We start from the raw sequence: 115,343 nt of genomic DNA, 5'->3' as shown, positions 1-115,343 counted from the left end.
GCCGTAGACTTCCAGGTCATCCTCCTGCACCTGGTTGGTCGGCCAGAAACCGAACACGGCGCGGGCGCTGATGAGTTTTTCGTCGATCAGCTTGTTGAGCATTTCCTGGGCGTCGGCGTACAGCGCGGTGGCCGCTTCACCCACCACCTCATCGGTGAGGATGCGCGGAAACTTGCCGGCCAGGTCCCAGGAGATAAAGAACGGCGTCCAGTCGATGTACTCGGCCAGCACCTTGAGGTCGATATTGTCCAGCACCTTGGCCCCGGTAAACGTCGGTTTGACCGGGGTGTAGGTGCTCCAGTCGAACTGCGGCTTCTTGGCGATGGCCGCCGCGTAGCTCAGGCGCTCGGTGCGGGCGCTGCGGTTAGAGGTGCGCTCACGCACGTCGATGTATTCCAGGCGGGTCTTCTCGACAAACCCGGCCTTCAGCTCCTTGGACAGCAACTGGGTGGCCACGCCCACCGCGCGTGAGGCGTCGGTCACGTAGATCACCGCATCGTTGCTGTACTTGGGCTCGATCTTCACCGCCGTGTGCGCCTTGGAGGTGGTGGCGCCACCGATCATCAGCGGCAGGTGGAAGTCCTGGCGCTGCATCTCGCGGGCCACGTGCACCATTTCATCCAGGGACGGTGTGATCAGCCCGGACAGGCCGATGATGTCGCACTTCTGCTCCTTGGCCACCTGCAGGATTTTCTCGGCCGGGACCATCACGCCCAGGTCGACAATGTCGTAGCCGTTGCAACCGAGCACCACGCCGACAATGTTCTTGCCGATGTCGTGTACGTCACCCTTGACCGTAGCCATGAGGATCTTGCCCTTGGCTTCCGGCTTGTCGCCTTTTTCCAGCTCGATGAAGGGGATCAAGTGGGCCACGGCTTGCTTCATTACCCGTGCCGATTTCACCACCTGGGGCAGGAACATTTTACCGGCGCCAAACAGGTCGCCGACGATGTTCATGCCGGACATCAACGGGCCTTCGATCACCTCGATCGGGCGCGCGAACGACTGCCGGGATTCCTCGGTGTCTTCAACGATATGGGTGGTGATGCCCTTGACCAGCGCATGCTCCAGGCGCTTGTTGACTTCCCAGCCACGCCATTCCTCGGTCTCGGCTTCCTTGACGCTGCCGTCGCCCTTGTACTTGTCGGCGATGGCGAGGAGGGCGTCGGTGCCTTCCGGGGTGCGGTTGAGGACCACGTCTTCCACGGCGTCGCGCAGCTCGGCCGGGATCTGGTCGTAGATCTCCAGTTGGCCGGCGTTGACGATACCCATGGTCAGGCCGTTGCGGATCGCATACAGCAAGAACACTGAGTGGATCGCCTCACGCACCGGGTTGTTGCCGCGGAACGAGAACGACACGTTGGACACGCCACCGGAGGTCAGCGCATACGGCAGTTCATCGCGGATATAGGCACAGGCGTTGATAAAGTCGACGGCATAGTTGTTGTGCTCTTCGATACCGGTGGCCACGGCGAAGATGTTCGGGTCGAAGATGATGTCTTGCGGCGGGAAGCCCACTTCATTGACCAGAATGTCGTAGGAGCGCTTGCAGATCTCTTTCTTGCGCGCCTCGGTGTCGGCCTGGCCGGCTTCATCGAACGCCATCACCACCACCGCCGCGCCGTAGCGCTTGCACAGTTTGGCGTGATGAATGAACTGCTCGACACCTTCCTTCATGCTGATGGAGTTGACGATGCCCTTGCCCTGGATGCATTTGAGGCCGGCTTCGATCACTTCCCACTTGGAGGAGTCGATCATGATCGGTACACGGGAGATGTCCGGCTCGCCGGCAATCAGATTGAGGAAGGTCACCATGGCCTTCTTCGAATCGAGCATGCCCTCGTCCATGTTGATGTCGATCACCTGGGCGCCGGCTTCCACCTGCTGCAGGGCGACTTCCAGGGCTTCGGTGTAGTTGTCCTCGCGGATCAGCCGGGCGAATTTGGCGGAACCGGTGATGTTCGTACGTTCGCCGACGTTGACGAACAACGACTGGCGATCAATGGTGAAAGGCTCCAGGCCCGACAGGCGGCAGGCCTTGGGAATGTCCGGGATCTGGCGCGGCGCGTAGCCGGCCACGGCCTTGGCGATGGCCTCGATATGGCCCGGCGTGGTGCCGCAGCAACCGCCGACGATATTGAGGAAGCCGCTCTGGGCGAATTCTTCGATGACCTTGGCGGTTTGCGCTGGTAGCTCGTCGTACTCGCCGAACTCGTTGGGCAGGCCGGCGTTGGGGTGGGCGGACACGTAGGTGTCGGCCTTGTTCGACAGTTCTTCCAGGTACGGCCGCAACTCGCTGGCGCCCAGGGCGCAGTTCAAGCCCACGGAAATCGGCTTGGCGTGGCTGATGGAGTTCCAGAACGCCTCGGTGGTCTGGCCCGACAGCGTGCGGCCGGAGGCGTCGGTGATGGTCCCGGAAATCATGATCGGCAGTTCCACACCCAGTTCTTCGTACACGCCTTGCACGGCAAAGATCGCAGCCTTGGCGTTGAGGGTGTCGAAGATGGTTTCGATGAGGATCATGTCCGCGCCGCCTTCGATCAGGCCTTTGGTGGCCTCGGTGTAGTTCTCCACCAGTTCATCGAAGGTGACGTTGCGGTAGCCGGGGTTGTTCACGTCGGGCGACAGCGAGCAGGTGCGGCTGGTCGGGCCCAGCACGCCCGCGACAAAGCGCGGTTTGTCCGGGGTTTCCAGGGTCTTGGCGTCGGCGACCCGGCGGGCCAGGCGTGCGCCTTCCAGGTTCAGCTCGTAGGCCAGCGCCTCCATGCCGTAGTCGGCCTGGGACACTTGGGTGGCGTTGAAGGTGTTGGTCTCGAGGATGTCGGCACCGGCATCCAGGTACGCTTTCTCGATCCCGCCGATCACGTCCGGGCGGCTCAGGATCAACAGGTCGTTGTTACCCTTGACGTCGCTGGGCCAGTCGGCGAAGCGTTTGCCACGGTAGTCCTCTTCCTCCAGCTTGTAGCTCTGGATCATCGTGCCCATGCCGCCATCGAGGATCAGGATGCGTTCCTTGAGGGCTTGGTGGAGGGCTTGCAGGCGAGTGCTACGATCGGACATGGGACTACTCTAATCAGGCATTACGGAGGGCGTGGATCATAGCAAACCTGTGCGCTTTTAGAGCATGCCTGGGTTTTGCATGAATATCGCTCATGTTGAGGGCGCCTCGACATCGGTAGAATCGCGGCAATTTTTCAGCGCTCGCATCGACTCGGGACCGGATACATGTCACTTCGCCTCATCACCGGCGCCGCCTTGGCGCTGGTCGCCTGCCTCGCGCAGGCCAACGGACCCGCCCCGGCGCTTTCCTATACCCGCGATATTCAACCGATCTTCACCGAGAAATGCGTGGCCTGCCATGCCTGCTACGACTCCGCCTGCCAGCTCAACCTGGGCAGTGGCGAAGGTGCGGCACGCGGCGCGAGCAAGCTGCCGGTGTATGACGGCGAGCGCAGCCAGGCGTCGCAGCCGACCCGGCTGTTTTATGACGCCTTTGGCAAGGCCGCCTGGCAGCGCCACGGTTTTGCCTCGGTGCTAGATGCCCAGGGCACCCAGGCGGCGCTGATGGCGCGCATGCTGGAACTGGGTCATAAAACCCCATTGGCGCCCAATGCCAAGCTGCCCGAAGAGATTGTGCTGGGCCTGAACCGCGAGAATATGTGCCCATTGCCGGGGGAGTTCGACGCCTACGCCGGCGCGCACCCCAAGGAAGGCATGCCGTTGGCCGTCACCGGCCTGACCGATCAGCAATACCAGACCCTGCAGCGTTGGCTGGCGTCCGGTGCGCCTATTGATGAGCAGGGCCTGGCGCCGAGTGCCCAGGAAGCCTTGCAGGTACAGCAATGGGAAAACCTGCTGAACCAGCCCGGCGCCCGGGAAAGCCTGGTGGCGCGCTGGTTGTTCGAGCATCTGTTCCTCGCTCATATCTATTTCGAGGGCGGTGAGCCGGGGCATTTTTTCCAGTGGGTCCGCTCGCGTACGCCCAGCGGCCAGCCCATCGACCTGATCAACACCCGTCGTCCGAATGACGACCCTGGCACCCGCGTGTACTACCGCCTGTGGCCGGTGCAAGGGGTGATCGTGCACAAGACCCACATTACCTACCCCTTCAGCGCGGCGAAGATGGAGCGGGTCAAGTCGCTGTTCTACAGTGGCGACTGGCAAGCCACGGCGCTGCCGGGCTACGGCCCTGGCCGTCGGGCCAACCCGTTTGAAACGTTCGAGGCGATCCCGGTCAAGGCGCGCTACCAGTTCATGCTGGATAACGCCGAATACTTCGTGCGCACGTTTATTCGTGGGCCGGTGTGCCGTGGGCAGATTGCCACGGACGTAATCCGCGACAACTTCTGGACCCTGTTCCAGGACCCGGACCATGACCTGTACATCACCGATGCCCGCTATCGCGGCCAGGCCACGCCGCTGCTGGCGATGCCGGGGCAGAACGATGACGTGGGCAGTGTGTTGAGCCTGTGGCTGGCCTACCGTGACAAACGCAATGAATACGAGGTACTGCGCCGCGACAACTACGCTGATTTGCCGGCGCCGGGCTGGTCGAGCCTGTGGCAGGGCAATGACAACGCGTTGCTGAGCATCTTCCGCCACTTCGACAGCGCTTCGGTGAACAAGGGCCTGATTGGCGAAGTCCCACAGACGATGTGGCTGTTCGACTACCCGCTGCTGGAGCGCACCTATTATCAGTTGGCGGTGAATTTCGACGTGTTCGGCAATGTCTCGCACCAGGCCCAGACCCGTTTGTATTTCGACCTGATCCGCAATGGCGCCGAGCAGAACTTCCTGCGCCTGATGCCGGCGGATTCGCGCGATGGCTTGCTCGACGACTGGTACCAGAACAGCGGCAAGGTCAAGCTGTGGCTGGACTATGAAGCCATCGACAATGACAAGCCCAGCGGCCTGAAGCTGGACCTGCAGGACCCGAAACGCGACTTTGCCAACCAGTTGCTGGCCCGGTATGCCGACTTGAACGCCAGCCCGGACCCGATCAACCGTTGCATCAGTGCCTACTGCTCACGTCTGGGTATCGACCCGCAACTGCGCGACGTCGAACAAACCCTCAGCCGCCTGACCTCAAGGCCGGCGGCCGGGCTCAAGGTGATCGAGCAGTTGCCGGAAGCCACCTTGCTGCGCATCCAGACTCCGAGCGGCAAACGCGAGGTCTACAGCCTGCTGCGCAACCGCGCCCACAGCAACGTGGCCTTTATGCTCGGCGAGGCTTATCGCTATCAACCGGGCCTGGATACCCTGACGATCTATCCGGGCGTGCTCAGCAGCTACCCCAACTTCATCTTCAATGTGCCGGCCGAGGATGTGCCCGAGTTTGTCGAGGACATGGAGCTGGCCAGGGACGCCAAGCGCTTTGAACGGATTGTCGAACGCTGGGGCATTCGCCGCAGCCACCCGCAGTTCTGGGAGTACTTCCACGATTTATCGCAATACATCCGCGAAACCACTCCGGTGGAAGAGGGTGTGCTGGATATGAATCGCTACGAGAACCTGTAGGTGTGGATTTGCCTGACAAAAATACTAGGACTTTGTACCGTCGCGGCGATTGGCGTAAACTGCCGGCAAGCCTGTGAGGAGTTCCCATGACTGCCATAACCATTACCGACGCCGCCCACGATTACCTGGCTGATCTGCTGTCCAAGCAGAACACCCCGGGTATCGGCATCCGCGTCTTTATCACCCAGCCTGGCACCCAGTACGCCGAGACGTGCATTGCCTACTGCAAGCCGGGCGAAGAAAAGCCTGAAGACACCGCCCTGGGGCTCAAGAGCTTCACCGCGTATATCGACGCCTTCAGCGAAGCCTTCCTTGACGATGCCGTGGTCGACTACGCCACTGACCGCATGGGTGGCCAACTGACCATCAAGGCGCCCAACGCCAAGGTGCCGAACGTCAATGCCGATAGCCCGATCAACGAGCGTATCAACTACTACCTGCAGACCGAGATCAATCCGGGCCTGGCCAGCCATGGCGGCCAGGTCAGCCTGATCGACGTGGTGGATGACGGTATCGCCGTGCTCAAGTTCGGTGGCGGCTGCCAGGGCTGTGGGCAGGCTGACGTGACCTTGCGTGAAGGTATTGAGCGTACGTTGCTGGAGCGGATTCCCGAGCTCAAGGGCGTCCGTGACGTGACTGACCATACGCAGAAAGAAAACGCCTACTATTAAGGTGTTCGCTGCAAACAAAAAAACGGCGTCCGTGAGCGCCGTTTTTTTATGCTTTAAAGTTAGCAAGTTACACGATTTGTCTAACAAATAAGATGAGCTTTTTGAGCTGGCTTGCATGCGATAGCCGTAGGTATCTATACATCTCTTTTATCCAGTGCTTGTTGGGTTTGTGAACATATCCGTTGCTGCGGTCATGGCGGCTATTGGTTCCGCTCTTACAGCGGGTCACTTTTGGAAAAGAGCCCCAAAAGTAACCAAAAGGGCTCTTGCCCCACCACTCGGCACCTCGCCTAGGCTCGGTGTGCCCGTCATCCGACATTGATTTGGGGGGCCGCCGCGATGGGCCATCCATGGCCCAGCGCGGCTAAACCGGCGTCCTGCCGGTTTACCCCCCCAAATCAATATCGGATGACGGCCAGCGTGGTTTAACGGGGCGCCTCAGATCAAAAGCAAAGCGAGGCGGCCTGACAGCCGACCTGATCGTCGAGGCGTGCGCGTACCTCTGTGGGAGCTGGCTTGCCTGCGATGGCGGTGTCTCAGCCAATACATTTATCGACTGATACACCGCCATCGCAGGCAAGCCAGCTCCCACAGGGGAATGCAGCTTCGCGCCCCGGCTTTGGCATTGCTGTCGATGTTGCTCTGCTTTTGATCTGGTTTTTGATCTTAGGCGCCCCGTTAAACCACGCTGGCCGCAGGCAGGTATTGCGCAGTGGGCACCCCGGCATGGATGCCGGGTTAGCCGCGACACGGCCATGGATGGCCGATCGCGGCGGGCCCACGGAGCAATGCCTGACTGCGGGCATGCCGAGCCTAGGCGAGGCACCGAGTGGTGGGGCAAGAGCCCTTTTGGTTACTTTTGGCTGGGCCGGCACTCCGGGCTCTTTTCCAAAAGTGACCCGCTGTAAGAGCGGAACCAATAGCCGCCGTAACCGCAGCAACGGATATGTACACACCCCCCAGAAGAGAACTATGTAGAGACTCATGCCGCGATAGCGGAGGGTCAGGCGACTTCTCTACAGCCGGTTAAACCGCAATCGCAGGCAAGCCAGCCCCCACAGTGTCAGGGTCGGTAGAGGTGGGCGTGCCCTGCGCGATACAGCGAGGATTCGCTGAAGCTGTCACTGGCCAGCACTCGACCCACCACAATCAGCGCGGTGCGCCTGAACCCCTTGACTGCCACCTTACCGACAATATCCGCCAAGGTGCCAATCGCCCAATCCTGATCCGGCCAGGTCGCCCGGTGTACCACGGCAATCGGGCAATCTGCACCGTAATGCGGCAGCAGCTCGGCGACGATTTTCTCCAGGTGATTGACCCCCAGATGCACGGCCATGGTAGTGCCGTGGCTGGCCAGGCTGTCGAAGGACTCCCCCGCAGGCATCGTGGTTTTATCGGCATAGCGGGTCAGGATCACGCTTTGGGCGATATCCGGTAAGGTCAGCTCCGCCTCCAGCAACGCGGCACAGGCGGCCACGGCGGTGACGCCGGGAATGATCTGGAAGGGAATTCCCAGTGCGCGCAAATGGCGGATTTGCTCGCCAATCGCGCCATACAGGCTCGGATCGCCAGAATGCACCCGCGCCACGTCCTGGCCCTGTTCATGGGCATGCTTGATCAACTCAATGATCTGCTCCAGGTGCAGTTCGGCGCTGTTGACCAGGGTTTCGGCCTGATGGCCTTCAAGCACGGCGGCCGGCACCAGAGAGCCGGCGTAGATAATTACCGGGCAACTGCGGATCAGCCGCTGGCCTTTGACGGTGATCAGTTCCGGGTCGCCGGGGCCTGCGCCGATGAAGTAGACGGTCATGGAGGATTCCTGTGAAAAAGCCGGCGAGGCGGGCTGCAGATGAAGACCGCTCATGATCAAGGAGGCGGATTATCGGGAATTCAGCCCGCGCACGCCAATGCAAAGGTGGCTTGCGGGCTTTTCTGGCGGTTGATCAACAGGCGGGCAGGGCGCTGGGCCAAGTGCTCGGCCAGGGCCAGGGCGGCGCTTTCGGCGATGCCGTGGCAGCCGGTATGGGCAAACGCGACAGCAGAGCGGTGGCTCAATTGCGCTTCGTGGATCGCCAGCTGTTCGGCACTGAAAAACTGCAGTGGCAACCTCAAGTGTTCGGCCAGGGCCAGTAACCCTGGCTCATCCTGTTTACGGTCGATACTCGCCAGTGCGCTGATGTGCCGAGGGTCGATTCCCGCGCCAGCCAAGGCTTCATTGAACAGCGCCAATAGCGCCGCGACGCTGCAGCCACGCTGACAACCCAGGCCGACCACCAGGGTCGGCGCGGTGGTGGCTGCTGTCATGCCGAGTGCTGGTCGTCGCGATTGCGTCGGAACAACCAGGCGCTGATCAGGCCCAGGGCCAGCCAGAACGCAACATTGGTCAGCTGCGACGCGATCTTGAACTGCGCTTCCAGGGCCTGCGGGGCGAGCATCGAGTGCACTTCGGGCTGTGGCGCGCCAATCACATGGGGCACCGCCAGGATCGCCACGCCGAGGATCTTCAGCAGCCAGTTGCGACCAAACACAATCAGCGCGATACCGGCGGCGGTGGAGGCTGCCGCGCCGATCCACCAGATCTGCCGTTGCGCCAGGTCCGCCGCAGCGGTGCCGGGCAGTTCCGGTGGCAGGCCGAGGGTCGGTGCCAGCACAAAGGTGGCGTAACCGGCCAGGCCCCAGAGCAGGCCCTGGGCGGTGCGGGTCGGGGCGCGCAGGGTGTACAGGCCGGCGAGCATCAGCGCAAAACCTACGGCGACCACCAGGTTACCGCCAGTGGTGGACAGCACGCGCTGCCAGCCGTCTTCCGGTTCCCAGGCCTCGGCGTCGTGGCTGTGGGCCGCAGCACCAGGCGCATGCTCATGCACTTCGGTCGTGGCCGGGGCGTTTTCGTAGGTTTCCGCCTGCTGAATCAGCGGAGCCACCCAGAAACTTTGCAGCAGGGTCAGCAGCAGGGCGGCCAACAGGCCGGTGAAACCTGCGGTTTGCGCAATTCGCTTGATCATGGTTGCAGGTCTCAATGGCACGGGAAGGCGGCGCTGTGGCGCGTATCGTGGGCGGCGTTGTGCACGGCCTCGATATGGGAGAACCCGGCGAAATACACCAGGCACGCACCGAGGATCGACGCGCCGATAGCGGCGGTCAGGCGTTGGCTCAAGGTGGCGGAGCGGCTGGCGGTGTGTGAGGTGCTGCTGATGATCGACATGGCACGTCCCTTTCGAGTGGCAGGGTGACACGAGCGCATGAAAACCCCGCGAGCCGGGCACGCAGGGTTCTGAACAGCGCCCGCCCACCGCGGGTTTGTTATTTGATTTTTCGGGCCGGTCTCCGGGCTTGCGAGGGGGCTCTCCTGAGTCCTGAAAGCATCGCCTTCCCATGCCAGAAGCACAGTGGCTGTGACGCTTCGCTCGCTTACCGTTGCGGGGGCAGCACCGGATTGGTCATGCATGCATGATTGACCGGTTTCCCGTTTCACCCTGTAAAGGGCACCCGAAACAAGATGTGTAGGAGAGCATGGGCGCGGGATGGCCGTCAATCTGTAGCTGGGCACCGCGGCTCTTCGCATGGTTTTGAATTGACCGTCCCTCAAGCACTGCGTAGCCTTGCACCTTCGAGGTTCTTCGGCTGCGGTCGAAGCTAAGAAGGGAACGCGGTCCAAGCCGCGGCTGCCCCCGCAACTGTAAAGGGTTTATCTGACTGCCACGCCACTGCCAATACGGCGGGAAGGCGCAGCCAGCGCCAGCCGCAAGGCCGGCAAGCCCCAAGCCAGGAGACCTGCCTCGCAACCGATTTTCCATTTCAACCGGGCGGGGTGATCCGGTGACGAATCCAGCACCTGCACGCCGCTGCAGGGCCAGTCGTCCCGTATGCCCGCCCCAAAGGGCATCCGATGAAAACACTGGCCAAACTCCCCGTCACTATCGTCACCGGCTTTCTCGGCTCGGGCAAAACCACCTTGCTGCGGCACATGCTGGACAACGCCCAGGGTCGGCGCATTGCTGTGATCGTCAACGAATTCGGCGAACTGGGTATCGACGGCGAGATCCTCAAGCAGTGCTCCATCGGTTGCACCGAAGAAGAAGCCAGCGGTCGTGTGTATGAACTGGCCAACGGCTGCCTGTGCTGCACCGTGCAGGAAGAGTTCTTCCCGGTGATGCGCGAGCTGGTGGCCCGTCGTGGCGACCTCGACCATATCCTCATCGAAACCTCTGGCCTGGCGCTGCCCAAGCCCCTGGTCCAGGCCTTCCAGTGGCCGGAAATCCGCAGCGCCTGCACGGTTGACGCGGTGATCACCGTGGTCGACAGCCCGGCCGTGGCCGCTGGCACCTTCGCCGCGTTCCCGGACCAGGTCGACGCCCAGCGCAAACTGGACCCGAACCTGGACCACGAATCGCCACTGCACGAGTTGTTCGCCGACCAACTGGCCAGCGCCGACCTGGTGATCCTCAACAAAACCGACCTGATCAGCCCTGAAGACCTGGCCCGTGTACGCCTGGAAGTCGCCGAAGAACTGCCGCCAGCAGTGAAAATCGTCGAAGCCAGCAGCGGCCGCCTGCCTCTGGATGTGCTGATTGGCCTGGGTGCCGGCTCCGAGGAGCATATCGACGGGCGCCATAGCCATCACGATCATCACCACGAAGGTGAAGATGACCACGATCACGATGCGTTTGACTCCATCTCCATCGACCTGCCACAGGCTGATGAAGCGCTGCTGCTGGACGCCCTGACGCAATTGGTGGTGCAGCACGGCATCCTGCGGGTCAAAGGCTTCGCCGCGATCCCCAACAAGCCGATGCGCCTGTTGATCCAAGGCGTGGGCACGCGCTTCGACAAGCACTTCGACCGGGCCTGGGGCGCTGACGAAGCGCGCATCACACGGTTGGTGCTGATCGGTCAGGACCTGGATGCGGCGGGCCTTGAAGCGCAATTGCGCGCCGCGCTCAGCGTTTAACCATGCACCTGCTCAGGACCCAGCCCGGTGGCTTCGTCTCCGATGACAACATCGCCGACCTGGGACAAACCCCCGCCGAGCTGGTGATCCTGTGCAGCGGCGATTCCAGCCTGGCGTTGCTGGCCGAAGCCGCCCAGCAACTGCCCGACGACTACCCGAGCCTGCGCCTGGCCAACCCGATGCAGGTGCAGAACCACGCCTCGGTGGACCTGTATGTGGATGAGGTGCTGCGCCACGCCAAGGTCATCCTGATATCCCTGCACGGCGGCATCGGCTATTGGCGCTACGGCATCCAACGCCTGGTGGAGCTGGCCGAGCAGGGCGTGCAGTTGATCCTGGTGCCGGGGGATGATCGCCCCGATCCCGAACTCAGCGGCCTGAGCACCGTGGGTGTGGTGGAGCGTGACCGCCTGTGGCACTTTCTGCGCCAGGGCGGGCTGGGGAATGCGCTGGATTTCTATCGTTGCCTGGCCAGTAGCTTCCTGGGCCGCGATTACCCGTGGGCCGAGCCGCAAACTCTGCCGCGCACCGCGATCTATCACCCGCGCGCCGCCAATGCCCGCCTCAATGACTGGCAGGCGGACTGGAACACCGATTGGCCGGTGGCAGCGGTGCTGTTCTACCGCTCGCACTTGCAGGCGGCCAATACCGGTTTTATTGATGTGTTCTGCCAACGCTTGCAGGCAGCGGGCCTTAACCCGCTGCCGATGGCGGTGGCCAGCCTGAAAGAGCCCGGCTGCCTGACAGTGGTCGAGGATTTGCTGGATGAGGTCGGGGCGGCGGTGATTCTGAACACCACCGGCTTTGCCCAATCCAGCCCCGAAGCGCCCCATCTGCGGCCGTTTCGCCGCGATATCCCGGTGATCCAGGCGATCTGCGCCCAGGACAACCAGCCCGGCTGGGAAGCCAGCGAGCAGGGCCTCGGCCCGCGTGATCTGGCGATGCACATTGCTTTGCCGGAGCTGGACGGGCGCATCATCAGCCGCCCGATCAGCTTCAAGGACCTGGCCTGGCGCAGCGAGCGCAGCCAATCGGACGTGGTGTGCTACCGCGCGGCCCCCGAGCGCATGGACTTTGTCGCCGAACTGGCGCGGCGCTGGGTCGAGCTGGCACGGGTGCCGCATGCCGACAAGCGCATTGCGCTGATCCTCGCCAACTACCCGACCCGTGATGGGCGCATCGGTAATGGCGTGGGCCTGGACACCCCGGCCGCGGCCTTGAATATCCTGCGGGCCCTGCAGGCCGAGGGTTATCCGCTGCCGGATGCATTGCCGGCCAGCGGCACTGCGCTGATCCATGACCTGCTCGGCGGTGTCACCAACGACCTGGACAGCCTCGACCTGCGCCCCTGCCATCAAAGCCTGGGCCTGGACGAATACCAGGCGATGTTCAATCGCTTGCCCGAGGCCAACCGCCAGGCCGTGCTGGAACGCTGGGGCACGCCTCATAACGATCCGATGTGCCGCGACGGGCGCATGATGATCGCCGGCCTGCGCCTGGGCCTGACCTTTGTCGGCATCCAGCCGGCGCGGGGCTACCAGGTGGATGCCAGCGCGGTGTACCACGACCCGGACCTGGTGCCGCCCCACGCTTACCTGGCGTTCTATTTCTGGCTGCGCCACACCTACGGCGCCCATGGCGTGATCCACGTCGGCAAGCACGGCAACCTGGAATGGCTGCCGGGTAAAGGCGTCGGGCTGTCCGAGAACTGCTGGCCAGATGCATTGCTGGGACCGCTGCCGAACATCTATCCGTTTATCGTCAATGATCCGGGCGAGGGTGCCCAGGCCAAGCGCCGGACCCAGGCGGTGATCATCGACCATTTGATGCCGCCGCTGACCCGCGCCGAAACCTATGGCCCATTGCGCAGTCTGGAATTGTTGGCGGATGAGTATTACGAGGCGCAGTTGCTCGATCCGCGACGCGCTCTGGAGCTGCAAAAGGACATCCTCAAGCTGGTGCGCGAAACCCGCATCGATCAAGAGCTGGAACTGGATAACGAGGCTGACGCTGCCGTCTGGCTGCCGCGCCTGGACACCTACCTGTGCGATCTGAAGGAGTCGCAGATCCGCGACGGCCTGCATATCTTTGGCGAGTCGCCCGAAGGTCGCCTGCGTATCGACACCTTGCTGGCCCTGCTGCGCATTCCGCGTGGCGATGGGCGGGGTCCGCAATCAAGCCTGCTGCGGGTATTGGCCAAGGCCTTTGAGCTGGGCTTTGACCCGCTGGACTGCGCGCTGGCCGAACCCTGGACCGGGCGCCGCCCCGAGGTGCTGCAGAAGATCGACGGGCAGTTGTGGCGTACCGCTGGCGATACTCGCGAGCGCCTGGAGTTGTATGCGGCGCGGTTGATCGAACAGGCGCTGGAAGGCCCGCTCGAACAGCTTGAGGAGCCGGGCTGGGAGGAGGTGAAATCGGTGATCGAAAGCCTGCGCATCGTCGTCGCACCGCGCCTGGATGCCTGTGGCCCGGCCGAAATGCATGGCTTGCTGGAGGCGTTGAGCGGTCGTTTCGTGCCGGCGGGCCCCAGTGGTGCGCCGAGTCGTGGGCGCCTGGATGTGCTGCCGACCGGGCGCAATTTCTTCACCGTCGACGTGCGTAACCTGCCTACCACGACTGCCTGGCGTATCGGTTTCCAATCCGCAAACCTGATGCTTGAGCGGCACCTGCAGGACCATGGTGACCATCTGCGTCAGTTGGGGCTTTCCGTGTGGGGCACCGCGACCATGCGCACCGGCGGTGACGATATCGCCCAGGCCATGGCACTGATGGGCGTGCGACCGGTGTGGGCCACGGGCAGCCAGCGTGTCGATGATTTTGAGATATTGCCCATCAGCTTGCTCGACCGCCCGCGAGTTGACGTCACGCTGCGGGTGTCGGGGTTCTTCCGCGATGCGTTCGCCAACCTGATCCGCCTGTTCGATGCTGCGGTGCAGGCGGTCGCGGCGCTGGATGAGCCGGACGACCTGAACCCCCTGGCGGCCAAGGTGCGCAGCGAGCGCGAGGCGCTGCGCAAGTCGGGCCTGGATGAAGAGGCTGCGGCCAAGCAGGCCGGCTGGCGCATTTTCGGCGCCAAGCCTGGGGCCTATGGCGCGGGTGTGCAGGGCGCGATTGACGGTCGCCTGTGGCAAAGCCGCGAAGACCTGGCCGAGGTCTACCTGAATTGGGGGGGCTACGCCTATGGCGGTGCGGATGAAGGCACCGCCGCCCGTGAACAGTTCGCCCAGCGCCTGAGCCAGGTGCAGGCCGTGCTGCAGAACCAGGATAACCACGAGCACGACTTGCTCGACTCCAATGACTATTACCAATTCCAGGGCGGTATGCTCGCCGCCGTGGAAACCCTCAGTGGCGCCAAGGCCGCCAGCTACCATGGCGATCATAGCCAGCCGGACTTGCCGAAAATCCGCACGCTGAAGGAAGAGCTGAACCGGGTGATCCGTTCCCGCGCCGCCAACCCCAAGTGGATCGAAGGGGTCAAGCGCCACGGCTATAAAGGCGCGTTCGAGATGGCGGCGACGGTGGACAATCTGTTCGCCTTCGACGCGACCACGGCGCTGATCGATGACCACCAATATGCATTGCTGGCCGATGCTTACCTGCTCGACCCCGACACCCGGGCGTTTGTGCAACAGCACAACCCCGCGGCCTTGCGCGACATGACCGAGCGCATGCTGGAAGCCCAGCAGCGCGGTATGTGGCAGGCACCGGGGGCGTACCGCGAGGCATTGGAAAACCTGTTGCTGGACATAGAAGAAGACAGTTGATGACTGACATCCCCCATTTCCCACTGTCGGCAGTGGTCGGTGCCGACGACCTGAAGCTTGCCCTGTGCCTGACCGCCATCGACCCGAAGATCGGTGGCGTGCTGATCGAAGGCCCGCGCGGCATGGCCAAGTCCACCCTGGCTCGCGGCCTGGCGGACCTGTTGGCCAGCGGGCAATTCGTCACCTTGCCGTTGGGCGCCACCGAAGAGCGTTTGGTCGGCACTCTGGACCTGGATGCGGCGCTGAGCGAAGGCCGTGCGCAGTTTTCCCCTGGGGTGCTGGCCAAGGCCGATGGCGGGGTACTGTATGTGGATGAGGTCAATCTACTGCCTGATCATCTGGTGGACCTGCTATTGGATGTAGCCGCCAGTGGCACCAACCTGATCGAACGCGACGGTATATCCCACCGGCACTCGGCGCGTTTTGTGCTGATCGGCACGATGAACCCGGAAGAGGGTGAATTGCGTCCGCAGTTGCTGGATCGGTTCGGTTTCAACGTGGCATTGAGCGGGCAGACTTTGCCGACCGAGCGCGGGCAGATCATCCGTCGGCGCCTGGATTTCGATAGCGACCCTGGGGCGTTCTGCGCGCAGTGGGCTGACCAGCAAGCGGCGCTGCGTGCGCGTTGCACCCAGGCCCGTGCACGCCTGGAAAGCATCGCCCTGGATGACCAGGCCCTGGCGCAGATTACCGAGCGCTGCTTTGCCGCTGGTGTGGATGGCCTGCGCGCCGATCTGGTGTGGTTGCGCGGGGCGCGGGCCCATGCGGCGTGGCGTGGGGCTGCGGCCATCGCTGAAGAAGATATAGAGGCCGTTGCCGAATTTGCCCTGCGCCATCGTCGCCAGGAGCATTCATCTGCCGCCCGCCCACCGGAAAATGCGCCGGCGCCCAAACCCACTGACCCCAGCAGCGGCCAGGGACAGTGGGGTGAAATGCCTCCGTCTACACAAGTAACGGGTGCCCGCCGTGAAATACCCACCTGGCCAAAAAAGCCCTAGGCATTCGCCCCCGACCTGACGCGGGGGCGGATGCCCGGCCCAAGGCGGGTCGACTGGATCAAGGCAGGCAAGGGCGGGCGCGCAACGGCGCCGAGGGGATGGTCAATTGGCCGGGCACCTTGTTGGGCGGGCGACCACAATCGCGTAAAGACCTGGTGTACTGCAACCGCAGCCGTGCCTCCCATGAGCTGTGGCTGGTGATTGTCGATGCCTCGGCGTCCACTCGGCGGCATCAGGCGCTTAGCGATGCCAAGGGCTTGCTCGCGCAGGTGTTCGACGACGCCTATCGGCAGCGGGCGCGACTGGCGTTGTTGACCGCCAGCGGGCAAGTGCCGAGCTGGCAGGTACAAGGCTTGAAAGCGGCCAAGGGCCTGGGGCGTTGGCTGGATGGCCTGGGCGCCGGCGGAGGGACGCCGCTCCTGGCGGCGTTGACCGAGGCCGGGCATTGGCTGGCGGCGCGGCGCAAGCGCTATCCGGCTGAACAGCAGCGGTTGCTGGTGATTACCGATGGCCGGCTCAAGGATATTGGTCAATTGCCGGCGTTGGATTGCCTGGGGCTGTTGGTGGATATCGAACGTGGGCCGATCCGGCTGGGGCGGGCGCGGGAGCTGGCCGCCGGGTTGCAGGTGGATTATCGGCATATTGATAGCCTGTAGCGCTGCTGCTATCGCTATCGCGAGCAAGTCCGCTCCCACATTCGGCCGCGTACATCCTTTGGAATGCGCTTGAATGTGGGAGCTGGCTTGCCTGCGACAAGGCCCTCAAACCCACCGCAAAACGATCAGCTAGCCCCCGGCACATTCGGCCAAAGATCCGCCACCAGAAACAGCCGCTCCGCTTCCTCCCAATCCCCGCCGTTCTGCATCATGCGCACCAACAACTGCGCCGGCGCCATCGGGTCCAGGTCGACCAGCCAGCGCTGCATCTGCTCTTCACTCCAGATTTCTTCCGCCGGGTAATGCGCCGGCGCCAGCCAGGCATGGCGCGGCAGGGGCTGCCAGCGGCCCGGCGGGCTGGCCTGGATAAAGTCCTGCCAATCGCGCTGATGCAACCAGCGCCCGCGCAAATGCTGGGGGTGGGCGCCGAAAGGCGGGGCGGCCTCGCCGGGCCAGGGGTACAACAGGTAGCCGCCGAGCCACAGATGGGCGGTGAACTCCTGGATATCCAGCGTCGCCAGCACCTCCCGGCTTTGCGCCCTGGCCGAGATGGGCAGTTGGTGGTCTGCCAGATGCGCCAGCTTGCGATCCAGGCGGTCGTGACAACCCGGGCCCAGCCATTGCGCGGTGTCCTGGCCGTTGCCGTCCTGGGGGCCGAGGTAAAGCTTGATCGCCAACTCCAGATGATGCACGCCGTCACGGTCGCGCAGCAGCATGTCCAGCTCACCCAGGGTGTGCCCGGCCTGGCGGATCGGCAGGTTGGCCGCCAGCAACTCCACGCCAGGGGCGTGCTGCACGGCAAATTGCCACAGGCGTTCGTAATACAGGCCCAGGCGCCGGGTGCGTGCCAGGCTCAGCCAATGCAGCAGGGCGCTGCTGTCCTGGTCCAGGCGCCTGAGCCATTGCTCCAGGGCCGCAGGCTGCTGCACCCAGTCACTGCCGGCCAGGGGGTGACGTTGTGGCCAGGGCGTCTGCGCGAGCATCGGCGGGGCGAGGATCACCCACGCCAGATCCCGCACTGCGGGATGACGCAATTGACGGGGCAGAGGCTGCAGGTCGGGAAACGGATTCATGGTCCGAGCATAGCTGCTTCCTACTCGCCGCGTGCCCCCTGGAAGTGTTGAGAACCGTTGTCGTCTGGGGCCTGGGGCGACAAAGGATTTTGTCTAATGCGGCCTTTCGCCCATAATCGTTCTTTTTGCCAGACCCAAACCCTGCAGGAGCCCCATGGAGCAATTTCGCAATATCGGCATCATCGGTCGCCTGGGCAGTACCCAGGTTCTGGACACGGTCCGCCGGCTGAAAAAGTTTCTGCTTGAGCGCCACCTGCATGTGATCCTCGAAGACACCATCGCCGAGATTCTGCCGGGCCACGGCCTGCAGACCTCGTCGCGCAAAATGCTCGGTGAAGTCTGCGACATGGTGATTGTGGTCGGCGGCGACGGCAGCCTGCTGGGCGCCGCCCGGGCCCTGGCGCGGCATAACGTGCCGGTACTGGGGATCAACCGGGGCAGCCTGGGGTTCCTCACCGATATCCGCCCCGACGACCTGGAAGTTGAAGTGGCCAAGGTGCTGGACGGCCACTACCTGGTGGAAAACCGCTTCCTGCTGCAAGCCGAAGTGCGCCGCCATGGCGAAGCCATCGGCCAGGGCGATGCCCTCAACGATGTGGTGCTGCACCCCGGCAAGTCGACGCGGATGATCGAGTTCGAGCTGTATATCGACGGCCAGTTCGTCTGCAGCCAGAAGGCCGACGGCCTGATTGTCGCCACGCCCACCGGGTCCACGGCCTATGCGCTGTCGGCCGGCGGGCCGATCATGCATCCCAAGCTGGATGCCATTGTGATCGTGCCGATGTACCCCCATATGTTGTCTAGCCGACCGATTGTGGTCGATGGCAACAGTGAGTTGAAAATCGTGGTCTCCAAAGACATGCAGATCTACCCGCAAGTTTCCTGTGACGGGCAGAACCACTTCACCTGCGCCCCCGGTGACACCATCACCGTGAGCAAAAAGGCGCAGAAGCTGCGGTTGATCCATCCACTGGATCACAACTACTACGAAGTGTGCCGCACCAAGCTGGGCTGGGGCAGCCGCTTGGGGGGTGGAGGCGACTGATGCTCGATCCCGCGCGTAGCTACGACCTGATTGGTGACGTGCACGGTTGCGCTCATACCCTTGAGCACCTGCTCGACCAGATGGGTTACCACAAGCAGGGCGGCGTCTGGCGCCACCCATCACGCATGGCGGTGTTCCTCGGCGATATCATCGACCGTGGCCCGCGCATCCGTGAGGCGCTGCATATCGTCCACGACATGGTCGAAGCCGGCCAGGCGCTGTGCATCATGGGCAACCACGAGTTCAACGCCCTGGGCTGGAGCACCCTGGCGCCGCCCGGCAGTGGCAAGCAGTACGTGCGCGAACATTCGCTACGCCACGCGCGGCTGATCCACGAGACCCTGACCCAGTTCGAACACCACCCCGGCGACTGGCATGACTTCCTTGGCTGGTTCTACGACATGCCGTTGTTTGTCGATGCCGGGCGTTTCCGCGTGGTGCACGCCTGCTGGGATTCGGGATTGATCGAGCCGCTGCGCCGACAATTCCCCGACGGCTGCATCGACGAGCATTTCCTGCAGGCGGCGGCGGTGCCGGGCAGTTTTGCCTGCAACGCCTTCGATCGCCTGCTGCGCGGCACCGATATGCGCCTGCCGGACGGCCTGACGCTGACCGGCGGCGATGGCCTGACCCGTTCGTTCTTTCGCACCAAGTTCTGGGAAGACGACCCGAAGACCTACGGCGATATCGTGTTCCAACCCGATGCCTTGCCCGATCCGGTGGCCCGTACGCCGTTGTCTTCGACCGAGAAAAACTCCCTGTTGCGCTATGGCGTCGATGAACCCTTGCTGTTTGTCGGCCATTACTGGCGCAGCGGCAAACCGGCGCCGATCCGCTCGAACCTGGCCTGCCTGGACTACAGCGCAGTGCTCTACGGCAAGCTGGTGGCGTATCGCCTGGATCAGGAAACCTGCCTGGACCCCAACAAGTTCGTGTGGGTCGATGTCGAGCGCCCTGAGGTGATTCATGAGTAACGTGGCCGTTTTACGCTTGCCGCTGACGGTCGACCTGGCTGGCTTCGTCAAACTGTTGCAGCGCATGCAGGTGCCCCATCGCGTCAGTGAAGAGGCCGGCGAGCAGGTGCTGTGGGTGCCGGACGCGATCAGCGAAGACGTGCGCAGTCTGTATCAGCGTTTCCCGGCCGGCGATCCGGACCAGCAGCTGGATATTCCCCAGGAACCGGTAGCCAAGCGCCCCGGCTTCCTCCAGCAACTGCGCCACAGCCCGCTGACCGCGGGTGTGTTGCTGCTGAGCCTGGTCGTCGCTGCGGTCACGATGCTCGGCGACAACTTGCAAGCCATGAGCTGGCTGACGTTCCTGAATTTCCACGTGGCCGGTGAGTACCTGTATTTCACGCCCCTGGCCGACAGCCTGGCGGCAGGGCAGTGGTGGCGGTTGATCACGCCGATGCTGATCCACTTCGGCATCCTGCACCTGGCCATGAACGGCATGTGGTACTGGGAGCTGGGGCGGCGCATCGAGGCGCGCCAGGGCAGTATCAACCTGCTGGGCCTGACGATGCTGTTCAGCCTGGCCTCCAACTATGCGCAATACACCTTTGGCGGGCCCGGCCTGTTCGGTGGCCTGTCCGGCGTGTTGTACGGCTTGCTCGGCCATTGCTGGATCTACCAGTTGCTTGCGCCCAACCCGGCGTATCGCCTGCCGCGCGGCGTGCTGGTGATGATGCTGGTGTGGCTGGTGCTGTGCCTGTCGGGCCTGGTCTCGATGATCGGCTTCGGCGAAATCGCCAATGCGGCCCATGTCGGCGGCCTGGTGGCGGGTTGCATCACCGGTTTGCTCGGCGGGTTGTACAGCCGCCATAAACGTAACGCTTGAATCTCTGCCCATTATTGAAGGAAGAGTCTTATGTCCTCTTTTGCTGAAATGATCGAAAACATCACCCCGGATATCTACCAGAGCCTCAAGCTCGCCGTGGAAATCGGTAAATGGGCCGACGGCCGCAAGCTCACTGCCGAACAGCGCGAGCTGTCGTTGCAGGCCATGATCGCCTGGGAGCTGCAAAACCTGCCGGAAGACCAGCGCACCGGCTATATGGGCCCGCAGGAATGCCAATCGAAGTCGACCCCGGTGGAAAACATCCTGTTCAAGTCGGATGCCATCCATTGATTGAGATTGGCCGTGGTGCAGTCAGCAAGATGTCGGCGCAACTGGGTTCGCCGACCGTTCAATACGCTTTTCGCCTGGGCGACACCGAGGTGCCGGTCAACCCGTTGATTGGCACTCATATACGCCTGGAATACCTCGGTGCGATCCACTGCACCCATTGCGGACGCAAGACCAAGACCAGCTTCAGCCAGGGCTATTGCTACCCGTGCATGACCAAGCTGGCCCAGTGCGACCTGTGCATCATGAGTCCTGAGCGCTGCCATTTCGATGCCGGCACTTGCCGCGATCCGGCCTGGGGCGAGAAATTCTGCATGACCGACCATGTGGTGTACCTGGCAAACTCGTCGGGGATCAAGGTCGGCATCACCCGCGCCACCCAGTTGCCCACGCGCTGGCTGGACCAGGGCGCGAGCCAGGCATTGCCGATCATGCGCGTGGCCACGCGCCAGCAATCGGGCTTTGTCGAAGATGTGCTGCGCAGCCAGGTCGCCGACAAGACCAACTGGCGCGCCTTGCTCAAGGGCGACGCGGCAGCGGTAGACCTTGCGCAGGTACGCGACGAGCTGTTTGTCTCCTGCGCCGATGGCCTGCTGCAATTGCAGGAACGCTTTGGCCTGCAGGCCATCCAACCGGTAACCGATATCGAGCCCCTCGAAATCCGCTACCCGGTGGAGCAATATCCAGCCAAGATCGTCAGTTTCAACCTGGACAAGAACCCGATTGCCGAAGGCACGCTGCTGGGGATCAAGGGCCAATACCTGATCTTCGATACCGGCGTTATCAATATTCGTAAATACACGGCTTACCAGCTCGCCGTGCATCAGTAGAAGGATTTCACGCATGCGCACCGAACAACCGAAGATGATTTACCTGAAGGACTATCAGGCGCCCGAGTACCTGATCGACGAGACTCACCTGACCTTCGAGTTGTTCGAGGACCATAGCCTGGTCCACGCGCAGCTGGTGATGCGCCGCAACCCCCAGCGCGGCACCGGCCTGCCGCCGCTGGTGCTCGATGGCCAGCAGTTGGAACTGCTGAGCGTGGCCCTGGGTGACCAGGAACTGAGCGCCACCGACTACCAATTGAGCGACAGCCACCTGACGTTGCAGCCGACCAGTGACAGCTTCACGGTCGACACCAGCGTGCGCATCCACCCGCAAACCAACACCGCCCTGGAAGGCTTGTACAAGTCCGGTGGCATGTTCTGTACCCAATGCGAGGCCGAGGGCTTCCGCAAGATCACCTACTACCTTGACCGCCCGGACGTGATGAGCACGTTCACCACCACGGTGATCGCCGAGCAGCACAGCTATCCGGTGCTGCTGTCCAACGGCAACCCGATTGCCAGCGGCCCCGGCGAAGACGGTCGGCACTGGGCGACCTGGGAAGACCCGTTCAAGAAGCCGGCCTACCTGTTCGCCCTGGTGGCCGGCGACCTGTGGTGCGTCGAAGACACCTTCACCACCATGAGCCAGCGCACCGTCGCGCTGCGCATTTATGTCGAGCCGGAAAACATCGACAAGTGCCAGCACGCCATGAACAGCCTGAAGAAGTCCATGCGTTGGGATGAAGAGGTCTATGGTCGCGAATACGACCTGGATATCTTCATGATCGTCGCCGTCAACGACTTCAACATGGGCGCCATGGAAAACAAGGGCCTGAACATCTTCAACTCCAGCGCCGTGCTGGCCCGCGCCGAAACCGCGACCGACGCCGCGCACCAGCGGGTAGAAGCCATCGTCGCCCACGAATACTTCCACAACTGGTCGGGCAACCGCGTGACCTGCCGCGACTGGTTCCAGTTGTCGCTCAAGGAAGGCTTCACGGTGTTCCGCGATTCGCACTTCTCTGCGGATATGAACTCGGCCACCGTCAAGCGTATCCAGGATGTGGCCTACCTGCGCACCCACCAGTTCGCCGAAGATGCAGGGCCGATGGCCCACGCTGTGCGCCCGGACAGCTTTATCGAAATTTCCAACTTCTACACCCTGACCGTGTACGAAAAGGGTTCGGAAGTGGTCGGGATGATCCACACCTTGCTCGGCGCCGAGGGCTTTCGCAAAGGCAGTGACCTGTACTTTGAACGCCACGACGGCCAGGCCGTGACCTGTGATGACTTTATCAAGGCCATGGAAGACGCCAACGGTGCCGACCTGACCCAGTTCAAACGCTGGTATAGCCAGGCCGGCACGCCACGCCTGCTAGTGAGCGAGTCCTACGACGCTACCGCCAAGACCTACAGCCTGACCTTGCGCCAGAGCTGCCCGCAAACCCCGGACAACGTAGAAAAACTGCCATTCGTGATTCCGGTGGCCCTGGGCCTGCTGGACGCCAATGGGGCCGACCTGCCGTTGCGTCTGGCCGGTGAAGCGGCGGCGCAGGGCACTTCGCGAGTGTTGTCGGTGACTGAGGCCGAGCAGACGTTCACCTTCGTCGATATCCCTGAGCAACCCTTGCCGTCGCTGCTGCGTGGCTTCTCGGCGCCGGTGAAGCTGAGCTTCCCCTACAGCCGTGACCAGTTGATGTTCCTGATGCAGCACGACAGCGATGGCTTCAATCGCTGGGAAGCGGGTCAGCAACTGGCGGTGCAGGTGTTGCAGGACCTGATCGGCCAACACCAGCAGGGCCAGGCCCTGGTGCTGGATCAACGGCTGGTCAATGCGCTGCGCAGCGTGTTGAGCGACGAAAGCCTGGACCAGGCCATGGTCGCCGAAATGTTGTCGTTGCCGGGTGAAGCCTACCTGACCGAAATCAGCGAAGTGGCTGACGTCGATGCGATCCACGCCGCCCGCGAGTTTGCGCGCAAGCAGTTGGCCGATAACCTGTTCGAAGGCCTGTGGCTGCGCTACCAGGCCAACCGCGACCTGTCGCGCAACACGCCTTACGTGGCCTCGGCCGAGCACTTCGCGCGCCGCGCCCTGCAGAACATCGCGCTGTCGTACCTGATGCTCAGCGGCAAGCCCGAAGTACTGGCGGCGACCCTGGAGCAGTTCGACGCGTGTGACAACATGACCGAACGCCTGACGGCATTGGCGGTGCTGGTCAACTCGCCGTTCGATGCCGAGAAGGCCAAGGCCCTGCAAGTGTTTGCCGAGAACTTCAAGGACAACCCCCTGGTCATGGACCAATGGTTCAGCGTCCAGGCCGGGAGCGTGTTGCCGGGCGGGCTTGCACGGGTCAAGGCCCTGATGCAGCACCCGGCGTTCAATATCAAGAACCCGAACAAGGTGCGCGCGCTGGTCGGCGCCTTTGCCGGGCAGAACCTGATCAACTTCCATGCAGCCGATGGCTCGGGCTATCGCTTCCTGGCGGACCTGGTGATCGAGCTGAATGCCTTCAACCCGCAGATCGCCTCGCGGCAGTTGGCGCCACTGACCCGCTGGCGCAAATACAACAGCGCCCGTCAGGCGCTGATGAAGGCTGAGCTGGAGCGCATCCGTGGTTCGGGCGAGCTGTCCAGCGATGTGTTCGAGGTGGTCAGCAAAAGCCTCGCATGACGGCCGACTCACCACTGGCCGCCTACCAGCGGGCCCTGGCCGATGGTTTTGTGGCAGACGACGCGCAACGCCGGGCGGTCGAGGCGTTGCAGGCCTGCCATGGGGCATTGCACCAGGGCGCCGATGCACCGGTCACCGGCGTTTATCTGTGGGGGCCGGTGGGGCGGGGCAAGACCTGGCTGATGGATCAGTTCCATCAGAGCCTGCGGGTGCCCGCGCGGCGCCAGCACTTCCATCACTTCATGGGCTGGGTCCATCAACGTCTGTTCCAGTTGACCGGCACCCCGGACCCTTTGCAGGCCCTGGCCCGCGAGTTGGCCGGGGACGTGCGGGTGCTGTGTTTCGACGAGCTGTTCGTCAATGACATTGGTGACGCGATCATCCTCGGGCGCCTGTTCCAGGTGATGTTCGACGAAGGGGTGGTAATGGTCTGCACCTCCAACCAGCCGCCCGGGCAGTTGTACGCCGACGGTTTCAACCGCGAACGCTTCATGCCGGCTATCGAGGCGATTGAGGCCCATATGCAGGTGGTGGCGGTAGACGGCAGTGAGGATCACCGCTTGCATCCGGGCACCGCCGAGCAGCGCTACTGGGTCGATCAACCACAAGCATTGGCTACGGTTTTCCAGCGTCTGAGCGCTGGACAAGCCTGCAGCGAGGCGCCGGTTATGGTCGGTTCGCGGCGCATTGTTACGGTGCAGTCCAGCGAAACGGTGTTGTGGTGCCGCTACGCTGATCTGTGCGAACAACCGCTGGCGGCCATGGATTTCATGCAGCTGTGTGATCGCTATAGCGCCATATTGCTCGGCGAAGTGCCCGGGCTGAGCGCCTCGACACGTCCTGGGCGGATTGCCCGTGGTACCGAGGATGGTGCCCAGCGCGTGGAGGCGGGCGACCGCGAGCTGCCGGCGTTGTCGGTGCACGATGACAGTGTGCGCCGGTTTATCGCCCTGGTGGATGAGTGCTACGACCGCAAGGTCCCGCTGTACATCGAAGCGAGGGTGCCCTTGGCCGAGTTGTACACCGAGGGTTACCTGGAGTTTGCGTTCCGCCGCACCCTCAGCCGTTTGCAAGAAATGCAGTTGCAACGCTTTGGTCAGTAGTGGCCATTGGCCCACTGACACAATCATTTGCCTGATGGCTTTTTCCCGCGCCAAGTTGTAGTTAATCTCCTTCATCTAACCCCTACACCCCGCTTACAATCGAGCTTTTGCGGGGAGCTCATCCCTGCCGGGCAGTTATCGAGGAAGGAAATGGAAGCCGCAGAAATATTGGTGCTGCAAGCCAGCTACAGCAACTCCGTGCACGCCGAGGCCATTGGCCTGTTGCTCAACCACTATGCACAAGACCCCATGGGCGGTGGCCATGCCCTGTCCGCCGACCTGCTGCAACAATTGCCGGCGGAATTGGCCAAGCGTCCCCATGCCTTCAGCGTGCTGGCCTTTGTTGGCGGCGAGCCGGCCGGGCTTGTTAACTGTTTTGAAGGGTTTTCGACCTTTGCCTGCCGGCCGCTGGTCAACGTGCATGATGTGGTGGTCAAGGAACCGTTCCGAGGCCTGGGCCTGAGCCAGAAAATGCTGCAAAAGGTCGAGGAAATCGCCCGCCAGCGCGGTTGCTGCAAGATCACCCTGGAAGTGCTGGAAGGTAATCCAGTGGCGCAGGCGTCGTACCGCAAGTTCGGCTTCGATGACTCGATCTTCGACCCAGCCCATGGCCGCATGCTGTTCTGGAGCAAGGCCCTCTAAATCCTCAGGTCGTTCCCGCGCTCCCCTTGGGAAGGTTCGACCAGGCAAAAAAAAGCGCCCTGTACAGGGCGCCAAATTGACCTTCACCACCAGAGCATAATGGTGCCGGGTATTACTCGTGCATCAGCCTTTGGGTTGCTCAGCATCCCGCGTGTGTTGGGTGGACCCGGATTCAGCACCCTTGGCGTCGGCAGCCGCCGTCTGTTCGGTGTCGTTGTGGATTTGTTTCTGGGTGAAGCTGAAATTATCGAAGTGCTCCTTCACGCGCTCAGCGCCGCCTTCGGCGAAGGCGGCAGCGGAGGTCAGGCCCAGCAGGCCAGCAAGCATCAAGGTTGAAAGTTTCATCGCAGGTATTCCCATTAAAAGTGATCGTGTCTGCACCGTCCCTGGTCAGATTTATGGGAATAGTCTGTAGGAAGCTAATTAAGTGGGGGTTAACGTCAAGCACATCCAAAGTTAACCGCAGGGGTTAACTCTGGACGGGGTGCGGGTCGTTTACTTCTGGACCACACTCCGGGGTGCAGTACTGGCTTTGGGCTTGATCAGGCTGAAGTCGATCAAGGCCTTCTGTGAACGCTGGTAGGGATCGCCGATCAGCAATGGCCGTGGCTTGAAGCTGTCGCTGACCAGGCTGCGGCTGCGGTCCAGTTCGTCGAAACTCAAGCCGGCCAGGTCGGCCCAGGTATGAATCAACTGCGAGCTGCTGTAGGGCCGTTGTATATCGCCCTGCATGTTCCAGTCGTGGGTGGCGCGCCACTTTGGCGAGGCCCAGGTCATGAAGGGGATGGTGTACATCGGGGCTGTCGGCTTGCCCTCGTTGCGGCCCAGGGTGTCATGGCCCGCCGAGTCGAACACATCCTCGCCGTGGTCGGAGAGGTACAGCAGGAAACCATTGGGGTCGGTCTTGGCGTAGTCCTTGATCAGGCTCGACACCACGAAGTCGTTGTAGCGCACTGCGTTGTCATAGCTGTTGTAGGTCGGCAGCTGGTCGTCACTGACCGCGTCCGGGACACCCTGGCGGTCGGTAAAGGTGTCGAAGCTTGGCGGGTAGCGGTACTGATAGCTCATATGGGTACCCAGCAGGTGCACCACGATCAGCTTGCGCTCGGCCTTGTCGGCCAGGGCCTTGGAGAACGGCTCCAGCACGTCGCCATCGTACTGGCGGGCGTTCTGGTTACGGTTGTTGTTGAGGTACACCTGCTCGTCGGCCTGTTCGGAGAACGTGGTGAGCATGGTGTTGCGCTTGGTCATGGTCTGCTGGTTGGTGATCCAGAAGGTCTTGTAGCCGGCCTGTTCCATCATGCTGACGATGGAAGGGGTCTTCAGATACAGATCCGGATTGTCTTCATCGGCAAAGGTCAGTACCTGTTGCAGCGCCTCGATGGTGTAGGGGCGCGGGGTGATGACGTTGTCGAACACATCCAATTGGTCACGCAGCTTGTCCAGCTCCGGCGTGGTCTTGCGCGGGTAGCCGTAGAGGCTCATGCGCTGCCGGTTGGTGGACTCGCCGATCACCAGCACCAGGGTCGACGGTTGGCCGGCCATGCTGTCCTTGAAGTTGCTCAGGGGCGGGATCTTGCTGACGTTGTCGAGCATGCCCTGCATGTTGTTCAACTGCTGGGTGTAGCGGCGATAGGCAACAATCATCTGCCACGGCACGGCAGGTTCGACTCGGGTTTCGAAGCCATCGATGGCCCGTTCCAGGGTGTCGTTGGTGGCAATCTGCTTGACCAGCGGATAGCCGACAATCGCCAGCACAATGGCCGTCGCCGCGACCATTGCCCGGCCCCGGGGCAGGTAGACCGGGCGCACACGGGTCCAGAGGAAGACGGCCAGGGCGGTGTGGGCAATAAAGGCCAGCACGATCCACCAGGCAAAGTATTGCGTTGCATACTCGCCGGCTTCAGAGATGTTCGACTCGAACATGATGAAGATGACGCTCTGGGAAAATTCCTGCTGGTAAATAAAGAAGTAGCCCAGGCTGGCCATGGAACAGGCCCACAGCACCACACCGATCAGCGCGGCGAGTAGCCGGGCGCGACGCGGGAACAGCAGCATGGGTGCCAACCACAGCGCACTCATGAAGAACGCCTGGCGGAAACCACTGAAGCCCGAGGTGCCGGTCAGTTGGATCAGCAGTTGGGTAATACCGGAGAAATACCAGAAAAACAGGAACATCCAGCCCAGGCCGGCCCAATCAAACCCTTTTGCAGACTTCGTGCTCGCCATGCAGCGCTCCAACCCGATAATTGCCGCCGCCCATGCGTGAGGCGGCGTTCTGGCGCAGGATTATCGGGATGGGCGGGTGAAAAGTTTGTGAGTTGGACCCGGGGTTCAGCAGGTAATGGCTTGGTTTGCCAACTGAGCCTGCAACTGCGCCCGCAGACGGATCACTTCCTGCTGCAACTGCTCGCGTTCGTCTTTCAGCTGGCGCAATTCGTCACGGCGGACGGTGACGTAGAGGGTCTGTGGCGGGCGTGTCATCTGTGCTGTGCGCATTGCTTACCTCGCAAATAGCCGGTGTATCGCGGTGCCAGAGCGCTTGAGTCGAGGCCCTCGGCAGGAGTCAGGGGCGATTCTGATTTCTTTTTGGGCTCAAGGGAACTTTTTTATTTTTCAGGGTCGCTGTGACTTTTCAGCCAGTGATGGTGAAACGATGGCCTCTTTTTGTGATGAAACTAGTGCGATTGGCGCCGGACTAATTCGTCATTGCGCTATAAACTGTGTCACACATTTTTATTTGTAGTTGGGAGCATCAATACATGCAACTGGGGATTATCGGACTAGGCCGCATGGGCGGGAATATTGCGCGCCGCTTGATGCTCAATGGGCATACCACCGTGGTCTACGACCGCAATGAAGCATTCGTCAAAGGCTTGAGTGAAGAGGGCGCGACCGGCGTTGCCGATCTGCCTGCCCTGGTCGCGGGCCTGCAAAAGCCGCGGGCTGTCTGGGTCATGTTACCGGCGGGCGAGCCCACCGAAACCACGATCAACGACCTGAGCGAACTGATGGAACCCGGCGATGTGATCATCGACGGCGGCAACACCTTCTATAAAGATGACGTACGTCGCGGCAAGGCCCTGGCGGAAAAAGGCCTGCACTACATCGACGTCGGCACTTCCGGTGGCGTGTGGGGCCTGGAGCGCGGTTACTGCATGATGATTGGCGGCGACGCCGAGACCGTCAAGCATCTGGATCCGATCTTCGCCACCCTCGCGCCGGGCCTGGGCGATATCCCGCGCACCAAGGACCGTACCGCTACCGACGACCGCGCCGAACGTGGCTATATCCACGCCGGCCCTGCCGGTTCCGGGCACTTCGTGAAGATGATCCACAACGGCATCGAGTACGGCATGATGCAGGCGTTTGCCGAAGGCTTTGACATCCTCAAGACCAAGAACTCGGAAAACCTGCCGCCAGAGCAGCGTTTTGACCTGAACGTGGCCGATATCGCCGAAGTCTGGCGTCGCGGCAGCGTTGTGTCCTCCTGGCTGCTCGACCTCACAGCCGATGCCCTGGCGACCGACCCCAAGCTCGACGGTTACTCCGGTTCCGTGGCCGACAGCGGCGAAGGGCGCTGGACCATCGAAGCGGCCATGGAGCAATCGGTACCGGTACCGGTGCTGTCCAACTCGTTGTTCGCCCGGTTCCGCTCGCGCCAGCAAAGCACTTACGGTGACAAGCTGCTGTCGGCCATGCGCTTCGGCTTTGGCGGCCATGTGGAGACTTCCAAAAAATGACGGCCACCGGCAAGAAACCCAAGGCCGAACCCGCTCCACCCACTACCTTGTTCCTGTTCGGCGCCCATGGCGACCTGGTCAAGCGCCTGCTGATGCCGGCGCTGTACAACCTCGGTCGCGATGGCTTGCTGGGTGAGGGGCTGCGGATTGTCGGGGTGGATCACAACGCTATCAGCGATGCAGACTTCGCCAAGAAACTCGAAGACTTCATCCGCACCGAAGCGGCGAGCAAGGTCAAGGGGAATGCCGAACATGCACTGGACCCACAGTTGTGGGCCCAGTTGGCCAAGGGCATCAGCTACGTGCAGGGCGATTTTCTCGATGACGGCACCTATGCCGACATTGCCAGCAAAATCGCCGACAGCGGCACGGGCAACGCGGTGTTCTACCTGGCCACCGCGCCGCGCTTCTTCAGTGAAGTGGTGCAGCGCCTGGGCCGGGCCAACCTGCTGGAGGAAACCCCCGGGGCTTTCCGCCGCGTGGTCATCGAAAAGCCGTTCGGCTCCGACCTGGTCACCGCCGAGGCGCTCAACGCCTGTCTGCTCAAGGTCATGACTGAGAAGCAGATCTATCGCATCGACCATTACCTGGGCAAGGAAACGGTGCAGAACATTCTGATCAGCCGTTTCTCCAACGTGCTGTTCGAGGCGTTCTGGAACAACCACTACATTGACCACGTGCAGATCACCGCTGCCGAAACGGTCGGTGTGGAAACCCGGGGCAGTTTCTTCGAAAACACCGGCACCCTGCGCGATATGGTGCCCAACCACCTGTTCCAGTTGCTGGCGATGATTGCCATGGAACCGCCGGCAGCCTTTGGCGCCGATGCGGTGCGTGGCGAGAAGGCCAAGGTGATCGGGGCCGTGCGCCCCTGGTCGCTGGAGGATGCACGGGCCAACTCGGTGCGCGGCCAGTACACCGCCGGCGAGATCGGCGGCAAGGCGCTGCCGGGCTATCGGCAGGAGGCCAATGTGGCCCCGGACAGCAGCACCGAAACCTTCGTTGCGCTCAAGGTGATGATTGATAACTGGCGTTGGGTCGGCGTGCCGTTCTACCTGCGCACCGGCAAGCGCATGAGCGTGCGCGATACCGAAATCGTTATCTGCTTCAAACCAGCGCCCTATGCCCAGTTTCGCGATACCGAAGTCGACGAGGTCAAGCCGACGTACCTGAAAATCCAGATCCAGCCCAATGAAGGCATGTGGTTCGACCTGCTGGCGAAAAAGCCCGGGCCGACCCTGGACATGGCCAACATCCAGCTGGGTTTTGCCTACAAGGACTTCTTCGAGATGCAGCCTTCCACCGGCTACGAGACGCTGATCTATGATTGCCTGACCGGCGATCAGACCCTGTTCCAGCGTGCCGATAACATCGAAAACGGCTGGCGTGCGGTGCAACCGTTTCTCGATGCCTGGCAGAAGGACGATGGCATCCAGGCCTACAAGGCCGGGGAAGATGGCCCAGCGGCAGCGGATGCGTTGCTGGCCCGTGATGGCCGTGCCTGGCATAGCCTCGGATGAGTGAGGAGACGATTCACCCCATCCGTTTTTTGTTGAGTGATATGGACGGCACCTTGTTGCTGCCCGATCACAGCCTCAGCCAGCGCACCATCGCTGCCGTGCGGGCGCTGCGCGAAGCCGGGGTGTTTTTCAGCCTGGCCACCGGGCGGCCGCCGAGGGCGATGTTGCAGCAGATCGAAGCCCTGGGCGTCGATGTACCCACGGCGGGATTCAACGGCGGCACCCTGGTGAACCCGGATGGCAGCATTCTGGTGGCCCACCACTTGCCGGCAGAGGCGGCGCTGATCACCCTGGCACTGTTGTGCGACCAGCCGGAGGTGGAAATCTGGGTGTTTGCCGATGGTGAGTGGCTGCTGCGTGACCCCTCGGGCCCCATGGTGCCTCGGGAGCAGCATGGCCTCGGTTATGCGCCGGTCGTGGTGGAGAGTTTCGAGCCGTTTCTGGGGCGGATCGACAAGATCGTCGCCGCCAGCGCCAATGCACAGTTGCTGGTCGAGCTGGAAGCGCGCTTGCAGCCCAAGGTTGCAGGCTTGGCTCAGGTTTCGCGTTCGCAGCCGGTCTATCTCGATATCACCGCAATGAAGGCCAACAAGGGCGATGCCCTGAAAACCCTGGCTGCGCACCTTGGGGTGGCGCTGGAGCAGACGGCAGCCATCGGCGATGGTGGCAATGATCCGGCGATGTTTGAAGTGGCCGGGTTGTCGATTGCCATGGGGCAGGCAGAAGAGGTGGTCAAACGTCAGGCCAACCTGGTCACCGGCAGCAATGTCGAGGACGGTGCTGCCGAAGCCATTGAACGGTTGATCCTTCACCGCCAGTAACTGAAGGCTCACTGGAAGATCAAGTGATCATGCCATGGCTGCTATATAAAGAAGGGCGCTACGAAAGTTGCAGGCACGCAAAACCCGTGGCGAGGGTCGAACTCACTCGCCACGGGTTTAATAGTTTTAACAAGTTGCAGCCAATATAAGAAGCGACGGTATGTCGCAGTAGCTGCGTTAACTTACTTGGGCATTGCCCAGGACTGTAGCTGATAGCCTTCGCCATTGAGTTCGGCGCGGGCTTGCAGCAGCAGGGTTTCCAATTGTTTTGGATCGGAATAAGTGCTGCAAGGAATCTGTTTGCGCCCGATGCGGTTTTCGGTGCGGTCGATCACGGTCAGGCTCAGCTCGCCAGTGCCGTCTTGTGGGGCCCAGGCCACGCAGTGAAAGGGTTGGAAAGCACGGTCTGCGATCAGAAGAGCTTCGTTGATACGGAGCGGGGCGTTCATGGGGTCTTCTCTCTAAGTGCCCAATCAAAAGATGTGCCGTCGGTTGGGCTTACCGTTCGGCTAGTACCTGTACTGATGCTCGATGACGGGGTACGGGTCACATGCTAAAACAAGAAAATTCAACTTTTCGTGATTAACGTCATGTAAGCGGCGCTTTTGAAAGGCCGGGAAAGATTCAAATCGCCGCACTAAAGCGGGTTGATCGCCAAATGCCGTATCCCGAGATCTTTTATCGCGAAACGATACAAGCGTAGTGTCAAGATCTTGCTAGGGTTATGAGCAGCTCGCCCAAACTGTTGTTTCTAAATAACTTTAATGTTTTTGACGCCAAGGAACAGTCATGGTTGTTACACCAGCCCTGCGTCGCTTGCTTGTGGTCGATCCCTGTGACGACTGCCACCAGTTATTGCCTGGTTTGCGGGCGGCTGGATGGGCAGTGGACAGCTGTGCCCTGGATGCCTTGGGCGATCGCACCTGTGACGTAGGATTATTGCGACTCCAGCCCAAACACCTGGAGCGACCCGAGGCGGTCAAGGAGCTGATCAGTCGCAGCGGTACCGAATGGATAGCCGTGCTCAGCCCCGAGATGCTGCGCCTGCAGAATGTCGGCGACTTTGTCTGTGAATGGTTTTTTGACTTCCATACCTTGCCGTTCGATGTGGCGCGCGTCCAGGTCACCCTGGGCCGGGCCTTTGGCATGGCGCGCTTGCGGGGTAAAGGCTGCGCCTATGTGGCCGAGCCCGAACATGAACTGTTGGGTGACAGCCGGCCAATCCGCGAACTGCGCAAACTGCTGGCGAAACTGGCCCCTACCGAGTCGCCGATTCTGATCCGTGGCGACAGCGGCACCGGCAAGGAACTGGTGGCCAAGACCTTGCACCGGCAATCCCAGCGGCACGCCAAGCCATTCGTGGCGATCAATTGCGGGGCTATTCCGGAACACCTGATCCAGTCCGAACTGTTTGGCCATGAAAAAGGTGCATTTACCGGCGCCCACCAACGCAAGATCGGGCGCATCGAAGCGGCCAATGGCGGCACCCTGTTCCTCGACGAGATCGGTGACCTGCCGATGGAGTTGCAAGCCAACCTGTTGCGCTTTCTCCAGGAAAAACATATCGAGCGTGTCGGTGGCAGCCAGCCGATCCCGGTGGATGTCAGGGTGTTGGCCGCGACACACGTCGATCTGGAAGCGGCCATCGAAAAGGGCACCTTCCGCGAAGACTTGTACTACCGGCTCAATGTCCTGCAAGTGCTCACCGCACCGCTGCGTGAGCGCCATGGCGATGTGGGGATGCTGGCCAATCATTTTTCCCGGTTCTACAGCCAGGAAACCGGGCGCCGTCCGCGCAGTTTCAGCGAGGACGCGCTGCTCGCCATGGGCAAGCATGGTTGGCCGGGCAATGTGCGCGAACTGGCCAACCGGGTGCGGCGCGGTCTGGTCCTGGCCGAAGGGCGGCAAATCGAAGCGGCCGACCTGGGTTTGCAAAGCCAAAAGGCAATCGCGCTGCCCATGGCTACACTAGAAGACTATAAGCACCGCGCCGAACGCCAGGCGCTGTGCGATGTGCTGAACCGCCACAGCGACAACCTGAGTGTTGCCGCCCGGGTCCTGGGGGTTTCCCGGCCCACCTTCTACCGGTTACTGCACAAACACCAGATCCGCTAGGGCGGGTAAAAAAAGCCCCGTCGCGACCCTTATCGCGGCGGGGCTTTTCCTTATCTCAAACTCGCCATTCCCTGTAGGCGCGTTTAGAAGTAGTACGGAAATTTCAGGCTGAAGGTGAAGTCCGGCGCGTCATCTGTCATGCCGATGGCCAGGTTGGGCACGATGGTCAGGTTTTCGCTGGCGGCAATGGTCATGCCGACGTTGAAGTAGCCCGCGTTGGCGTCACTGGACACAATCGACTGCCAGTCGCCACCGTCGGGTTTGAGCTTACTCTTGCGCTGGATCAGGTCAGACACCGAGAACGACATACTCATACGCTCGTTCAAGGCAAATGCCACGCCGACACCGAACTGGAAGCTGTCGCCCAGGCGTACCTTGCCGCCGACTTTTTCGTTGACCGTGGAGCTGATGTCGTCAAACGAATCTTCGAAGTTGTGGGTGTAGGAGAGCGAGCCGAACAGCACGGCCGGATCGAAGGTCTTGACCAGGGAAATCCCCGGGGTCACCGACCATACGCCATTGCCGGTTGGCAGGTTCTCCGGCACATAGAGGTTGGTGTTGGACGGCGAGCGTACCAGCTTGATACCGAACGGCTCCTTGCCGGTCGGCGCCTTGACCCGTACCGAGAGTACGGCGTCCGGCAGGGTGGGGGATTCATCGAGGAACTTGTAGGCAACCCCGAAGTTGACGTCGCCGATGGTCGGGTCGCGACTGACCGACTCCTCTGAAGTCGCTGTTCCCGCGCCACCATTGGCGCCCCCGGACTGATAGGTCGATTCGCGGTACACCACGGGGACGTTGACGTCGAACTGCCAACGGTTATCGACGTTGTAGCGGCCCGTCATGTCCAGGGTCCAGTTATCCGCCTTGATGCGATCCAGGTTGATATTGCCGAGGAAGATCGAGTCCAGTGCCAGGAAACCATTGAGGGTCAATTGCCGGGCATCGTAGCGAGCGTAGGTAATGCCCGTCTCAAAGCTGAACTTGCCATTGCCAAAGAACCCGCTGGCCTCGTTATAGAGGTTGCTGACACTCTGTGCCGGCGCCGAATCATCCTTGAGGGCCTGCCCATAGGAGCTGCCGGTTGCACCGCCGGTGCCACTGGCGGCCACCGTACTGCCGCTTTGCTTGAAATCTGCAGGTGACTTGGCCAGGCGCTTGGGCGCGGGTACTGCGGGCTGGTCCTCGACCTGGCGCACCCGTTGCTCCAGGACCGCCAGGGCTTTTTGCTGTACTTCGTAGCGTTGCTTGAGTTCCAGCAGTTCCTGTTTGAGGGTTTCGATATCGGCGTCTGGCGCTGCGTACAACAAACTCGCCGGCAAGAGCGTACTTAAACAAACAACGGCGCGTAGCGATAACGTTCGATGCATGAAATAAGCCGTCCTTTTCTAATGCGTAAGTGTCGAGGGTCAGCGTAGTTCAATAACCGAGAGTGCGTAGACCCTTGAGTTGGTCCAGGTTGCAGTTCAGTGCCACGTTGTTTAGTCCGTTGCTACCGAGCACGACATTCAGTTGGGTCATGTTATTAACGAAGTTGCTATTGCCTTGCAGAATCGTGCCTTGCAGCACATTGCCGCCGCCGATCTGCTGCACGGCGCTGCCCTGATTATGGTTGGCCTGAATCGCCATCTGCAGGCCGCCGTTATTGGCAGAAACACTCACCTTGCCAGCGGCGCTATTACCAGAGATCGAACCGCCGGCGACCAGTACCTGGCCCGACTGCACCAGATTGGCGGGCGCCAGGCCGTTCTCACTGACATTGATCCCGACGTTGTTATAGGCCGTATTGCCATCGCCCGCGGCGCGTACGGTTTGTGTCACGCCGGCGCCGGTACCCAGTCCGGAGCCGCCGATGACCGTACCGGTACCCGTGGGGCGGTCGCTGCCCTTGCCGGTCTCGCCAGTGGTCTGCACATAGAACTGCGGCGTGATGGTGGAGGAGTCGATCTGCATGTTGGCCTTGACGGTGCTGGTATCGCCTGCAGCGTTGGTCCAGGTGGTGCTCATCACAATACCGAAGCTGACAATCCGCCCCGGCATGACGAAGCGGCCGCGCAGTTCGGCCAGTTCAGCGTCATTTATTTCAATCGGCTTGAACGCCGAGGCTGCATAAGCGGGCATTGAGGCTGCCAGGCACAGGACCGTCAGCCAACGGTAAGTGTTCATCATCTGCTCCCGGAGCTTCCTGCTCCTTATGGCGCTTCTAGAAGAAGTCGCTCTGGATGAAACCGAAGTCCATCAGCTCGGCGTCGCCCACGGGCCGGAACTCGTTCATTTTGCCCTTGGCGGTCAACGGGATCGGCGGATCGAGCAGGGCGTTGGCCTTGTCGTAGCCTTCACCCAGCACCGCAAACACGATGCCGTTCCATCCGGCGAGGAAGTCGTCCCGCGAGTAGCGTTTGTTACCCAGTACCGGGTCGCCGATATAGATCCAGTCTTTCTCTGCGCGCTGCATCACCACAAAGTGCTTGTAGCCACGGATATCCAGGAGCACCACCACCGGAATCTTCACCGTTGTCAGGGTGTCCGCCCCGATCTTGTAGCCCCTGGCCCGCATGCCAATGCTTTCGAGGTAGCGCTTCATGTCCAGCATGGAAAAGCCCTGGGTGCGTACCAGGTCCTGGTCGGCGTTGACCAGCATGCCCTTGATGACGTGTTCTTCGTCAACATCCAGCCAGTAGCCCTGGCGCAGGATGGTGGCGAGTGCTGCGGCACCGCAGCTGAAATCGGTTTTCTGTTCCACCAGGTTGGCGAACCGTCGCTCGCGGATGCTCTCGACCTTCTTGAAAATCACCGCACCGCCGGGCATGGCGGAAATCGCCATTTGCCCTGCCCAGGAAGGGCCGGTGAGGATTAACAGCAGGCACAGGGTCGCGAGGCGCATGATCGAATGACCGGGTGGACACGGGAATAGAAAAGGGCCTTGTTGCCAAGGCCCTCTGCGTCAGGTCAGAAGCGTACGCCGCTGCCAGCTGCGCACTGGGTGCAACCGCTGCCCAGGGACAGGGAGTTGGATTGCTGGTTGCCAGAACCCGCGGACACGTTGATTCCGATGTTGCCGGAAGCATTGTTACCCGAGTGGTTGATGGAGGCATCGTTGTTGACGTAGGTCTTGCCCCAGTTGCCGTAGCCTTTGCCAGCCGAAGCAGTGTTGAGGAAGGTGTTGTTCAACGATTCCTGGCTGGTGACGGCCGCAGCGCCAATGTTTTTGCCGTCTGAGGTTACGATTGCCAGGTTGTTTTTCTGCTGGTTGCCTTGGCCTGCGGTGACGTTGACACCCACGTTACCCGAGCTGTTGTTCGCCGAGTTGTTCAGCGAAGCATCGTTTTGCGTGCCTTTGTTGGTGAACTTGTTGTCTTTGGATGTTTGCTCGACGTCTACGATCGCGAAAACCGCCAGGGCATCCTTGGCAGCACTGCTGGTGATGGCTGCGCTGTTGTCTTGTTGGTTACCGCTGCCTGCGGCAACGTTGGCGCCCAGGTTACCGTCGCTGTTGTTCAGCGACTGGTTGGCCGAGGCGTCGTTGTTGGTTTTGGTGTCGTCGAACTTGTTGTCTTTGCTCAGTTGAGAGTCGGTCACAACCGCTGCAACGGTGCCGCTAGGGGCAGGGGTTGGCGTCCACTTGTTTTCGTTACCCGCTTGTGCAGCAACAGCCATGAGCGCAGCCAGAGCAAAAACCAGTGGTTTGAGAGCCATTGTAGGTTTCATGGTGTATCTCCTTGCTTCTAATTAGTTGGTTAAGTGTTGGTACGGCCTAACAAACACCTATCAAGCAGTTACTTGATAGTGATACCGAGGGTGTTAGCCATGCGGTTCCCCACCCCTGCACTCTGATTCACCTGTACCACTCCACGGCTGCCGGTGAAGGCCTGGTCGCTGGTAACGACCTGGCGGCTGCCAGTGGTAGAGGAGGATCGGGAGTCTGGTAGCAGCGTCATGTTCTGTTGCGACAGGACGCTGTCATCAATGCTTTGCGGGCCTGGGTTGATGCTGATCCGCACCGCATTGATTGTCTGGTTGTTGGCCCCGGCCGACTGGTTGACGCCCAGTACACCGTTGCCATTGCTGAAAGATGAACCCTGGATTGCCGCGCTGGCATTCAGGGACGGGTCGACCTGGCCATCGAGCCGCTGCACCAGTACGTCAGTGGATTGGCCACCGACCGTAATCGCACGGCTATTGATCTGCTGTTGCTGGTTGCCAGCGGCCTGGTTGATGGAAGCGACGCCGCTGTACTGCTGGCCTGAGCTGTCGATAAGTGCGTTGTTATTGCTGTCTGCCATCGCGGCGCAGCTACCCAGCACGGCGAGCATCAGCCACGAGCGCTTCATTGCTGGCCTCCCATCAGGCTGCCGATGTTGTTCAGCGGGGCCATGCCACGCTCAATCGTCCCGCTGATCTGTCCGCCCAGGCTGCTGCCACCGCTATGGCCCGCAGCCGCGCCGGCACCCAGCCCGGAGGCGCTGCTGCCATGGGTGGTGCTCAAGCCAGGGAGGGTGCCATTGGGCAGGATGGATCGAGTGATGCTGGAACCACTGCTGACCCCTGCGAAGTCGTTGTCGCTGAGTTCGCCGTTAGTCGTCGAGCGTAGAATCTGCGCGCCAGGATTGGCATTGGCCGTAGTGGGATAAGGATCCGGTCCGAAGGAAGAACGCCCGGCCATATGGCCTTGGACGTTGCGCCCGGTAACGATGACGCCGTTTTCGGCGAGGGCGGGCACGCTCACACTGGCGCTGAGTACACAGCTGATCAGCAGGAGGCTCAGTGAGCCTTGATTGAGAGTTGCCACGGCATCATTCCTTGTTCTGTGACGCTGACCCTAAACAGCGCTGTAAGGAATAGAGCAGGAGCTGTGCCGCTTTTTATATTGACTTGTTTTTCAATGGCTTGGGGCTTCTGGCGGGGCGGGCGTAGGGCGAGGTGTATCAGGCCTGAGACGGGACATCGGGGAATGACCGGTACCTGGCATAAGCAGACTGGGGGGAAGAGGGTGTTTCAGCAATGCAACACTATTGATGACGAACCGATGAATCCACAGCCAGAGGGGCGTTGCGCGGTGATGGGTGTTTCAAAAGTGGACAGTGCGGCGCGCACAGTTGCCCGGCAATGCACGCCGTGCTGCCTTGGCGAAGGTCAGGTCTTGGGGACTTTGCGCGGTATCGAGTTGAGGACGGTGTTGCCATCCTGGTTCTGGGTCAGGTAGACCGGCAGTACCTTGGGCAGGGACGACACCAGGTGGGTGACTTCATGGATATCGTAGATCCCGCCAATACGGATATTGCCGGTACCGGTATCGGCCAGCATCACCGGTTTGCTCAGGTAACGGTTGATCAGGGGCAGGGCATCCACCAGTGCCAGGTTGTCGAGGATCAACTTGCCGGTGCGCCAGGCCAGCGCCGGATCATGGGGGTTGAATGCCTGTAGCTGTGGTTGCGCATCGCCCCCGTGGTAACTGGCCTGCATTCCGGGAGTGAGGCTCACGCCGCTGTGGCTGGCATCGCTGCTGATCTTCACCGAACCCTCCAGCAACATGACCCGCACCTGGTCGTCGTATTTCCAGACGTTGAACTGGGTGCCTGTCACTCGGATCTGCCCGGTACCGGCGCGCACCACAAACGGGTGTTCGCGGTCATGGCTGACCTTAAAGAACGCTTCACCTTTTTTCAGGGTGGCCCGGCGCTCATCTTTATAGTTGCTGTAGACCAGCTCGGTACCCAGGTTCAGTTCCACTTCGCTGCCATCGGCCAGGGTCACCTGGCGCAAGCCGCCTTCGGCGAGGTAATGCTCATAGGAACTGGGCAGCCAACCCGCTTCCCAGCCCGTGAAAGCGGCCAGGGGCAGGGCCATCAACGAGATGGCGGCAGCCACTGCATAGGTGCGCCAGCGGCTGGGTGGCGGGACCTGCACCGGGGGCGGGGAGGGCACGTTGCTGCGTGGCAAATGGTCGGCCACATCCCAGATTTCCAGCATGGCCGCATATTCGAAAGCATGCAGGGGATGCGCGTCGTGCCACTCTTCGAACGCTTGGCGTTCGGCCGCCGTGCAATCAAAAGCATGCAGGCGCATACACCAATGCGCGGCAGCATCGGTGACGGCGTCATATTCGGCTTCTGAAAGGGGCTGCTGGGTCATTGGTGCTTCCTGATTTCCTACATTCTAACCTTCCGGGCAGGGTGCCGAGAACAGCCATCATGGCGAATGAGCATCAATGTGGAACTAAATCGTCCTGCAAACACCCTAAAAATCTGGATCTGTAAGTCATTCTCTATAACGGAGTAAGAAAATGCTGAAGAAAACCCTCACTGCCATGCTTGCCACTGCCACTTTGCTCGGTGCAGGCGCCGCCCTGGCCGACAAGCCGGGAGCCGGCTGGATTACCATCGAGAAAGCCATTGAAACCGCCAAGACCAAGGCCGGTTACATTGAGGTCTACCAGGCCGAAGCGGACGACAACGGTTACTGGGAAGTAAAAGGTCGCAAGGCGGACGGTGTTGTCTATGAGGTCCGCATCGACGGTGCTTCGGGCAATGTGTTGCGTGACCAGAAAGACTGACCCCCACCGGATCAGTTCATCGAATCCCTTCGATTGAAGGCGTCGGGTCCCACTGACGTCCCGGGCGACTGATCATGAGCGCCGCCGAGTCAACATTCGCTTGCCAGGCGGCGAACTCAGCACATAGACGGAACCGTCGAGCACCCGCTTGACGGTTTCCCATCGTGCCTTTACGGCCTTTTTCCCATGGTGTGCTAACGCTCTCCGGCAGTGCCCGGCGTTTGTTAAATAGCGCTGAAGCCGCGTCGGTGGTTGACAGCCCACTTGTCGCGCGTTGTTAATCAACGAGCGAAATCCAGCAGGCTGTTGCCCCCTCCAATAACAATTCCGGAGCTTCAGATGTCAGCCACACCCACCACTGCCGTGACTACTTCAATTGGCTTCACTGAGCTTGTGACGCTGCTCAAGGATATTTTCAGCCGGCATGGCGCCTCGCCTGAGGTTGCCCGCGTATTGGCCGACAACTGCGCCCGCGCCGAGCAGGATGGGGCGCACAGCCACGGGGTGTTTCGCATACCGGGCTATGTCTCGACCCTGGACAGCGGCTGGGTCAACGGCCAGGCGGTGCCAGTGGTCGAGGATGTGGCCTCGGGTTTCGTGCGTGTAGACGCCGCCAATGGTTTTGCCCAGCTGGCCCTGGCCGCCGCGCGCCCGTTATTGGTGGCCAAGGCCCGCAGCGCCGGTATCGCGGTACTGGCGATCCGTAACTCCCATCACTTTGCCGCGTTATGGCCGGATGTCGAACCGTTTGCCGAAGAAGGTCTGGTGGCCCTCAGCGTGGTCAATAGCATGACTTGCGTGGTGCCACATGGCGCCGATCGCCCGCTGTTCGGCACCAACCCCATCGCGTTCGCCGCACCACGTGCCGATGGGCCGCCGATTGTGTTTGACCTGGCCACCAGCGCCATCGCCCATGGCGATGTGCAGATTGCCGCCCGTCAGGGTGAGCGTGTGCCGCCGGGCACTGGGGTCGACAGCCTGGGGCAGCCGACCCAGGACCCCAGGGCGATTCTTGAAGGCGGCGCGCTGTTGCCGTTTGGCGGGCACAAGGGGTCGGCGTTGTCGATGATGGTGGAGTTGCTGGCGGCGGCCCTGACCGGGGGGAATTTCTCGTTTGAATTCGACTGGTCGAACCACCCGGGCGCCAAGACTCCCTGGACCGGCCAGCTACTGATTGTGATCGACCCCAGTAAAACCGCGGGGCAGGATTTTGCCCAGCGCAGCCAGGAACTGGTGCGACAGATGCATGCGGCAGGGTTGCGGCGCTTGCCCGGCGACCGGCGTCATCGCACACGGGCCAAGGCAGAACGGGAGGGGATTATGCTCGATGGGGACGAACTGGCCCGGTTGCGCGAATTAGCGCGGGGCTGAAGGGCGGTGCGGGCTGACCCGCACCGGCCCAGGCATCCATCAGTTGCGACGGCCCAGCAGCAGGCCAACCACCAGGCCGAAGCCGGCGGAAATGGCTACGGTCTGCCAAGGGTGGCCACCGATATAGGTTTCGGTGGCATCCACCACCGGCTTGCTGCGCTCACGCACGTTGGACACCGAATCCAGGGCTTGCTTGAGTTTGATCGCGACCTGCTCGCGCAGGGTTTCACCTTCTTCTCCCACCAGCGACGCGCTGCTCTTGAGCAGTTTGTCGGACTCTTCGATCAGGGCCTGGAGTTCGCTGAACGCCTGGTCCTTGATTTGCTCTTCGACAGCTTGGGCGGCGGTTTTACGGGCCATTGAGTAGCTCCTTGCGGGTAAGTGGGCAGTGAACAATGGAGTCTTGCAGCAGGCTAAAAGTTGCAGTTTTTTTTCGCCCGGCATCGGGCCGATGAAAAATCCGAATTCGGACCTTTCGACCTACAGTGTAAGATGTCACCTATTTGTGCAGCAGGTAAATCCACATGAGCTTCAATCTGGCCAACAAGCCCCTCGCCGAGCGCGCCGCGCTTGAAGATGAAAAGTCCCGTCTGTATGACCTGTGGCAAAGCAACCTGGGCAAGGCCAAGGGCGAGGGCGCACGGTTGTTTGGCGAGCGCGCCAAACGCAAGGGGAAATGGGCCGAATGGGTGCGTTCCGAGCTGGACGGCATGTCACCGCCGGAATTTGCCAACATGGTGCGCAGTGAAGTCAATCGCCTGATGGCCGCCAAGTAAGCACGGGCTGATCGGTGCCTACAGGGGGTGTTTCAGCCATTCTTCGCGGGTGATTTCCCAGATGTCCTTGGGGAACGCCCCCTCCACGAATTGCCCTTCTTCCGTGCGGATCAAGCGCATCCCGGTTTTTTCGGAAAGCCTGCGTGAGCCCAGGTTAGGCGCTGCCTTGGGCACCCGCAGCACGGGGCGCCCAAGCACCGTGAACCAATACGCGGTCACTGCCGCGCTGGCTTCGCTCATCAATCCCTGGCCCTGCCATTGCGGCCCGAGCCAGAAGCCCCGATTGTTGTCCTGCTCATCCATCAGGCTCACATTGCCGATCAACTGCCCGGGGGCCTCGCGCAGGCGGATCGACCAATGCCACTCGCGGCCCTGGGCCATGGCAGGCAAGACCACCTGTTCCAGGTAACTGCGCGCACCATCGGCCGGGTAGGGCCAGGGCACCAGGGCATTGAGGTAGCGCACCACTTCCCAGTGGGGAAACTGCTGCTGTATGCCCTCGGCGTCGTCCAGGGTCAGCGGTTGCAGGATCAGGCGTTCGGTGTACAGAGTGGGCAAGGTGTCCATGCTATTTACCAGGTCACGGTGTTGGGCAGGTCCAGGGTGCCACGATCGACAAAGCGCATCGTGCCAAACAACCCGCCCGCCAGCTTGCCGCGCAATACATAGGGCAGGTTGTTCAAACGCTGGGTCTGGCTCAGGCCCAGGGTCTGACGCAACACCGAAAACGCTGAAACGCTGACCGGGACGGTCAGAACGGTCTCGGAAAAGCGCGGGATGGATCCCTGTTGATCACTCACCCCAGCCGCCAGCGGCCGGCCATTGACCTCCAGGTCCAGCGCCACGCCGTTGTAGTCGATCGCGGTTTCGTTGGGGTTCTGCACCCGCAACTTGACCGCGAAGCGCACTTCCAGATCCTGGCTTTGCAGCGGCTCGATTCCCACCACATTGATATGCAGCGGGTCGCGGTTGGGGAACAAAGCGCAGGCGCTCAGGCTGAGCAATATCAGAGACAGGGTCAGGCCGATCAATCTGCGCATAAGGGTTCCTATTTCGTGGGTTCCGGATCCTGCATGACCTTGAGGGTAGAGGCTTCCGGGTCAAATTCATCTTCTTCCAGCTCTATGAACTCTTCAGGCAGGAAAATGTTCAGCAGGATCGCACAGAAGGCACCGACGGTAATCGGCGACTCGAAGATGTTGTGCAAGGCCTTGGGCAGCTCGCGCAGCACTTCCGGTACTGCCGCCACGCCCAGGCCCATCCCCAAGGAAATCGCCACAATCAGCACATTGCGCCGATGCAGGCCGGCTTCGGCAAGGATCTTGATCCCGGCCACCGCCACCGTGCCGAACATGATCAGGGTCGCGCCACCCAGCACCGGCTTGGGCATCAATTGCAGCACCGCGCCAATCATCGGAAACAGACCCAGCAATACCAGCAGCCCGGCAATGAAATACGCCACATAGCGGCTGGCCACGCCGGTCAACTGGATCACCCCGTTGTTCTGGGCGAAGGTCACCATCGGCAGGCTATTGAAAGTGGCGGCCATTACCGAGTTCAGGCCATCGGCCAGCAGGCCGGACTTGATGCGCTTGATATACAGCGGGCCCTTGACCGGTTGCTGGGAAATCATCGAGTTGGCGGTCAGGTCGCCGGCTGCTTCCAGGGGGGAAATCAGGAAGATCACCGCAACCGGAATAAACGCCACCCAGTCGAACGAGAACCCGTACTTGAACGGCACCGGCACGCTGACCAGCGGTACCTGGGGCAATGCCGCCAGATCGACACGCCCCAGCCACCAGGCCACCACAAAACCCAGGGTCAGGCCGATGACAATCGAGCCCAAACGCAGGAACGGGTTATTGAAGCGGTTAAGTACCACGATAGTCAGCAACACCAGGGCCGCCAGCCCCATATTGCCGGCCGCGCCCAGGTCTGCCGCGCCATAGCCGCCGGCCATGTCGGTCACGGCGACCTTGATCAGCGATAGCCCCATCAAGGTGATGATGGTGCCGGTGACCACCGGCGTGATCAGCTTGCGCAACTTGCCGATGAACTGGCTGAGCACCACTTCGATAAATGCGGCAAAAAAGCAGATGCCAAAGATCGTTGAGAGAATTTCATCGGTACCGCCGCCCCGGGCCTTGACCATGAAGCCGGCACTGAGGATCACGCTGATAAACGAGAAGCTCGTGCCTTGCAGGCACAGCAAGCCCGAACCCACGGGGCCGAAGCGCCGCGCCTGGACAAACGTGCCCAGGCCGGAGACGAACAGCGCCATGCTGACCAGGTAGGGCACTTCGCTTTCCAGGCCCAGCACACCACCGACGATCAGGGTCGGGGTAATGATCCCGACGAAGCTGGCGAGCACGTGCTGCAGGGCGGCAAATACCGCAGCGGTGAAGTGCGGGCGGTCTTCCAGACCGTAGATCAGGTCCGATTTATAACGGGGGCGGGGGGCTTGAGCGTCAGACAAGATACGTGCTCGGGTCAGAAAATGGACGCGCAGGATGCCAGAAAGCGTCCACTGTCAAAAGTGTGAAAAAATATTTCTCCAAGCCCCGCAAAAAAACCTCAAGTCTGCCGATACCTCCTATAGGCCCACACAACCTTTATAACAGTGGCGCCGAACCGTTATCTCCGCGCGTTGACGCTGAGTGACCGTGTCGCGGCAAGGACGCTCGCAGCCATCCCTTCTTGAGAGCTTTCCTATGTCCCTCCGTAATTTGAATATCGCACCTCGGGCGTTTCTCGGTTTTGCGTTTATTGCGTTGCTTGTGATTGTTCTGGGGGTGTTTGCCGTCAACCGTATGACGCTGATTCGCCAGGCCGCGCTGGATATGGGGGCTAACCAACTGCCGAGTGTCGGTTACCTGGCCAATATGACCGAGAACGTGTTGCGCCTGCGCATTCTGTCGTTTCGGGTCCTGGTCAATCGCGAACCGGTCGCCTTGCAGGAGGCCCAGGTGCGCATCGGCGTGCTGGTCGACAAGGCGCGCCAGGCCCAGGCGGGTTATGCCGCGCTGCCGGCCGGCGCTGAAGAAGCCGCGCTGTACAAGACTTTTGCCGCCACGCTGGACAACTATCTCAAGGCCCAGGCTGAAATGCTGACGCTGTCCCAGCAGAACAAAGTCGAGGAGATGCGGGCCCTGATCAACAGCCGGATCAAAGACGGTACGGATCAGATGGGCGAGCAACTCAATAAGCTGATTGCGATCAACGCCGCCAATGCCAAACAGGCCGGGGAAGACGCCGGGCGCAGCTACAGCGATGCCATCAGCGGAATTGTCGTGGTGTCGGTGGTGGCGGCGCTGATGACCGTATTGCTTGCCTGGTTGTTGACCCGCAGCATCGTCACACCGCTGCGCAAGGCGGTGGCCGCCGCCGAAACCATCTCCAGCGGCGACCTGAGCAAGGTCATTGCGGACGACGGCCAGGATGAGCCGGCGCGCCTGATCGGTGCCCTGGCTACCATGCAGAACAACCTGCGCCAGACCATCCAGCATATTGCCGGTTCAGCCACTCAACTGGCGTCGGCGGCCGAAGAGCTGAGCGCGGTGACCGAGGAAGCCTCCAAGGGCTTGCAGCAGCAAAACAATGAAATCGACCAGGCCGCCACTGCCGTCAATGAAATGACCGCGGCCGTGGAAGAAGTCGCGCGCAATGCGGTGTCCACCTCAGAAGCCTCGACCCAGTCGAACCAGGCCGCGCGGGAAGGGCGCGATCGTGTGGTGGAAACCGTGGGCGCGATCCAGACCATGACCCAGGACGTGCAGGATACTTCGGTGCTGATCGAAGGCCTGGCGACCCAGGGCCGGGATATCGGCAAGGTGCTGGACGTGATCCGCGCGATTGCCGAGCAGACCAACTTACTGGCCCTCAATGCCGCCATCGAAGCGGCACGTGCCGGTGAGGCCGGGCGCGGGTTTGCCGTGGTGGCCGACGAAGTGCGTGCCCTGGCCCATCGTACCCAGCAGTCGACCCAGGAGATCGAGAAAATGGTGGCCGGGATCCAGAACGGCACGGGGGAAGCGGTGCAGTCCATGCAGCAGAGCAACCAGCGCACCCAAAGCACCCTGGAAATGGCCCGCGCCGCCGGCGTGGCACTGGAGCAGATCACCCAGTCCATCAGCCTGATCAACGAGCGCAACCTGGTGATTGCCAGCGCGTCCGAAGAGCAGGCCCAAGTGTCCCGCGAAGTGGACCGTAACCTGGTGAATATCCGCGACCTGGCGACGCAGTCGGCGGCCGGAGCCAACCAGACCAGCGCCGCCAGTCATGAACTGTCGCGCCTGGCGGTGGATTTGAATGCGATGGTGGCGCGGTTTGTGATCTAAGCAGGGAGGACTTGGGTGGCTGGCATACCGCTATCGCAGGCAAGCCAGCTCCCACATTTGATTGATGGTGTGGCCCAGACTTCTGCCCCGCCGAACATCCCTGTGGGAGCGGGCTTGCCCGCGATAGCGGTGGTCCAGTCACTGTTTTCGGTGGCCGACACACGGACATTGGGTCGGGCTGTCAGGCTCCCACATTTGATTGATGGTGTGGCCCAGACTTCTGCCCCGCCGAACATCCCTGTGGGAGTGGGCTTGCCCGCGATAGCGGTGGTCCAGTCACTGTTTTCGGTGGCCGACACACGGACATTCGGTCGGGCTGTCAGGCTCCCACATTTGATTGATGGTGTGGCCCAGACTTCTGCCCCGCCGAACATCCCTGTGGGAGCGGGCTTGCCCGCGATAGCGGTGGTCCGGTCACTGTTTTCGGTGGCTGACACACGGGCATTGGGTCGGGCTGTCAGGCTTTCCATACGCTGGAATTGACCAGGTTTTTCGGCCGCTCGCCCGCCAACGCCGCCAGCAGATTATCCACCGCACACCGCGCCATCGCTTCACGGGTCTCGTGGGTGGCCGAGCCGATATGCGGTGTCGCCACCACGTTGTTCAAACGCAGCAACGGCGAGTCGTGGTTCAACGGCTCACGCTCAAACACATCCAGCCCCGCCGCGCGGATCGTGCGCTGTTGCAGGGCTTCGATCAGTGCCGCCTCATCTACTACCTTGCCCCGGGAGATATTGATGAAAATCGTCTCCGGGCCCATCTGGGCGAATTCCTTGGCGCCAATCAACCCCTGAGTCTGTGCAGTCAACGGCAACGTCAGGCAAACAAAGTCAGCGTGTTGCAGCAACTCCGGCAAGCTGCAGTACCGCGCGCCGAAACGCTGCTCCACCAAAGGTTTGGGCGAATGGCTGTGGTAAATCACCGGCATGCCAAAGCCAAAGTGCCCACGCTGGGCCAGGGCTTCACCAATGCGCCCCATGCCAATGATACCCAGGGTCTTGCCGTGCACATCGCTGCCAAAGTGCAGGGGGCCGATGTTCTGGTTCCAGTTGCCGGCGCGCACCAGATTGGCCAGCTCCACTACGCGTCGGGCGGTGGCGAGGATCAGTGCAAAGCCGGTATCGGCCGTGGTTTCGGTGAGTACATCCGGGGTGTTGCTGAGCAAAATGCCGCGTTGGGTCAGGTAGTCGATGTCGTAGTTATCGACGCCCACCGAAACACTGGCCACGGCTTCCAGGCGCGGCGCCAGGTCCAGCAGTTGCGCATCCAGGCGCAAGCTGGCCCCCAGCAGGCCGTGGGCACTGGGCAGTGCCTCACGCAGTTGCGCCAGGCCCGCGGGGTCGAGGGATTCGATCAAGGTCACCTGGGCCGCTTCATGCAAACGGGCCATCAACGGTGCGGACAGTTTCTTGTACAGCACGACATGCTTTTTCATCAGGTTCTTACCTTCAAATCCAGGGAGTGCAACGGTGCTGCCGGGGACGGCTCCCGGGCACCGGTCTTGAGGAAAATCGTCAGCACCACCGACAGCAGCAACGCGCCGCTCATCAGCAGGTACGACGCACCGGGCGAGCCGGTGCTGCTATTGAGGTAGCCCACCAGGTAGGAGCCGCCAAACGAACCGAGGGCGCCCATGCTGTTGATCAAGGCCATGGCGCCGCCGGCGACGTTGGCCGGGAGGATTTCCGGGACGATGGCAAAAAACGGCCCGTAGGGCGCATACATGCAGGCGCCGGCGATCACCAGCAGGGTGTAGGACCACCAGAAATGCTCGGCCCCCAACAAGTAGGAACCATAAAACGCCACGGAGGCGATCAGCAGCGGTGGCCATACAAAGCGCTTACGCTTTTGCAGCTTGTCCGAGCCCCAGGACACCACCAGCATGCCGATCACCGCCGCCAGGTAGGGCAGCGCCGACAACCAGCCGGCTTCGACCATGTCCATTTTCAGGCCGGCCTTGAGGATTGACGGCAGCCACAGCACAAAGCCGTAGACGCCGATGCTCCAGCAAAAGAATTGCAGCGCGAGGATGATCACCTTGGGCGAACGGAAGGCTTCGGCATAGTTCTTCACAGCCTTGAGCCCGACCTGTTCGGCGGCCAGGGCGGTTTCCAGGTCGTGTTTCTCGCCAGCGCTCAGCCACTTGGCATCGGCTGGGCGCTCATCGGCCAGGCGCCACCAGATAAAGGCCCAGAACACCGCCGGCAGGCCTTCGATGATAAACATCCAGCGCCAGCTGTAATGCTGTACCAGGTAGCCGGATACCACCGACATCCACAGCATGGTCACCGGGTTGCCGAGGATCAGGAAGGTGTTGGCCCGCGAGCGTTCGGCACGGGTAAACCAGTGGCACAGGTACACCAGCATCGCCGGCATCACGGCGGCCTCGACCACCCCGAGCATAAAGCGGATGGCGATCAACATATAGGCGTTGGACACCACGCCGGTGAGGGTCGCCAGGCCGCCCCAGAGGATCAGGCTGACGAAAATCAGTTTCTTCACGCTACGCCTCTGGGCATAGATCGCCCCCGGTACCTGGAAGAAAAAGTAGCCGAGGAAGAACAGCGCACCGAGCAGCGAGGACATGCCCGGGGTGATCATCAGGTCTTCGGCCATCCCGGAGGCGGCGGCGAAGCCGTAGTTGGCACGGTCCAGGTACGCCAGGCTGTAGGTGATAAACACGATGGGCATGATGTACCACCAACGGCGGGTGGCGAGTTTCAGGTTGTTCATGGGGTTGCTCCTGAGCTTGTTGTAGTTGTGGCAACAGGTAACGGGTTGTCGGTCCGGGTCAGCCGGCTTTTTGCCAGGCGGGCAGGTCGGCGCGCAGGGGCAGGCCTTCCATATCGCCGCGACTCTGTACTGCGCGGCTGCCGATCCAGTTGGCGCGCTGTACCGCCTGGGCCAGGCTGAGGTTTTCCAGGAGGGCGCTGATCAGGCCCACGGCAAAGCCGTCGCCGGCTCCCACCGTATCCACCACCTTGGCCACCGGCACGGCGGCGACAAAGCCCTGGTCCAGCTGGCTGCGGTAGTAGGCACCGTGGGGGCCGAGCTTGATGGCTACGGCTTCCACGCCCAGGTCGAGGTAGAAGGCGGCAATATCCCCGGGATCTTCGAAACCGGTCAGCAGCCGACCTTCACTCAGGCCCGGCAATACCCAATGCGCCAGGCCGGCCAGGGCGTTGACTTCGCGGATCATTTTTTGCTCGCTGGGCCATAGCGAAGGGCGCAGGTTCGGGTCAAAGGACACACTGCGGCCGGCCGCGCGCATCTGGCTCATCAACTCGCGCGACAGTTCGGCGGTGGCGTCCGACAGCGCCGGCGGAATCCCGGTGGCGTGCAGATGGCGCGCCGTTAGCAATTCTGGAGTGATTGCGGCGCTGGACAAGTGACTGGCCGCCGAGCCACGCCGGAAATACTCGACCTGGGGATCGTCGCCGCTCTCTTCCCGGGACTTGAGCTGAAAGCCGGTGGGGTGCGCGAGATCCACCGCCACATGCCGGCAATCCAGGCCTTCACGATCCAGGGCCGCGACCACAAACCGCCCCAATGAGTCATGACCGACCCGGCTCAGCCAGGCGACGTTGAAGCCCAGGCGTGACAACCCGATCGCCACGTTACTGTCGGCCCCGGCGATGCGCTTTTCGAAGTGGCCGACCTGGGCCAGGTCGCCGGTTTGCTCGGCGACAAACATCGCCATGGTTTCGCCGAACGAGAGGATATCGATCTCAGACATGGGCATTCTCCACACGCGGTTGGCCAAGGTGGGCGAGGGCGGTGACCTGCTCGGCGGTGACCGCCACCAAGTCGTCGCCTTGCAGCGGGAATTCCACCGCGCGGCTGATACCTTGGGGCATCAACTGCAGCAATTGTTCCCATAGATGCAGGTCGGCGCTGCCGGGCGGCAGGGCTACCAACTTGCCGTCGGCGCGGCGGGCCACGGCCTTGCAATGCAGGTAATCCACATGCCGGCCCAGCAAGCGAGCGGCGGTACGTGCGGACTGGTCTTGCCAGTGCCAGTTGCCGATATCGAAGGTCATTTTCACCGGCACCGCCAGGCGCTCGGCTTCATCGAAGAAGCGTTGCATCGGCTCGATGCGCCCGCCGTGCAGGGTCTGGTCGTTTTCCACCAACAAGCGCACCGGGTGGCGGTTGAGCAGGGCGCTGAGGCTGTGCAGGTCGTTGGTGTCGGTGAAGTAACCCAGCGAAACCTTCAACCAGCGCGCACCGAACGCCTGGGCCCGGTCGAGGGTGGCGGCCAGCTCCGAATTGGCTTGGGCACGCCCGGCGACCCACAGCTCCAGGGGCGACGAAAACACACACTCCAGATCTTGCGCGGCGGCGGCCTGGGCCAGTTCGCCGGGTTGTTCGCTGGTCAGCAGTTCTTCACGCCATTCAATACGCCTGGCCCCGGCAGCGGCCAGCAGCTCGACGAAACTCAACTGGCCGCGCTGGCGAACCAGGTCGGCGCCGTAGCTGGAAAGGCTGATGGAAACGGGATATCTATGCATTTTTATTGATCTCTGAAACCGGTTTCATTTGTAGATAAAAAAATGCCCGTGCAGGCGGTTATGCCTACACGGGTTGGGTTGAGCCTCGCACGATCAGTTGCGGGGCAAAATCCAGGGAACGGGTCGCCGAGGTATCGCCGCGCAACCGCTTGAGCAAGCACTCAAAAGCGCTGGCGCCAATGGCTTCGGTCGGCTGGGCCAGGGCGGTGATGCCGCTGCCTACCAGTGGGTACCACTCCAGGTCATCCAGGGCGATCAAGCCAACGTCCTCGAACAATCGGCAACCCAACTCGCGCAGGGCTTTGCTACAGGCCAGCGCGGCAATGCCGTTGGCACAGAACAAGGCTTTGGGCCCGGCTTGGCCTGCGCCCAGAAACGTCTGCAAACGCTGGGGCAGGTCGAGGTCTATCTCCAGTACAGCGCCGTGCATTTTTTTGCGACGGCTGATCTGGGCCTGGAAACTGTCCATGCGCTCAATCCGCGAGCTGGTGCCATCGGCGGCCTCGCTGATCAGCAAAATATCCCGATAGCCCTGTTGCTCCAGGTGATCCAGGGCCATGCCCACGGCCAGTGGGTTATCCAGGCCCACCAGGTCGCTGTGCAGCGCCTCGACCTTACGGTCCACCAGCACCAGGGGCATTTCCCGTTGCAGCTCCAGTAACTGGTCGCGGTGATGGCCCAGGGTATTCACGATCAGGCCTTCGATGTTATAGGCGCGCAACGCCGCCAGGTGCTGGCGCTCCTGCTCGTCATCGCGGTCGGTGTTGCACACCACCAGGCTGTAGCCGTGCTGTCGGCAGGCGGTTTCCACGCCATGCATCACGGCAATCGAATAGGGGTTGCGGATATCCGCTACCAGCATGCCGATCAGGCGCGTGCGTCCACGTTTCAGGCCACGGGCCATCTGGTTGGGGCGGTAGCCCAGGTCATCAATAGCCTGTTCGATACGTTGGGCGATGGCGTCGGACAGCAGGGCGCGGTCGTCGCCGATAAAGCGCGACACACTGGCCTTGGATACGCCGGCGCGTTGGGCTACATCAAGCATGGTCACGCGGCTGCGCTGGGCGGCGGAGAATGAAGTCACGGCGGGGCCTTTCTTATTAGTGTGAGGTGGCAGTGCGCTGGGCATTGAAACCGGTTTCAGAAAACACCAGTCAGCCACTCTCGTCAAGAAAATATTTGTTGGGATCGGTATGAAGTCAGGCCGCTCAAACCGACGAGCGGCGAGCGCACCTGTTAGTTCTGACAGTATCCGCAGTACCACAGGAGGTGTTCAATTGCCCCAACAGAGCCGCAAGCGCCGTGATCAGGTGATGCATAGGCGTGTAGAGGGAGGTTTGGATGAGCACCCACAATGCTGGCCAATCGAGCGCGAATGGCCCCCAAGGCCCAGGAGGCAGCCTGGCGATTGACGCGCCCATCGTCGTCGACGCGCTGCCTGATGGGTTGGTGCCGGTGCAATTTTACTTCTCTGATCTACAGCTTTTGATTCCCACTCCCTGGGCGTTTCTACCGGGTCCGGGCAGAGACCAATATGTGGTGTTCGAGTGGAGCGTCCGCGGTGCCCGCCCGGTCGACACGCCACCGGTGTTGCTGCCTAACCCGATGACGGCCGCCGACTTTCCCTACCCGATGCAGATACCCCAGGCATTCCTGCTGAACAGTGCAATTATTGATCTGACGTTTCGCATCCATAACGGCACGCCGAACAGCCCCAGCGTCGATAGCTCTGAGGTTGTGACGATCAGGATCGACCGCGATGCGCCCGGTGGCGGCGCGTTGCTGCCACCGGCCATTTTTCCCATTGATCCGATTACCGAGGCCTACCTGGTCGCCAACCCGCTGGTGCCCATGGAAATCCCGCAGGGATATTTGGGGCGTGAGGTGGGTGATCAGGTGCCGATGTATTTTTCAGACATGAATATCTTGCCAACCGGCGCGCCGACCCTGGTTTCTGCACCGTTGGCCAGCGCCACCGGCCGCATATTCGTGGACGTGCCCAGCGAGGTGTTCCGTCGTTTTCCGGGGGCGCTCTGGATCTTCTGCTTCTATCGCCTGCAAGACCGTGCCGGCAACATCAATCCGATGTTTTCACTGGTGGCGCAAGTCAGGCTGCAAACCGACCTTCCGCCCTCCAACTACCCTCGGCCCCGTTTCCCGCAATCGGAGTTGCATCCTAACGGCTACTTGACCTGCAGCACCCAGCCTCCGATCTGGTTCGGTGTCGAGGTGTTCATAGCCCCTCACGCGGACATCCGTTCTGGTGATCTGATTACGCTGCGGTTCCAGGGGTACGGGCTGTACCCGGATGTCAATCCAGACCCCAATATCGTGGAAACCCTCACGCATTACTGGGATGAGGTCAGCGATGCGTCCGGCTATGCCTTCTGGATACTCGATGTCGAGCGCTTGATTCGGCCCCTGAAAAAAAACGCCGGAGGAGAAGCTCATTACACGGTGTCCAGGGGAGGCGTGATCATTGGCCGGTCTGCTTCTAGGTATGTGCCCTTCGATCGGGTAGTGAATACCTCGCCCCCCCCGCCAAACCCCATCTACTGCTGGATTGACGGCAATGGCCCAGAACCCTGATTGCGAGTGCTTTGCGTCATGAGTGTTGGAACACCGCGTACGTTTCACTGAACTTCTGACGGGTAAATCCAAAGTTGGTTTGTTTGGCCGCATGTCATACGGCTGGGAAGAGTGTTGCTGCGATTTCAGTCACCTGGCAGTCACTCAAGCAGCGGGGCGATGGCCGTCCGGCCACTTCATGAGTGTTTGTGCGATGCCTACATTAAGTACTAAGGAGAGACTGATATGAGCAGCAACCCTGACGTCACCATTACATCCGAACCTTTGGTTATTGATGCGCCCACGATTGCAGAGGCACTGGATAATGCAACGGGTCTTATTCCAGCGGCCGTTGCTCGTGCGGGTATCACCGTGGAGTGTCGAACCGGGCGGATCTCGGTACCGACCGACTGGCTGGGTATTCAAATTCGCACAACCACCGATCCGGTGCCCACTTGGCGGCCCTTTCTGGAACCATTCCAGATCAACTTGGACCCCGTGCCTGCAATCATCGATAGATACATTCCGGCGCCGTCTCCCGAGTTTGAGTTCCCGCATGGCTTTTATGAGATCAAAGTCGTGCAATACCGCAATTCCAATGGCGCACCAGGTGCTGCGCGGGACGAGTCCAACCCTGCCGCGTTTCGCGTCGATCTGATTGCGCCCTACGCTGTAGCGTCGTCACGTGAACAACCCACCGTTCCGATGCTGGCTAATGCGCCAGCGGGGACCATTATCGACAATGCGTTCCTGATAAATCATGGCGGCGTGGAGATTGTTATTCCCCGCAACACCTTCAGTCCCCAGCCTGGGCGATTCGAACCGGGGGACATAGCTAACGTTTACTTCAGCCCGGTAATGGACCCACGACCAGAGTATCTGGTGAGCGGCCCAGGTGTGCCTCTGCTACCACCACCCGACAACAGCACCTTCTTCCTGCCCGCCGGCCAGATCATCTTGAGTGGGCTTTATTATTTTTTCTACACCATGGTTGACCGGGCAGGGAATATCAGTCGCCCATCGTTCAATGAGTTTCGCACGGTCTCGTTACTGACCGACCCCGTACTATTGGAGCCATTCCTACCGCTTGCGCCGGCCCCACGTGACGGTAGCACTGATGATGTGCTCAGCATTGCGGACTTTGTGCTGGGCATTAAACTCCATATCGAACAGTATCTTAATTTCGCTACAGGACTGGACAAGTTCGAGACGCAATGGGAAAGCCAGCCCTTTGGCCCGCAAACCACTGAACTCACGGGCTTCCCGGTAGTTTTCAGTAATATGAATGATGCGATCAAGGCCGCCTATACCGCGACGCTAGGTCCTCAGACGGTAAGCGTGCGTTACCGGACTGATCGCAACGGTGTGTTCTTCCTCTCACCCGCTAAAAACGTCCGGCTCGACTTGTCGGTAGAAGGGCCTGTACTGCCGGGCACACTGGAACCAGGCGATATGAACCCTGGGCTGAACCCGGCACAAGTGTTTGGCGAGGACTCACAGGAGTTGAATACCCTGCGCATTGGCGATGCGGACCGACCTGTGACTATTGTGATTCGACTCTGGACCATTGCGGCACTGCCTCATCCAGACAATGAGTTTTACCTGTATTGGGGCGCCTCCAAAGAGCGTGTCGGGCCTTTCCCTTTAAGCACTACGGTTCCTGGCGAGGACGCGAGGTTTATCATTCCCTGGGCGGTGGTTGCCCGCCACGGGAACAATCTGCAGCCTGTCAGTTATTCTGTCATTGGCCCCGGCACTATCAATGAGAACCCGTCGCCCCTTACCACGGTCAATGTGATCGATGCCGTGACGGTGGAACTGGCGCCGGCAAGGTATGAGAATCTCATCGCTGGCGAATGGACCTGTCAGTCGCTGGTACAACGGATGCCTGGCTCGCCGCCGGTCCTGGCTGCCATGCTTTTCATTCCGGGCGATGTCAGGCTGGTAGTGGGCAATACTGTGGAGGTTACGGTCACTATCACCAACCAGTACCCCCAGCTCCCACCGGGCCCCTTTGTAGAGCCTATTACAACTGCGCCCTTGACCGCTGCCGATGTGGCCAACGGTTTTTATGTCGATATCATTTACCGTCCATTCCTGGCTCAAGCGCCGTTCGGCCCTTGCGAGGTCACCTACACCACGAACGTGGCGGGTGGAGGCATCGGTCGCGGGCGGTTGGCCGAAGTATTCACGATATTCTCCAACCCTGACTCTTTCTGTGATGGCATACCTGCTTAACCTACGAATCAACGCCTCCAAGTCTACAAACTGCTGAAAGCACAAAAGGGAAGCATGGCTTCCCTTTTGTGCATCTGGTAGCAATGGACTACGGCTTGTGGACGGATCAGTTTGCCAGTTGTGCAGTTTTCCATACCACTGCGGTGTCTATACCTAAGCTTTGCTCGGATTAGTCCTACAGTCATCAGTACGTTCACTACGTAACCTCTGCGCCTTACAGGTGAGGCTTCATTCCACGGGAACGAGCCAAGCCGTTTTTACAGGCGCTACCCAGAGAGTGAACCCCCGATGTCATTACCTACCAAATTCGAGCTCAAGCCCTTGAGCAAGATGATGCATGTTCCAGCCATTAGCGTGCTTCTGCTTGCAGCGATGCACACCAGCGTCCAAGCGGATCAACTGATCGGTGAGTCAAGGACCATTGGCCCCCATGAGATGAAAAATGACTGGCAGTTGGATCATAAGTCCGAGCTGACCGTCAACGGTGCTCGCGCCGGAAATATCCTGGCCAACGACTCGACGCTGAATGTCAATACCGGCAGCCGGATCGAAGATATCCGTGCGACGCAGGGCTCCACCGTCAACGTTGACGGCGCCACTGTTGAATCCAACCACTCGATATGGGGGGCGGTGCGCCTGGATGACAGTGCGGCCATCATCCGAAACAGTGCCATCATCAGCCACACAACTTTCGGTCTGCAGGCGTACCAGAGTTTCAATTCCGACAAGGGCGGCATTGCCCAGGTGTTCAACAGCATCATCCGGGGGGAAAAGAGTGGGGCAGTAGCCACGGGCAATGCTGAGTTGCACTTCAATCAGAACACTGTGGTCGAAGGCACCGGCGCCGATAGTGATGGCGTGTGGCTCGACGGTGCAACGGCGACTGCCAGCCAAAGCAGCATCATCGGCGGCAAGAATGGCGTGTTCTTTACCAACGACGCTGGCAGCAGCGATGCCGGCAAACTGGTGCTGGATAACTCCAGCGTCGAAGGGCGCAACGGCTCGGCCATTGTCGTGGAAGGTCACCCTGGCGCGGAGATGGAAGTTGAAATCGACGTGCGCAACGGCTCAACCCTGACCGGTGGCAATGGCGTGCTGCTGGAAGTCAACGGCGGTGCCCAGGCGAGCATGAATGTCGATAGCAGCCGGTTGAAAGGCGACGTCATTGTCGAAGATGGCAGCACGGCACATTTGAACCTGGAAAACAGCTCCGGGCTCAAAGGCCAGCTGCAGAATGTCACCAGCTTGAACGTAGGCAATGGGTCGTACTGGGAGTTGACCGCCGACAGCCAGGTGGGTGCCTTGAACCTGGTGGACGGTACGGTGATATTCGGCCACACCGATGCGTTCTATCAGTTGGACCTGGACAGTCTCGACGGCAACGGCACCTTCGTCATGGGTACCGATTTTGCCAACGGCGTCACGGACTTCCTGAACATCAGCGGCGAAGCCCACGGCAGTCACAGCCTGTTGCTCGCAGCCAGCGGTACAGAGCCGGTCAGCCCCGAAGCGATTCGTATCGTGCATACCGGCGGCGGTGACGCGCAGTTCTCACTGGCGGGCGATGTCGTCGACGTGGGTGCCTATTCCTATGGTCTGAAAAAGGATGGCACCGATTGGTTCCTCGACCCGAACAACCGCGTGATCAGCCCGGCTACTCGCTCGGTCATGGCGTTGTTCAATACCGCCCCCACGGTCTGGTACGGCGAGGCGACTTCCCTGCGTACGCGCATGGGCGAGCTGCGTTTCGAGCCTGGTCAGGCGGGTGTGTGGATGCGTGGTTATGGCAACAAGTACAAGGTGGCCGAGAGCACCGGGGTTGGCTACAACCAGAACCAGCAGGGCTTTACCCTGGGTGCTGACACGCCGTTGGCCGACAGCCAGTGGCTGGTGGGTGTGATGGCCGGCCATAGTACTTCGGGCTTGAACCTAAAGCGCGGTACGTCGGGCACAGTGAAGAGCTACTACGTGGGTGCTTACGCAACCTGGCTGGATGAAGAGAGCGGTCTGTATTTCGACGCCGTGGCCAAGCTCAACCGTTTCCATAACGAGTCCAAGGTCGGCTTGAGTGACGGCACCAAGTCCAAGGGCAAGTACGCCAACACCGGCGGTGGCCTGTCGGCAGAGTTCGGTCGCAATATCAAGCTGGACGACGGTTACTTCGTCGAGCCGTATGCCCAGCTGTCCACCGTGGTGATCCAGGGCGCCAACTACAACATGAAAAATGGCCTGCACGCCGATGGCGAGCGCACCCGCTCGATCATGGCCAAGGCCGGTGCGACGGTGGGGCGTGACATCCAGCTCGACAGTGGCAGCGTACTCCAGCCTTACCTGCGGGCGGCGATGGTGCATGAGTTTGCCAACAACAATAAGGTCGCGGTGAACAACCATGAGTTCAACAACGACCTATCGGGTTCACGCGCCGAGTTCGGTGCGGGCGTCGCGGTTAAGTTGTCGCAAAACCTGCAACTGCACGCCGACCTAGAGCACAGCAGCGGTGGCCGGGTCGAGCAGCCATGGGGTGCCAACGTAGGTGTGCGCTACAGTTGGTAAAGACTTGACGCTTATTAACGCCCGTATCGAAAGATACGGGCGTTTTTTTTTGCTTTTGCATAATCGATCAACTGGTTACGTCGAAACCGACTTCCAGTGTGTGTGGGTTCCCGTTGACATCTTCATCGGTGGTGCCATTCAGCGTGCCGCTGATTTTGATGATGCCGGCTTCCAGGTTGTTAATGATCAACGTTCCTGTGGAGCAGCGCACGGCGTAATGAATCGTAGGCGACTTGACGGCATACCAGACATTGACCTTATTGGACTGCCACTTATCCAGCTCTAATACCTGCCCATTGCGAATGGTGTCGGGCAGTTCAATCGTGATTTTTTTCACGGTGACTGCATTATCAGCATGTCGTGCTAGAAGGCGGTAGATGGCCGCGTCATGGTCATGCACCAGGGTCAAAGTCTGAAAGTGGACCGATATCGTATCGATAAATGCGTCGAATGTACCGGTGGCGCTGAGGGCCTTGGGGTACAGTGCTTTTTGTTGCGCAGGGGACAACTGTTGCGCTTGTACGCTCATGATCGCTTCTCCATCGCTGATGATTGTGCGAATAACAGAGGTTTCGAGGGCTCTGTTCGAGTCATGAAATAGCAGTGTGCGTGGGCTGTAAACTGTCAGAACTAACAGTATACGAAGGCAGCGACTCATGAGTGATGCGTGGCCTGACTCGGCACCTGGCCTGAAAGCATCAGACGCCTTTGCACGGGATTTTCTACTGTGAGGAGTGACAGTCTAATAACCTGCCATTAATACGCTTTAGTTCTAAGCCCGATGCAATTTCAAGCAAAAAGACCCGCCGCAATATTGATCGAGAACCCCAATATCGCCGTATTGAACAGAAACCCGATCAGCGACTGCCCCAGTACCACTTTGCGCATGGCGCGGGTAGCCACTCCCACATCCGAGGTCTGCACGGCGACGCCGATGGTGAAGGAGAAATACAGAAAGTCCCAGTAGTTGGGGGTCAGCAGCCCCTCGGCAAAGCGCAACGCCGGCGCCTTGCCCTCCCAGGTGTAATACAGGCGAGCATAGTGCACGCTGAAAATCACCCCGATCAGCAGCCACGAACCAATCACCGTCACCCCGGTAAAGCCGTAATGCAGCAGGCGTTCGGCAGTGTCCAGGTCCTTGCTGCCGGCCAGGCCAACGGCAATCGTCGCCAGGCTGGCAATCGCCGCAATGCACACCATAAATAACACCAGGCCGGCGTTTTCATCCTCGACCTCGGCGATGCGCTTGACGTCCTCGGCCTTGGCACGGATGGTCAGGCGCAGCATCAGCACCAGGTAGGTCCAGACCCCGACGTTCCAGCCGATCAGGATTTTGCTGAGGATTGAGTCGAAGGGCGCCAGGATGCCGATTGCCAGGCCCAGGACGGCGGCAGCGGACAGGCGAGGGTGGGTTCGGGCGAGGAAGGGCATAGTGCTCACAAATACAGGATGTTTGAGCACCATAGCCTATTCCTGCGGGAGCCGGCTTGCCGGCTCGTGCAGGGGGCTGATCAATCTTTGCGTTTGCGCACCAGTTTCATGACGACCACAAAGAACACCGGCACAAACACCACTGCCAGTGTCGCCGTGATCATGCCGCCAATCACCCCGGTCCCAATCGCCTGCTGGCTCGCCGAACTGGCGCCGGTGGCAATCGCCAACGGCACCACGCCCAGAATGAACGCCAGCGAAGTCATGATGATCGGTCGCAGACGCAAGCGTGCGGCCTTCAATGTCGCGTCCATCAGGTCTTCGCCCTGGTCATACAGGTCCTTGGCGAACTCGATGATCAGGATCGCGTTTTTCGCCGACAGCCCGATGATCGTGATCAAGCCGACCTTGAAGAACACGTCGTTGGGCATGCCGCGCAGCGACACCGCCATGACCGCGCCCAACACGCCCAACGGCACCACCAGCAGCACCGAAGTGGGGATCGACCAGCTCTCATACAGCGCCGCCAGGCACAGGAACACCACCAGCAGCGACAGCATCAACAGCAGCGGCGCCTGGGAGCCTGACAAGCGCTCCTGCAAGGACAACCCGGTCCATTCCTGGCCCAGGCCGGCTGGCAATTGGCTGACCAGACGCTGGATTTCTTCCATCGCCTCGCCGGTGCTATGACCGGGTGAGGCTTCACCCGAAATAGCGATGGCCGGGTAACCGTTGTAACGGGTCAACTGCGCCGGGCCCTGGACCCAGCGCGCTTCGACAAATGCCGACAGCGGCACCATCTTCCCGGCGTTGTTGCGCACATGGATCTTCATCAGGTCTTCGACCTGGCTGCGCTGGTCGCCTTCGGCCTGTACCACCACGCGCTGCATGCGGCCCTGGTTGGGGAAGTCGTTGATGTAGGCCGAGCCAACGGCCGAGGACAGGATATTGCCCACATCGGCAAACGACACGCCCAGGGCATTGGCCCGCTTGCGGTCCACCTCCAACTGCACTTGCGGCGCCTCGGCCAGGGCACTTTCGCGCACATTGGCCAGGATCGGGCTTTTTTCCGCAGCCGCCAGCAGTTCGGTACGGGCTGCCATCAACGCGGCATGGCCGACGCCGCCCCGGTCCTGCAAGCGGAACTCAAAGCCGCTGGAGGTACCCAGGCCATCCACCGGTGGTGGCAGCACGGCATAGGCCATCGCATCCTTGAGTTCGGTAAAGGCCATGTTGGCGCGATCGGCAATCGAGGCCGCCGAATCGTCGCTGCTGCGCTCGGACCAATCCTTGAGCGTGGTAAACGCCAGCGCCGCATTCTGCCCGGAACCGGAGAAGCTGAACCCCATGATCATCGTCGTATCACCGACGCCCGGCTCGGTGGCGTTATGGGCCTCGATCTGCTCGGCCACCAGCACCGTACGGTTCTTGCTCGCGCCCGGCGGCAACTGGATATCGGTGATGGTGTAGCCCTGGTCTTCCACCGGCAGGAACGAGGCGGGCAGACGGCTGAACAGGAAGCCCATGCCCACCAGCAGGACCAGGTAGATCAGCAGGTAGCGGCCGCTGCGCTTGAGGGCATAGGCAACCCAGCCTTCGTAGCGGTCGGTCAGTTGTTCAAAGCGCCGGTTGAACCAGCCGAAGAACCCACCCTTGGTATGGTGCTCGCCCTTGGCAATCGGCTTGAGCAACGTGGCGCACAGGGCCGGGGTCAAGGACAGGGCGAGAAACGCCGAGAACAGGATCGAGGTGGCCATCGACAGCGAGAACTGCTGGTAGATCACCCCCACCGAACCCGACATAAAGGCCATCGGCAGGAACACCGCCACCAGCACCAGGGTAATGCCGATGATCGCCCCGGTAATCTGGCCCATGGCCTTACGTGTGGCTTCCTTGGGCGACAGGCCCTCAGTCACCATGATCCGCTCGACGTTCTCCACCACCACAATCGCATCGTCCACCAGGATGCCGATGGCCAGCACCATGCCGAACATGGTCAGCACGTTGATCGAGAAACCCAGCAACAGCATGGTGGCGAAGGTGCCCATCAGTGCAATCGGTACCACCAGCGTCGGGATCAGGGTGTAGCGGATGTTTTGCAGGAACAGGAACATCACCGCAAACACCAGCGCCATCGCCTCCAGCAGGGTGTAGATCACCTTGGTGATCGAGACCTTGACGAACGGCGAGGTGTCGTAAGGGATCTTGTACTCGACATTGGCCGGGAAGTAGCGCGACAGCTCATCCATCTTTGCCCGCACCAGGGTCGCGGTGCTCAAGGCATTGGCGCCGGGCGACAGTTGCACGCTGACGGCGGTGGAGGGCTTGCCGTTCAGGCGCGTGGAGAACTGGTATTCCTGGCTGCCGATCTCGACCCGCGCCACATCACCAATACGCACGGTGGAACCGTCCGGGTTGGCCTTGAGCACAATGTCGGCAAACTCGGCCGGCGTGGAGAGCTGGCCCTTGACCAGAATCGACGCGGTGATTTCCTGGGTATTGGTGCCCGGCAGATCACCGATGCTACCGGCCGAGACCTGGGCGTTCTGCGCGGTAATCGCCGCATTGACGTCGGCCGGGGTCAGGTTGAAACCGATGAGTTTCTGCGGGTCGATCCAGATCCGCATCGCGCGCTCGGCGCCGTACAGCTGGGCCTTGCCCACGCCGTCGAGGCGCTTGAGCTCGTTCATCACGTTGCGCGCCAGGTAATCGCTGAGCGCCACGTCGTCGAGCTTGCCGTCGCTGGAGGTCAAAGTCACCAGCAGCAGGAAGCCGGCGGACACCTTCTCCACCTGCAAGCCTTGCTGGGTCACGGCCTGCGGCAGGCGCGGCTCCACGGCCTTGAGGCGGTTCTGCACATCGACCTGGGCCATTTCCGGGTCGGTGCCCGGCTGGAAGGTCGCGGTGATGGTGGCCGAGCCGAGGCTGCTCTGGGATTCGAAATACAGCAGGTGGTCGGCGCCGTTGAGCTCCTGCTCGATCAGGCTGACCACGCTTTCATCCAGGGTTTGCGCCGAAGCGCCCGGGTACACCGCGTAGATTTCCACTTTCGGCGGCGCGACGTTGGGGTACTGCGCCACCGGCAACTGCGGGATGGCGAGGGCGCCGGCCAGCAGGATAAACAGGGCGACCACCCAGGCGAAGATCGGGCGGTCAATAAAGAACTGCGGCATTGTCTCTGATCCCTTTGATTACTGGCCGGCTGCCTGGGCGACAGGCGCGACGCTGGCATCCACTTCGACTTTTTCGCCGGGGCGTGCGTGTTGCAGGCCTTCGACGATGATGCGGTCCCCGGCCTTCAGGCCGCTGTTGACCACCCAGCGATCATTGATCGCCGCGCCCAACTCCACCGGCTGCTGGCTGACGTTCTGCTCGGCGTCCACGAGCAACACCATGGGGATGCCGGCGCTGTCACGGGTGATTGCGCGCTGCGGCACGCTCAGGCCTTGCTGGTCGACCGCCTGCTCCAGGCGTACGCGGATAAAGCTGCCGGGCAACAGGTCGAGGTCCGGGTTGGGGAATTCGCTGCGCAGGATGATCTGCCCGGTACCGGGGTCTACGGAAATCTCCGCGAACAGCAACTTGCCCGGCAGCGGGTAGAGGCTGCCGTCATCCTGGATCAACGTGGCCTTGGCCTGGTCCTGGCCCACTTGCTTCAAATGCCCGGCGCGGAAAGCGCGGCGCAGGTCATTGAGTTCGCGGGTGGATTGGGTCAGGTCGGCGTGGATCGGGTCCAGTTGCTGAATCAGCGCCATGGGCGTGGCTTCGTTCTGTCCCACCAGGGCGCCTTCGGTCACCAGCGCGCGGCCGATACGCCCGGAGATCGGCGCGGTCACGGTGGCATAGCCAAGGTTGAGCTTGGCGCGTTGCACCGCTGCCTGGTTGGCCGCGACATCCGCGGCGGTTTGCCGGGCGGCGGCGCGGGCGTTGTCGTAGTCCTGGGCGCTGATGGCATTGCCTTCGACCAACTGGCTGTAGCGCTGCTCTTGCAGGCGCGCCTGGAAGGCATTGGCCTCGGCCTTGCGCAGGCTGGCCTGGGCGCTGTCGAGGTCGGCCTTGAACGGCGCCGGGTCAATACGGAACAGCACGTCGCCCTGTTTGACGTCATGGCCTTCCTTGAACACCCGTTGAAGCACCACGCCCGCAACCCGGGCGCGCACTTCGGCGATGCGCGGTGCGACGATCCGCCCACTCAGCTCGCTGCTGATGGACAGGGGCTTGGCTTCGAGGGTTTCGATCCGCACCTTGGCCAGGGGCATTTCGGGGGTGTCGCCTGCGGAGTTGCCACACGCACCCAGGGCCAGGGTCAGTGCCAGCAGGCAAAACGGCGCAAACAGATTCTTTGACATGCTCTTATCCCAATATTGACTGGCGCATCCTACGGGCGCCCCCGACTCGGTGCTGTGAAGCTGTGTAGGTGGTCTGTGAAGAAATGTAAGGTACGGCGCACGCCGAGGCGCGTGCGTATATCCTTCACGGCTGTGGATCCTAACAAGCTCTTCTGATCAATGACGATCTAATGTGAAACTGTATTATTTGGAAACACCATGCCCAACATCCTTCTGGTCGAAGACGACGCCGCGCTGTCCGAGCTGATTGCCAGTTACCTTGAGCGCAATGGCTATCACGTCAATGTGCTCAGCCGTGGCGATCATGTGCGCGAACGGGCGAGGCTCAACCCACCAGACCTGGTGATCCTCGACCTGATGCTGCCCGGCCTCGATGGCCTGCAAGTCTGCCGCCTGCTGCGCGCCGATTCGGCCGGCCTGCCGATCCTGATGCTCACCGCCCGTGATGACAGCCATGACCAGGTGCTGGGCCTGGAAATGGGCGCCGACGACTACGTGACCAAACCCTGCGAGCCACGGGTGCTGCTGGCCCGGGTGCGCACCCTGTTGCGCCGCAGCAGCCTCAGCGAGCCACAGGCGGCCAACGACCAGATCCTGATGGGCAACCTGTGCATTGACCTGTCGGAACGCGCCGTGACTTGGCGCGAGCAGACGGTGGAGCTGTCCAGCGGCGAATACAACCTGTTGGTGGTGCTGGCCCGGCATGCCGGCGAAGTACTCAGTCGCGACCAGATCCTGCAGCGCCTGCGGGGCATCGAGTTCAACGGCACCGACCGCTCGGTGGATGTGGCCATCTCCAAGCTGCGCCGCAAGTTCGACGACCATGCCGGCGAGGCGCGCAAGATCAAGACGGTATGGGGCAAAGGCTACCTGTTCAGCCGCTCCGAGTGGGAATGCTGACACCATGTTCCGCGCCCTGATCCGTCTCTACCTGCTGACCATCGTGACCTACAGCGCAGCGATCTACTTGATCCCCATGGGCATCATCGAGGTCTTCCACGACCGCTACATGAACTACAACATCGAACAGTCCCGTGGCTTGCAGAGCCTGATCGTGCGCCAGTACCACAGCCGGCCGGTGGAGCGCTGGTCCGAGGTCACCGACCAATTGGCACGGGATTTTGCGCCGCTGAAGGTGCAACTGATGCATCGCCAGGACGCCCGCTACACACCCGACGAGGAGCGACTGCTGGAGCAGGGCAAGCCGGTGATCCGCCTGGGGGAGTGGGGCTTGATGGAGGAGATCAGCTCGCCGCTCAATGGGCAGTTGGCGGTTAAATTGACCATCCCCCCCGACCCGCTGGACATGAACCTGCTGTACTGGACCATGAACGTGCTGATCGGCGCGGCGTTGCTGGGCGGCCTGTTGATCTGGCTGCGCCCGCATTGGCGCGACCTGGAGCGCCTCAAGGTCACCGCCGCGCAGTTGGGCCGGGGCCGTCTGGAGGAGCGTACGCATATTCCCCCCAGCTCCAACATCGGCAGCCTGGCGGCGGTGTTCGACACCATGGCCAACGACATCGAGCACCTGCTCAACCAGCAACGGGACTTGCTCAACGCGGTGTCCCACGAGCTGCGCACACCGCTGACCCGCCTGGATTTCGGCCTGGCCCTGGCGTTGTCCGAAGACCAGCCGGCCGCCAGCCGCGAGCGCCTGCAAGGCCTGGTGGCGCATATCCGCGAGTTGGATGAGCTGGTGCTGGAGCTGCTGTCCTACAGCCGCCTGCAAAACCCGGCGCATCTGCCCGAGCGGGTGGAGGTGGTGCTCGATGAGTTTATCGACAGCATCCTGGGCAGCATCGACGACGAGCTGGAGAACCCGGAGATCGTGATTGATGTGGTACTGGAGTGCGCCGTGGAGCGTTTTACCCTCGACCCACGCCTCACCGCCCGCGCCCTGCAAAACCTGCTGCGCAATGCCATGCGCTATTGCGAGCGACGGATCCAGATCGGCGTCAAGGTCTGCGCCAAGGGCTGTGAAATCTGGGTGGATGACGATGGCATCGGCATCCCCGAAGAGCAGCGCGCCCGGATCTTCGAGCCGTTCTACCGCCTGGACCGCAGCCGCGACCGCGCCACCGGCGGCTTCGGCCTGGGCCTGGCGATCAGCCGCCGGGCGGTGGAAGCACAAGGCGGCACACTCACGGCCCAGGCCTCGCCACTGGGCGGCGCACGCCTGCGGCTATGGTTGCCCACCTGAAAACACCGGCAACTGTCTGTCTAGAGCGGGTTTGTGTTTTTATGCAGTCCTGCTTTTGGCACATGCACAGCCTTACCGGCCCTGATACACCCTTGCTATAGTTCGGCCCTTATCAGCCGCCAGTCAAGGATCACTGCCATGTCCGAATACCAAGCCTTTGTCGTCGAACTCCACGGCAACGTCGCCCATGTGCAGATTAATCGCCCGGAAAAGATCAACGCCATGAACGCGGCGTTCTGGAGCGAAATCGTCGAGATTTTCCAATGGATCGACGACACCGACGCTGTACGCGCCGTGGTGTTGAGCGGCGCCGGCAAGCATTTTTCCTCGGGCATCGACCTGATGATGCTGGCCTCGGTGGCCAACGAATTTGGCAAGGACGTGGGACGCAATGCGCGCCTGCTGCGGCGCAAGATCCTGCAACTGCAGGCCTCGTTCAATGCCGTGGATAATTGCCGCAAGCCGGTACTGGCGGCGATCCAGGGCTATTGCATCGGCGGCGCCATCGACCTGATCAGCGCCTGCGACATGCGTTACGCCGCTGACGACGCGCAATTCTCGATCAAGGAAATCGACATCGGTATGGCCGCCGACGTCGGCACCCTGCAACGCCTGCCACGCATCATCGGTGACGGCATGCTGCGCGAACTGGCCTATACCGGGCGCACCTTCGGCGCCGAAGAAGCGCGCAGCATCGGCCTGGTCAACCGCACCTTTGCCGACCACGCCAGCCTGCTGGCCGGGGTGATGGACCTTGCCGCGCAAATCGCCGCCAAATCGCCGATTGCCGTGACCGGCACCAAGGCCATGATCAGCTATATGCGTGACCACAGCATCAACGATGGCCTGGAATACGTTGCCACCTGGAACGCTGCTATGTTGCAATCCAACGACCTGCGTGTGGCCATTGCGGCCCATATGAGCAAGCAGAAACCCGAATTCGTGGATTGACTGAATATGACCCCAGGCTGGATCACCACAACGCTGCTGGACAACGACGCCCCCGGCGGCTGGGCTGTGGCCCGTAGTCGCGAAGGTTTTTTACTCGATGACAACGGGCCGCTGTTTCCCCGGGAATGGCTCAAGCGCCAGGACCTGTCGGTGATGGCCGAACATGGCATCGGCCATCTGGACGGCGAGCCGGTGTACCTGCTGGAGCTGAACAGCCCTGGCGATGTGCCGGGTTGCCGCTGGCAGGGCCTGCGGGCGTTTATGCTGCAGGGCGATCACCGTCTGTACAAAGTCCTGGGTTATGCCGCGCAAATCGGTACCTGGGCCCGCGAGCACCGCTTTTGCGGCAGTTGCGGCCAGGCGATGGTGCAGGTGCCCCGCGAGCGCGCAATGTTCTGCCAGGCCTGCGACCTGCGCAGTTACCCGCGCATCTCACCGAGCATGATTGTGCTGATCACCCGTGGCGATGAGATTCTGCTGGCGCGTTCGCCGCGTTTCGTCACTGGGGTCTACAGCACCCTGGCCGGGTTTGCCGAGCCTGGGGAATCTGCCGAAGACTGCCTGATCCGCGAAGTGCACGAGGAAGTGCAGGTGCAGGTGCAGAACATCCAGTACGTGGGCAGCCAGTGCTGGCCGTTCCCGCACTCCATGATGCTGGGCTTTCACGCCGAGTATGCCGGTGGCGAAATCGTGCCCCAGGCCGACGAGATTGAAGATGCGCAGTGGTTCAATATCCACCAGTTGCCACCGTTGCCGGCCTCGCGCTCGATTGCCCGCTACCTTATCGACCTGTATGTGGCGCGCCGTCTAGGCCACGCTGAACCAGTGCTGCCAGGCTAGGCGCACGGTCAGGCCGAGGACTACGGTGATAAACACCGGGCGAATGAATTTGGCGCCGCCGCTGATGGCACTGCGTGCGCCAAAGAACGCGCCCACCATCACCGACAGGCCCATGCTCAGGCCGACAATCCAGTCCACCGAACCGTTGAAGATAAACACCGACAGCGCCGCCGCGTTGCTGACGAAGTTCATGCTGCGCGCCACGCCGCTGGCCTTGACCAGGTCCACGGGGTACATCAGCAGGGTGCTGACGGTCCAGAATGCGCCGGTGCCGGGACCGGCCACGCCATCGTAGAAGCCCAGGGCCAAACCCTGGGTCGACTGCCACTTCTTCTTGATCGGCGCATCGGCGTCCAGCGGCGCCTTGGGCGTACCGCCAAACAACAGATAGATACCGCAGGCGAAGACGATCACCGGCAGCATCTTGTTCAGCCATTCGGCGGGCAGGTAATGGGCGACGATGGCCCCCAGCAGCGCGCCGACCAGGGTGCCCACGATCGCATGGACCCACTGGCGCGGATGGAACAGCTTGCGCCGGTAGAAGGTAAAACTGGCGGTGGCCGAACCGAAGGTCGAACTCAGTTTATTGGTGCCCAGTACCAAATGGGGCGGCATACCGGCGGTGAGCAGGGCCGGGGTGGTGAGCAAACCACCGCCGCCGGCAATGGCGTCGATAAAACCGGCAATAAAGGCAACCACGGCCAGAATGGCCAGGGTGGTGAGGTCAACGCTGAGTTCAAAAGGCATGGAGGCGACTTATTTTCGGCGAGGCGCAGAAGGGGTTGCGCGAAAGTCCGATAGCTTACCTATAACCGAATGTTACGGCGACTGTTGCACACGCTCCATCCCTCGCCACGGTGTTGCGCTACCAACAGTGATCTGACAAATAGCCCGCCCGGGCAACATGGCCGATAGGTCGGTCGGCACGCAAACGCCCCAGCCCAGGGGCTTTGCCAACCCTGGCACGTTTGCTGCTCTACCCCTGTACATTCCCTGTGTGCGAGGTGCCGAACGATGACTCAGCAAGCCGTGAAATTTGCCTATTGGGTGCCCAATGTCAGTGGTGGCCTGGTGGTCAGCAAGGTTGAACAACGTACCGACTGGGGCATCGACTACAACCGCAAGCTGGCCCAGTTGGCCGAGGCGGCGGGGTTTGAGTATGCCCTGACGCAAATCCGTTTCACCGCCGGCTATGGTGCTGAATACCAACATGAATCCGTGGCCTTCAGCCATGCGTTGCTGGCGGCCACGACCCAACTCAAGGTGATCGCCGCGATCCTGCCGGGGCCCTGGCAACCGGCGCTGGCGGCCAAGCAGTTGGCGACCATTGATCAACTGACCCAAGGCCGGGTGGCGGTGAACATCGTCAGTGGCTGGTTCAAGGGCGAGTTCCAGGCCATTGGCGAGCACTGGCTGGAGCATGACGAGCGCTATCGGCGCTCCGAAGAGTTTATCCGCGCGTTGAAAGGCATCTGGACCCAGGACGATTTCACCTTCAAGGGTGACTTCTACCGGTTCAACCATTACAGCCTCAAGCCCAAGCCCCTGACTCAGCCGCACCCGGAAATTTTCCAGGGTGGCAGCTCCCGGGCTGCGCGGGACATGGCGGCGCGGGTGTCGGACTGGTATTTCACCAACGGCAACACGCCCGAGGGGATCAAGGCCCAGGTCGATGATATCCGCGCCAAGGCTGCGGCCAATCACCATTCGGTAAAAGTCGGGGTCAACGCGTTTGTGATCGCCCGCGACACCGAGCAAGAGGCCCAGGCGGTGTTGGCCGAGATCATCGACAAGGCCGACCCGCAGGCCGTCAACGCCTTTGGTGATGCCGCCAGGCAGGCGGGCAAGGCCTCGCCCGAAGGTGAGGGCAACTGGGCCAAGTCCAGCTTCGCCGACCTGGTGCAGTACAACGACGGCTTCAAGACCAACCTGATCGGCACCCCTCGGCAGATTGCCGAGCGCATCGTCGCGCTCAAGGCGGTGGGGGTGGACCTGGTGCTGGCGGGCTTCCTGCACTTCCAGGAGGAGGTGGAATATTTCGGCCAGCGCGTATTGCCCCTGGTGCGCGAACTCGAAGCCAAGGCCGCGGCGACCGGCAGCGCCAGGGCGTTACCGGTATAGCACCACCGCCGCCCGCAGCTGACGGCTGCCAAAACGGCACATCCGCTCGAACTCCCCGTGGCTGACCGGCAAATGCTGGCAGTCCATGGGGCGGCGATGCTGGCTATGGTCCACGTCGGGATCATGCAGGTAGACAAACTCTTGATCACAGTCAGTCACGATCACCCAGTGTGGTGACTTGGAGCGCGTCAGCCGGTAGCTGCTGATCAGCACCAGTGGCTGGCCGCCATCACCGAGGACCTGCGCCAGGTCCAACGCACCGCCGAATACCTGCTGCACATCACTGTTGGCCAAATCCTCCTCGAACCCCTCATGCACCAGGCGCATCACCTCTTTTTTATGCGGGTCGCGCACCCCATCGAGAAACAGCGGCCCGCGCACGTTGACCTGCATGCGCACCTTAAACCCCCGGCACCAGGCAGCCAGGGCCAGGCCTTGGGGGCTGCAGCCGCCGTGGCCGGCGGTCATGAACACGGTGGTTGCTTCGCGCCAGATCTGCAGCTCTTCGCGGCGCGGAGACTCACGCCCAAGTAACAGGGCGCCCATGGCCATCAACAGGCAGGCTGCGCCGCAGGTGAAGTCGGTGGTCTGCTGGTAGTAGGGCACACTCAAGGCCCGCGCGTCAGTGTGCTGGAGGATGCGTTTTTCCAGGCGCAGGGCGTCGGTATGGTCGGCGTAATAATCGTTGATCAGGGCAAAGCGCCGGTAGCCACTGTGTTCATACAGGGCAATAGCGCCAGGGTTGTCGGTGCGCACCTCAAGGCGCAGGTACGCACAGTCGTGCGCCACGGCGCAGGCCTCGATGCGCGCCAGCAATTGCTTGCCCAGGCCCATGCCCCGGGCCGGCGCGGCAATGGCCAGGGAGTACAGGCGCGCCAGCGAGGTGCCGCGATGGAACAGCACCAGGGCATAACCCAGCAATTGCCCGGCGTTTTCGGCCACCAGCAACTGCGCATGGGCGCGGCTGATCATCCACTGGAAACTGCGAGCAGACAGCCGGTCTGTGGTGAAACAGTGCTGTTCCAGGGCCACCAGTGCTGGCAGGTCATCCAGGGTTGCAACGCGAAAGAAAAGAGTCATATAACCGCCGTAAAAGTTGCGTAACTAAACGAGACTTCCGTGAAAGATCGTGCTTAATAGAAAAGGTCAAGTTCTCTAGCGGATCAATCAATATGTCAGCGGTACAAAGTCATTGGCGAGAAGTATCCGAGCAAACCGTCGCGGCGACAATAACTTCCGGCGGATATTTTTCTACACCGCCCAAGAGTGCAAGCCAAGTTGTGATTATTGTAGAACGCAAGGAAGACTGGGCCTCGTACTTCCCCAGTGAAGATATTGTCACTGCCCAGGAATACCTCGAACACCCCCGGGAGAACGAGGCCGGCAAACGGGTCCAGGTCATCAACCTGTGCCGCAGCTACAAGTACCTGGGGCATGGCTATTACTGCTCGCTGCTGGCCGAGGCGCGGGGGCACAAGGTGATTCCGTCGGTGCGCACCATCAGCGAATTGACGAAAAAATCCTTGTATGGCCTGGCCCTGGATGACTTGGATAAAACCCTCGACAAAGCATTGAGTCATCACCTCTACAGTAATACCGAAGGTTTTACCCTGACCCTTTATTTTGGTCGAACCAATATTGAGCCGTTGCAGGATTTGGCCCGGCAGTTGTTTGAAGCGTTTCCGTGTCCGATCTTGTTAGTTGAGTTTCGCAAGCATAACGGCTGGCATATCGAAGGCATCAAGTCCGGGGTGCTGCATAAGTTGCGCGATGATCAGGAAGATCAATTCGCCCACGCTCTGGACAACTTCAGCCGCAGGATCTGGCGTCAACCGCGCTCCCGGCGCCTGGCCCGTTATGACCTGGCGATCCTGCATGATCCCCAGGAGCAGCTGCCGCCGTCCAATGCCAAGGCCCTGGAAAATTTCGTGCGGGTGGGCAGGGGTTTGGGGATTGATGTCGAGCTGATTGAGCGCAAGGACTACGCGCGACTGGCCGAATACGACGCCTTGTTGATCCGCGAAACCACCAGTGTCGACAACCACACCTATCGCTTCGCCAAAAAGGCCGAGAGTGAAGGGCTGGTGGTGATGGACGACCCGGCGTCGATCCTGCGTTGTACCAATAAGGTCTACCTCACGGACCTGCTCAACAGCCATCAATTGGGCATGCCCGCTACCGAAATTCTGTACAAGGAGCGACCGGAAGATTTCGAACGGGTTGGCGAGCGCCTGGGCTTCCCCCTGGTGCTGAAAATCCCCGACGGTTGTTTCTCCCGAGGGGTGATTAAAGTGGAAAGCCAGGAGGCGCTGCTGGCCGCCACGGCAGAGTTGTTCGAACACTCGGTGTTGCTGCTGGCCCAGGAGTTTTTCTATACCGAGTACGACTGGCGCATCGGCGTCCTCAACCGCAAGCCGATCTTTGCCTGCCAATACTTTATGTCCAAGGGCCATTGGCAGATCTACAACCACAAGGCCATCGGCCAGGATATCAACGGCGAGTGCCGGACCCTGGCGGTGCACGAGGCGCCCAAGGCCGTGGTGGAACTGGCGGTCAAGACCGCTAACCTGATCGGTGACGGGTTATACGGCGTGGACCTGAAGCAGTCCGGCAACAAGGTGGTGGTGATCGAGGTCAACGACAACCCGAACATGGACGCCGGGATCGAAGACGCCTACTTGCAGGACGACTTGTACTCCCTGGTGCTGGAGGAGTTCGTGCGCCGCCTGGAGCTCAAACGCCAGGGCCAGGTCTGGTGATCTGCTTTGAGCTCAATGAGGGCGCGCTGCGCCGCACCGAGCGCGAAAGTGCCGAGGTCCTGCTGTTCAGCAACCCCGACAGTGATGAGCGTGAATTGCTGCGCGAGCGCTACAAGGTCGATGAGCATGCGCTGGCGTCGGCACTGGATCCGGACGAGGTGTCGCGTATCGAGTTCCATCCAGACAACCTGTTTCTGATCTGGAAGCGCCCGCAAAACTACTCCGGGGGCAGCAACCTGGTGTTTGAAGTGTCGTCTTGCGGCTTGCTGTTTTCACCGGACCGTCTGCTGGTGATCGCCACCGACGACAGCCAACTGTCCGGCCTGGGCGCGCGCCGGCCGCTGCATACCCCGTTGGATGTACTGCTGGACCTGCTGCTGAACAACATCCATCACTACCTGGGCCACCTCAAGGTGATCAAGCTGGTCGCCCGGGAATTGCAGCAGCAGTTCAACGCCTCCATGAGTAACCGCCACTTGATGCAGATGTTCAGCCTCAGCGAGAGCCTGATCTATTACATCAACGCGCTGCACAGCAACGGTGCGGTCTTGACGCGTTTGCGCAACCATGGCGAGAAGGAGCATTTCAGCCCGCAGACCCTGGGCTTGATCGACGACCTGATCATCGAGAACAACCAGTGCTACAAGCAGGCGGAGATTTATTCCAATGTGTTCTCCGGGCTGATCGACGCCCGGGGCAACCTGATGAACAACAGCATGAACAACCTGCTGCGCAAGCTGACACTGATCAACGTGGTGTTCCTGCCGCTGAACCTGATCGCCAGCATTGGCGGCATGTCCGAGTTCAGCATGATGACGGCCGGCACGCCGTGGTGGGTGGCGTACCCGCTGTTTTTGCTGGCGATGGCGTTGGGCGCCGCAGGGATGGTGCTGGGGCTCAGGCGGATTGCCAGGGGCGGCGACAAAGCAGGGTGACTGGGCCCCACTTTGCTGCCGGTGTGGGAGGACTCAGGCACCCGCCTGCAGCGTCAGCACTTCAAAGCCATCCGCGGTGACCGCCACCGTATGTTCCCACTGGGCCGACAGGCTGTTGTCGCGGGTCACCACGGTCCAGCCGTCCTTGAGGCTGCGCACTTTGGCGCTGCCCTGGTTGAGCATCGGTTCGATGGTGAACACCATACCTTCGCGCAGGGTGAGGCCGGTGCCCGGGCGGCCGAAGTGCAGGATTTGTGGCTCTTCATGCATTTCCCGGCCAATCCCGTGGCCGCAATACTCGCGCACCACGCTGTAGCCATTGGCTTGGGCATGGCTTTGAATCGCATGGCCGATATCCCCCAGGCGCGCGCCGGGTTTGACCTGGCGAATACCGGCCCACATCGCCTCGAACGTCTGCTCCACCAGGCGCCGCGCCTTGGGCGCGACAGCGCCGACCATGTACATCTTGCTGGAGTCGGCGATAAACCCGCCTTTTTCCAGGGTGATGTCGATATTGACGATATCGCCGTCCTTCAACACATCCTTGGCATTTGGCATGCCGTGGCATACCACTTCATTGATGGAGGTGTTGATGCAGAAGGGGTAGTCATACTGCCCGAGGCTGGCGGGGCGGGCCTGCAGGTCCTGGCGGATAAACGCCTCGACGGCCGCATCCAGTTCCAGGGTGGTCTGGCCGGCCGCGACCCGGCTGTCGAGCATCGTGAACACCTGGCCCAGCAGGCGCCCGGCTTCGCGCATCACGGCGATCTGTGCAGGGGTCTTGATCATCAGCTGCGCCCCCGGATCAGGTCGGGCTTATCGAGCAACAGCTTGTTGATCAGATCGTTGTAGGCCAGGTGTGGATTGAGTTCGGCCAACAGGCCGATCTTGATCCAGAACTCCGCCTGGGCGTTGATGGAGCGGTCCATGGCGGCGCTGGCCAGACGCAGTTGTTCATGCAGTTGATCGGTGATCTTGACGATGCCCATGAGCTTCACTGTGTAGGATTGATATACAAAGCGTATATGTTTCGTATATCGCCCGTAAAGCCCCGCAGTTGACTTGCCACAGAGCGCCGGTTAGTTTTGCGCCATGACCGTTCAAACCTATCGTTCCCAGCCAAGCATTATTACCGCCATTCCTCATTTGGCGGGATAGCGTTCGGCTGTACCCAAACCCGCCCTAGAGGCGGGTTTTGTTTTTCCGTCTCCAGGGCCCCGTAAAACGCCAGGAGACACCCATGAGTAGCCCCTTGCTGCTTGAGCAATACGTGAAGAAGATCCTCGCCGCGCCGGTCTACGACCTGGCGGTACGCACCCCCTTGCAGGCGGCCCCGGCACTCTCGGCGCTGCTCGGCAATCAGATCCTGCTCAAGCGTGAAGATCTGCAGCCGACGTTCTCCTTCAAGATCCGTGGCGCCTACAACAAACTGGTGCAACTGAGCGATGAGCAAAAAGCCCGCGGCGTGATCACGGCCTCGGCGGGCAACCATGCCCAGGGTGTGGCGCTGGCGGCGCGTGAGTTGGGAATCAAGGCGACGATAGTCATGCCCAGCACCACGCCTGAATTGAAAGTGCTGGGCGTGCGCTCACGAGGCGCTGAGGCGGTGTTGCAGGGCGCGAGCTTCCCGTTTGCCCTGGCCCATGCATTGCAGTTGGCTGAACAGTCGGGGGGCACCTTTGTATCGCCCTTCGACGATCCCGACGTGATCGCCGGGCAGGGTACCGTCGCCATGGAAATCCTGCGCCAGCAGCAAGGTGCGCTGGACGCGATCTTCGTCCCGGTCGGCGGGGGTGGGTTGATCGCCGGCATCGCGGCCTACATCAAGTATTTGCGCCCGCAAGTGCGGGTGATTGGCGTGGAACCTGAAGGCTCCAGCTGCCTGCTGGCGGCCCTGGATGCCGGTGAGCGGGTGATACTGCCCAGCGTGGACAGCTTTGCCGATGGCACCGCAGTGGCGCAGATCGGTGCCCACGGTTTTGAAATCTGCCGTCATTATGTTGATGAGGTCATCACCGTCAGCAATGATGAACTGTGCAGTGCGATCAAACTGATCTACGACGACACCCGCTCCATCACCGAACCCTCCGGCGCCCTGGCGGTGGCCGGTATCCGCCGCTACGTGACACGTACCGGGGCCCAGGGGCAGACACTGGTGGCGATCAACTCCGGGGCTAATATCAACTTCGACAGTTTGCGCCACGTGGCCGAGCGGGTGGCGGCGCGAGAGCACCGATTGAATGTGGAAGTTGCCGAGCTTTAGCAAAGTCGCCCCCTGTGGGAGCGGGCTTGCCCGCGATGGCGGTGGTTCAGTCACTATTCTCGGCGGCTGACAGACCGCCATCGCAGGCAAGCCAGCTCCCACATTTGATTTGTGGTGTGGCCATACTTTCCTGCTCGCAGAGCCCCCAGTGGGATGGTTCAGTCATTATTTTCGGGGGCTGACAGACCGCCATCGCAGGCTAGCCAGCTCCCACATTGGGTTTGTGGTGGGGCCATACTTTCCTGCTCGCAGAGCCCTCCCTGTGGGAGCGGGCTTGCCCGCGATGGCGGTGGTTCAGTCACAGCAACTGGTGACTGACGCAGCGCTGTAGCAGGCAAGCCCACACATATTCAGGCTGTGGCGTTACTGCGCGCTTGCCTTCTCGACGGTAGGCGATGCCGACCAGATGCGGTAACGCACTTCGACATCTTTTGGAACATATAAAACGATGGGCAATTTGCTGTTGTAACGCAGCACAAAACCGTCACCGACCACCGGCACAAAACCCTCGTGGGTCTTGCCTTCGGGGCAGGCCATCAGGGTGCTCATGGGGCCGCTGACCTTCTCCAGGCGGTAGAACGGGTAGCCCCAGCCTTCGAGGTTTTTCTCTTCCAGCACACCACCGAGCCGTTGCTGGTTGCAGTCCACCGGCAAGGTTTTACCGGCGAGGATTTCAACCTTGAAGTCCTGTTCCTGGGGCTTTGCCGGCAAGTGGATGACCTGGCGAACCTGACCAGCATCGGCCTTGGGGTAGGGCGCGATATCTTCCAGCTTGGCGGCATTGGCCTGGGCGGCCAGCACGCTCATGGCCAAAACGGAAAACAGAGTGAAGGGCGAAGAAGTCATGGGACGTCCTTATCTTGGGGTCAATAAAACAGTCGCGGCCACGATGCACGCCAACGTCCGGCAATGCAAACCAGCAGCAACGCATATAAGGGTAGCGGGTGCTTATGAGGAAAGGATCCTACGCCGACAGGCACAAGGAGTAGGCTTTGCAGTTGAACGCGCCTGCCAGGGTTGGCAAGGCGTGCAGTCAACCGTCCTGACGCGGCGGTCAGACTATTGAGAGCTATAAAAATTCATTGGCGGTCTCAAAAAAGGAGAGGTTTAGCCATGTTTTCGGAATTGGAGTTACGCGGCCTTATTGAAGGAAGCTTCCTGCCCAGACGTTGTGAATGCATCAAGGCCCAGGATGCGTCGTTGACCATCAAAATCTACGACGACGATGGTACCGACCTGACTGTCACCGGCATCCAGGCCAATAAACTCGACAGCAGTCGTGCCATCTGCAATCTGATCACCGAGTTGCGTGAGGATCTCAAACACGCCCATGCACCCGCCCCGCGCAGGGCGGGCGCCAGGCTCTACTGATCAGCCGACGGTTGGTTTGCGGGCCTGGATAAACCCCAGGCCCAGCACTAACTCCGTGCCCACGGCCAGCAGAATTCCCGGGCCGGCATGGCCATTGAGCCATTCGCCAATCCCTAGCGCGGCCAATCCCAGACAACCGACAATAAACCCCGATACCAGCGCGCTGCGCGTGGGTGACGGGGCGGTATGGCGCAAGCGATAAAACATGATGCCGATTGCGAGGAACAGCATGGCATTGCGTCGCGCCACCAGGCCGCTGGCATCGGTGTATTCCACTCCCCAGAGCCACAGTAGCAGGTCGGGCCGCACTCCCCAGGCAATCGCAAGGGCCAGGCACAGCACGGCGGTGAAGGTGGAGAGTGCGTGGAAACTGATGCGCATGGCGAGTCCTTTCGGCCGTTTCAGAAGGGCCCAAGCCTACGCTGTGAGGTATGCCTCAGACAAATCCGATACGGCAGCTTCCCCTATCACTGCTAGTGTTTCGCCACATTTTTCGCCAGTGGCTGAGGTAGTGCGTGCAGCAAAAAATCGCAGCAGAATTTCTCGGCACCTTTTGGTTAACCTTTGGCGGCTGTGGCAGCGCCATCCTGTCGGCCGCGTTTCCGGGCCTGGGTATTGGGTTTAGCGGGGTTGCCCTGGCGTTTGGCCTGAGCGTGTTGAGCATGTCCTATGCGGTGGGCAGCATCAGTGGCGCGCATTTCAACCCGGCGGTGACTGTCGGCCTGTGGGTCGGTGGGCGGTTGCCGGGGCTGGATGTGCTGCCCTATATCATTGCCCAGGTCGCCGGGGCGACGGTGGCGGCGGCGATTCTCGCACTGGTCGCCAGTGGCCGGCCGGGCTTTGAAATCGGCGAGTTTGCCGCCAATGGCTATGGCGCGTTAAGCCCGGGGCAGTACAGCCTGCTGGCCGCCGTGGTGGTGGAAGGTGTGGGCACCTTCTTCCTGGTGTTTATCGTGATGCGGATGACTGCCCCCGGTGTGGCGCCGGGGTTTGCGCCGATTGCCATCGGCCTGACGCTGACCCTGATTCACCTGGTGTCGATTCCCGTGACCAATACCTCGGTCAACCCGGCCCGCAGCACCGGGCCGGCATTGTTTGCCGGGCCTGATTACCTTATGCAGCTCTGGCTGTTCTGGCTCGCGCCCCTGGTTGGCGGTGTGATCGGCGCGTGGGTGGCCCGGGCAATACGGGAGCGCCCCAATCGCGATTACCCGTGCAATTGATGGCGGTAGGGCAGGTCTGGCCCGGTCTTGCCGCAGGTCAGCGCCGCAGCGCTGATGGCAAACCTGAGCATTGTGTCGATCTGTTCCCTGGTCAGGCTGCGCACACCCTCCACGCAATCCAACTGCTGCTCGGTGAGCCAGGCAATCAGGGCGGCCTGGAAGGTATCGCCGGCGCCCACCGTATCAGCCATCACCACCTTGAGCGCCGGCGCCGACCAGTTGCCATGCTGGCGACTGAACACACTCGCGCCATCGCCGCCACGGGTCAGGAAAACCAGCTGGCAACGGTGCTGCAACCAGTCTTGCAGCACGCTTTCGGGGGCCTGGCCTGGGTAGAGCAGGTGCAGGTCTTCATCGCTGACCTTGATCAGGTCGGCATGCTGTACCCACTCGGCCACGCGCTGGCGCCATAGTTCGATATCCGGCTGCGGGTTCAGGCGCACATTCGGATCGAGGCTGATCAAGCGCTTGCCGCTTTCCCGGCGGGCCAGGGCCAGCAGGCTGTCGGCGACCGGCTGCACCACCAGGGAAAACGAACCGAAATGCAGGCCGCGTACCCGAGCATCGAGGGCAGGCAGATGCTCGAGCTGCAACTGCCGATCGGCACAGCCTTCACCCCGGAAGCTGTATTGCGGCGAGCCATTGGCCCCCAGGGCGACCATCGCCAGGGTGGTCGGTGCGGCAAACTCCACCAGGTACTCGTCGCTGACCCCTTCATCCCTGAGCACCTGGCGCAGGCGTTGGCCCAGGTAGTCGCTGGACAACCCGGCGAACAGCCCGGCCTCGATCCCCAGGCGGCGCAAACCTACGGCCACATTGAACGGCGAGCCGCCGGCAATCGCCTTGAAATCGACTTTGGAAGCCTGCCCGCCGGCGTCCTCCTGGCTGAAAAAATCAAACAGCGCTTCGCCACACACCAGATACATAGTTACTCGCTCTTAAAGGGTTGCCACATGCTGTTGATAGCGTTCATAGGCCTGCTGGTAAGCCTTGACGCTGGCGGCCACAGGCTCGGTGCGGCTGGCCGGGTCGAGACTGACGCAGCGTGCACACAGTGCCTGCAGGCTTTCGCCGGACTGGCACCACGCGGCCTGGATCGCCGCGCCCAGGGCTGCCGCTTCGCTTTGTTCGGTACAGATCACTTCGGTGTCCATGATATCGGCGACCATCTGCCGCCACACCGGGCTTTTCGAGCCGCCACCGATCAGGCGGATACTGTGGCTTTGCAGGCCGGTCTGGCGCAACAGGTCCAGGCCCTGGCGCAAGCCGAAGGTGGTGCCTTCGACCACCGCGCGGCACAGGTTGGCACGGGTCAGGTTGGTCATGGTCAGGCCGTGCAGGCTGCCGGTTGCGTGGGGCAGGGCGGGCACGCGCTCGCCATTGAGAAACGGCAGCATGCTCACGCCCTCGGCGCCAATCGGCGCCTGGGCCACCAGGGCGTTGAATGCCACCAGGTCCAGCTCGAACAGTTCGCGGATGACCCCGGTGGCATTGGTCAGGTTCATGGTGCAGATCAGCGGCAGCCAACCGCCGCTGGAGGAACAGAATGTCGCCACTGCAGCCTGGGCGCTGACATTCGGTTGGTCGGCAAACGCGTACACGGTGCCCGATGAACCGAGGCTCATGGTAATCACCCCGGGAGCAATATTGCCGGTGCCAATCGCCCCCATCATATTGTCCCCGCCGCCACTGGACACAATGGCACCGGGGTTGATCCCCAGGCGCTCGGCGATCGCCGGCAGCACAGTGCCCATTGCCTGATGGGCTTCGATCAGGGTTGGCAACGCCGCTTCCAGGCGCCTGCTGGGGTCGATATGCCGCAGCAACGGCAAATCCCATTGCCGGGTGCGCACATTGAAATAACCGGTACCCGAGGCGTCGCCATACTCGGCGCAGGCACGGCCGGTGAGCCAATAGTTGAGGTAGTCGTGGGGCAACAGGAGATGGGCGATCCGCGCAAACACATCCGGGTGTTGCTCCAGGGTCCATAACAGCTTGGACACGGTGTAGCCCGGTGCGATCGCTACGCCAAGCCGCTCCAGGGCGCCGCTTTCACCGCCCAGGTGTTGCAGCAGCCGGGCGTTTTCCGCGCTGGTTTCGGTGTCGCACCACAGCTTGGCCGGGCGCAACACCTGGCCCTGATCGTCGAGCAGCACCAGGCCATGTTGCTGGCCGGAAACGCCGATGCCGAGAATGTCCTGGCCGTCCACCCCGGCTTGCTGCAAGGCGCGGTGGGTGGATTCGGTCAAGGCGTCCAGCCATTCCTGGGGGTGTTGCTCGCGACGGCCGTTGGCGCCGCTGATCAGGCTGTGTGCAGCAGCGCCCAGGCCCAACACCTTGCCGCTGGCGGCATCGAGGACGATGGCTTTGGTGCCTTGGGTGCCGCAGTCGATGCCCAGAAACAGAGATTGGCGAGTCATGGTGGTTACTCAGCAGGCAGTAGGGTGAAAACCCGATCAATGTGGGTTTCTTCAGTGGGTAAGTCGTTTCAGGGTTTCTGTGACACCGTTATCGCGCAAACTGGCAAAACACCGCTCAAACGCTGCCACGAATTCCGCCGAGTTGGGAATCGCCGTGCCAAAAATCTCTTCTACACCCAGCAACCGCTGACTGATCAATGCGTCATCCGCCACCAGCTCCTGGCAGAAATCGGCGCGGGGGTCGGGGATTCGGTAGCGCACGCCGTTCTCATCCACGCCCTGCAGGTACAAGGCCCAGGCCGCCACCACCAGTGCCGCCCGCTCAGTGTCGCGGCCCTCGGCAATCAGGCGGTTGATGGTTGGTACGGTGAATTTGGGAAACTTCGACGAACCATCGGAACACACCCGCTCCAACTGATCGGCAATCGCCTGGTTGGAAAAACGCTGCACCAGGGTCTGCTTGTACTCGGTCAGGTCAATGCCCGGTACTGGCGCCAGGTGGGGGGTCACGTCCAGGTCCATGTAGGCACGCATATAGGCGACAAACAGCGGGTCGTTCATGGTCTCGTGGACAAACCGATAGCCCTTGAGAAACCCCAGGTAGGTCAGGGCCAGGTGGCTACCGTTGAGCAGGCCGATCTTCATTTCTTCATAGGGCGTGACGTCATCGGTGAACTGCACGCCCACCTGTTCCCAGGCCGGGCGGCCGTTGACGAACTTGTCTTCCAGCACCCATTGCACAAAGGGTTCGCACACCACTGGCCAGGCATCGTCGACGCCGTGTTCATCATGCAATTGCAGGCGGTGCGCGGTGCTGGTCATCGGTGTGATGCGGTCGACCATGGCGTTGGGAAAACTCACATTGGCCTGGATCCAGTCGTGCAGGTCGGCGTCGCGCAGCGCGGCGAAGGCCAGCAGCGCCTTGCGGGTCACGGCGCCGTTGTGCGGCAGGTTATCGCAGGACATCACCGTGAACGCCGGGATGCCTGCAGCACGGCGCTGGGTCAGGGCTGCGCAGATAAAGCCGAACACCGTGGTGGGGGTGTCGGGGTGGGCCAGGTCGTGCTGGATCTGCGGCAGATGGGCCATAAACTCGCCGTTGCTGTCGTCGATGCAGTAGCCGCCCTCGGTGATGGTCAGCGAGACGATGCGAATCTGTGGGCTGGCCAGTTTGTCGATCAGCGCCTGGGCCCCGTCTTGGGCCAGCAGCATGTCGCTGATGGCACCGATTACACGCACTTCGGTGTCGTCGGTATCGCCCAGTTCGTACAGGGTGAACAGATAGTCCTGGCCGGCCAGGTCATCCCGCGCCTTGCGGTCTTCGGCGCGCAAGCCAACGCCGCAGATGCTCCAGTCGAGGCCGACCCCAGTGTTCATCAGGGCGTCGGTGTAGTACGCCTGGTGCGCGCGATGGAAACCGCCGACGCCGATATGGGCGATGCCCTGGCGCGTATCGGCGAGGGTGTAGGCGGGCAGGCGCACTTCGGGCGCCAGTTGCGTGAGGTTTTGCTTATTGAGTTTCATCAACGGTTCTCGCGAAATCAGGCGGCGGCGCGCAGTGGGCGAGCCACGGCAACACCGTCGGTGTCGAACAGATGGCAGTGCGCCGGGTTCAGGTGCAGTTGCAGGGTTTCGCCATACTGGCTGGCCATATCGCCACGGATCCGCAGGGTCAGCGGCTCGCCATTGGCGGTGAGCACATGGCAGAAGGTGTCACTGCCCAGGCGTTCGCCAACGTCGGCGGTGACGGTCAGGGTGGTATCGCCAGGTGCCGCCAGCTCCAGGTGTTCGGGGCGAATGCCCAGGGTCACTGCGCTGCCGACGCTCAAACTGGCGCTGCTCAATGGCAGGCTGATCAGGGTCCCGGCCTCCAGCTGCACGTCGCAGCCCTGGCCGTCGACACGGGTCACCTGGCCCTTGAGAAAGCCCATTTTCGGCGTCCCCAGAAAGCCCGCGACAAACAGGTTGGCCGGCTGGTGATACAGCTCCAGCGGCGAGCCGACCTGTTCGATGCGCCCGCTATTGAGCACCACCACCTTGTCCGCCAGGGTCATGGCTTCGACCTGGTCGTGGGTCACGTAAATCATGGTGGCCTGCAGTTCTTTATGCAGGCGCGCCAGTTCCAGGCGCATTTGCACGCGCAAGGCGGCGTCGAGGTTGGACAGCGGCTCGTCGAACAGGAAGATCTTCGGGTTGCGCACAATCGCCCGGCCGATGGCCACGCGCTGGCGCTGGCCGCCGGACAGCTGCTTGGGCTTGCGCTCCAGCAGCGGCCCCAGCTCGAGGATGCGTGCCGCTTCACTGACTTTGCTATCGACGATCTGCTTGTCCACGCCGGCCAGGTCCAGGGCAAACGACATGTTCTTGCGCACGCTCATATGCGGGTACAGCGCGTAGGTCTGGAACACCATGGCCAGGTCGCGCTTGGCCGGGGTCACTTCGGTGATATCGCGGCCATCGAGCTCGATGGTGCCTTCAGTCACTTCCTCAAGGCCGGCAATCAGGCGCAGCAGGGTTGACTTGCCACAGCCCGACGGCCCGACGAACACCACGAACTCCTTGTCGTTCACTTGCAGGTCGATGCCCTTGATGATGGAGAAGCCTTCGAAGCCTTTTTGCAGATTCTTGATTTTCAGGTTGGCCATGATGGGCCTCCTCTTTATAAGGGGTCGTTATTTCACTGCGCCAAAGGACAGGCCGCGCACCAGTTGCTTCTGGCTGATCCAGCCGAAGATCAGGATCGGCGCGCAGGCCAGGGTCGAGACGGCGGACAATTTGGCCCAGAACAAACCTTCGGGGCTGGAGTAGGAGGCGATCAATGCGGTCAACGGCGCGGCATTCGAGGAGGTCAGGTTCAGCGACCAGAACGCCTCGTTCCAGCACAGGATCAGCGACAGCAACACGGTGGAGGCCAGGCCGCCCTTGGCGATGGGCAGCAGCACCCGCACCATTTCCTGCCACAGGGTGGCGCCGTCCAGGCGGGCGGCTTCGAGGATGTCCTTGGGGATGTCCTTGAAGTAGGTGTAAACCATCCACACCACAATCGGCAGGTTGATCAGGGTGTAGATGATGATCAGCGCGATGCGCGTATCCAGAAGGCCCATGCTCTTGGCCAGCAGGTAGATGGGCATCAGCACGCCCACCGGGGGCAGCATCTTGGTCGACAGCATCCACAGCAGCGTGCCCTTGGTGCGCTGGGTTTCGTAGAACGCCATGGAGTAGGCCGCCGGCACCGCAATCAGCAGGCACAAGGCGGTGGCGCTGAAGGAAATCACCACCGAGTTCCATGCGAAGCTTGCGTAGTTGCTGCGCTCGTTGATGTGCAGGTAGTTCTCAAGGGTGGGCGTGAATATAAATTGCGGCGGCGTGGCAAAGGCGTCGATTTCGGTCTTGAAACTGGTGAGCACCATCCAGAAGATCGGGAAGAAAATCACGATCGCGATGGCCCAGGCCAGGGTGCCGAGCAACAGGCTTTGCAGGCGGCGGGATTGTTGAAGTGTCATGGCGCGGCCCTCAAGGCTTGTCAGTCAGGTTTTTGCCGAGCATCCGCACCAGGATGATCGCCGCGATATTGGCAATGACCACGGCAATCAAGCCGCCGGCCGAGGCCATGCCCACATCGAACTGCACCAGCGCCTGGTTGTAGATCAGGTAGGCGAGGTTGGTCGAGGCGTAGCCGGGGCCGCCGTTGGTGGTGGTGAAGATTTCGGCGAACACCGAGAGCAGGAAGATGGTTTCGATCATCACCACCACGGCGATGGGCCGGGCCAGGTGCGGCAGGGTCAGGTGCCAGAAGATCGCAATCGGGCCGGCACCGTCCAGGCGCGCCGCTTCTTTCTGTTCTTGGTCCAGGGACTGCATGGCAGTCATCAGAATCAGGATGGCGAAGGGCAGCCATTGCCAGGACACGATGATGATGATCGAGAGCAGCGGGTAGTGCGCCAGCCAGTCCACCGGCTGCGCGCCAAACAGCTTCCACAGCGCCGCCAGCACGCCGGACACCGGGTGGAAAATCAGGTTCTTCCAGATCAGCGCACCGACGGTGGGCATGATGAAGAACGGCGAGATCAGCAGCACCCGTACCAGCCCGCGGCCGAAAAACTCACTGGCCTCCAGTAAGGCGCTGATCAACACCCCCAGCACCACGCTGATCAGCAGTACGCTGCCAACCAGCAACAAGGTATTGGTGGCGCCGGGCAGAAAGCCCGAGTCGGTGATGAAGTAAGTGAAGTTCTCCAGGCCCACGAATTGGTTTTCGCCGGGGTAGAGCAGGTTGTAGCGGATCAGCGAAAAGTACAGGGTCATGCCCAGCGGCACGATCATCCACAGCAGCAACAGGGCCACCGAGGGGCTGACCAGGAACCAGCCGGGGTTGCGCAGGCGGCTTTTAGACGTATTCATGACAATCAGAACCCATTGGAGGCAAACAGAATCGGCCTTGGAATGCGGTCAATGTAGGCGCTGGCTTGCCAGCTCCCACATTGACGGTGGTGAGCCTGAGCTATTTGGGGTAGCCGGCGCGCTTCATTTCCCGCTCGGTGGTGGTTTGCGCCGCCGCCAGGGCCTGGTCCACGCTCTGCTGGCCGGTCAGGGCGCCGGAGAAGAACTTGCCCACCTGGGTACCAATGGCCTGGAACTCGGGAATGGTCACCAACTGGATACCGATGTAGGGCACGGGCTTGACGGTCGGTTTGGTCGGGTCCGCGACTTTCAACGACTCCAGCGTCACCTTGGCAAAGGGGGCGGCCTGCATGTATTGCTCGCTGTAAGTTGAGGCGCGGGTGCCTGGCGGCACATTGGCGATGCCATCGGTCTTGGCCACCAGCGCGCCGTACTCCTTGGACGTCGCCCAGGCACTGAAGACCTTGGCGGCGTCCTTGGCCTTGGAGCTGGCCGGGATCGCCAGGGACCAGGAATACAGCCACGAGGTGCCTTTGTCGGTGACCTGCTGCGGGGCAAAGGTGAAACCCACGTGGTCGGCGACTTTGCTCTGGGTCTTGTCGGTGACAAACGAGCCGGCGACGCTGGCATCCACCCAGATCGCGCATTTGCCGCTGTTGAACAGCGCCAGGTTTTCATTGAAGCCGTTACTCGAGGCGCCGGGTGGGCCGGACTTCTTCATGTTGTCGACATAGAAGTTCAGCGCGTCCTTCCACTCAGGACCATTGAATTCGGGTTGCCACTTCTCATCGAACCAACGCGCGCCATAGCCATTGGCCAGGGTGGTGATCAGGGCCATGTTCTCACCCCAGCCGGCCTTGCCGCGCAGGCACAGGCCGTACTGCTCCTTGCTCTTGTCGGTGAGCTTTTGCGCAAACTCGCCAATCTGCACCCAGGTCGGATGCGCTGGCATGTTTAGCCCGGCAGCCCTGAACAGGTCAGTGCGGTAGTAGGTGATGGAGCTTTCGGCATAGAACGGCAGGGCGTACAGCGAGCCCTTGACCGAAAGGCCGTCGCGCACCGAAGGGAACACGTCGTCCAGGTCGTAGGAGGCCGGCAGATCCTTCATCGGCTCCAGCCAGCCCTTGGCGCCCCAGAGTGCGGCTTCGTACATGCCGATGGTCAGCACATCGAACTGCCCGCCCTGGGTCGCAATGTCAGTCGTCAGGCGTTGGCGCAGCACATTCTCTTCGAGCACCACCCAGTTCAACGTGATGTCCGGATGCTCGGCCTCGAAGGTTTTCGAGAGCTTTTGCATGCGGATCATGTCGCTGTTGTTGACGGTGGCAATGGTCAGGGTTTGCGCGCCAAGGCTGACGGCGCTGAGGGTCATGCAGGTACAGGCAAGCAGAGCTTTTGCTGAGAAATTCATCGCGCACTCCATTTCTGCGCCCAGGGGCTGCAGAAGGACAGTTTTTGTTGTTGTGTCTTCCCAGGCGGCAGGAAGAGTGTGCGTCGATTACAGCCTTCTGCAGGCGCGGTGACAAATCCTTGGGAGCACTTGAAGTGATACTTTTTTGCACTGGGCTGCAAAGCGTTCAATATCTAGCAGGGGAGCGGCGACCTGTTATTTCTGACAGTAGACGGGAAAGAACAGGAGAGGGTTAATAGTTTGGTAAACCTAACCAGGAGATGTTTATGAACTGCTCTCGCGTCAATCCCCAAGGCCACACCCTCTATAAAATCGCATTGGGCTTACTTATGGCGGTTTTTATCGGGGGCTGTAAAACACCACCTCCGGAACCACGCGAACCTCCTTGTACTCAGGCGGGGTATTTTAAAAGTACTGACAGAGTCGGGGGGTTCTACCGATGTGTGTATGACAAAGAGATCCAGCGTTGGATTCAGTATCCTTTTACATGTCCCGTCGGGCTGGAGTTTGACGAGCGTGTGACCGCATGTGTGAGGCCCTGATATTTTCGGAAAGCACTGTCTGTTGGGTGAGCCAACGCATAAAAACCAGGGGATAAGTGCTTTGCACCTATCCCCTGGTTTGCGGTAGCTCAACCCGGAAAGTGTCGCTGTTGGATCCAGACGTCATCTATATCGTAGACCCCGCCAGTTGTCGGATTCATAACCGCGATTGAGGCTTGAAAATTACCGCCTTTCCAATAACCCATGTACTCATCGACATAGTTCCATGTATTAAGGTTTGTTACGGTGGACTTGCCCCTACCAGACCGGACACCAACTCCCCGTTAAATTGATGCTGCTGCCAAACGCCTAAACTCTCTCGGCGACCGATATTTCAAGGCGCTGTGCGGATGCTGCTCGTTGTAATGCTCGAAGGCAATCGTCAGATTGCGCAGCGCGGTTTCTCGATTCGGTTTGGGCATGTGCGCCACGTAATCACGCTTGATCGTCTTCACAAAGCTCTCTGCCATGCCGTTACTTTGCGGGCTGCGTACCGGTGTGGTCACCGGCTGCAAGCCGATCTGGCGAGCAAACAGACGCGTCTGCTCGGCGATATAAGCCGAGCCGTTATCGCTCAACCACTGCACCGGCGTGCTCGGTAGTTGATCCCCAAATCGCTTCTCCACGCTTTCCAACATCAAGTCTCGGATGTCGTCACCGCTGTAGCCCGTCGGGCTGGCGACCCAGCCGATGGCTTCGCGGTCACAGCAGTCCAGGGCAAAAGTCACGCTCAACTTCGCACCGTCGTCGCAGCGAAACTCGAAGCCGTCCGAGCACCAGCGCGTATCGCTGGTAGTAACGGCAATTCGGCCTTCATGCCGGCGCTGCACGCCAGGCTGCTTGATGCGGCGTTCTAACAGCAGATTGTGATCGCGCATGACGCGGTAAACCCGCTTCACATTGATCGGAGCCAGTGACTGAACTTCACGCTCGCGGCGCAGCAACCCCCAAACACGGCGGTAGCCATAGCTCGGTAACTCGCTGACCTGCTCCTTAATCTCGGCGACCAACTCCGTATCGTTCACGAGCCGACGTCGCCGTACTTTAGGCGATACCGATTGCTTGATCCGAACCGTTAATTGCGAGCGCGACACACCGAGACATTCGCTGACCAGTTTCACTGGTCGTCCCCCGGCAACAAGGGTGAGTGCGCAATCCATTTTCGCGACCGGGCGATCTCCACGGCCTCTTTTAGGACTTCGGCTTCCATCGTCTTCTTGCCCAGCATCCGCTGCAATTCTCGGATCTGCTTGAGCGCATCGCTCAGTTCCGACGCCGGTACAACGGCCTCGCCCGCACTGACCGCCGATAGACTTCCGTCCTGATACAGCTTGCGCCAAAGAAACAGCTGGTTGGCGTTGATGCCGTTGCGTCGGGCCACCACGGACACACTTTGTCCCGGTTCAAGGCTCTCGCGAACCATGGCCAGCTTCTGGTCGGTGCTCCAGCGGCGTCGGCGCTCCTGGCCGAGCAGCTCGCCACCCTTATCATTGCTGTTAGTCATAAACATACCCGTTTGCCTATCCCTTATCGTAAGGGGGAAACGGTGTCCTGTCTTTCATGGGGCTCGTTCATACGGTAATGTTGCGCGTCAAATTAGCCAGGTGAATATACATGCTGGTTGGCCCGCCAATGCTTGCAAACTTGTTGACCCTGTATTTGAACCTGACTCGATAATACCCATAGTCGACCGGGGTATATATTTTGTAGATTCTGACACCATCCCCTGTCATGGGTCCGTGCCGCAGGTAATAGTTGCCGTCCGCCTCGCGCTGGATGCTTTTCTGTTCGGGGTACTGGCTGATCCAGCCATTCATGAACCCACCGGTAAAGGGCGTTTTGTCTGAGATCAGCAGGCTCAATATGGAATACGTAACCACGGGAAACTCAAGTGCTTGCCACTCATCAGTACTGTGATTGAGGGCCACTTTGAACTGCATTGTCAGTCGAGTGCCGTTCCCCAGGTCTCTCAGGTAGGTATTGAGTACCGTCAGCAATTGATACCCTTGATTCAACCACCCATCACTCACCCGTGCACCCTGGGTACCATCCAGCAGGGTCAAGTTGTGTGCCGTGCCGTCGGGTTTGTTACCGATCAGGCGCAGCCATACGGGCTGGTTCCTGGCAATGAACGGCCAAGTCCCCAACCTTGCTGTTGCATCACCGATCAACTCGTCCACATTGAGTACGCCGTTAGCTGCTTCATCAATACGGATCACGGTTTTGTTCAGTTCGGCCGCAGGAATAGCCTTCAGCGTAACGGTCAACACTGCAGACGAACGGAGTTCGCCATTGCGCCAGACCGTATATTTCAAGGTGAAGGTGGTGTCATGGTTGCCAATATTGGCTGCAATCAGCGCCGCCGGCAGGTCGAAGGTGACCGTCCCATCCGTTTCTCCGTCTTTTGGTCCGATCAGCCCTGAGCCTGCTCCCGGCGCGCCGACCACCTCCAGGGTGAGTCTGTCGGAGGTATACATCGGGCTATACGTCGCGTTTACCTTGGCCCCGTACTGTGCGACGAGTGGCAACAGGGTCACCGAGCTGCCAGAGCCGGTAGCCCCCACCAATTCGGGTAGCGGAAACTGCGCCGGGACGGCCTGGACGGTATACCTGCGTTCCGGGAACCACAGGGCATTGGACTTGTTGTTGGTTTGGTCGAACGTCGCGCCAAAACGCATGAGAAATTGCGAGCCATCCTTGAGCTGGCGCAGTTCAAGTACCGGTGCCGGTGACTGGATACCGTTCTGTTCGCCGGTATAGGTCACCAGATCGCCGTCGAACAGCACAGCGTAGAACGGTGTGTCATTGGCATACGTGCCACTGAGTTCAAACCACATCCGTTGATAGCGACTGATAAAGCTCCAGCGTTCGACCATGGCGCGTTCGGTACCGATCAACCGGCTGATGTCCAGCACGCTGCTGGTATGGCCTTCGAGGTAGGGCAGGGGCAACACAGGCGCCAGCAGGTACAGGCTCAGCACCGGCGAAGGTTTTTGATGGACACCCAACAAGACGAAGTACTGCACCTCGATGTAGCGCCCGTAGCCATTGAGGTTGGCCCCAATCACCTCTGGGGGCACCTCAAAGTGCACGGTCTTGGAGGTATTGCCATCCTTCGTTTCACAATGGGTCCCAATCTCCGGGATACCGGTCCAACACGCGAGTACCCGATGGCTGGACAGCATCTGCGGGTAGGTGACGGCAATGGTCGCCCCGTGCAGCGCGGCCTCGGGCACCAGTTGGTCGGGATAGCGCTGGGCTTGCAACACTTCCGGCCGCAGCAGGTCCAGGGCTTCACCGACGGTGACGGTCAACACTTCCGAGTAGCGCGTGGCACCGCCACTGGCAGGCACCAGCGAATAGCTGAAGCGAATTTCGCCATTCCTGCTGGCAACGATCAGCGCCTCATCCAGGTTGAACAACACGGGTTTACCCGCCGTTGCGGAGTTGAGGGAAATCTCGTCACTGGCCGAACCGTTGCTGGTAGCCCCCAGCAAGGTCCACTTGAACACATCGCCTGGGATCGTTCGTGTGTACGGCAGGGTCGCCTGGACCAGGCCGCCTTTTATGCGCGCCGGGTCCAGATTGTTGAACTCGTCCACATATTGCATCTGCGGCGCTGGGAGATCGGCATAGCGCAGGCCAAAGATCACTTCCAGTACCTCGGACTTGCGTATGGCCTGGATGGCGGGGTTCATGACCTGTGTCGTGCCGTTATCGACGAGGTAGAACACCCGGACGGGGCCAAGCCCGACGAAACGTTCGAATTTTTCCTGGAGGACAATCCGATACCGCTCTGGCGGCGGCTCGGCGCCTGCCAATAAGGTCTCTTCATAAAACACCAGGCCGCCTCCTGACCGCACCGCCTCCATACGCAGTGTCACGTTGTAGTTGCGGTCGTAAGGGGTGTAGCGCGGAAAGATGACTTTGATATAGGGATGTTCAGGGTCAATGTTGCCGCCTTCGTTCTGCTCGATGGTCATCGCCGGCATCGTGCTTTTCGTACCATGAACCGTAATGTTCCGGCGCTGGGAGCGGGCGAGGAACACGCCACCGGCTGTTGTCAGGGTGTATTCGAACTGCATGTGCCCATTGAGCACTGCTTCGAGGTCTTTCAGGTCTATCGGGACGGTGGACGACAGCTCGATTCGCGCTGGAAACGGCGCCAGGGTCCTCTCAAAGGACGCGCCCGCAGCATCGGCCCCGCTCAACGTCACGACAATCAAGGCCCCGGCCGGTGTCAGCGTGCCATCAGGCAGCCTTCTGGGCACCACCATTTCCAAGAAGAAGCCTGAACTATGGATATCGAGATTGACGTCAATGACGGAGTACCCGCCTACCACGAAGTGCGCTGCCGGGAGCAGTTTACGATCCAGATTGCTCACCACCGTGACGGCCTGCGACCACTGCTGCAGCTCACCGGAATAGTTGAACACCTTGTCATACAGCCGGAAGCGAATAATGACCTCGCCACTGCCGCCCAAATAGATAGTTGACTCAGGGATCACCACGGTAATGGGCTTGATGCCGGCGACATGCTCGTCATCAATCCGCAGCTTCGTCGGATGGCCGTTCCAATGCACTTCGGCAGTGTCACCTACCGTGATATTGGGGTAGGGGTCGATTGTCAGTTCCACGTTCTCCTTGGCGCGTTCGGGGTCAAGATCATTGCCCACCAGGTCGGGCGGCAGGTGTATCACCAGCTCGGTGTGATAGGACAATGCAGGATCTTTACTGACCCCGCCCGGGCGAGTGGTCTTGACATACCAGGTCTCACGAGGGGAAGTACTGGGGATGTCAGTACCTCTGCGAGTGACCTCGACAAAACAGGGATAGATAAAGTTTTCCGGAATAAGCTCCGGAAAGATGACCAACTGCAAAAGATGTTTGTCCAGATCCTCATCCCTGACCTGATCCGAGGCGATGGCAAAGTGATCGCTGCCCATATAGAACTTGTAGGAGTCACCTACCTCGAGTTTGGTCCAGCGCTGTAAATGCAAGGTCATCCAAGGCCGGGTTGAGCTGATGCCGAGCCCACGCGCAGCTCCTGGCAGCGGGATCACCTGGTCGCTGACAAAGGGTGGGGCCAACTCGTCTGCATCAGTCGGTTGCCCAGGTTCGGGGTTATGCGGCAGGCGAGGCAAAGCGGGCGGAGTAGGTGGCGCGGGCTTCTTCATCGAGGGTGCTCCTTGTGCAGGAAAACTGGACAAAGACATCACACACCCAAGGTGGTCGTGCAGGTAACTGTCAAAATTGACAGTGGCGACGGGCGGTTGTGAGTGAAGCGTTCTCAGCCGCTCAGGCCAGGTTCTGCTCGGTCAGGCGCTGTACCGCCAGGCGTCGGTAATGCGACGGCGTCATGCCTTTGAGCTGCTGGAAGCGCCGGTTGAAATTGGAGATGTTGTTGAAGCCCGACTCGAAGCACACATCGGTCACGGCCTTATCGCCATCGGCCAGCAGTTCGCAGGACTTGCTGATCCGCAGGCGATTGACGAACTCGATGAAGGTGCGGCCGGTGGCTTGCTTGAACACCCGGGAAAAGTAGGTGGGTTTCATCCCCAGGTAGTGTGCGACTTCTTCCAGGGACAATTCCCGCGCGTAATGGGCAAAAATGTAGTCCACCGCACGGTTGGTCCTGTCGATGCTGTGCTCATCGGCCAACTGCGCGGTGGCTCCTCCCGACAGCACTTGGTAGTCCTCGCAGGCACAGAGCGCCTCCAGCAGCACAAAAAAATGCCCCAGCCGCGCCATCCCATGGGTGTCTTCGATGCGCTGCATCAAGGTCAACGCCTGGGCGATGGTCTTTTGGCAGCGGAACTCAATGCCGTATTGTGCCCGCTCCAACAGCGGCGAGAGGCTCTTGAGTTCAGTGAAGACCTGGCTGCCGCCTTCCAGCAACTCATCGGTGAAATTCACCAACATGTCGCGCTTGGGCACCACTTCGTCTTCCTCCACCTGGCTGATCCAGTTGTGAGGCAAGTTGGGGCCGGTAAGGAACAGGCTTTGCGGGTGGAAGTTGCCGATATAGTCGCCGATAAACACCTTGCCGGAGCTGGCGACAATCAGGTGCAACTCGTACTCCTTGTGGAAGTGCCAGCGCACCAGCGGGCAGGGGAAGCCGTGCTGGCGATAGATGATGGACAGGCCGTTGTGATCGTCCATCAACTCGTAGGAAGGGTCGGTGATGCGCGTTGCTCGGCTCATGCTGGCGTCGCTTTTATTGTGGTTGCGCAGCCGATAATGCCCCGTTGCGCGCCACCTCGCCAGCGTCGGTGTTTAAAGAACGCGGTTTTTTGCCTCGATCCACTGCGCCATGTACTGGGTACTTTTATGCAGGTGGTGGCGCAACATGCTGCCGGTAAAGTTGTTGCGCCGGTGCTGCGCCAGTTCGCCCAGGCAATGTTGCAGGCGTTCAACCAGTGCGGGCCCGTGGACCTGCGGGGCAAAGCGACGGGCCAGCAGCGCACGGCCATTGGCCTGGGCCTCGGTCCAGGCTTGCCGATCTTCGTATAGCGCCACGGCGGCGGCGGCCAGGGCCGTGGCGCTCTGGGCGACCGTCCCGGGCCAGGGCTGCCCGTCGGTCATGCCTTCGGCGCCGATGGGGGTGGTAATGCTCGGGGTGCCGCAGAGCATGCCATCGGCCAGCTTGCCCTTGATCCCGGCACCGAAGCGCAACGGGGCCAGGCAGATGCGCGCAGCCGACATCACTTGCAGGGCGTCCTCGGCCCAGTTCATCACATGAAAACCCTGGGCCGGATTGTGCAGCGCGGTGGCCTTGGGGGGTGTGTAGGCACCATAGATGTGTAGCTGGGCGCCGGGGAGCTGCTGGCGAATCAACGGCCAGAGGCTGTTTTTCATCCAGAGCACCGCATCCCAGTTGGGGGCGTGGCGGAAGTTACCGATGCTCAGGAAATGCGCGCGGTCCTCATAGGGGATAAACCCCTCGCTGGGGGCGTCGATCATCAACGGGCACCAGTGGAGCAGGGCGGCGGGCACCTTGAACTGTTCGGTGAGCAGTTGGATCTCCACATCGGAAATCATCAGGCTGATATCACAGCGGTAGATCGCCGCGATCTCGCGCTTGGCCAGGTCGGTATCGGCCATCCTCTGGAACTCTTCGTCCAGGGCCGGGGCGAACACGGGGCTGAAGTCATCCGCGTGTGGCTGCTGCTTCAGGTAGTCTTTCAGGCGCTGCTGGCGGGCATCGCGCAGGCTTTGCAAGTCCGAGGTTTCCAGGACGCGCAGGGCATCCGGGCAATGCTTCTCCACCCGCCAGCCGAACTGCTCCTCCATCATAAAGCGATCGAACAACACGATATCCGGGGCCAGTTCACGGATAAAGTCGTCGAAACTGCAGTTATTGAGCTCGATGGCGCATTCGCGGATACCCAGTGCCGCCAGGTCAGCCTTGTGTTCACCGATAGCGGCCGGGCTGCTGAAGGTGATGGCCCAGCCTTGCGCCAGAAAACTTTCCAGGATCTGCATCATATGCCCGCCGGCGGCCGAGGAGCGGGGCTCCGGCCAGACGTAACCGATAACCAGGACGTGGGTGGCAGGCTGACTTTTCAACGGTGAATTCCTTCAAGGGCAGGCAAACGCGGCGCAATTAAACCACAGCAGCCCGGCGCGGGCGCAGTCATGACATTTTGTGTTCGGCCATAGGTGTCATTCGCACTTTGTGGTTAACTTCCGCCTCTCGAATTCGTTTCGTCTAACCCAGCATAAGGATTCCGTTCATGGCTCAAGTCACCCTCAAAGGCAACCCGGTCCAGGTTGAAGGCCAGTTGCCGCAAATCGGTAGCCAGGCCCTCGACTTTTCCCTGACCGCAGGCGATCTGTCGGACGTCACCCTGGCGACTTTCGCCGGCAAGCGCAAAGTACTGAACATCTTCCCAAGCGTTGACACCCCGACCTGCGCCACGTCGGTACGCAAGTTCAATGCCCAGGCCAACGAGCTGAACAACACCGTTGTACTGTGCATCTCCACCGACCTGCCATTTGCCCAGGCGCGTTTCTGCGGCGCCGAAGGCCTGGAAAACGTGAAGAGTCTGTCGGACTTCCGCAGCGCCGATTTTGCCGTTGACTACGGTGTATCCATTGCCGACGGCGCCCTCAAGGGCCTGACCGCCCGCGCCGTGGTGGTACTGGACGAAAACGACAAGGTGCTGCACAGCGAGCTGGTTGGCGAAATCGCCGAAGAGCCAAACTACGAAGCGGCCCTGGCTGTACTGAAGTAATTGCGGCAGCGCGTTACTGTCGCTTTGCAGTAACACGTATGATGCATGCTTGCGGCCTGGCCTAGTCCAGGCCGTTTTTATTTGTGCTTCAGCGGTTTAGGCCAAATAGCTGATGTTGCCCCACGAAAAGTAAATGTTTGTAAGCCTGAAGGTAAATAGCCGGTAAAGGCGCTTTTCTAAACGCGCCCCAGTGCTTATCTTTCAGCCTCCCACAGTAGAAGCCCTCGCCTCCAATGGTTGATCAATCCATGCAATCGTCCCCCCGTAGTTCCCGCCGCTGGCTGTTTGGCTTGCTCGTCCTGTTGGTTGTTGCCTTCCTGTGCTGGAAATTCTGGCCGACCGGCACCGCCCAGAAGGAGGCCCCGGCAGCCAGGACCAGCAAGACCGGGATGATGCGTCCCGGCTTCGGCGGCTCGGGTGCGGCGGTGCCGGTACGTGTCGCACCCGCGGTCGCAGGGGATTTCCCGGTGTACTACAAGGCACTGGGGACGGTGACGGCCTTGAACACCATCAATGTGCGCAGCCGGGTCGGGGGGGAGCTGGTCAAGATCGCCTTTGAAGAGGGGCAGATGGTCAAGGCCGGCGACCTGCTGGCGGAAATCGACCCGCGCAGTTATCAGAATGCCTTGCTCCAGGCCCAGGGCACACTGATGCAAAACCAGGCGCAATTGAAAAACGCTCAGGTTGACCTTGAGCGTTATCGCGGCCTCTACGAACAGGACAGCATCGCCAAGCAGACCCTGGACACCGCTGCCGCGCTGGTCCTGCAATACCAGGGCACGGTCAAGACCAACCAGGGGGCGGTGGATGACGCCAAGCTCAACCTTGAGTTCACCAAGATCCGTGCGCCGATTTCCGGGCGCGTTGGCTTGCGCCAGTTGGACGTCGGTAACCTGGTGGCGGCTAATGACACCACCGCCCTGGCGATCATCACCCAGACCCAGCCAATCAGCGTGGCGTTCACCTTGCCGGAAAACACCCTGCAAACCGTACTGGCCCGCTATCGCGGTGGCAACAAGCTGCCGGTGCAGGCCTGGGACCGTGGCGACCTGCAACTGCAAGCCACCGGTGTGCTGCAAAGCCTGGACAACCAGATCGACGTCACCACCGGCACCCTGAAATTCAAGGCGCGCTTCGATAACCACGACCAGGTGCTGTTCCCCAACCAGTTCGTCAACGTGCGGCTGCTGGCCGACACCCTGAAAAACGTGGTGCTGGTACCTTCGGCCGCGATCCAGTTCGGCACCAATGGCACCTTTGTCTACGCCCTGGACGGTGACAAGAAGGTCAAGATTCGCACCCTGGTGATTGGTGAGACCGATGGCCAGAACACCGTGGTCAAGGAAGGCCTGGCCGCCGGCGACCGCGTGGTACTGGAAGGCACCGATCGCCTGAAAGATGGCACCGATGTGGAAGTGGTCAACGACAGCAACCAGGTGCCCACCGGCCCGACCGAACACTTGCAGGGCAAACCCGCGGCACAAGGCGAAGGCAGCCCGACGGCTGACGCCGGCAAGGCGCAAAAGGCCGGCGCATGAACCTGTCACGGCTGTTTATCCTCAGGCCCGTCGCCACCACCCTGAGCATGCTGGCCATTGTCCTGGCCGGCCTGATCGCCTATCGCTTGATGCCGGTGTCGGCCTTGCCCCAGGTGGATTACCCGACCATCCGCGTCATGACCCTGTACCCCGGCGCCAGCCCGGACGTGATGACCAGCGCGGTCACCGCGCCCCTGGAACGCCAGTTCGGGCAAATGCCGGGCCTGACGCAGATGGCCTCCACCAGTTCCGGCGGGGCCTCGGTCCTGACCCTGCGCTTCAACCTCGACGTCAATATGGACGTGGCCGAGCAACAGGTGCAGGCGGCGATCAACGCGGCCAGCAACCTGTTGCCCTCGGACCTGCCGGCGCCGCCGGTGTACAACAAGGTCAACCCGGCCGATACCCCGGTACTGACCCTGGCCGTCACCTCCAAGACCATGCTGTTGCCCAAGCTCAATGACCTGGTCGATACGCGCATGGCGCAAAAGATCGCGCAGATCAGCGGCGTGGGCATGGTCAGCATCGCCGGCGGCCAGCGCCAGGCCGTGCGGATCAAGGTCAACCCCGAGGCCCTGGCGGCCAATGGCTTGAACCTGGCCGACGTACGCAGCCTGATCGCCGCCTCCAACGTCAACCAGCCCAAGGGCAACTTCGACGGCCCGACACGGGTGTCGATGCTCGATGCCAACGACCAGTTGGTATCGCCCGAGCAGTACGCCGAACTGATCCTGGCCTACAGCAACGGTGCACCGCTGCGCCTCAAAGACGTCGCGCAAATCGTCGATGGCGCAGAAAACGAACGCCTAGCCGCCTGGGCCAATGAAAACCAGGCCGTATTGCTCAATATCCAGCGCCAGCCGGGCGCCAACGTGATCGAGGTGGTGGACCGGATCAAGGCGCTGCTGCCGAGCATCACCGACAACCTGCCAGCCGGTCTCGACGTGACGGTACTCACCGACCGCACCCAGACCATCCGCGCCTCGGTCACCGATGTGCAGCATGAACTGCTGATCGCCATTGCGTTGGTGGTAATGGTGACGTTCCTGTTCCTGCGCCGTTTCAGCGCCACCATCATCCCGTCGATTGCCGTGCCGTTGTCGCTGATCGGCACCTTTGGCGTGATGTACCTGGCTGGCTTCTCCATCAATAACCTGACGCTGATGGCCCTGACCATCGCCACTGGGTTTGTGGTGGACGATGCCATCGTGATGCTGGAGAACATTTCCCGCTATATCGAGGAAGGCGAGACGCCGATGGCGGCCGCGCTCAAGGGCGCCAAGCAGATCGGCTTCACCCTGGTTTCCCTGACCCTGTCGCTGATCGCGGTGTTGATCCCGCTGCTGTTCATGGCCGATGTGGTCGGGCGGCTGTTCCGCGAATTTGCCATCACCCTGGCGGTGGCGATCCTGATTTCCCTGGTGGTGTCCCTGACCCTGACGCCGATGATGTGCGCACGCCTGCTCAAACGCGAACCCAAGGAAGCAGAACAAGGGCGTTTCTACAAGGCCAGTGGCGCGTGGATCGACTGGCTGGTTGCCGCCTACGGGCGCAAGCTGCAATGGGTGCTCAAGCATCAGCCGCTGACCCTGTTGGTGGCCATTGCCACCCTGGGCCTGACGGTGGTGTTGTACCTGGTGGTGCCCAAGGGCTTCTTCCCGGTGCAGGACACCGGGGTGATCCAGGGCATTTCCGAGGCACCCCAGTCGATATCCTTTGCGGCCATGAGCCAGCGCCAGCAGGAGCTGGCGAAGATCATCCTCGAAGATCCCGCAGTGGAAAGTCTTTCTTCCTACATTGGCGTCGATGGCGATAACGCCACCCTCAATAGCGGCCGCCTGCTGATCAACCTCAAGCCCCATAAAGAGCGGGACTTGAGCGCCGTCGAGGTGATTGCACGCCTGCAACCGACACTGGACAAACTGGTGGGGATCCGTCTGTTTATGCAGCCGGTGCAGGACCTGACCATCGAAGACCGTGTCAGCCGCACCCAGTACCAATTCAGCATGTCCTCCCCGGATGCCGACCTGCTGGCCCTGTGGAGCGGCAAGCTGGTACAGGCCCTGAGCCAGTACCCGGAACTCACCGATGTGGCCAGCGACCTGCAGGACAAAGGCTTGCAGGTGTACATGGTGATCGACCGCGACGCGGCCTCGCGCCTGGGCGTGTCGGTAGCCAATATCACCGACGCCCTGTACGACGCCTTCGGCCAGCGGCAGATTTCCACGATCTACACCCAGGCCAGCCAGTACCGCGTGGTGCTGCAGGCCCAGTCCGGCGAAAGCCTGGGGCCGGACGCGCTGAACCAGATCCATGTGAAAACCACCGATGGCGGCCAGGTGCGCCTGTCCAGCCTGGCCCGCATCGAGCAGCGCCAGGCGCAGTTGGCGATTACCCATATCGGCCAGTTCCCCGCAGTAATGATGTCATTCAACCTGGCCCCCGGCGTGGCCCTGGGCAAGGGTGTGGAGCTGATCAACCAGGTGCAGAAGGACATTGGCATGCCGGTCGGCGTGCAGACCCAGTTCCAGGGCGCCGCCCAGGCGTTCGAAGCCTCGCTGTCGAGTACGTTGCTGCTGATCCTGGCGGCAGTGGTGACCATGTATATCGTGCTGGGCGTGCTGTACGAGAGCTATATCCACCCGATCACCATCCTCTCGACCTTGCCATCGGCAGCGGTGGGGGCCTTGCTGGCGTTGCTGCTCACGGGCAATGACCTGGGGATGATCGCGATCATCGGCATCATCCTGCTGATCGGCATCGTGAAGAAGAACGCGATCATGATGATTGACTTCGCCCTCGACGCCGAACGCAACCAGGGCCTGGACCCGCAGACCGCAATCTACCAGGCGGCGTTGTTGCGTTTCAGGCCGATCCTGATGACCACCCTGGCGGCGCTGTTCGGTGCGGTGCCCTTGATGCTGGCCACCGGCTCCGGCGCAGAGTTGCGCCAACCCCTGGGCCTGGTGATGGTCGGTGGCTTGCTGTTGAGCCAGATCCTCACGCTGTTTACCACGCCGGTGATCTATCTGTACTTCGACCGCCTTGGCCGTCGCTGGCGCAAGTCCGAAGCGCTGGAGCCGGTTGAGCCATGAACCTGTCCGGACCTTTTATCCGCCGGCCGGTAGCCACCATGCTGCTGAGCCTGGCGATCATGTTGCTGGGTGGCGTCAGTTTCAGCCTGCTGCCAGTGTCGCCGTTGCCGCAGATCGACTTCCCGGTGATTGTGGTCTCTGCCAGCCTGCCTGGCGCGAGCCCGGAAGTGATGGCGTCTACCGTGGCCACGCCGCTGGAACGGTCCTTTGGCGCGATTGCCGGGGTCACCACCCTCAGCAGTTCGTCCAGCCAGGGCTCGACCCGGGTGATTCTGGCGTTTGACTCCGACCGTGATATCAACGGCGCGGCGCGGGAAGTGCAGGCGGCAATCAACGCCTCGCGCAACCTGTTGCCCAGCGGCATGCGCAGCATGCCCACCTACAGGAAGATCAACCCGTCCCAGGCGCCGATCATGGTGCTGTCGCTGACCTCGGACGTGTTGCCCAAGGGCCAGCTCTACGACCTGGCGTCCACCATCCTCTCGCAAAGCCTGTCCCAGGTACCGGGTGTGGGCGAGGTGCAGATCGGCGGCAGCTCCCTGCCGGCGGTGCGCATCGAGCTGGAGCCCAAGGCCCTCGACCAGTACGGCGTGTCCCTGGATGAGGTGCGCGACACCATTGCCAATGCCAACGTGCGCCGGCCCAAGGGCTCGGTGGAAGATGGCGAGCGCAACTGGCAGATCCAGGCCAATGACCAGCTGGAAAAGGCCAAGGATTATGAGCCGCTGCTGATCCGCTACCAGGACGGTGCCGCCTTGCGCCTGAGCGATGTGGCGAAGATCAGCGATGGCGTCGAAGACCGCTACAACAGCGGTTTTTTCAACAATGATGCAGCGGTGTTGCTGGTGATCAACCGCCAGTCCGGCGCCAACATCATCGAGACCGTCAAGCAGATCAAGGCCCAGTTGCCGGCGTTGCAGGCGGTATTGCCGTCCAGCGTCAAGCTCAACCTGGCCATGGATCGTTCGCCGGTGATCACCGCCACCCTGCATGAGGCAGAAATGACCCTGCTGATTGCCGTGGCCCTGGTGATCCTGGTGGTGTACCTGTTCCTCGGCAACTTCCGCGCCTCGCTGATCCCGACCCTGGCGGTGCCGGTGTCGCTGGTGGGCACCTTTGCGATCATGTACCTCTATGGATTTTCCCTGAACAACCTGTCGCTGATGGCCCTGATCCTCGCCACCGGCCTGGTGGTGGACGATGCCATCGTGGTGCTGGAGAACATTTCCCGGCATATCGACAACGGTATCGCGCCAATGAAGGCAGCGTACCTGGGGGCCAAGGAGGTCGGTTTTACCCTGCTGTCGATGAACGTGTCGCTGGTGGCGGTGTTCCTGTCGATCCTGTTTATGGGCGGGATTGTCACCAGCCTGTTCCGTGAATTTTCCATCACCCTGGCGGCGGCGATCATTGTGTCGCTGGTGGTTTCGCTGACCCTGACCCCGATGCTCTGCGCGCGCTGGCTCAAGCCCCATGTCAAAGGGCAGGAGACCGGTTTGCAGCGCTGGAGCCAGAAGGTCAACGACCATATGGTCGCGGGTTACGCCCGTAGCCTGGACTGGGTGCTGCGGCACAAGCGGCTGACCCTGCTCAGCCTGTTCGTGACCATCGGGGTGAATATCGCGCTGTATGTGGTGGTGCCCAAAACCTTTATGCCGCAACAGGACACCGGGCAATTGATCGGTTTTGTGCGCGGCGATGACGGCCTGTCATTCAGCGTCATGCAGCCGAAGATGGAGATCTTCCGCAAAGCCGTGTTGCAAGACCCGGCAGTGGAAAGCGTGGCGGGTTTTATCGGTGGCAGCAACGGCACCAACAACGCGGTGATGCTGGTGCGCCTCAAGCCGATCAAGGAACGCCAGCTGTCGGCCCAGGCGGTGATCGAGCGCTTGCGCAAGAACGTGCCCCTGGTACCCGGTGGCCGCTTGATGCTGATGGCCGACCAGGACCTGCAATTTGGTGGTGGCCGCGACCAGACGTCTTCGCAATATTCCTACATCCTGCAAAGTGGCGACCTGGCGGCCTTGCGCCTGTGGTACCCGAAAGTGGTCGCCGCGCTGCGCGAGTTGCCGGAACTAACCGCCATCGACGCCCGCGAAGGGCGGGGTGCGCAACAGGTGACGCTGATTGTTGATCGCGATCAGGCCAAGCGCCTGGGCGTAGACATGAACATGGTTACCTCGGTGCTGAACAACGCCTACAGCCAGCGGCAGATTTCCACCATTTATGACAGCCTCAACCAGTACCGGGTGGTGATGGAGGTCAATCCGAAATACGCCCAGGACCCGATCACCCTCAATCAGGTGCAGGTGATTACCGCTGACGGCGCGCGAATTCCGCTGTCGACCATTGCCCACTACGAAAACAGCCTGGCCAACGACCGCGTCAGCCACGAAGGGCAGTTTGCCTCCGAAGACATTGCCTTCGACATGGCGCCCGGGGTCACGGTGGAGCAGGGCACGGCCGCCATCGAGCGGGCGATTGCCAAGGTCGGCTTGCCGGAAGACGTGATCGCCAAGATGGCCGGCACCGCCGATGCCTTCGCCGCCACCCAGAAAAGCCAGCCCTTCATGATCCTCGGCGCATTGGTCGCGGTGTACCTGGTGCTGGGGATTCTCTATGAAAGCTACATTCACCCGCTGACCATCCTCTCGACCCTGCCCTCGGCCGGGGTCGGCGCGCTGTTGTCGATCTACGTGCTGGGCGGCGAGTTCAGCCTGATCTCGCTACTGGGTCTGTTCCTGCTGATTGGCGTGGTGAAGAAAAACGCGATCCTGATGATCGACCTGGCCCTGCAGCTGGAGCGCAAGGAAGGCATGCAGCCCCTGGAATCCATACGCAGTGCTTGTTTGCTGCGCTTGCGGCCGATCCTGATGACCACCCTGGCGGCGATCCTCGGGGCCTTGCCGTTGCTGCTGAGCACCGCCGAAGGCGCGGAAATGCGCCAGCCCCTGGGCCTGACCATTATCGGCGGGCTGGTCTTCAGCCAGATCCTGACCCTTTACACCACCCCGGTGGTTTACCTCTATCTCGACCGCCTGCGCCACCGTTTCAACGGCTGGCGCGGGGTGCGTACCGACGCTGCCCTGGACACTCCGCTATGACCGAATCAATTGTTTTCCGGGCCCCTGCACTGACGGTGATGTTTTGCGCCGTGTTCCTCAGCGCCTGCGCCATCGGCCCCGATTACCAGCGCCCGCAAGTTGCCGAGCCGGCGCAGTACAAAGAAGCCCAGGGCTGGCGCCAGGCCGCCCCCAGCGATGCCCTGGCCCGTGGCGCCTGGTGGGAGCTGTATGGCGACCAGCAACTCAACAGCCTGGTGGACAAGCTCAACAACGCCAACCAGACCGTGGCCCAGGCCGAAGCCCGCTACCGCCAGGCCCAGGCCACGGCACGCAGCTCCCGTGGCGCGTTCTTTCCGACCGTCGACCTGAGCGCCGGGAAAACCCGCGCCAGCCAGGGCACGGGTAGCAGTAATGCGAGCTTGAGCAGCTCCAGCAGTGGTATCCGCGACACCCTCAACACCCAGTTGGGGGTGAGCTGGGAAGCCGATATCTGGGGCAAATTACGCCGAGGCCTGGAAGCCAGCGACGCCAGCGCCCAAGCCAGCGCCGCCGACCTGGCGGCCATGCGCCTGAGCCAGCAGTCGGAACTGGTGCAGAACTACCTGCAATTGCGGGTCATGGACGAACAGACGCGCTTGCTGCAAACCACCGTCGAGACCTATCAGCGCTCGCTGCAAATGACCCAGAACCAGTACCGCGCCGGTGTCTCAGGCAAGGACGCTGTCGCCCAGGCCCAGACCCAGCTCAAGAGTACCCAGGCCAGTCTGATCGACCTGGTTTGGCAACGGGCGCAACTGGAAAACGCCATCGCGGTATTGATCGGCGAACCTCCTGCCATGTTCAACCTGGCGGTGAGCAAGGACATACCGGCACTGCCGCAGATTCCTGCCAACCTGCCATCGCAACTGCTGGAACGCCGCCCGGATATTGCCTCGGCGGAGCGCGCAGTGATTGCCGCCAACGCCAATATCGGCGTGGCGAAAACCGCCTACTACCCCGACCTGACCCTGAGTCTGGCCGGTGGTTACTCCAGCAGCACCTATGCCGACTGGATCAGCCTGCCCAACCGCTTCTGGTCGGTGGGGCCGAAACTGGCGATGACCCTGTTCGACGGCGGGCAGCGCTCGGCAGAAGTTGACCGCGCCGAAGCGTCCTACGACGAAACCGTGGCCAAGTACCGCCAGACCGTACTCGACGGTTTCCGCGAGGTGGAAAACTACATGGTCCAGCTCAAGGTTCTGGAAGACGAGGCGGGCGTGAGCAACGAGGCCCTGGAGTCCGCGCGGGAATCCCTGCGCCTGACCCAGAACCAGTACAAGGCCGGCCTGATTGCCTACCTGGATGTGGTCAACGTCCAGGCGACGGCGTTGAGCAACGAACGTACCGTGCTGACCTTGCTGCAAACCCGGCTGGTGGCCAGCGTGCAACTGATTGCAGCGCTGGGTGGTGGTTGGGATGGCCAGTTGGAGCCAAACGAAAAACCCTGACCCTGTCGGCGATGGTCGTCAACGATAACGGATGAACAGCTGATAAACCCTCAGGGGTTATTGCTGACGCCATCGCGGGCAAGCCCGCTTCCACCGACTGTAGTTTCGCCCCTCCCCAGGCCATACATTTTCAGTAATGGCCTTGTGACAATATTCCACCTGTACGAGAATTATTCTCGCTACAATCCCCGACTTTCCCCCGGCACGGACGCCGTTCGCATCGTCATCCATGAGACGTCACATGCTTACCGGCAGTTATTCCCCCGCGTTGGTCCTGATCTCCCTGTTTGTGGCCATCCTGGCGTCCTATACCGCTCTGGACCTGACCGGTCGGATTGCCACCGCCAAGGGCCGGGCTGTGTACCTGTGGATGGCCGGCGGCGCCCTGGCCATGGGGATTGGCGTGTGGTCGATGCACTTTATCGGGATGTTGGCGTTTCGCCTGCCGATTGCCCTGGGCTACGACATCGGCATAACGGCGCTGTCGCTGTTGATCGCCGTCCTGTCCAGTGGCTTCGCCCTGTGGCTGGTCAACCAACCGCGTCTGCCGGCCTGGCAACTGGGGTTTGGCGCCTTGATCATGGGGGCGGGGATCAGCACCATGCACTACACCGGCATGGCCGCCATGCGCATGATGCCGGGCATCGACTACGACCCCACCTTGTTCATCGCCTCATTGCTGATTGCCGTGGGGGCCTCGGCCGCCGCGTTATGGATTGCCTTCAAACTGCGGCGCAACACCCCCTATGTACGCCTGGCACGGAGCGCTGCGGCGGTGGTGATGGGCGTGGCCATCGTCGGCATGCATTACACCGGCATGGCGGCGGCGCGTTTTGCCGATGGCAGTTTTTGCGGGGCGTCGGTGGATGGCCTGAGCGGCACCGGCCTGGACAATCTAGTGTTGGTGACCACCCTGGCAATCCTGGCCTTCGCGCTATTGACCTCCTTGCTCGATGCGCGCCTGGAAGCACGCACCGCTGTGTTGGCCGATTCCTTGAGCCTGGCCAACCAGGAACTCACCCACCTGGCCCTGCACGACACGCTGACCGGCCTGCCAAACCGTACGCTGCTGGCCGATCGCATTCAGCAGGCCACCCAGTTGGTGGCGGAGCAAGGTGGGTGTTTTGCCCTGATGTTTATCGACCTCGACGGTTTTAAACCGGTCAATGACGCCTTCGGCCATCATCTGGGTGACCAATTGCTGCGCGAGGTGGGCCTGCGCCTGCGCGAAGACCTGCGCGGTCAGGACACCCTGGCGCGGATCGGCGGCGATGAGTTCGTGTTGCTGGTGCAGTTGAGCCAGCCCGACGATGCGCTGCGTCTGGCCGAACGCCAGGTGGGATTGATCAACCAATCGTTCCGCGTAGCCGAGCATGACTTGAGCATCTCTGCCAGTGTCGGCATTGCCCTGTTCCCCGGTAACGGCGCAACGCCCCAGGAACTGTTGATGAATGCCGATGCGGCGATGTATCACGCCAAGAGCATGGGCAAGAACGGCTACAGCTTTTTTGATGTGTCAATGAACACCAATGCGCGCAAGCAACTGCAACTGTTGCAGGATTTGCGCAAGGCGGTTGAACAGCAGCAGTTGCGCCTGTACTACCAGCCCAAGTTCGACGCCCTCAGCGGTCGCGCCATCGGTGCCGAAGCCCTGTTGCGCTGGGAGCACCCACAACACGGCCTGTTGCTGCCGGACAAGTTTATCGAGTTGGCGGAAAAAACCGGGGTGATCATCGCCATCGGCGATTGGGTGCTCAACGAAGCATGCCGGCAAATGCAGGTGTGGTTTGCCCAGGGGTACCGGGACTGGCGTATTGCGGTGAACCTGTCGGCCCTGCAGTTCTGCCATGCCGGGCTGGTCACCAGTGTGGCCAACGCCCTGCAGCGCCACCAGTTGCCGGCCAATAGCCTGACCCTGGAAATCACCGAAACCACGGCTATGAGCGATGCCGATGCGAGCATGCGGGTGTTGCAGGAACTCTCGGAAATGGGCGTGGATTTGTCCATTGACGACTTTGGCACCGGCTACTCCAGTCTGATGTACCTCAAGCGCCTGCCGGCCAATGAGCTGAAAATCGACCGTGGCTTTGTGCGCGACCTGGAGCACGACAGCGACGATGCCGCCATCGTCTCGGCAATTGTCGCCCTGGGCCAGGCCCTGGGCCTGCGCATCGTTGCCGAGGGGGTCGAGACCGACATGCAGCAGGATTTCCTCACGCGCCTGGGCTGTAACTCGCTGCAAGGCTACCTGCTGGGCCACCCACTGCCGGCGGATACCTTTATGAGCGCCATCGTGGCCAGGGAGCGCTTGACCCCACCGTGAGATCAATTGACCCCGGTCCATGCAAAACCTGGCAGGCGCAGGTATTCTTGGATCCAACAGCTCAGGTTGAATGGGGAGTCACTACGCATGGACAAAGTCGTCATCATCACCGGTGGCAGTCGTGGGATCGGCGCCGCCACAGCCTTGCTGGCGGCCCGACAGGGCTATCGCATCTGCATCAATTTCCAGTCCGATGAAGCCGCCGCTCTGCGGGTACTGGAGCAAGTGCGCGCACTCGGTGCCCAGGCCATTGCGGTGCGCGCCGATGTCAGCATCGAAGACGAAGTGATCAGCCTGTTCAACCGCGTCGACACCGAACTGGGGCGCGTCACCGCGCTGGTCAACAATGCCGGGACCGTCGGGCATAAATCACGGGTCGATGAGATGTCCGAATTCCGTATCCTGAAAGTCCTCAAGACCAACGTGCTAGGGCCGATCCTGTGTGCCAAGCATGCGCTGCTGCGCATGTCGCCCAAGCATGGCGGGCAGGGTGGCAGCATCGTCAACGTCTCGTCGGTGGCCTCGCGCATTGGCGCGCCCGGTGAGTATGTGGACTATGCGGCGTCCAAGGGCGCGCTGGACAGCTTCACCGTTGGCCTGTCCAAGGAAGTGGCGGGCGAGGGGATTCGTGTCAATGCCGTGCGCCCCGGCTATATCTACACCGAGTTCCATGCCCTGAGCGGCGACCCGGATCGGGTCAGCAAGCTTGAGTCCGGCATTCCCATGGCCCGCGGCGGGCGCCCGGATGAAGTGGCGGAAGCGATTGTCTGGCTGTTGTCGGACAAGGCGTCCTACGCCACCGGGACGTTTATTGACCTGGGGGGCGGCCGCTAGCAGGCCTGCCGTAACGCGTCAAAAGGTGGGCAGCACCGAGTAGCCTTTGCGGGCGAACTGGTCCAGGCGGTCAGCCTCGGAGTTGTGCAGGATGACCACACCCCTTTCGGAAAACCCGTCTATCTTGCCGTTGCGCTCCTCACTACCGTCGAGCTTGCACTCGTCCAGGTTATCAATGAAGCGCAACACCTTATCCAGATCGTAGGCGGCGTTGGCGCGAGCGTCCGGGTCCGGATTGGCTTGCGTCCAGTCGCCCAGATGCCGCTTGAGATCCCGGTCCAATTGCCAGCGATCGTTGCCGTCGACGTAGTCCGTCAACACCGCACTCTGTTCGATAATCCTTTCCGCCGAACGGTGATCCCCCGCAGGGCGTCCCATGGGGCCAGTCAGTTGGCGGACTGCGCGCTGTTCTGCGACCCGCATGTAGTTGGGCGGGATGGGCAATGGAAAATGAAAAAATGGTGGTAGGACATTGTTCATGGCACCTCTCTTTTTTGAGTGAAAAGAGGCGAATGTTAAACCGCGCAATCACGCGGTCCAACGGCACCGTTGAGCTGATCTATTTCAAGGCGTTTTTCAAAACGAACGCACAATCCGCCCCAGCGTCTCCATGGCCTTTTCCGCTGTTTCATCCCAGGGGCTGCCGTAATTCAGACGGATACAGTTACGAAAACGCTGGGTCGGCGAAAAGATCGGCCCCGGTGCAATGCTGATGCCCTGGGCCAGGGCCATCTGGAACAGTTTCAGCGAGTCGGTCTGCTCCGGCAGCTCCAGCCACAGGAAATATCCGCCGGCGGGCTGACTGACCCGGGTTTGCGCCGGAAAGTAACGGGCGATGGCCGCGAGCATGGCACTTTGCTGTTCTTCCAGGGCATAACGCAATTTGCGCAGGTGGCGGTCGTAGCCGCCGTGTTGCAGATAGTCGGCAATGGCCGCCTGGGCCGGCATCGAGGCGCATAGCGAGGTCATCAGCTTCAGACGTTCAATCTTTTGCGCGTAGCGGCCTGCCGCAACCCAGCCTACGCGGTAGCCCGGGGCCAGGCTCTTGGCGAAGGAACCGCAGTGCATCACCAGGCCTTCAGTGTCGAAGGCCTTGGCCGGCTTGGGCGCCTGTTGACCGTAGTACAGTTCGGCGTACACATCGTCTTCAATCAGCGGCACCTGGTGCCCGCGCAACAACTCGACCAGCTCCTGCTTCTTGGCCTCGGGCATGGTCGCACCCATGGGGTTCTGGAAGCTGGTCATACACCAGCAGGCCTTGATCGGGTAGCGCTCCAGGGTCTGGGCCAGCACCTTCAGGTCAATGCCATCACGCGGATGCACCGGAATTTCCACGGCCTTGAGCTTCAAGCGCTCCAACACTTGCAGGCAGGCATAAAACGCCGGGGCTTCGATGGCCACCAGATCGCCAGGCTCAGTCACCGCTTGCAGGCACAGGTTCAGCGCTTCCAGGGCGCCGTTGGTGATCAGCAGCTCTTCCATGGGCAGCATCAAGCCACCGACCATGTAGCGCAGGGCGATTTGCCGACGCAGTTGCGGGTTGCCCGGCGACATGTCCGTGACCACCATGCGCGGGTCCATTTCGCGGCTGGCGCTGGCCATGGAGCGGGCCAGGCGTTGCAGGGGGAACAGCGTCGGGCTGGGGAAGGCCGAGCCGAAGGGCACGGTCTGCGGATCCTTGATCGAATCCAGTACCGAGAACACCAGCTCACTGACGTCCACCTCGGTGGATTCGTGAACATGAGCGCTGACTGCCGGCTCCGAAAACGGGCTGGGCGCGTGGGTATTGACGAAATACCCGGAGCGCGGCCGCGCCCGGATCAGGCCGCGGCGCTCCAGCAGGTAATAGGCCTGGAACACCGTGGAGGGGCTGACGCCATAGGTCTGGCTGGCATAGCGCACCGACGGCACCCGCTGGCCCGGCCCGAGGACGCCGGAGCGGATCAGTTCAGCGATGTCGTCGGCAAATTTCTCGTAGCGTTTCATCGTGATCCTAATGTTCTACAGCGGTCAAAATGTGGGAGAGGGCTAGCCTGCTCCCACAGGGGGATTGCGTGGGTCAGCGGTTCAGCGGCGCGACAAAACGGCTGTCGGCGACACTATAAACACTTGGCTCGTCGATATCCGTCACCTTGAAACGGATGGTTTGCGAGCTGCTGGTCGGCTTGTCACGGGTCAGCGCCACAGACACCGGCACATCCGTGATCTCTCCTGGCTCCAGGCTGATCTCGGTCTTGCCCTGTAGCTGGAAGCCTTCACCATCCACCAGTTGCACGCGGTAATCCTGGCGCTGCTGGGTCTTGTTGATGATCTTCAAACTGTAGATGTTCTCGATCAACCCCTGGCTGTTCTCCCGGAACATGCCACGGTCCTTGGTGACGTCCAGCGAGACCATGGGCCGTTGCGCCAGTGCCATCACCAGGGCGGCGATCATCACCAGCAGCACGGCACTGTAGCCGATCAGGCGTGGCCGCAGCAGGTGGGTCTTGCCACCCTGCAACTGATGTTCGGAGGTGTAACTGATCAAGCCCCGGGCATAACCCATTTTATCCATGATCGAATCGCAGGCGTCGATGCAGGCGGCGCAGCCGATGCACTCCATCTGCAGGCCATCGCGGATGTCGATGCCGGTGGGGCAGACCTGCACGCACAAGTGGCAGTCGATGCAGTCGCCCAGACCCACATCGGCCGGGTTCACATCGCGTTTGCGCGGGCCACGGCTTTCGCCACGGGCGGCGTCGTAGGAAATGGTCAGGGTGTCCTTGTCGAACATCACGCTCTGGAACCGTGCATACGGGCACATATGCATGCACACCGCTTCCCGCAGCCAGCCGGCGTTGATGTAGGTGGCGCCGGTAAAGAACAGCACCCAGAACAGGCTGACACCGCCCATCTGCCAGGTCAGCAGCTCCTCGGCCAGGGGCCGGATCGGGGTGAAATAGCCGACAAAGGTCAAGCCGGTCAGCACACTGATTGCCAGCCACAGGGTGTGTTTGGCGGCGCGGCGCGCCAGTTTATTCACGCTCCAGGGCGCGGCCTGCAGCTTGATCCGCTGGTTTCGCTCACCTTCGGTGACTTTCTCGCACCACATGAACAGCCAGGTAAACGAGCTTTGCGGGCAGGTGTAGCCACACCAGACGCGGCCGGCAAATACCGTAATGGCAAACAGCCCGAAGGCACAGATGATCAACAGCGCCGACAACAGGATGAAATCCTGGGGCCAGAAGGTTGCGCCAAAAATATGGAACTTGCTTTCAGCCAGGTCCCACAACACCGCCTGGCGTGAGTCCCAGTTCAGCCACACGGTGCCAAAAAACGCCAGGAACAGAAAGCCTGCACCGCTTATGCGCAAGGTCCGGAACAGGCCGGTGAAACTGCGGGTGTGAATCAGGTTGTCGCTGGATTTGGCCTTCATCTTCTTTGGATGTGCAGGCTCGAAATTTTCTACTAATCGGACGGGGATTCTATCGCTCATGGTCTTTCGCTCATCAGCCTCCATCAGGCGGATGAACTATGGGCCGCGATCTGTTTGCATAACAGACTCAGGTAAAACCATAAAAAGCGGATCAGATGAGTTTTTAGCGCGCCGCTGCGACAATGTGCAGCACCCCGCAAGCCGCGGGGCCGGTGCCTGGATCAACAGCACGCAAGGCATGCTGATCCAGGTCAATCAAATCACCGAATCACCGGTGCTGGCCTTGAGGTGCTTGCGCCCGTCAATGGCACCTGCGACGGTCAAGGCGTCGGCCTCGGCTTCGGTGATGTAGATCCGTTGGCCGTCGATCTCGACCGCCGACATGGATTTGTCGCTGTCGGTAATCACCGTCACCTCCAAAACGCTGCAGCGTTGTTCTTCACCGTTGTCGTCGGTCTTGAAATAGCAGGTCTGGTTTTCGATACGTACGGGCATGGTCTTCTCCTGGTTGTTCGGTGCTGTTCATTAGGTGACGCTCACCGGCCAATGGTTCGGCGCAACTGACTGGCGGTCGTTGCTGTCCATCTTCTATCTCCCATGAAAAGGACAGGACCATGGACGCCTGGTGGCAAGAAGTCTGGCAAACCCTGCAAAGCGAATTCGCCGATATCGGCGATGCGCGGCAACTGACGCAAATCACCCTACGCCTGCTGATCGCCGCGATTCTGGGTGGCATCCTGGGCTTTGAGCGCGAACAGAAAGGCAAGGCCGCCGGTGTGCGCACCCATATGCTGGTGGCGATGGGCGCTGCCTTGTTTGTGCTGGTGCCACAGATGTCCGGCTCCCAGGCAGACGCCATGAGCCGGGTGGTGCAGGGGGTGATCGCCGGTATCGGTTTCCTCGGTGCGGGGACGATTCTCAAGGGCAAGGAGGAGGACACTGACCAGCACGTCAAGGGCTTGACCACCGCAGCCGGCCTGTGGATGACCGCCGCCATCGGGGTGGCGGCGGGGTTGGGCAAGGAGTCCACTGCGGTACTGAGCACCGTGCTGGCGCTACTGGTGTTCAGCGTGATGCCAAGGATTGTGAAACTACTAGACAAGCCTTAGCTACGGGGCTCCTACACGATAACCGGCGGCATAGTCGTAGGCGGCTCTTCCTTTGCCGGTGGCACGCTTTCCGGCGGTTCCTGTTCAGGAATCGGCGCAGGCTCGGTCGGCGGCAAGGTCGGTGTATCAATATTCGGGTCGGGTGTTTCAGCAGGAATCGGGATGTTCATCGCGGTGGCCTCGTTTGTGTTTTTCTCAATCGGTGGACAACCGCCACGGCCGATTGATTCCCGCCCGGTGGCGGCACACCCCTCTGAACGTTCCGCCGGCCATCGGGCTCGGACCTTATGTGGCCGGCTCAGGAAGAGCCCGCCTGCAGCACTGACAATCAAGCACAAGAGCGTCCTACCCGGATTAGCTCAGGGTCTTTCGCTCATCAGCCCCCGCAAGCCGCGGGGCCGGTGCCTGGATCAGCACGCAGGGCGTGCTGATCCAGGTCAGTCAAATTACCGAATCACCTGTGCGGCCCTTTAATCACCGCCGCCTGCTCAGGTCACCAGATCGCTGTAGGTCACTTCACCAAACACCTTGACCACGAACGGTGGCTTCCCGGGATCGCCTGCGATCATCACCACGCTTGTGTGGGTACCCGGGAGGTAGTGAATCTGCATTTCACCGCTGGCGCCTGAGAAGTTCTCTACCAGGTCAAGGGGTTTATTACCCAGTTGGGCACGAACTCCCGAGACATCGAGCTTGTCACGGCCGTGGGCAAAGTTCATGACTTCACTCGGCGCTGCCAGGATCGATTCGCCAATATTGCCGAAGGTGAAGGTTTGGCTGCTGCCTTGGGCAGGTGGATTGTCCCTGGGCTGGGGTGTCTGGGTTGTCTGTATCGGCGGGTTATTCTCCGGTGTTGGCTTTGCCTGGGACGGTGTCTCATCCGTTGGCGTGTCCTGGGGGAGCGCGTTCAATGATTGGCCGAGGCCGGAAAGGGCCTTGGCGGTGCCTGCGCTATCGCGCTTGCGCTGCTTGATATTCACTTCCTCCAGACGCAACTCTTGCTCGACTTCCTGGCTGGCCCTGAAATCCGCCTCGGGGTCGCCGGTGTTCATGCGTGATCTGATTTCATTCTTACTCAACCCAGGGACCTCCACGGCTGCCGCAGTATCTTGCAGGTGCTCGAGGTTTGTTTGGCTCAAGAGTGTCTTGAATTCGTTGAGTTGCCTGATCGTTCCGGCGGCATTGGGGCCATTCTGCATCGTGCGGATATTGGCCGGGCTCAACAACGTGCGCAGTTCGCTGAGACGGCTCCTGGTCTCCATGGAAAACGGCTCGCGCAACATTTGTATGACACTGTCGCGGTTCAATAACTTGCCAACTTTGTCGGCTATTACAGAGCCTACGTCAGGCGTTTGTGGGCGAGGCTTGGCCTGTGCAGTGGCTGCCTCGGACTGCCGGGGGGGATAGCCACGCTCGGCAGGCTTTGCGTCAGGTTGGCGCGTGGTTTTGAACTGTGAGGTAGGCGTTGGCTGCTGACGCGGTCTGTCAGGCGTTTTTGTTCGTGAGGGGGCACTTGGGCCGGCCTTGAGCAAGCGCAGAATCTCTTGAGAATGATTAAGTGGCACTTTTTCAGGAAGCGACGTGATAGGTCGGTACGGCTGATGATTAGCGGGTTGAATTGACATGATGAGCCCTCGCATGGGTTTGACGTGATGCATGCGCAAGTCAGCCTATCTATGGGCGAGGGCGATCGACTTCAGTGCTTTCGGGCTGGTTGGTAGGACGTATCTCTAATGCTTGCCCGATCGCGGGCAAGCAGCGACGCTTTTCAGGCGACGACCGGTGGCGCGGTTTGCGGTGGGTCCTCCATCGGTGGTGGCAGGTTTTCAGGTGGCTCCTGCTCGGGAATCGGTACTGGCTCAGTGGGCGGCAGTG

98 protein-coding genes and 2 riboswitches (2 of these 100 only partly in view) are annotated in these 115,343 nt (G+C 61.2%); of the genes, 44 read left to right on the top strand and 54 right to left on the bottom strand.

From position 1 onward, the window contains the following. Positions 1-3,060 carry the 5' portion of a methionine synthase gene (gene metH / locus K1X80_RS15100; RefSeq protein ID WP_057959409.1) on the bottom strand. Its footprint begins 651 nt before the window's first position, so only the first 3,060 of its 3,711 coding nucleotides appear in the window; the start codon lies at positions 3,058-3,060; the stop codon falls past the left edge of the window. Positions 3,061-3,225: 165 nt separating this feature from the next. Between metH and K1X80_RS15095 the strand changes: the two genes are divergently transcribed. Both K1X80_RS15095 and nfuA read left to right on the top strand, forming a co-directional pair. Next, positions 3,226-5,517, top strand: coding sequence for a fatty acid cis/trans isomerase (locus tag K1X80_RS15095; RefSeq protein WP_169989831.1), 2,292 nt, complete (start codon positions 3,226-3,228; stop codon positions 5,515-5,517). 86 nt (positions 5,518-5,603) lie between these two features. Then, positions 5,604-6,188: a Fe-S biogenesis protein NfuA gene (gene nfuA, locus K1X80_RS15090; protein ID WP_057436766.1), complete on the top strand. Its 585-nt coding sequence runs from the start codon at positions 5,604-5,606 to the stop codon at positions 6,186-6,188. 1,063 nt (positions 6,189-7,251) lie between these two features. Here nfuA and cobM read toward each other — a convergent pair. The 4 genes from cobM to K1X80_RS15070 all read right to left on the bottom strand — a co-directional run bounded on the left by cobM (position 7,252) and on the right by K1X80_RS15070 (position 9,390). Continuing rightward, on the bottom strand, positions 7,252-7,998 hold the full coding sequence (gene cobM / locus K1X80_RS15085; protein WP_169989671.1) for a precorrin-4 C(11)-methyltransferase: 747 nt from the start codon (positions 7,996-7,998) through the stop codon (positions 7,252-7,254). A gap of 80 nt (positions 7,999-8,078) precedes the next feature. Then, positions 8,079-8,492: a cobalamin biosynthesis protein gene (locus K1X80_RS15080; protein ID WP_057959412.1), complete on the bottom strand. Its 414-nt coding sequence runs from the start codon at positions 8,490-8,492 to the stop codon at positions 8,079-8,081. Continuing rightward, a complete protein-coding gene (locus K1X80_RS15075; RefSeq protein ID WP_169989672.1) occupies positions 8,489-9,190 on the bottom strand; it encodes a CbtA family protein in 702 nt (233 codons plus the stop codon). The genes K1X80_RS15080 and K1X80_RS15075 overlap by 4 nt, the downstream gene beginning before the upstream one ends. An 11-nt stretch (positions 9,191-9,201) precedes the next feature. Then, complete coding sequence (locus K1X80_RS15070; RefSeq protein WP_057436758.1) at positions 9,202-9,390, bottom strand: CbtB domain-containing protein; 189 nt, start codon at positions 9,388-9,390, stop codon at positions 9,202-9,204. A 95-nt stretch (positions 9,391-9,485) separates the two neighbouring features. After that, positions 9,486-9,693, bottom strand: a riboswitch (cobalamin riboswitch). 88 nt (positions 9,694-9,781) lie between these two features. Beyond that, positions 9,782-9,982, top strand: a riboswitch (cobalamin riboswitch). Positions 9,983-10,074: 92 nt separating this feature from the next. Between K1X80_RS15070 and cobW the strand changes: the two genes are divergently transcribed. The 4 genes from cobW to K1X80_RS15050 are packed head-to-tail and all read left to right on the top strand — an operon-like array spanning position 10,075 to position 16,554. Further along, entirely contained in the window at positions 10,075-11,136 is a 1,062-nt protein-coding gene (gene cobW, locus K1X80_RS15065) for a cobalamin biosynthesis protein CobW (protein ID WP_057436756.1), read from the top strand. A 2-nt stretch (positions 11,137-11,138) separates the two neighbouring features. Continuing rightward, complete coding sequence (gene cobN / locus K1X80_RS15060) at positions 11,139-14,900, top strand: cobaltochelatase subunit CobN (RefSeq protein ID WP_220172254.1); 3,762 nt, start codon at positions 11,139-11,141, stop codon at positions 14,898-14,900. After that, complete coding sequence (locus K1X80_RS15055) at positions 14,900-15,898, top strand: ATP-binding protein (protein WP_057959415.1); 999 nt, start codon at positions 14,900-14,902, stop codon at positions 15,896-15,898. The genes cobN and K1X80_RS15055 overlap by 1 nt, the downstream gene beginning before the upstream one ends. 53 nt (positions 15,899-15,951) lie before the next feature. Continuing rightward, on the top strand, positions 15,952-16,554 hold the full coding sequence (locus tag K1X80_RS15050; protein ID WP_057959416.1) for a VWA domain-containing protein: 603 nt from the start codon (positions 15,952-15,954) through the stop codon (positions 16,552-16,554). A gap of 125 nt (positions 16,555-16,679) precedes the next feature. Here K1X80_RS15050 and K1X80_RS15045 read toward each other — a convergent pair whose 3' ends face one another. Beyond that, positions 16,680-17,627 carry a DUF1853 family protein gene (locus tag K1X80_RS15045; RefSeq protein ID WP_128593045.1) on the bottom strand — a complete coding sequence of 316 codons (948 nt, stop codon included), beginning with the start codon at positions 17,625-17,627 and terminating at the stop codon, positions 16,680-16,682. Between the two features lie 154 nt (positions 17,628-17,781). Between K1X80_RS15045 and K1X80_RS15040 the strand changes: the two genes are divergently transcribed. The 8 genes from K1X80_RS15040 (at position 17,782) to K1X80_RS15005 (ending at position 26,042) form a co-directional block, all read left to right on the top strand. Beyond that, positions 17,782-18,672 carry an NAD(+) kinase gene (locus K1X80_RS15040; protein ID WP_010210870.1) on the top strand — a complete coding sequence of 297 codons (891 nt, stop codon included), beginning with the start codon at positions 17,782-17,784 and terminating at the stop codon, positions 18,670-18,672. Continuing rightward, the gene (locus tag K1X80_RS15035; RefSeq protein ID WP_216312307.1) at positions 18,669-19,646 is read left to right on the top strand and encodes a metallophosphoesterase; all 978 of its coding nucleotides are present in this window, start codon (positions 18,669-18,671) and stop codon (positions 19,644-19,646) included. The genes K1X80_RS15040 and K1X80_RS15035 overlap by 4 nt, the downstream gene beginning before the upstream one ends. Continuing rightward, entirely contained in the window at positions 19,639-20,508 is an 870-nt protein-coding gene (locus K1X80_RS15030; protein ID WP_115128297.1) for a rhomboid family intramembrane serine protease, read from the top strand. The genes K1X80_RS15035 and K1X80_RS15030 overlap by 8 nt, the downstream gene beginning before the upstream one ends. A 30-nt stretch (positions 20,509-20,538) precedes the next feature. Then, the gene (locus K1X80_RS15025) at positions 20,539-20,799 is read left to right on the top strand and encodes a YeaC family protein (RefSeq protein ID WP_057436741.1); all 261 of its coding nucleotides are present in this window, start codon (positions 20,539-20,541) and stop codon (positions 20,797-20,799) included. Continuing rightward, entirely contained in the window at positions 20,796-21,626 is an 831-nt protein-coding gene (locus K1X80_RS15020; protein ID WP_057436738.1) for a DUF2797 domain-containing protein, read from the top strand. Before K1X80_RS15025 ends, K1X80_RS15020 begins: the two co-directional genes overlap by 4 nt. Positions 21,627-21,639: 13 nt before the next feature. Further along, a complete protein-coding gene (gene pepN / locus K1X80_RS15015) occupies positions 21,640-24,297 on the top strand; it encodes an aminopeptidase N (RefSeq protein ID WP_220172253.1) in 2,658 nt (885 codons plus the stop codon). Further along, a complete protein-coding gene (gene zapE / locus K1X80_RS15010; RefSeq protein ID WP_120733214.1) occupies positions 24,294-25,400 on the top strand; it encodes a cell division protein ZapE in 1,107 nt (368 codons plus the stop codon). Before pepN ends, zapE begins: the two co-directional genes overlap by 4 nt. Before the next feature lie 150 nt (positions 25,401-25,550). Next, the gene (locus K1X80_RS15005) at positions 25,551-26,042 is read left to right on the top strand and encodes a GNAT family N-acetyltransferase (RefSeq protein ID WP_057436733.1); all 492 of its coding nucleotides are present in this window, start codon (positions 25,551-25,553) and stop codon (positions 26,040-26,042) included. 123 nt (positions 26,043-26,165) lie between these two features. On the opposite strand, the gene K1X80_RS15000 is transcribed toward K1X80_RS15005, so the two are convergent. From K1X80_RS15000 to K1X80_RS14990, 3 genes are all read right to left on the bottom strand, one after another. After that, entirely contained in the window at positions 26,166-26,387 is a 222-nt protein-coding gene (locus K1X80_RS15000) for a hypothetical protein (protein WP_057959422.1), read from the bottom strand. 150 nt (positions 26,388-26,537) lie between these two features. Further along, positions 26,538-28,271 carry a phosphoethanolamine transferase CptA gene (locus K1X80_RS14995; RefSeq protein WP_220172252.1) on the bottom strand — a complete coding sequence of 578 codons (1,734 nt, stop codon included), beginning with the start codon at positions 28,269-28,271 and terminating at the stop codon, positions 26,538-26,540. 105 nt (positions 28,272-28,376) lie between these two features. Beyond that, positions 28,377-28,526 carry a DUF6026 family protein gene (locus K1X80_RS14990; RefSeq protein WP_220172963.1) on the bottom strand — a complete coding sequence of 50 codons (150 nt, stop codon included), beginning with the start codon at positions 28,524-28,526 and terminating at the stop codon, positions 28,377-28,379. A gap of 278 nt (positions 28,527-28,804) precedes the next feature. On the opposite strand from K1X80_RS14990, the gene gnd reads away from it, so the two are divergent. Genes gnd through K1X80_RS14975 form a run of 3 tightly spaced genes read left to right on the top strand, consistent with a single transcriptional unit; the run spans position 28,805 to position 32,126 of the window. Then, positions 28,805-29,785: a phosphogluconate dehydrogenase (NAD(+)-dependent, decarboxylating) gene (gnd, locus tag K1X80_RS14985; protein WP_057959424.1), complete on the top strand. Its 981-nt coding sequence runs from the start codon at positions 28,805-28,807 to the stop codon at positions 29,783-29,785. Next, on the top strand, positions 29,782-31,305 hold the full coding sequence (gene zwf / locus K1X80_RS14980) for a glucose-6-phosphate dehydrogenase (RefSeq protein WP_057959425.1): 1,524 nt from the start codon (positions 29,782-29,784) through the stop codon (positions 31,303-31,305). Before gnd ends, zwf begins: the two co-directional genes overlap by 4 nt. After that, positions 31,302-32,126 (top strand): Cof-type HAD-IIB family hydrolase, encoded by an 825-nt coding sequence (locus K1X80_RS14975; RefSeq protein WP_057959426.1) that lies wholly within the window; start codon positions 31,302-31,304, stop codon positions 32,124-32,126. The genes zwf and K1X80_RS14975 overlap by 4 nt, the downstream gene beginning before the upstream one ends. A 182-nt stretch (positions 32,127-32,308) precedes the next feature. Here K1X80_RS14975 and K1X80_RS14970 read toward each other — a convergent pair whose 3' ends face one another. After that, the gene (locus tag K1X80_RS14970) at positions 32,309-32,575 is read right to left on the bottom strand and encodes a hypothetical protein (protein WP_032861167.1); all 267 of its coding nucleotides are present in this window, start codon (positions 32,573-32,575) and stop codon (positions 32,309-32,311) included. 340 nt (positions 32,576-32,915) lie between these two features. Here K1X80_RS14970 and K1X80_RS14965 point away from each other — a divergent pair, with 340 nt between their 5' ends. Further along, a complete protein-coding gene (locus K1X80_RS14965; protein WP_057959427.1) occupies positions 32,916-34,241 on the top strand; it encodes a sigma-54 dependent transcriptional regulator in 1,326 nt (441 codons plus the stop codon). Between the two features lie 83 nt (positions 34,242-34,324). Here the strand turns inward: K1X80_RS14965 and K1X80_RS14960 are convergent, their stop codons facing one another. The 7 genes from K1X80_RS14960 to K1X80_RS14930 all read right to left on the bottom strand — a co-directional run bounded on the left by K1X80_RS14960 (position 34,325) and on the right by K1X80_RS14930 (position 40,373). Continuing rightward, positions 34,325-35,611 carry a hypothetical protein gene (locus K1X80_RS14960; RefSeq protein WP_120733208.1) on the bottom strand — a complete coding sequence of 429 codons (1,287 nt, stop codon included), beginning with the start codon at positions 35,609-35,611 and terminating at the stop codon, positions 34,325-34,327. A 49-nt stretch (positions 35,612-35,660) separates the two neighbouring features. After that, entirely contained in the window at positions 35,661-36,407 is a 747-nt protein-coding gene (locus K1X80_RS14955) for a hypothetical protein (RefSeq protein ID WP_057959429.1), read from the bottom strand. A 37-nt stretch (positions 36,408-36,444) separates the two neighbouring features. Beyond that, positions 36,445-37,125 carry a C39 family peptidase gene (locus K1X80_RS14950; RefSeq protein WP_186625415.1) on the bottom strand — a complete coding sequence of 227 codons (681 nt, stop codon included), beginning with the start codon at positions 37,123-37,125 and terminating at the stop codon, positions 36,445-36,447. A 65-nt stretch (positions 37,126-37,190) separates the two neighbouring features. After that, the gene (locus tag K1X80_RS14945; protein WP_057959430.1) at positions 37,191-37,949 is read right to left on the bottom strand and encodes a hypothetical protein; all 759 of its coding nucleotides are present in this window, start codon (positions 37,947-37,949) and stop codon (positions 37,191-37,193) included. 68 nt (positions 37,950-38,017) lie between these two features. Further along, entirely contained in the window at positions 38,018-38,572 is a 555-nt protein-coding gene (locus K1X80_RS14940; RefSeq protein WP_057436711.1) for a hypothetical protein, read from the bottom strand. Next, on the bottom strand, positions 38,569-39,030 hold the full coding sequence (locus K1X80_RS14935) for a hypothetical protein (protein WP_057959431.1): 462 nt from the start codon (positions 39,028-39,030) through the stop codon (positions 38,569-38,571). Before K1X80_RS14935 ends, K1X80_RS14940 begins: the two co-directional genes overlap by 4 nt. A gap of 344 nt (positions 39,031-39,374) precedes the next feature. Continuing rightward, entirely contained in the window at positions 39,375-40,373 is a 999-nt protein-coding gene (locus tag K1X80_RS14930) for a FecR family protein (RefSeq protein ID WP_057959432.1), read from the bottom strand. A 151-nt stretch (positions 40,374-40,524) separates the two neighbouring features. On the opposite strand from K1X80_RS14930, the gene K1X80_RS14925 reads away from it, so the two are divergent. After that, positions 40,525-40,794 carry a PepSY domain-containing protein gene (locus K1X80_RS14925; RefSeq protein ID WP_057436705.1) on the top strand — a complete coding sequence of 90 codons (270 nt, stop codon included), beginning with the start codon at positions 40,525-40,527 and terminating at the stop codon, positions 40,792-40,794. Between the two features lie 339 nt (positions 40,795-41,133). Continuing rightward, positions 41,134-42,165 (top strand): Ldh family oxidoreductase, encoded by a 1,032-nt coding sequence (locus K1X80_RS14920; RefSeq protein ID WP_120733206.1) that lies wholly within the window; start codon positions 41,134-41,136, stop codon positions 42,163-42,165. 39 nt (positions 42,166-42,204) lie between these two features. On the opposite strand, the gene K1X80_RS14915 is transcribed toward K1X80_RS14920, so the two are convergent. Next, positions 42,205-42,525, bottom strand: coding sequence for a YqjD family protein (locus K1X80_RS14915; RefSeq protein WP_057436701.1), 321 nt, complete (start codon positions 42,523-42,525; stop codon positions 42,205-42,207). Positions 42,526-42,689: 164 nt separating this feature from the next. On the opposite strand from K1X80_RS14915, the gene K1X80_RS14910 reads away from it, so the two are divergent. Continuing rightward, on the top strand, positions 42,690-42,941 hold the full coding sequence (locus K1X80_RS14910; RefSeq protein WP_038441493.1) for a hypothetical protein: 252 nt from the start codon (positions 42,690-42,692) through the stop codon (positions 42,939-42,941). An 18-nt stretch (positions 42,942-42,959) separates the two neighbouring features. Here K1X80_RS14910 and K1X80_RS14905 read toward each other — a convergent pair whose 3' ends face one another. Genes K1X80_RS14905 through K1X80_RS14895 form a run of 3 tightly spaced genes read right to left on the bottom strand, consistent with a single transcriptional unit; the run spans position 42,960 to position 45,417 of the window. Next, a complete protein-coding gene (locus K1X80_RS14905; RefSeq protein ID WP_120733204.1) occupies positions 42,960-43,508 on the bottom strand; it encodes a GNAT family N-acetyltransferase in 549 nt (182 codons plus the stop codon). Between the two features lie 5 nt (positions 43,509-43,513). Then, positions 43,514-43,981 (bottom strand): LEA type 2 family protein, encoded by a 468-nt coding sequence (locus K1X80_RS14900; protein ID WP_057959435.1) that lies wholly within the window; start codon positions 43,979-43,981, stop codon positions 43,514-43,516. 8 nt (positions 43,982-43,989) lie between these two features. Next, complete coding sequence (locus K1X80_RS14895) at positions 43,990-45,417, bottom strand: nucleobase:cation symporter-2 family protein (RefSeq protein WP_057444103.1); 1,428 nt, start codon at positions 45,415-45,417, stop codon at positions 43,990-43,992. Between the two features lie 235 nt (positions 45,418-45,652). On the opposite strand from K1X80_RS14895, the gene K1X80_RS14890 reads away from it, so the two are divergent. Beyond that, positions 45,653-47,278 carry a methyl-accepting chemotaxis protein gene (locus tag K1X80_RS14890; RefSeq protein WP_057959436.1) on the top strand — a complete coding sequence of 542 codons (1,626 nt, stop codon included), beginning with the start codon at positions 45,653-45,655 and terminating at the stop codon, positions 47,276-47,278. A 457-nt stretch (positions 47,279-47,735) separates the two neighbouring features. Here the strand turns inward: K1X80_RS14890 and K1X80_RS14885 are convergent, their stop codons facing one another. The 5 genes from K1X80_RS14885 to K1X80_RS14865 form a co-directional block, all read right to left on the bottom strand. Beyond that, the gene (locus tag K1X80_RS14885; protein WP_057959437.1) at positions 47,736-48,713 is read right to left on the bottom strand and encodes a D-glycerate dehydrogenase; all 978 of its coding nucleotides are present in this window, start codon (positions 48,711-48,713) and stop codon (positions 47,736-47,738) included. Beyond that, positions 48,713-50,011: an MFS transporter gene (locus K1X80_RS14880; RefSeq protein WP_057959438.1), complete on the bottom strand. Its 1,299-nt coding sequence runs from the start codon at positions 50,009-50,011 to the stop codon at positions 48,713-48,715. The genes K1X80_RS14885 and K1X80_RS14880 overlap by 1 nt, the downstream gene beginning before the upstream one ends. Before the next feature lie 58 nt (positions 50,012-50,069). Further along, positions 50,070-51,014, bottom strand: coding sequence for a sugar kinase (locus tag K1X80_RS14875; RefSeq protein WP_220172251.1), 945 nt, complete (start codon positions 51,012-51,014; stop codon positions 50,070-50,072). Continuing rightward, positions 51,007-51,789: a sugar phosphate isomerase/epimerase gene (locus K1X80_RS14870; protein ID WP_057959439.1), complete on the bottom strand. Its 783-nt coding sequence runs from the start codon at positions 51,787-51,789 to the stop codon at positions 51,007-51,009. The genes K1X80_RS14875 and K1X80_RS14870 overlap by 8 nt, the downstream gene beginning before the upstream one ends. A 64-nt stretch (positions 51,790-51,853) precedes the next feature. Beyond that, the gene (locus tag K1X80_RS14865; RefSeq protein WP_057959440.1) at positions 51,854-52,873 is read right to left on the bottom strand and encodes a LacI family DNA-binding transcriptional regulator; all 1,020 of its coding nucleotides are present in this window, start codon (positions 52,871-52,873) and stop codon (positions 51,854-51,856) included. A gap of 257 nt (positions 52,874-53,130) precedes the next feature. Between K1X80_RS14865 and K1X80_RS14860 the strand changes: the two genes are divergently transcribed. From K1X80_RS14860 to K1X80_RS14850, 3 genes are all read left to right on the top strand, one after another. Further along, positions 53,131-54,378 (top strand): hypothetical protein, encoded by a 1,248-nt coding sequence (locus tag K1X80_RS14860; RefSeq protein ID WP_057959441.1) that lies wholly within the window; start codon positions 53,131-53,133, stop codon positions 54,376-54,378. A gap of 225 nt (positions 54,379-54,603) precedes the next feature. Then, entirely contained in the window at positions 54,604-56,595 is a 1,992-nt protein-coding gene (locus K1X80_RS14855; RefSeq protein ID WP_220172250.1) for a hypothetical protein, read from the top strand. Positions 56,596-56,883: 288 nt separating this feature from the next. Continuing rightward, on the top strand, positions 56,884-59,148 hold the full coding sequence (locus K1X80_RS14850) for an autotransporter outer membrane beta-barrel domain-containing protein (RefSeq protein ID WP_220172249.1): 2,265 nt from the start codon (positions 56,884-56,886) through the stop codon (positions 59,146-59,148). A 67-nt stretch (positions 59,149-59,215) separates the two neighbouring features. On the opposite strand, the gene K1X80_RS14845 is transcribed toward K1X80_RS14850, so the two are convergent. The 4 genes from K1X80_RS14845 to K1X80_RS14830 form a co-directional block, all read right to left on the bottom strand. Continuing rightward, positions 59,216-59,677: a hypothetical protein gene (locus tag K1X80_RS14845; RefSeq protein WP_057959444.1), complete on the bottom strand. Its 462-nt coding sequence runs from the start codon at positions 59,675-59,677 to the stop codon at positions 59,216-59,218. Positions 59,678-59,937: 260 nt separating this feature from the next. Continuing rightward, positions 59,938-60,579: a DUF1345 domain-containing protein gene (locus K1X80_RS14840; RefSeq protein WP_186625421.1), complete on the bottom strand. Its 642-nt coding sequence runs from the start codon at positions 60,577-60,579 to the stop codon at positions 59,938-59,940. 80 nt (positions 60,580-60,659) lie between these two features. After that, the gene (locus K1X80_RS14835; RefSeq protein ID WP_057959445.1) at positions 60,660-63,752 is read right to left on the bottom strand and encodes an efflux RND transporter permease subunit; all 3,093 of its coding nucleotides are present in this window, start codon (positions 63,750-63,752) and stop codon (positions 60,660-60,662) included. An 18-nt stretch (positions 63,753-63,770) separates the two neighbouring features. Beyond that, on the bottom strand, positions 63,771-64,928 hold the full coding sequence (locus K1X80_RS14830) for an efflux RND transporter periplasmic adaptor subunit (protein WP_057959446.1): 1,158 nt from the start codon (positions 64,926-64,928) through the stop codon (positions 63,771-63,773). A 198-nt stretch (positions 64,929-65,126) separates the two neighbouring features. Here K1X80_RS14830 and K1X80_RS14825 point away from each other — a divergent pair, with 198 nt between their 5' ends. From K1X80_RS14825 to nudC, 4 genes are all read left to right on the top strand, one after another. Further along, the gene (locus tag K1X80_RS14825; RefSeq protein ID WP_057436665.1) at positions 65,127-65,828 is read left to right on the top strand and encodes a response regulator transcription factor; all 702 of its coding nucleotides are present in this window, start codon (positions 65,127-65,129) and stop codon (positions 65,826-65,828) included. 4 nt (positions 65,829-65,832) lie between these two features. Further along, positions 65,833-67,128 carry an ATP-binding protein gene (locus K1X80_RS14820; protein WP_115128276.1) on the top strand — a complete coding sequence of 432 codons (1,296 nt, stop codon included), beginning with the start codon at positions 65,833-65,835 and terminating at the stop codon, positions 67,126-67,128. A gap of 138 nt (positions 67,129-67,266) precedes the next feature. After that, the gene (locus K1X80_RS14815; RefSeq protein ID WP_057959447.1) at positions 67,267-68,079 is read left to right on the top strand and encodes a crotonase/enoyl-CoA hydratase family protein; all 813 of its coding nucleotides are present in this window, start codon (positions 67,267-67,269) and stop codon (positions 68,077-68,079) included. Between the two features lie 6 nt (positions 68,080-68,085). Further along, positions 68,086-68,919, top strand: coding sequence for an NAD(+) diphosphatase (gene nudC, locus K1X80_RS14810; protein ID WP_057436654.1), 834 nt, complete (start codon positions 68,086-68,088; stop codon positions 68,917-68,919). Here the strand turns inward: nudC and K1X80_RS14805 are convergent. Further along, on the bottom strand, positions 68,887-69,666 hold the full coding sequence (locus K1X80_RS14805; protein WP_057436653.1) for a TSUP family transporter: 780 nt from the start codon (positions 69,664-69,666) through the stop codon (positions 68,887-68,889). The two genes, nudC and K1X80_RS14805, sit on opposite strands and share 33 nt — an antisense overlap. Positions 69,667-69,933: 267 nt before the next feature. Between K1X80_RS14805 and sfnG the strand changes: the two genes are divergently transcribed. After that, entirely contained in the window at positions 69,934-71,040 is a 1,107-nt protein-coding gene (gene sfnG / locus K1X80_RS14800) for a dimethylsulfone monooxygenase SfnG (RefSeq protein WP_057436652.1), read from the top strand. Here the strand turns inward: sfnG and K1X80_RS14795 are convergent. Then, positions 71,029-72,120, bottom strand: coding sequence for a GNAT family N-acetyltransferase/peptidase C39 family protein (locus K1X80_RS14795; protein WP_220172248.1), 1,092 nt, complete (start codon positions 72,118-72,120; stop codon positions 71,029-71,031). The two genes, sfnG and K1X80_RS14795, sit on opposite strands and share 12 nt — an antisense overlap. A 92-nt stretch (positions 72,121-72,212) precedes the next feature. Here K1X80_RS14795 and K1X80_RS14790 point away from each other — a divergent pair, with 92 nt between their 5' ends. Together K1X80_RS14790 and K1X80_RS14785 are read left to right on the top strand one after the other, a co-directional pair. After that, entirely contained in the window at positions 72,213-73,799 is a 1,587-nt protein-coding gene (locus tag K1X80_RS14790) for a RimK family protein (protein ID WP_057959451.1), read from the top strand. Then, positions 73,793-74,734 (top strand): magnesium transporter CorA family protein, encoded by a 942-nt coding sequence (locus tag K1X80_RS14785; protein WP_057959452.1) that lies wholly within the window; start codon positions 73,793-73,795, stop codon positions 74,732-74,734. The genes K1X80_RS14790 and K1X80_RS14785 overlap by 7 nt, the downstream gene beginning before the upstream one ends. 33 nt (positions 74,735-74,767) lie before the next feature. Here K1X80_RS14785 and map read toward each other — a convergent pair whose 3' ends face one another. Together map and K1X80_RS14775 are read right to left on the bottom strand one after the other, a co-directional pair. Next, positions 74,768-75,523 carry a type I methionyl aminopeptidase gene (gene map / locus K1X80_RS14780; RefSeq protein WP_057436952.1) on the bottom strand — a complete coding sequence of 252 codons (756 nt, stop codon included), beginning with the start codon at positions 75,521-75,523 and terminating at the stop codon, positions 74,768-74,770. Further along, positions 75,523-75,723 (bottom strand): ParD-like family protein, encoded by a 201-nt coding sequence (locus tag K1X80_RS14775; RefSeq protein WP_057436650.1) that lies wholly within the window; start codon positions 75,721-75,723, stop codon positions 75,523-75,525. The genes map and K1X80_RS14775 overlap by 1 nt, the downstream gene beginning before the upstream one ends. A gap of 251 nt (positions 75,724-75,974) precedes the next feature. Here K1X80_RS14775 and ilvA point away from each other — a divergent pair, with 251 nt between their 5' ends. Continuing rightward, positions 75,975-76,997, top strand: a complete 1,023-nt coding sequence (gene ilvA / locus K1X80_RS14770) for a threonine ammonia-lyase, biosynthetic (RefSeq protein ID WP_128593050.1) — start codon at positions 75,975-75,977, stop codon at positions 76,995-76,997. A gap of 363 nt (positions 76,998-77,360) precedes the next feature. Here the strand turns inward: ilvA and eco are convergent, their stop codons facing one another. After that, positions 77,361-77,843, bottom strand: coding sequence for a serine protease inhibitor ecotin (eco, locus tag K1X80_RS14765; RefSeq protein ID WP_057436648.1), 483 nt, complete (start codon positions 77,841-77,843; stop codon positions 77,361-77,363). 267 nt (positions 77,844-78,110) lie between these two features. On the opposite strand from eco, the gene K1X80_RS14760 reads away from it, so the two are divergent. Next, positions 78,111-78,368, top strand: a complete 258-nt coding sequence (locus K1X80_RS14760) for a DUF1652 domain-containing protein (RefSeq protein ID WP_057436646.1) — start codon at positions 78,111-78,113, stop codon at positions 78,366-78,368. Here the strand turns inward: K1X80_RS14760 and K1X80_RS14755 are convergent, their stop codons facing one another. Continuing rightward, positions 78,369-78,749, bottom strand: coding sequence for a hypothetical protein (locus tag K1X80_RS14755; protein ID WP_057444094.1), 381 nt, complete (start codon positions 78,747-78,749; stop codon positions 78,369-78,371). Positions 78,750-78,883: 134 nt separating this feature from the next. Between K1X80_RS14755 and aqpZ the strand changes: the two genes are divergently transcribed. Then, positions 78,884-79,591, top strand: coding sequence for an aquaporin Z (aqpZ, locus tag K1X80_RS14750; RefSeq protein ID WP_057959454.1), 708 nt, complete (start codon positions 78,884-78,886; stop codon positions 79,589-79,591). On the opposite strand, the gene K1X80_RS14745 is transcribed toward aqpZ, so the two are convergent. The 7 genes from K1X80_RS14745 to K1X80_RS14715 all read right to left on the bottom strand — a co-directional run bounded on the left by K1X80_RS14745 (position 79,576) and on the right by K1X80_RS14715 (position 87,823). Continuing rightward, positions 79,576-80,517, bottom strand: coding sequence for a carbohydrate kinase (locus K1X80_RS14745; protein WP_186625410.1), 942 nt, complete (start codon positions 80,515-80,517; stop codon positions 79,576-79,578). The genes aqpZ and K1X80_RS14745 overlap by 16 nt on opposite strands. A gap of 12 nt (positions 80,518-80,529) precedes the next feature. Then, complete coding sequence (gene xylB, locus K1X80_RS14740) at positions 80,530-82,011, bottom strand: xylulokinase (RefSeq protein WP_220172247.1); 1,482 nt, start codon at positions 82,009-82,011, stop codon at positions 80,530-80,532. Between the two features lie 51 nt (positions 82,012-82,062). Beyond that, on the bottom strand, positions 82,063-83,535 hold the full coding sequence (locus K1X80_RS14735) for a mannitol dehydrogenase family protein (RefSeq protein ID WP_169989685.1): 1,473 nt from the start codon (positions 83,533-83,535) through the stop codon (positions 82,063-82,065). A gap of 17 nt (positions 83,536-83,552) precedes the next feature. Continuing rightward, on the bottom strand, positions 83,553-84,656 hold the full coding sequence (locus K1X80_RS14730) for an ABC transporter ATP-binding protein (RefSeq protein ID WP_057436638.1): 1,104 nt from the start codon (positions 84,654-84,656) through the stop codon (positions 83,553-83,555). Between the two features lie 27 nt (positions 84,657-84,683). Beyond that, entirely contained in the window at positions 84,684-85,514 is an 831-nt protein-coding gene (locus tag K1X80_RS14725; protein ID WP_057436636.1) for a carbohydrate ABC transporter permease, read from the bottom strand. 10 nt (positions 85,515-85,524) lie between these two features. Continuing rightward, positions 85,525-86,412, bottom strand: coding sequence for a carbohydrate ABC transporter permease (locus tag K1X80_RS14720; RefSeq protein ID WP_057436634.1), 888 nt, complete (start codon positions 86,410-86,412; stop codon positions 85,525-85,527). A 100-nt stretch (positions 86,413-86,512) separates the two neighbouring features. Continuing rightward, positions 86,513-87,823 (bottom strand): sugar ABC transporter substrate-binding protein, encoded by a 1,311-nt coding sequence (locus K1X80_RS14715; RefSeq protein ID WP_120733176.1) that lies wholly within the window; start codon positions 87,821-87,823, stop codon positions 86,513-86,515. A 260-nt stretch (positions 87,824-88,083) separates the two neighbouring features. Between K1X80_RS14715 and K1X80_RS28560 the strand changes: the two genes are divergently transcribed. Further along, on the top strand, positions 88,084-88,365 hold the full coding sequence (locus tag K1X80_RS28560) for a chitin-binding domain-containing protein (RefSeq protein WP_081044227.1): 282 nt from the start codon (positions 88,084-88,086) through the stop codon (positions 88,363-88,365). A gap of 284 nt (positions 88,366-88,649) precedes the next feature. On the opposite strand, the gene K1X80_RS14705 is transcribed toward K1X80_RS28560, so the two are convergent. From K1X80_RS14705 to K1X80_RS14690, 4 genes are all read right to left on the bottom strand, one after another. Continuing rightward, a protein-coding gene (locus K1X80_RS14705; protein WP_197884037.1) for an IS3 family transposase occupies positions 88,650-89,869 on the bottom strand; the annotation gives its coding sequence in 2 pieces (ribosomal slippage) (positions 88,650-89,524 and positions 89,524-89,869; 1,221 coding nt in all). A 67-nt stretch (positions 89,870-89,936) separates the two neighbouring features. Then, positions 89,937-93,542, bottom strand: a complete 3,606-nt coding sequence (locus tag K1X80_RS14700) for a hypothetical protein (protein WP_220172246.1) — start codon at positions 93,540-93,542, stop codon at positions 89,937-89,939. A gap of 121 nt (positions 93,543-93,663) precedes the next feature. Further along, entirely contained in the window at positions 93,664-94,569 is a 906-nt protein-coding gene (locus K1X80_RS14695; protein ID WP_057436628.1) for an AraC family transcriptional regulator, read from the bottom strand. A 72-nt stretch (positions 94,570-94,641) separates the two neighbouring features. Next, the gene (locus tag K1X80_RS14690; protein ID WP_120733172.1) at positions 94,642-95,934 is read right to left on the bottom strand and encodes a glycosyltransferase; all 1,293 of its coding nucleotides are present in this window, start codon (positions 95,932-95,934) and stop codon (positions 94,642-94,644) included. A gap of 167 nt (positions 95,935-96,101) precedes the next feature. Here K1X80_RS14690 and tpx point away from each other — a divergent pair, with 167 nt between their 5' ends. The 7 genes from tpx to K1X80_RS14655 all read left to right on the top strand — a co-directional run bounded on the left by tpx (position 96,102) and on the right by K1X80_RS14655 (position 108,944). After that, positions 96,102-96,602, top strand: a complete 501-nt coding sequence (gene tpx / locus K1X80_RS14685; RefSeq protein WP_057436626.1) for a thiol peroxidase — start codon at positions 96,102-96,104, stop codon at positions 96,600-96,602. Between the two features lie 233 nt (positions 96,603-96,835). Beyond that, the gene (locus K1X80_RS14680; protein WP_220172245.1) at positions 96,836-98,140 is read left to right on the top strand and encodes an MdtA/MuxA family multidrug efflux RND transporter periplasmic adaptor subunit; all 1,305 of its coding nucleotides are present in this window, start codon (positions 96,836-96,838) and stop codon (positions 98,138-98,140) included. Beyond that, complete coding sequence (locus tag K1X80_RS14675) at positions 98,137-101,235, top strand: MdtB/MuxB family multidrug efflux RND transporter permease subunit (protein WP_120733168.1); 3,099 nt, start codon at positions 98,137-98,139, stop codon at positions 101,233-101,235. Before K1X80_RS14680 ends, K1X80_RS14675 begins: the two co-directional genes overlap by 4 nt. After that, complete coding sequence (locus K1X80_RS14670) at positions 101,232-104,339, top strand: efflux RND transporter permease subunit (RefSeq protein ID WP_186625406.1); 3,108 nt, start codon at positions 101,232-101,234, stop codon at positions 104,337-104,339. Before K1X80_RS14675 ends, K1X80_RS14670 begins: the two co-directional genes overlap by 4 nt. Beyond that, the gene (locus K1X80_RS14665; RefSeq protein WP_169989688.1) at positions 104,336-105,787 is read left to right on the top strand and encodes an efflux transporter outer membrane subunit; all 1,452 of its coding nucleotides are present in this window, start codon (positions 104,336-104,338) and stop codon (positions 105,785-105,787) included. Before K1X80_RS14670 ends, K1X80_RS14665 begins: the two co-directional genes overlap by 4 nt. 241 nt (positions 105,788-106,028) lie before the next feature. Beyond that, positions 106,029-108,110, top strand: coding sequence for a bifunctional diguanylate cyclase/phosphodiesterase (locus K1X80_RS14660; protein ID WP_169989689.1), 2,082 nt, complete (start codon positions 106,029-106,031; stop codon positions 108,108-108,110). A gap of 87 nt (positions 108,111-108,197) precedes the next feature. Then, entirely contained in the window at positions 108,198-108,944 is a 747-nt protein-coding gene (locus K1X80_RS14655; RefSeq protein WP_057959466.1) for an SDR family oxidoreductase, read from the top strand. Positions 108,945-108,962: 18 nt separating this feature from the next. On the opposite strand, the gene K1X80_RS14650 is transcribed toward K1X80_RS14655, so the two are convergent. From K1X80_RS14650 to K1X80_RS14635, 4 genes are all read right to left on the bottom strand, one after another. Further along, on the bottom strand, positions 108,963-109,424 hold the full coding sequence (locus K1X80_RS14650; protein ID WP_253207605.1) for a hypothetical protein: 462 nt from the start codon (positions 109,422-109,424) through the stop codon (positions 108,963-108,965). A 96-nt stretch (positions 109,425-109,520) separates the two neighbouring features. After that, on the bottom strand, positions 109,521-110,930 hold the full coding sequence (gene mapR, locus K1X80_RS14645) for a GntR family transcriptional regulator MpaR (protein ID WP_057436622.1): 1,410 nt from the start codon (positions 110,928-110,930) through the stop codon (positions 109,521-109,523). 73 nt (positions 110,931-111,003) lie between these two features. Next, entirely contained in the window at positions 111,004-112,419 is a 1,416-nt protein-coding gene (ccoG, locus tag K1X80_RS14640; RefSeq protein WP_057959467.1) for a cytochrome c oxidase accessory protein CcoG, read from the bottom strand. A gap of 195 nt (positions 112,420-112,614) precedes the next feature. Then, entirely contained in the window at positions 112,615-112,854 is a 240-nt protein-coding gene (locus K1X80_RS14635) for a DUF3203 family protein (RefSeq protein ID WP_057436618.1), read from the bottom strand. A gap of 119 nt (positions 112,855-112,973) precedes the next feature. Between K1X80_RS14635 and K1X80_RS14630 the strand changes: the two genes are divergently transcribed. Then, positions 112,974-113,468, top strand: coding sequence for an MgtC/SapB family protein (locus K1X80_RS14630; RefSeq protein WP_057959468.1), 495 nt, complete (start codon positions 112,974-112,976; stop codon positions 113,466-113,468). An 11-nt stretch (positions 113,469-113,479) separates the two neighbouring features. Here K1X80_RS14630 and K1X80_RS14625 read toward each other — a convergent pair whose 3' ends face one another. The 3 genes from K1X80_RS14625 to K1X80_RS14615 form a co-directional block, all read right to left on the bottom strand. Continuing rightward, a complete protein-coding gene (locus K1X80_RS14625; RefSeq protein ID WP_162947732.1) occupies positions 113,480-113,638 on the bottom strand; it encodes a hypothetical protein in 159 nt (52 codons plus the stop codon). Positions 113,639-113,956: 318 nt separating this feature from the next. Next, positions 113,957-115,093: a M10 family metallopeptidase C-terminal domain-containing protein gene (locus tag K1X80_RS14620; RefSeq protein ID WP_169989692.1), complete on the bottom strand. Its 1,137-nt coding sequence runs from the start codon at positions 115,091-115,093 to the stop codon at positions 113,957-113,959. Between the two features lie 143 nt (positions 115,094-115,236). Then, positions 115,237-115,343, bottom strand: the 3' portion of a protein-coding gene (locus tag K1X80_RS14615) for a hypothetical protein (protein WP_169989693.1). 52 nt of this gene lie beyond the right edge of the window; the window shows 107 of its 159 coding nt (coding positions 53-159); its start codon lies off the right edge, out of view; the stop codon is at positions 115,237-115,239.

Source organism: Pseudomonas sp. So3.2b, assembly GCF_019464415.1.
Lineage (GTDB): Bacteria > Pseudomonadota > Gammaproteobacteria > Pseudomonadales > Pseudomonadaceae > Aquipseudomonas > Aquipseudomonas shahriarae.
The sequence above is the reverse complement of the archived record's forward strand: the minus strand, read 5'-3'. Positions and strand labels throughout refer to the sequence as shown.

Excerpts from the sequence above, each read along its gene's own strand:
- K1X80_RS14960 (WP_120733208.1), bottom strand. The coding sequence starts at position 35,611 with ATGCATCGAACGTTATCGCTACGCGCCGTTGTTTGTTTAAGTACGCTC.
- K1X80_RS14915 (WP_057436701.1), bottom strand. The coding sequence starts at position 42,525 with ATGGCCCGTAAAACCGCCGCCCAAGCTGTCGAAGAGCAAATCAAGGAC.
- nfuA (WP_057436766.1), top strand. The coding sequence starts at position 5,604 with ATGACTGCCATAACCATTACCGACGCCGCCCACGATTACCTGGCTGAT.
- K1X80_RS14965 (WP_057959427.1), top strand. The coding sequence starts at position 32,916 with ATGGTTGTTACACCAGCCCTGCGTCGCTTGCTTGTGGTCGATCCCTGT.
- K1X80_RS15025 (WP_057436741.1), top strand. The coding sequence starts at position 20,539 with ATGTCCTCTTTTGCTGAAATGATCGAAAACATCACCCCGGATATCTAC.
- K1X80_RS14695 (WP_057436628.1), bottom strand. The coding sequence starts at position 94,569 with ATGAGCCGAGCAACGCGCATCACCGACCCTTCCTACGAGTTGATGGAC.
- K1X80_RS14625 (WP_162947732.1), bottom strand. The coding sequence starts at position 113,638 with ATGAACATCCCGATTCCTGCTGAAACACCCGACCCGAATATTGATACA.
- K1X80_RS14680 (WP_220172245.1), top strand. The coding sequence starts at position 96,836 with ATGGTTGATCAATCCATGCAATCGTCCCCCCGTAGTTCCCGCCGCTGG.
- K1X80_RS14890 (WP_057959436.1), top strand. The coding sequence starts at position 45,653 with ATGTCCCTCCGTAATTTGAATATCGCACCTCGGGCGTTTCTCGGTTTT.
- K1X80_RS14940 (WP_057436711.1), bottom strand. The coding sequence starts at position 38,572 with ATGAAGCGCTCGTGGCTGATGCTCGCCGTGCTGGGTAGCTGCGCCGCG.
- map (WP_057436952.1), bottom strand. The coding sequence starts at position 75,523 with ATGATCAAGACCCCTGCACAGATCGCCGTGATGCGCGAAGCCGGGCGC.
- K1X80_RS14715 (WP_120733176.1), bottom strand. The coding sequence starts at position 87,823 with ATGAATTTCTCAGCAAAAGCTCTGCTTGCCTGTACCTGCATGACCCTC.
- K1X80_RS14885 (WP_057959437.1), bottom strand. The coding sequence starts at position 48,713 with ATGAAAAAGCATGTCGTGCTGTACAAGAAACTGTCCGCACCGTTGATG.
- K1X80_RS14630 (WP_057959468.1), top strand. The coding sequence starts at position 112,974 with ATGGACGCCTGGTGGCAAGAAGTCTGGCAAACCCTGCAAAGCGAATTC.
- K1X80_RS15095 (WP_169989831.1), top strand. The coding sequence starts at position 3,226 with ATGTCACTTCGCCTCATCACCGGCGCCGCCTTGGCGCTGGTCGCCTGC.
- K1X80_RS14975 (WP_057959426.1), top strand. The coding sequence starts at position 31,302 with ATGAGTGAGGAGACGATTCACCCCATCCGTTTTTTGTTGAGTGATATG.
- ilvA (WP_128593050.1), top strand. The coding sequence starts at position 75,975 with ATGAGTAGCCCCTTGCTGCTTGAGCAATACGTGAAGAAGATCCTCGCC.
- K1X80_RS15070 (WP_057436758.1), bottom strand. The coding sequence starts at position 9,390 with ATGTCGATCATCAGCAGCACCTCACACACCGCCAGCCGCTCCGCCACC.
- K1X80_RS14950 (WP_186625415.1), bottom strand. The coding sequence starts at position 37,125 with ATGCGCCTCGCGACCCTGTGCCTGCTGTTAATCCTCACCGGCCCTTCC.
- K1X80_RS15040 (WP_010210870.1), top strand. The coding sequence starts at position 17,782 with ATGGAGCAATTTCGCAATATCGGCATCATCGGTCGCCTGGGCAGTACC.
- K1X80_RS14660 (WP_169989689.1), top strand. The coding sequence starts at position 106,029 with ATGCTTACCGGCAGTTATTCCCCCGCGTTGGTCCTGATCTCCCTGTTT.
- cobM (WP_169989671.1), bottom strand. The coding sequence starts at position 7,998 with ATGACCGTCTACTTCATCGGCGCAGGCCCCGGCGACCCGGAACTGATC.
- K1X80_RS14905 (WP_120733204.1), bottom strand. The coding sequence starts at position 43,508 with ATGGACACCTTGCCCACTCTGTACACCGAACGCCTGATCCTGCAACCG.
- ccoG (WP_057959467.1), bottom strand. The coding sequence starts at position 112,419 with ATGAGCGATAGAATCCCCGTCCGATTAGTAGAAAATTTCGAGCCTGCA.
- eco (WP_057436648.1), bottom strand. The coding sequence starts at position 77,843 with ATGACTTCTTCGCCCTTCACTCTGTTTTCCGTTTTGGCCATGAGCGTG.
- nudC (WP_057436654.1), top strand. The coding sequence starts at position 68,086 with ATGACCCCAGGCTGGATCACCACAACGCTGCTGGACAACGACGCCCCC.
- K1X80_RS14945 (WP_057959430.1), bottom strand. The coding sequence starts at position 37,949 with ATGAAACCTACAATGGCTCTCAAACCACTGGTTTTTGCTCTGGCTGCG.
- K1X80_RS14815 (WP_057959447.1), top strand. The coding sequence starts at position 67,267 with ATGTCCGAATACCAAGCCTTTGTCGTCGAACTCCACGGCAACGTCGCC.
- K1X80_RS14700 (WP_220172246.1), bottom strand. The coding sequence starts at position 93,542 with ATGAAGAAGCCCGCGCCACCTACTCCGCCCGCTTTGCCTCGCCTGCCG.
- K1X80_RS15000 (WP_057959422.1), bottom strand. The coding sequence starts at position 26,387 with ATGAAACTTTCAACCTTGATGCTTGCTGGCCTGCTGGGCCTGACCTCC.
- K1X80_RS14655 (WP_057959466.1), top strand. The coding sequence starts at position 108,198 with ATGGACAAAGTCGTCATCATCACCGGTGGCAGTCGTGGGATCGGCGCC.
- K1X80_RS15045 (WP_128593045.1), bottom strand. The coding sequence starts at position 17,627 with ATGAATCCGTTTCCCGACCTGCAGCCTCTGCCCCGTCAATTGCGTCAT.
- K1X80_RS14880 (WP_057959438.1), bottom strand. The coding sequence starts at position 50,011 with ATGAACAACCTGAAACTCGCCACCCGCCGTTGGTGGTACATCATGCCC.
- K1X80_RS14850 (WP_220172249.1), top strand. The coding sequence starts at position 56,884 with ATGTCATTACCTACCAAATTCGAGCTCAAGCCCTTGAGCAAGATGATG.
- K1X80_RS14830 (WP_057959446.1), bottom strand. The coding sequence starts at position 64,928 with ATGTCAAAGAATCTGTTTGCGCCGTTTTGCCTGCTGGCACTGACCCTG.
- K1X80_RS14835 (WP_057959445.1), bottom strand. The coding sequence starts at position 63,752 with ATGCCGCAGTTCTTTATTGACCGCCCGATCTTCGCCTGGGTGGTCGCC.
- K1X80_RS14665 (WP_169989688.1), top strand. The coding sequence starts at position 104,336 with ATGACCGAATCAATTGTTTTCCGGGCCCCTGCACTGACGGTGATGTTT.
- K1X80_RS15055 (WP_057959415.1), top strand. The coding sequence starts at position 14,900 with ATGACTGACATCCCCCATTTCCCACTGTCGGCAGTGGTCGGTGCCGAC.
- K1X80_RS14775 (WP_057436650.1), bottom strand. The coding sequence starts at position 75,723 with ATGGGCATCGTCAAGATCACCGATCAACTGCATGAACAACTGCGTCTG.
- K1X80_RS14930 (WP_057959432.1), bottom strand. The coding sequence starts at position 40,373 with ATGACCCAGCAGCCCCTTTCAGAAGCCGAATATGACGCCGTCACCGAT.
- K1X80_RS14860 (WP_057959441.1), top strand. The coding sequence starts at position 53,131 with ATGAGCACCCACAATGCTGGCCAATCGAGCGCGAATGGCCCCCAAGGC.
- zapE (WP_120733214.1), top strand. The coding sequence starts at position 24,294 with ATGACGGCCGACTCACCACTGGCCGCCTACCAGCGGGCCCTGGCCGAT.
- pepN (WP_220172253.1), top strand. The coding sequence starts at position 21,640 with ATGCGCACCGAACAACCGAAGATGATTTACCTGAAGGACTATCAGGCG.
- K1X80_RS14820 (WP_115128276.1), top strand. The coding sequence starts at position 65,833 with ATGTTCCGCGCCCTGATCCGTCTCTACCTGCTGACCATCGTGACCTAC.
- K1X80_RS14875 (WP_220172251.1), bottom strand. The coding sequence starts at position 51,014 with ATGTCTGAGATCGATATCCTCTCGTTCGGCGAAACCATGGCGATGTTT.
- K1X80_RS14675 (WP_120733168.1), top strand. The coding sequence starts at position 98,137 with ATGAACCTGTCACGGCTGTTTATCCTCAGGCCCGTCGCCACCACCCTG.
- K1X80_RS14720 (WP_057436634.1), bottom strand. The coding sequence starts at position 86,412 with ATGAATACGTCTAAAAGCCGCCTGCGCAACCCCGGCTGGTTCCTGGTC.
- K1X80_RS14795 (WP_220172248.1), bottom strand. The coding sequence starts at position 72,120 with ATGACTCTTTTCTTTCGCGTTGCAACCCTGGATGACCTGCCAGCACTG.
- K1X80_RS15030 (WP_115128297.1), top strand. The coding sequence starts at position 19,639 with ATGAGTAACGTGGCCGTTTTACGCTTGCCGCTGACGGTCGACCTGGCT.
- K1X80_RS14970 (WP_032861167.1), bottom strand. The coding sequence starts at position 32,575 with ATGAACGCCCCGCTCCGTATCAACGAAGCTCTTCTGATCGCAGACCGT.
- K1X80_RS14650 (WP_253207605.1), bottom strand. The coding sequence starts at position 109,424 with ATGAACAATGTCCTACCACCATTTTTTCATTTTCCATTGCCCATCCCG.
- K1X80_RS14620 (WP_169989692.1), bottom strand. The coding sequence starts at position 115,093 with ATGTCAATTCAACCCGCTAATCATCAGCCGTACCGACCTATCACGTCG.
- K1X80_RS14745 (WP_186625410.1), bottom strand. The coding sequence starts at position 80,517 with ATGTATCTGGTGTGTGGCGAAGCGCTGTTTGATTTTTTCAGCCAGGAG.
- tpx (WP_057436626.1), top strand. The coding sequence starts at position 96,102 with ATGGCTCAAGTCACCCTCAAAGGCAACCCGGTCCAGGTTGAAGGCCAG.
- K1X80_RS28560 (WP_081044227.1), top strand. The coding sequence starts at position 88,084 with ATGTTTATGAACTGCTCTCGCGTCAATCCCCAAGGCCACACCCTCTAT.
- K1X80_RS14790 (WP_057959451.1), top strand. The coding sequence starts at position 72,213 with ATGTCAGCGGTACAAAGTCATTGGCGAGAAGTATCCGAGCAAACCGTC.
- K1X80_RS14845 (WP_057959444.1), bottom strand. The coding sequence starts at position 59,677 with ATGAGCGTACAAGCGCAACAGTTGTCCCCTGCGCAACAAAAAGCACTG.
- K1X80_RS14635 (WP_057436618.1), bottom strand. The coding sequence starts at position 112,854 with ATGCCCGTACGTATCGAAAACCAGACCTGCTATTTCAAGACCGACGAC.
- K1X80_RS15005 (WP_057436733.1), top strand. The coding sequence starts at position 25,551 with ATGGAAGCCGCAGAAATATTGGTGCTGCAAGCCAGCTACAGCAACTCC.
- K1X80_RS14725 (WP_057436636.1), bottom strand. The coding sequence starts at position 85,514 with ATGACACTTCAACAATCCCGCCGCCTGCAAAGCCTGTTGCTCGGCACC.
- K1X80_RS14955 (WP_057959429.1), bottom strand. The coding sequence starts at position 36,407 with ATGAACACTTACCGTTGGCTGACGGTCCTGTGCCTGGCAGCCTCAATG.
- K1X80_RS14825 (WP_057436665.1), top strand. The coding sequence starts at position 65,127 with ATGCCCAACATCCTTCTGGTCGAAGACGACGCCGCGCTGTCCGAGCTG.
- K1X80_RS14840 (WP_186625421.1), bottom strand. The coding sequence starts at position 60,579 with ATGCCCTTCCTCGCCCGAACCCACCCTCGCCTGTCCGCTGCCGCCGTC.
- cobW (WP_057436756.1), top strand. The coding sequence starts at position 10,075 with ATGAAAACACTGGCCAAACTCCCCGTCACTATCGTCACCGGCTTTCTC.
- K1X80_RS14900 (WP_057959435.1), bottom strand. The coding sequence starts at position 43,981 with ATGCGCAGATTGATCGGCCTGACCCTGTCTCTGATATTGCTCAGCCTG.
- K1X80_RS14910 (WP_038441493.1), top strand. The coding sequence starts at position 42,690 with ATGAGCTTCAATCTGGCCAACAAGCCCCTCGCCGAGCGCGCCGCGCTT.
- K1X80_RS14990 (WP_220172963.1), bottom strand. The coding sequence starts at position 28,526 with ATGACACGCCCGCCACAGACCCTCTACGTCACCGTCCGCCGTGACGAA.
- K1X80_RS15080 (WP_057959412.1), bottom strand. The coding sequence starts at position 8,492 with ATGACAGCAGCCACCACCGCGCCGACCCTGGTGGTCGGCCTGGGTTGT.
- K1X80_RS14670 (WP_186625406.1), top strand. The coding sequence starts at position 101,232 with ATGAACCTGTCCGGACCTTTTATCCGCCGGCCGGTAGCCACCATGCTG.
- K1X80_RS14925 (WP_057436705.1), top strand. The coding sequence starts at position 40,525 with ATGCTGAAGAAAACCCTCACTGCCATGCTTGCCACTGCCACTTTGCTC.
- K1X80_RS14735 (WP_169989685.1), bottom strand. The coding sequence starts at position 83,535 with ATGAAACTCAATAAGCAAAACCTCACGCAACTGGCGCCCGAAGTGCGC.
- K1X80_RS14920 (WP_120733206.1), top strand. The coding sequence starts at position 41,134 with ATGTCAGCCACACCCACCACTGCCGTGACTACTTCAATTGGCTTCACT.
- xylB (WP_220172247.1), bottom strand. The coding sequence starts at position 82,011 with ATGACTCGCCAATCTCTGTTTCTGGGCATCGACTGCGGCACCCAAGGC.
- gnd (WP_057959424.1), top strand. The coding sequence starts at position 28,805 with ATGCAACTGGGGATTATCGGACTAGGCCGCATGGGCGGGAATATTGCG.
- K1X80_RS15075 (WP_169989672.1), bottom strand. The coding sequence starts at position 9,190 with ATGATCAAGCGAATTGCGCAAACCGCAGGTTTCACCGGCCTGTTGGCC.
- K1X80_RS14995 (WP_220172252.1), bottom strand. The coding sequence starts at position 28,271 with ATGGCGAGCACGAAGTCTGCAAAAGGGTTTGATTGGGCCGGCCTGGGC.
- mapR (WP_057436622.1), bottom strand. The coding sequence starts at position 110,930 with ATGAAACGCTACGAGAAATTTGCCGACGACATCGCTGAACTGATCCGC.
- zwf (WP_057959425.1), top strand. The coding sequence starts at position 29,782 with ATGACGGCCACCGGCAAGAAACCCAAGGCCGAACCCGCTCCACCCACT.
- K1X80_RS14730 (WP_057436638.1), bottom strand. The coding sequence starts at position 84,656 with ATGGCCAACCTGAAAATCAAGAATCTGCAAAAAGGCTTCGAAGGCTTC.
- K1X80_RS14760 (WP_057436646.1), top strand. The coding sequence starts at position 78,111 with ATGTTTTCGGAATTGGAGTTACGCGGCCTTATTGAAGGAAGCTTCCTG.
- K1X80_RS14755 (WP_057444094.1), bottom strand. The coding sequence starts at position 78,749 with ATGCGCATCAGTTTCCACGCACTCTCCACCTTCACCGCCGTGCTGTGC.
- K1X80_RS14870 (WP_057959439.1), bottom strand. The coding sequence starts at position 51,789 with ATGCATAGATATCCCGTTTCCATCAGCCTTTCCAGCTACGGCGCCGAC.
- sfnG (WP_057436652.1), top strand. The coding sequence starts at position 69,934 with ATGACTCAGCAAGCCGTGAAATTTGCCTATTGGGTGCCCAATGTCAGT.
- K1X80_RS14805 (WP_057436653.1), bottom strand. The coding sequence starts at position 69,666 with ATGCCTTTTGAACTCAGCGTTGACCTCACCACCCTGGCCATTCTGGCC.
- K1X80_RS14855 (WP_220172250.1), top strand. The coding sequence starts at position 54,604 with ATGAGCAGCAACCCTGACGTCACCATTACATCCGAACCTTTGGTTATT.
- cobN (WP_220172254.1), top strand. The coding sequence starts at position 11,139 with ATGCACCTGCTCAGGACCCAGCCCGGTGGCTTCGTCTCCGATGACAAC.